The sequence below is a fragment of the Chromobacterium sp. IRSSSOUMB001 genome (genome assembly GCF_023507765.1).
GTDB lineage: Bacteria > Pseudomonadota > Gammaproteobacteria > Burkholderiales > Chromobacteriaceae > Chromobacterium > Chromobacterium haemolyticum.
Genome location: NZ_JALCYU010000002.1, coordinates 113038 through 227171 on the forward strand (window position 1 = coordinate 113038; position 114134 = coordinate 227171).

Here is a 114134-nt window from a genome sequence, read left to right on the forward strand (position 1 = left end):
TTCAAGCTCTCCGGCGCCCATTCAGGGACGCGCGCCAGCAGGCCGGACAGCTCCACCGCCTGGCGCGCCGTTGTGCCCGGCGCCACCCGCAAAACCACCAGCTCCTGAAGCTCGGGCAATGCCAACGCCACTTCCACCTGCAAAACTTCAGTCATCGCCGTACACCTTGTCCGCTTCCTTGATGAAGGCGTCCACCAGCGTGCCGGAAATATGTCCGAACACAGGGCCGATGATCATTTCCAGTATCTTGCTGGAAAACTGATAGCTGAGCCGGAACTCCACCTTGCAGCCGATCTCGCCCAAAGGCAGGAAACGCCAGCGACCCTCCAAATGCTCGAACGGACCATCCACCAACTCCATCAGAATGGCCTCGCCCGCTTGATTGGTGTTGCGAGTGGTGAAATGCTGCTTCACTTTCAGATAATCGATGTGCAAGCTGGCCACCACCTGATCGCCCTCGCGCGACAACACCTCGGCCTTGCCGCACCAGGGCAGGAACCGGCTGTAATGCTCGATATCATCCACCAGCGCAAACATCTGCGCCGGCGTATGCGCCACCAATACGCTTTTTTCAACCACCTGCATCCATCGCTCGCTTATCGTCTCCGCTGCCCCATCCCTGGCCGGGAAATTGTCAGCATCGGTAAAAACCGCAAGTTTAACAAAATCCGGCGCGCCCTACCCGGCCTCATCCCGGCTTCGCGTCAAAGCGCTGTGTTTTCATGGCTTTGGCAAGCCGGCTGCTTCTGATACAATAGAGGATTCATTCAAAAAACATCCCGTAGGCGACATGAGCATCATCCAGAACCGCAAGGCCTTCCACGACTACTTCATCGAGGAAAAGCTCGAAGCCGGGCTCGTGCTGGAAGGTTGGGAGGTCAAGGCCATCCGCGCCGGCCGCGTCCAACTGAAGGAAAGCTACGTGGATTGGAAAAACGGCGCGTTCTGGCTGATCGGCTGCCACATCACGCCACTGCAATCCGCGTCCACCCACGTCAAAGCCGACCCGGTTCGTCCGCGTAAACTGTTGCTGTCCCAAGAACAGATCAACCGCTTCATCGGCAAGGTGGAACGCGCCGGCTACACCATGATGGCGCTGGACCTGCACTACACCCGCGGCAACATCAAGGCGGAAGTGGGGCTGGCCAAAGGCAAGAAGCTGCACGACAAGCGCGACACTGAAAAAGACCGCGAATGGCAGCGCGAGAAACAGCGCTTCATGAAAAACCAGCGTGGAGCCGCCTGATGAACCGCAGCGCGGCCTTGCCCATCGTGCTGATTTGCCTGGGATCGGTCTGGTTTCTGAAAAGCACCTCGCTGCTGCCCAACACATCCACCCTGCTCGCCTTGCTTCTGGCCGCCGCCGGAGTCTTGTTGTTCATCGTGGACGGCTTCAACAAATCCACCCTGGTCTCCAGCCCGCTGCTGGTCTACGCCGGCGGCGCGATCTATCTCTACGACAATCTGGGCCTGCGCCCCAGCCATCTGCTGTCCTTCGGCATGATCGTCGCCGGCCTGCTGATGCTGCTGGCCCGCAGCGAGCATATACCGGAACGCAGCCGCAGATTCCGACTGCCGTCGAGGGACGGCGAACAATGAAAGCAGGCCCGCGCCGCCGCGCGCTCAACCTCCTGCGACACAATCTCAATCATCATGGCCGCACGGCCCACAACATTTCCTGAAGGATAGGCATGGACAAAGTCCTCATTCTCGATTTCGGCTCTCAGGTCACCCAGCTGATTGCCCGCCGCGTACGCGAAGCTCACGTTTACTGTGAGCTTCATTCGTTTGACATGCCGCTTGAAGAAATCCGCGCATTCGCGCCCAAAGCCATCATCCTCTCCGGCGGCCCGAACTCGGTGTACGAATCCGACTACCAAGCAGATCCGGCGCTATTCGAACTCGGCGTTCCAGTGCTGGGCATCTGCTACGGCATGCAGTTCATGGCCCAGACCCTGGGCGGCAAGGTGGAAAGCGGCGACAAACGCGAGTTCGGCTACGCCCAGATCAAGGCGCGCCACCACTCCAAGCTGCTGGAAGGCCTGCAGGATCAGATCGACGACGCCGGCAACGGCTTCCTCGACGTATGGATGAGCCACGGCGACAAGGTGACCGCGCTACCGGCCGGCTTCCAGGTGATCGCCGAAACCCCGTCCTGCCCGTATGCGGCGATGGCGGACGAAGCCCGCGGCTTCTACGGCGTGCAGTTCCATCCGGAAGTGACACATACCAAACGCGGCACCGAGATGATCCACCGCTTTGTGCTGCACGTAGCGGGCTGCAAACCCAGTTGGACCATGCCCAACTACATCGACGAAGCGGTGAAGAAAATCCGCGAACAAGTGGGCGACGAAGAAGTCATCCTCGGCCTGTCCGGTGGCGTGGACTCCTCCGTAGCCGCCGCACTGATCCACCGCGCCATCGGCAATCAGCTGACCTGCGTTTTCGTCGATCACGGCCTGCTACGCCTGAATGAAGGCAAGATGGTGATGGAAATGTTCGCGCAGAACCTGGGCGTGAAAGTAGTGCATGTGCAGGCGGAAGCCGACTTCATGAGCAAGCTCGCCGGCGAAAGCGATCCAGAGAAGAAGCGCAAGATCATCGGCGCGGAATTCATTGAGGTGTTCGACCGCGAATCCGGCAAGCTGACCAACGCCAAATGGCTGGCTCAAGGCACTATCTACCCGGATGTGATCGAATCCGCCGGCGCCAAGACCAAGAAAGCCCACACCATCAAGAGCCACCACAATGTGGGCGGCCTGCCGGAAGACATGAACCTCAAACTGCTGGAGCCGCTGCGCGAGCTGTTCAAGGACGAAGTTCGCCAGTTGGGCGTCGCGCTCGGCCTGCCGCACGACATGGTCTACCGTCACCCCTTCCCGGGCCCGGGCCTTGGCGTGCGCATCCTTGGCGAAGTGAAGAAAGAATACGCCGACCTGCTGCGCCAGGCTGATGCCATCTTCATCGAAGAACTGCGCAATACCGTGGACGAGAAAACCGGCAAGAACTGGTACGAGCTGACCAGCCAGGCCTTCGCCGTGTTCCTGCCGGTGAAATCCGTTGGCGTAATGGGCGACGGCCGCACTTACGATTATGTCGTCGCGCTGCGCGCCGTGGTCACCAGCGACTTCATGACCGCCCACTGGGCGGAACTGCCTTACAACCTGCTGGGCCGCGCCTCCAACCGCATCATCAATGAGGTGAAGGGCATCAACCGCGTGGTTTACGACGTGTCCGGCAAACCGCCGGCCACCATCGAGTGGGAATAAGCGCCTTTCTATCAACCCCGGCCCAGCGCCGGGGTTTTTTCTTGTCCATGCCCGGTGTAATTTATGCCGTTAAAATGCAATTGACTATCGCCACATTTCCCAACACGCGCTAAACTGGCGGCATGTTTGCCATATCGCCATATTCGCATTGCCTTAAGCAGATCCGAGCCCCCCGACTAGCCACCGTCGGCGCGCATTGAATCCGATCCCAGCCGCTCCTCCGCCGTCGCCCCCGAACCCTCATGAACGCCATCTCCACGCCTGCCGCCGCACTTTCACGCACCGACTACCGCACCCTGGGACTGGCCGCATTGGGCGGCGCGCTCGAAATCTACGACTTCATCGTCTTTGCCTTCTTCGCCGCCACGCTCAGCCACCTGTTCTTCCCGCCGCAAATGCCGGAATGGCTGCGCTTGCTGCAAACCTTCGGCATTTTCGCCACCGGCTATCTGGCTCGCCCGCTGGGCGGCATGCTGATGGCCCACTTTGCGGACCGCTTGGGCCGCAAACGGATGTTCAGCCTAAGCATGCTGATGATGGCCGGCCCCTGTCTGCTGATCGGCCTGCTGCCCACCTACGCCCAGATCGGTTATCTCGCGCCGCTGCTGCTCTTATGCCTGCGGCTGCTGCAAGGCGCGGCGGTGGGCGGCGAAGTGCCCAGCGCCTGGACTTTTGTCGCCGAGCACGCTCCGGCCCGCCACCGCGGCTACGCGTTGGGCCTGCTGCAGGCCGGCCTGACCATGGGCTACCTGCTGGGCGCGCTCACCGCCACCCTGCTGGCCGAAATCTTCAGCCCGCAGCAAATGCAGGATTACGCTTGGCGCATTCCGTTCTTGCTCGGCGGCCCGCTGGGCCTGTTCGGCGTCTGGCTGCGCCGCTGGCTGAATGAAACACCGGTATTCCTGTCCCTGCGCTCTCAGCGACAGGAACGCGCCTACCCGCTGTTGGAAGTGCTACGCTCTCACCGGAGCACGCTGCTGCCGGCCGCGCTGCTGACCTGCGTACTGACCTCGGCTGTAATAATCCCGGTCGTGGTAACACCCACCTTGCTGCAGCAACACTTCGCCTGGTCGGCCAAGGATGCCTTCGCGCTAGGCAGCCTCGGCATCGTGTTTCTGAACATCGGCTGCGTGATCGCCGGCCGCGTTACAGACCGTGTCGGCCCTTTGCACAGCCTGATCCTCTACAGTCTGTTGCTACCCGTGGGCATTGGCCTGCTCTACGCCAGCCTGATCGGCGGCTGGCGCTGGCCCGGCGTCGCCTACGCCATCGCCGGCTTATGCTGCGGCATCGTCGGCGTGGTGCCTTCGGCGATGATCAGTCTGTTCCCCGCGGATATCCGCGTGTCCGGCATCGCCGTCACCTACAACATCGCCTATTCGCTATGGGCCAGCGCCGCGCCGCTGCTGCTGATCGCCGCAGCACCCTGGAGCCCCTGGGTCTCCGCCTGGTTCGGCCTAGCTATGGGCGGCGTCGGCCTGTTCGCGGCCAGCCGCTTCCGCGCGCCTAGCGTTCCACATTGGGAAAACGCAGCCTATAGCCGGATTTGACGCAGTCGAAATCGGTCAAATCCAGTGTTTGACGTCACTGGCCCAGCCTGATAGGTTGATGGTAGCCAGCTTGATTGCTGCACCGCGTGAGCCGTGCCATCGCGGAGTTCCCATTCATTTTCACCAGGAGATCTTTATGTCCAATGCCGCTGCAATCGCCAAGGAAAAAGAACAATTACTGGATGACGTGCGCCAGGTTCTGGTCAGCACCGAAGAGCTGATCGACGCCTCGCTGGACGACGGCAGCCAGAAAAGCAAGGAAATCCGCCAGCGCGTCAGCGAAAAACTGAAAGTGGCCAAGGCCAAGTTGCTGGATGCCGAACAAGTGGTGGTCGGCAAGGCCAAGGTCGCCGCCAAGGCGACAGATCAATACGTGCATGAAAACCCTTGGAAATCGATCGGTATCGCCGCTGGCGTCGCCTTCCTGCTGGGCATGCTGGTTTCCCGCCGCTAAGGCATGCCGCAACGCCAATCCCTGCCCCGTCCCGGCAGCCTGCGCTCCTTCGCCGGCGGGGTGGCTTCCCTGCTGCTGACCCGAGCGGAGTTGCTGTCGCTTGAAGCCCAGGAACTGAAAGACGACATCATCGGCAGCCTGTTCACCGGCATGCTGGCGCTGATTCTCATCGCCGTAGGCCTGACGGCCGGACTGCTGCTGGTCTGGACGCTGACTCCGCCGACTCTGCGCGCCTGGGTCCTCGCCGTCTGCGCACTGTCGTTCTGCGGCGCCGGCGCCTGGCTAGGCTTCAGCTTGCGCCGACGCCTTCGCGATCAAGGACCGGCCTTTGCCACCACCTTGGAAGAAGTTCGCAAGGACTGGGCGGCTCTGGGCGGAGGAGACGCGCCGTGAACCCAAAGGACCGCGCCATCAAGAAACAGTTGCTGGTGATGAAGGGTGAAGCGCTCAGAGTCAAACTGCGCCTGGAGTTGAATACTCTGCGGCGCCATCCTCTAGGCGCAGCCGGGGAAGGTTTGAAGGCCTGGAGCCGGCAGCGCGGCCTCGGAAAAATTCTGGCCACGCTCGGCAGTCTGCTGCCGCCCGGCGGACGACTGCAATCCTGGCTTGGCACCGGCGCGCGGCTATGGGCGCTGTGGCAGCTGGGGCGCCGGCTCTGGCGCAGCCGCTGATCAAGCCTGGACGTTCACGCCCGCGCCGGCCTCCGCCTCAACGTGGACCTGAACGTCCATTTCTCCGTTCTCCGCTATTTCTCCAGTCGCCAGCATCTTCTCGATGCCGGCCATATCCTTGTCCATCTCCCTGATCATCTTCCGGAATTCCTGATCCGCTTGCAGCTGGCGCGTCTGCTGCTTGAGCCAGTTTTGCAGCTGCTTCAGCTTCATCATGATGTCCTGGATCACCGGGTCTCCCGCCACCGGATTGCCGCCGGAAAGCGGATTACCGCCCCCCGTCCGCGGCGCGGCGCCATCGTCGCGAGCCACAACCCCCGCGTTCTTGTCGCCGTTGGCGGCAGCCGCGTCGCCGCGCGCGCCGGCGGCCGAGGACGCTTCCCCCGCCTGGTCCTTAGCCTGCCGCGTCTCATCCTCCACCGCGGCGGCTTGAGCCTGAACCTGGGCCGCGGCGCCGGACGCGTCTCCGCCGGCGTCCGCCGGCTCGGGCACGGCCGCATCCGAGGTGGCCGCGCTTGCCGCCTCCACGTCGCCGCCTACGCTCACCGACATCATGGAATCGGCTGCATTTTGCGTCATGCTGGCCACTAACTGTTTCAACTCCTTGACCGCGCGGGCCAGTTCCCCCGCCAGCGCTTTCAGACTGGCCTTGTCTCGGCCCGCCATCTGCGCCATCTTCAGCAGCATGTCCACCTTCTTCTTCAACATCTCCTTTTGCATGCCATCCACTTCGGGCGAACGCTTGGGCAATGGCCGCAAAGTCACTTTCAGTTGCTGCATGAATTTGCGCAAGCTTTGCTGCAAAGAAGATTGCAGCTGCTGACGCGCCTGTTGCGCCGGACTGGCCGGCAAGGAAGCTGTTGGGGAGGCCGCCTGGGCCGCCGCGGATTCGGCGAAAGAAGCTGCCGCGGCGCGGCCGGCCGATGACTTGGGTTGGGACGGCGTATAGGAGGCGGAATAGGGCTTTATCACGGGCATATAAGAAAAAACCTATGGTTATGACATTCTATCGGCAGTGAAAGGGATTTCTTTACGCTAAAATCGACATCATGCAAGACAAACCCGTCCCGTCCGCAGGAACCATCGCAAGCAGCTCGCCGCTGACCTCGCCCCCACTGCCGCCCGCGGCCATCGCCTGGCTCGCCGAAATCGGCATTATCGACGCCGACACCCTGCGGCAACGGGGCCCCGTCTTGGCTTTCTTGCAATTGAAAAGCCGCGGGCGCACCGCCACCCGCAAACTGCTGTTCGCGCTGGAAGCCGCCTGCCGCGGCATTCATTGGAACCAGCTTGGGGACGAGGCCAAAAACGCCTTGCTGCGACAGCTCGCCGCTCACCCGCCCGTGGCCGCGCCGCCGTCCGACACCGAAATCGCCCTCCATCTGACCCAAGCGCTGGAACTAGCCGCCCAGGCCGGCCTGGAAGGCGAGATTCCTGTGGGCGCAGTGGTTGTCCGACAAGGCGAAGTGATTGGACGCGGCTACAATCAACCTATAGGCCGGCATGACCCCAGCGCCCACGCAGAAATCATGGCCATGCGCGACGCGGCCGGCCTGTTGGGCAATTACCGCCTAGACGGCTGCGATCTATACGTGACGCTGGAACCTTGCTTGATGTGCAGCGGCGCCATCATGCACGCTCGCATCGCTCGCGTGGTTTACGGCGCGCCCGACGCCAAGACCGGGGCAGCCGGCAGCGTGCTGGACGTTTTCGCGGACAGCCGTCTCAATCATCACGCCGCGGTGTTCGGCAAACAGCAGGCGGATGCCTGCGCGCAACCGTTGACGGCGTTTTTCCAAACCCGTCGGAAAGGCTGATGCCATGCTGCGACTGATGCTGGCCCTATTCTTGAGCGCGTCCGCTTTCGCCGCGGACACGGAAGACGACGCCTCGCTGACAATGGATCCGCTGCCGGCGGCTGCGTTCGCCGCTAGCCAGCAAACCGCCGCGCCCTTGCTGGACACCCATCCCAATCCTCGCCATTACGGCGCGCCCTGGGTTCTGGTTGGCGTGCGCAGCCAGACCCTGCGTCGTTACGACGGCTGGGGGCTGCTGCAGCGCGAATATCAAGTATCCACCGCGCGCAACGGCGTGGGAGAAGTCAGCGGCAGCTACCAAACACCGCGCGGCTGGCACCGAGTCTGCGAGCGCATCGGCGCCGGCGTAGAGGCCAACACCATTATTTTCCGCCGTAAAGTGACGCCCTGGAAGTACACGTCGGAACTACACGCCCAGTACCCGAACAAGGACTGGATCCTCACCCGTATCCTGTGGCTGTGCGGTGAAGAACCAGGAAAGAACCAAGGCGGCGAGGTAGACAGCTATAATCGAGCCATTTACATTCACGGTGCCGGGGACCATGTGCCCTGGGGCACCCCAAGCTCCCTCGGCTGCGTCCGCATGAAAAACCCGGACGTAATCGAACTGTTCGACACCACCGACAACGGCATTGATGTCCTGATTGATGAGAACGCCTGATGCATTCCGCGCTGACCCTGACCACGCCTGCCCTGCTGTTTCCCGCTATCTCCCTGTTGCTGCTGGCTTATACCAACCGTTTTCTCGGCCTGGCCGGCATCATTCGCAATCTATATGAGGAGTACCGCGACAGCCAGGATCCAAAAATCCTGCGCCAGATCGGCAATTTGCGCACTCGCATCACCTTGATCAAATGGATGCAGTGCCTGGGCATCGCCAGCCTGTTCCTGTGTACCGTGGCGATGTTTCAGGTCTATACCGGCTGGCAGGCCTGGGGGGAGCTGACTTTCGGCATCAGCTTGCTGTGCATGATCTGCTCGCTGGCCGTGTCCTTGATAGAGCTTCTACGCTCGTCGGACGCGCTCAACATCCTGCTGTCCGATCTACAGGCGGAATACGACAAGCGACGCTAAGAACCTGTTTACGATCTGCTACGCCTCGGCGATACGGCATTGAAAACGTCTTCGAAATGCTTATGTACCCTGTGTACACTCCGCTTTCTCCGCCGTTTTCGTCTTGTCTCGCGTTTGCTCGTGTAACCATAAACGGCTTTATACTGGGCGCCGCGCCACCAGCAAGCTTAACGGCATGCTCACTTGACGCGCTTGCCCGCCATCGCCCCAGGCACGGGCGATGCGACCGGAAGCATCGTCCAGCACATGCTCGCCTAAAGTCTGCTTGCACAGCTTGCTGGCGGAAAGCGTGTTTAGAAAGCCCAGATATTGTTCCAGCGTCCAATCGCAGCTAATCGCCAGCTCCGGCGCTTCAAGCGTAGGCAGCGGGCAACCCGCTGTACTGTAGCCATCCCACAAAATCTGGCAGCGACTAGACCAAAACGGCTCGATGATGGAAATCAAAATCGACGCGGCGCGGTCCACCTCGGGGGAAACCCGGCATAGATGATAGCCCCACGCGGCGAATACTCCGCCCGGCTTGAGCACTCTTCCCACCTCCGGCCAAAACGACGGAAAGTGAAACCAATGCAGCGCCTGCGATACCGTGATCAGATCGAAAGCGGCGTCGTCGAAAGGCGTGACCTCGGCGGGACACTCCCGGTAATACACCTGATTATGCGCCTCGGCCTGACCCAGTTGCGCGGAGCTGATGTCGGTGGCGTCTACCCGCGCGAAGCTCTCCCCCAACCTCACAGCGGTCTGGCCGTTGCCGGTTGCGCAATCCCAGGCCCGTTCGCGCTCGAGACACTGCGGCAACAACCACTGATACAAGGCCTCCGGATAAGCCGGACGAAACCGAGCATATAAATCCGAATACAGGCTGAAAGTAGCAACGGAATTGGATAGCATGTTCGCTCTCTACAATTGCTGTAGCTTTCCATTAGATGACAGCCTAGACCGTCATGTCCATTCGTCATAACAGACGTTCACAATATATTTCAGCCCAGGCGTATTCTCAAGTCGTCCGCGGCACGAGTAGAGCTGCAAATTCAGCACGCCCACCGATAAAATGCTTATATCATAACTTACATACAATCACCAGCCGTCGCAACGGCATCCGTATCAGGAATTTCAAAGCGCACCAACGGAAATGAAACAGGCGGGAATGAAGAAACCAACAGCGATGGTCGCCGGAAATGCAAAAAGCCCGCGGTAGCGGGCTCATTGCAGTTTCAGAAGAGGATTGTGGTGCCGGTAAGAGGAGTCGAACCCCCGACCTTCGCATTACGAATGCGCTGCTCTACCAACTGAGCTATACCGGCACGTCACTCCGCACTGAAGCAGAGCGCGTAATAATAAACAGTTTCCATCGATTTGAAAAGGGGCGGCGCGCGTTTCCAAATATCCGAATTAATTTATCCGCGCTTTAATGCAAAAACCCTGAATTCAAATAATTGAATTCAGGGTTTTGAATCTGGTCGGAGTGAGAGGATTCGAACCTCCGGCCTCTACGTCCCGAACGTAGCGCTCTACCAGGCTAAGCTACACTCCGATTTACTGCGTTCGACGCCAAGCGCCGAGGAGCAGAAATTTACTACATCTGATGTTTTCTGACAAGCTTTTTCTATTCATATGGTCGGAGTGAGAGGATTCGAACCTCCGGCCTCTACGTCCCGAACGTAGCGCTCTACCAGGCTAAGCTACACTCCGACGACCATCTGCAAGCTTATCTGAAAACCACCCCGCTACCATGCTGGCTGCGGTACAATCTGTGGCATCAGAGGACGCGCATTATGGAACAAATATGTGGTTTAGGCAACTATCTTTTTACCGTTTGAATCAAGACGACTCCCCTAATACCGAGCAGCTTTCCGCCGCGCTGGAAAAGCGTCCATTCCAGCACTGCATGGGACTGGACTGGTTCAGCGAAGGCTGGGTTTCCGCCGCTGGTCACCTGGACGCTCCCGTCTTCGCCGTGCGCGGCTGCCAGATGGTGTCGCTGCGCCGCGAAGACAAGGTGCTGCCCTCGTCGGTGATCCGCGACTTCGTCGACCTGAAGGTCGCCGAGATCGAAGACAAGGAACTGCGCAAGGTCGGCCGCAAGGAAAAGCTGGCGCTGAAAGAGCAGATCACCGACGACCTGCTGCCGCGCGCCTTTGTGCGCAGCAGCCGGATGAGCGCTTATCTGGACACCCGACGCGGCTGGCTGATGGTGGACTCGGCCGCAGCCAGCAAGGCGGAGGCGCTGGTCTCCAAGCTGCGCGAAGCGCTGCCGCCCTTCCCCGCCGCGTTGCCTCGCACCAAGATTGCGCCGCATACCGCGATGACGGACTGGCTGGCGGCTGGCGAAGCGCCTGCCGGCTTTGAGCTGGATTCCGATTGCGAACTGAAAGACAGCAGCGAAAACGGCGCGGTGGTGCGTTGCGCGCGCATCGACCTGACCGCGGACGAGATTCGCCAGCACATCGCCACCGGCAAGCAAGTGACCCGGGTGGGCCTGATCTGGCAAGAAAAGATCCGCTTCCAGCTGACCGACATGCTGCAGTTGAAGCGGCTGCAGTTCCTGGACTTGCTGCAGGACGAAGCCAGCCAGGCCGGCGACGATAGAGAAAGCCTGTTCGAAGCCACCTTCACCTTGATGAGCGAAGAACTGGGCGAGCTGGTTGACGCACTGGTTGCCGCCCTGGGCGGCCTGGAAGATGCGGCCAGCCCGGCCGCAGCCGCCCCGCAGGCGGTCAACGCGCCCGCCGCCGCCGAAGCCGGCTCCGACGTCGGCACCGAAGTCCCCTGGGATTAAGTCCGTCCCGGCCCCGGCCGCCCAAGGCCGCCGGGGCCATAGCTCTACGCGAGTTCAAGCCGCTCAGCATAGCCATGCGCTAACATCTAGAAACAAACAATCAATTTAACAAATAATTAGCCATCGCCGATACTAGAGGCACTTCCCACAAGGACGACCGCGATGAAAGCTGCAAACTGGCAAGACCTCTGGCTTGAGCTGTGCTCCAGCTTCGCCTGGCTGCAATGAAAGCACAGCCACACGCCGACAGGCCCAAGATCAAAAAGCGGGAAGGTTTTTTTGACATTTAAATAGTAATGATTATCATTCAATAAAAGGAGCGCATGATGACCATGTACCGACAACAACTGAGAAAGCTGAAGCAGCAGACGCAGGCCGAGCCACCCGGCCAGCTCCCGCTGCGGCGACTGCTGGGATTTATCATCTTCATCGCCGGTTGCGCCATTCTGCTTGGCGGCTTGCATTAGTCCGCCGCCTACCGCCATTTCCCGGCCGGCAATGCCGTCAGCGCACTCTATTATTTCCAAATAGTAAACAATAAAGCCAATAAATAGCGGTTTATCAGGTAATTTCTGTGTATTAAGCTGAAGCCATCCATAGAATGAAAGCTTCAGCCATGACTACTCGCCTACCCGCGCTGTTCATCTCGCACGGCGCTCCCACCCTGGTGCTGGAAGACAGCCCAAGCCGCCACTTCATCGCCCAACTGGGAACGACGCTGCCGCGCCCTCGCGCCATCGTCATCGTTTCCGCCCACTGGGAAACCCGCGGGCTAGTGGTCAACCACAACCCAAGTCCGGAAACCATTCACGACTTCTACGGTTTCCCCGAGGACTTGTACCACCTGAGCTACCCGGCGCGCACCGATGCGCCGCTCTGCGCGCGCCTGCATGAATTGTTCGCCGCCGCCGGACTACCGGCGCAAAGCACCGAGCAACGCGGCCTGGATCACGGCGCCTGGACCCCGCTGATGTTGATGTATCCGCAGGCGGACATTCCCATCGTCAATCTGTCGCTGCCGCATCAGGCGCCGGCCGCTGAATTGATGCGCATAGGCGAAGCGCTGCGTCCGCTGCGCGACGAAGGCGTCTTGATCGTCGCCTCCGGCAGCTACACCCACAATCTGCGCACGCTGGCGCCGGAGGGTTCGGTACCGGCGCCATGGGCGCTGGCCTTCCGCGACTGGATGGACCAGCAGTTGCTGAGCGGCGCTCAGGATGCACTGGCCGACTGGCTGCAACAAGCGCCCTATCCGCGCCATAACCACCCCAGCGACGAGCACATCGCCCCTCTATGGATTGCGCTGGGCGCCGGGGGCCGCGGCGCCAAGGCTTCCAAACTGCACGACGACTGGCGCATGGGCAATCTGTCCATGGCCAGCTGGCGCTTCGACTAGCCGCCCGCCGCCGGCGGCGCGGCATCGTCGTCCTTGTCTTCCTCGTCCCAGCCCAGCGGCTTGACGCCGGGCGGCAGCTCCGGCGGCGGCTCCCGCCTGGCCAGCCTGATCAGAATGCCCAGCGCCGTCACAGCAGGCGCGGCGGCGATGATCACCCAGAACAGGGTGGAATGCATCAAATCCATATCCGCTCCCATGCAAAACGCCCCGGCTGGAGCCGGGGCGCGATGTCTTGCCCGCCTGCGCTTAGCGTTGACGCAGCAAGCGCGCAGCATCCAGCGCGAAATAGGTCAGGATCCCGTCCGCGCCGGCCCGCTTGAACGCGATCAGGCTTTCCAGCATGCATTTTTCCTCGTTCAGCCAGCCGTTCTGGAACGCGGCCTTCAACATCGCGTATTCGCCAGACACTTGATAGGCAAAGGTCGGCACCCGGAAGGTGTCCTTGACCCGGCGGATGACGTCCAGATAGGGCATACCCGGCTTGATCATCACCGCGTCCGCGCCTTCCTCCAGGTCCTGCGCCACTTCCTGGATTGCTTCGTCCAGATTGGCCGGATCCATTTGGTAGTTGTTCTTGTCGGCCTTGCCCAGATTACCGGACGAGCCCAGCGCATCGCGGAATGGACCGTAGAAGCCGGACGCGTACTTGGCCGAATACGCCAGGATCTTGGTGTGGATGAAGCCTTCCTCCTCGAAAGCCTCGCGGATCGCGCCAATGCGGCCATCCATCATGTCGGACGGGCCGAACATGTCCACGCCGGCTTCGGCGTGACAGAGACCTTGCTTGATCAGGATCTCGGTGGTTTCGTCATTGAGCACATAGCCGCTGTCGTCCATCACGCCGTCCTGACCGTGGATGGTGTAGGGATCCAACGCGCCATCGGTCATCACACCCAGTTCGGGAAAACGTTTCTTCAGCTCGCGCACCGCGGTAGGCACCAGGCCTTCCGGGTTGTAAGCCTCTTGCGCGCTATTGTCCTTGCCGGACTCGATCACCGGAAACAGCGACAGCATCGGGATACCCAATTCCAGCGCCTGTTCGGCGGTGTGCAGCAGCTTGTCCAGCGTCTGGCGCGGCGCGCCCGGCATCGACGGCACTTCCACCACCCGGTTCTGCCCCTCCATCACAAATACCGGATAGATCAGATCGTTGGCGGTCAGCACGTTTTCACGCATCAGGCGACGGGAGAATTCATCTTTGCGCATGCGACGCATGCGAGTGGCGGGAAAATAACGATTGGCAAAAATCATGACAATTCCATTAGTAAGGATCAGCCCGGCCATTGTACGCCTGTTGCCGCCGCCCCGCAGCGGATGCCGGCCGGCAAAACAGAGTGTTCTGAATTTTGCACGCTCGGCCTGCGGACAGCGCCGGACACCGGCGCTGTCCGCGTCCAACTTGGCTCAGCTCTTACGCGGAGCAAGCTTGCCCTCATCCTCCTCATGAGCAGCCTGCGCCGCCAATTCCGCGGCCAGATTGTCCTCCGCGCGTCGCCCTTCCCAATAAGCGGCGTTGACGATGCCCAGTTTCTCCGGATGGAACACCGGGTCCAGCCCCTGCGCCTTCTGCGCTTCGTAATCGCGCAGACAGGCCAGCGCTGGTTTTTGCATGAGGATGATGGCGATGATGTTGAGCCAGGCCATCAGGCCCACGCCGATATCGCCCAGCCCCCAGGCCAGATCCGCGGTTTTGACCGTGCCGTACACCGTGGCCGCCATCAGCGCGATCTTTAACACGAAGCTCAGCCAAGGCAGCTGGATCTTGCGGTTGATGTAGGCGATATTGGTTTCAGCGATGTAGTAGTAGGCGACGATGGTGGTAAAGGCGAAAAAGAACAGCGCCAGCGCGACGAAGATGGAACCAAAGCCCGGCATGATGCTTTCCATCGCGATCTGCACATAGCCCGGCCCCGCCGCCACGCCGGCAATGCCGGTGAACATGGCCTGGCCTTCCGGGCCCTGCACATTGTATTGGCCGGTGATCAGCAGCATGAAAGCAGTGGCGGAACAGACGAACAGGGTGTCGATATAGACCGAGAAGGCCTGCACCAGGCCCTGTTTGGCCGGATGCGACACCGCAGCGGCGCTGGAGGCGTGCGGGCCGGTACCCTGGCCGGCTTCGTTGGAATACACGCCGCGCTTCACCCCCCACTGGATGGCCAGGCCGAGAATGGCGCCGAAACCGGCCTCCATGCCAAACGCGCTTTTCAGCACCAGCGCCATCACGCCGGGCAGCTGCTCGATGTTCAAGGCGATGATCACGCAGGCAACGATGATATAACCCAGGGCCATGAACGGCACCACCGCGCCGGCGAACAACGCGATGCGCTTGACCCCGCCGAAGATGATGAACCCCAGGATGATGGCCAGTACCGCGGCGGTGACGGTGGGCGCGATGCCGAAGGCGGTATCCAACGAGGCGGCGATGGAATTGGCCTGTACCCCCGGCAAGAGCACACCGGTGGCGACAATGGTGGTGATGGCGAACAGCCAGGCATACCACTTCATGCCCAGCCCCTTCTCTATGTAGAAAGCCGGTCCGCCGCGATACTGGCCGTCTATTTTCTCCTTGTAGACTTGGCCCAACGTCGATTCGACAAAGGCGGAACTGGCACCGAGAAAGGCCACCATCCACATCCAGAAGATGGCGCCCGGGCCGCCGAAAGTAATTGCGGTGGCCACGCCGGCGATATTGCCGGTGCCCACGCGGCCGGCCAAGGTCATCGCCAGCGCCTGAAACGAGGACACACCGCTGGAGGTGCTCTCGGTATTGAACATCAGCCGCAGCATTTCCTTGAAGTGGCGCAACTGCAGGAAGTGCGTGCGCACAGACAAGTAAAGACCTACGCCCAAACACAGGTAAATCAGCGCCGGGCTCCAGATAACGCCGTTGACGGCGTTGACGAATTCATCCATGAAACTCTCCTTTGAGCGAAGCCGGGTGCGCTTCGCCTAACGGCGGACACCCGGATATTTTTATGTTCTCGCCCCGGAGCGGGGATCCGGAGCCCCTCCAAGATAAGGCCCTAGACCGGAACCCTCCAGATAATTCATTTTAAAAAAACGCTCATTACAACAAGTTACCCAAAAACATTTGACCAATTGACAAAAAAATGAAACAAAAAAAACGGCAAGCGAACTCGCTTGCCGTTTTTGCTCCGACGACCGCGGAGGCCGCTCGGGTAACGCTTTAGCCGAAGAAATCCTTCAACTTGTCCATGAAGGACTTCGAACGCGGATTGTGAGTGGCCACATCGCCCTGGCTGATCGCGTCGAATTCACGCAGCAGCTCTTTCTGACGATCGGTCAGCTTGACCGGGGTTTCCACCACCACATGGCAGTGCAGGTCGCCATAATCGGTGCCGCGCACCGCCTTCACACCTTTGCCGCGCAAGCGGTAGACTCGGCCGCTCTGGGTTTCCGCCGCGATTTTGACCTTGGCCATGCCGTCCAGCGTGGGGATTTCCACTTCACCGCCCAGCGCCGCAGTGGAAAAGGAAATCGGCATCTCGCAATGCAGGTCCATGCCGTCGCGCTGGAACACCGCGTGCGGCTTGATGTGGGTGACCACATAGAGATCGCCGGACGGTCCGCCGTTCTGGCCGGGCTCCCCTTCGCCGGACAAGCGGATGCGGTCGCCTTCGTCCACGCCAGGTGGAATCTTCACGTTCAGCGTCTTGTTGGTCTTTTTCTGGCCCGCGCCATGGCAACTGGTGCAGGGATCGGAAATCTGCTTGCCGGTGCCGTGGCAGGTTGGGCAGGTTTGCTGGATGGAAAAGAAGCCCTGGCTCATCCGCACCTGGCCGTGGCCGCCGCAGGTGCTGCAGGTCTTCGGCTGGGTGCCGGGCTTGGCGCCGCTGCCGTGGCAGACTTCGCACTCTTCATGCGAAGGAATGCGGATCTGCTTCTCACAACCGCGAGCGGCTTCTTCCAGCGAGATTTCCATGTTGTAGCGCAGATCCGCGCCGCGATAAACATTGGAGCGCCCGCCGCCGCCGCCACCGCCGGAACGTCCGCCGCCGAAGATGTCGCTGAAGATATCTGCAAAATCGCCAAAGCCTCCGAAGCCCGCGCCGCCGCCGGCGCCGGCCTGCGGATCCACCCCGGCGTGACCGAATTGGTCGTAAGCGCCGCGCTTCTGGCTGTCGGACAAAATCTCGTAAGCTTCCTTGACCTCTTTGAACTTCTCTTCCGCTTCCTTGCTGTCCGGATTGCGATCCGGGTGATACTTCATCGCCAGCTTGCGGTAAGCCTTTTTGATGTCGTCGTCGGAGGCGTCGCGATTGACGCCCAACACATCGTAGTAATCTTTCTTGGACATGTTCCTGTCTCTCTCAAAATTCAGCCTGCACGGGAAGCAAGCCCCCTGCGCGGCCGGCCACCATACGCCAATGACCGGTCCGAGCCGCGGAACACTCCGGCGGGCCCGGCCCGGTCATCAGGCGTCAAGACATCGGCTGGCGATTAAGCCTTGTCTTTCTTCACTTCTTCAAACTCGGCGTCGACGACGTTGCCGTCTTCCTGCTTGCCCGCCTGCGCGTCCGCGCCGCCCTGCTGGGCGCCGGCTTCAGCCTGCTGAGCCTGGGCATACATGATTTCGCCCAGCTTCTGGCTGGCCTTGGCCAGTTCTTCGGTCTTGGCTTCGATCGCGGCCTTGTCTTCGCTCTTGGCCACTTCCTCGGCCGCCTTCACCGCGTCTTCGATCTTGGCCTTCTCGGCAGCGTCGATCTTGTCGCCGTGCTCGGCCAGAGATTTCTTCACGCTGTGGATCAGGCCTTCCGCCTGATTGCGCGCGGTGACCAGCTCGTGCAGCTTCTTGTCTTCCTCGGCGTTGGCCTCGGCGTCCTTCACCATTTGCTGGATCTCGGCTTCGGACAAGCCGGAAGAAGCCTGGATGGTGATGTTGGCCTGCTTGCCGGAAGCCTTGTCCTTAGCCGACACATGCAGAATACCGTTGGCGTCGATATTGAACTCCACTTCGATCTGCGGAATGCCGCGCGGCGCCGGCGGAATGTCGCCCAGGTTGAACTGGCCCAGGCTCTTGTTGGCGGAAGCTTTCTCGCGCTCGCCTTGCAGCACGTGGATGGTCACCGCGGTCTGGTTGTCGTCGGCGGTGGAGAACACCTGCGACGCCTTGGTCGGGATGGTGGTGTTCTTCTGGATCAGCTTGGTCATCACGCCGCCCAGGGTTTCAATGCCCAACGACAGCGGGGTCACGTCCAAGAGCAACACGTCCTTGCGGTCGCCGGACAGTACCGAACCCTGGATCGCCGCGCCGACAGCCACGGCTTCGTCCGGGTTCACATCCTTGCGCGGCTCCTTGCCGAAGAACTCTTTAACCTTTTCCTGCACCTTGGGCATGCGGGTCTGACCGCCGACCAGGATCACGTCGGAGATGTCGTTGACCGACAGGCCGGCATCCTTCAGCGCAACGCGGCACGGCTCAATGGAGCGCTCGACCAGATCTTCCACCAGGCTTTCGAACTTGGCGCGGGTAATCTTCATCGCCAAGTGTTTCGGGCCGGTGGCATCCATGGTGATGTATGGCAGGTTCACCTCGGTCTGGGTCGCGCTGGACAGCTCGATCTTAGCTTTTTCAGCGGCTTCCTTCAGACGTTGCAACGCCATCACATCGTTCTTCAGATCCACACCCTGTTCGCGCTTGAACTCGGTCACGATGTAGTCGATCACGCGCTGATCGAAGTCTTCACCGCCCAGGAAGGTGTCGCCGTTGGTCGACAACACTTCGAACTGGTGCTCGCCGTCCACATCGGCGATTTCAATGATGGACACGTCGAAAGTGCCACCGCCCAGATCGTACACCGCGATCTTGCGGTCGCCTTCCTGCTTAGACAGGCCGAAAGCCAGTGCCGCGGCGGTCGGTTCGTTGATGATGCGCTTCACTTCCAGACCGGCGATGCGGCCGGCGTCCTTGGTGGCCTGGCGCTGGCTGTCGTTGAAGTAAGCCGGCACGGTGATCACCGCCTCGGTCACTTCCTCGCCCAGATAATCTTCAGCGGCCTTCTTCATCTTGCGCAGTACTTCGGCGGAGATTTGCGGCGGGGCCAGTTCTTGGTCGCGCACTTTCACCCAGGCGTCGCCGTTCTTGGCTTTCAGAATTTCAAAAGGCATCAGGTCGATGTCTTTCTGCACTTCCTTATCTTCGAAGCGGCGGCCAATCAGGCGCTTGGCGGCGTAGATGGTATTGCGCGGATTGGTCACGGCCTGGCGTTTGGCCGGCGCGCCAACCAGGATTTCGCCGTCGTCCATGTAAGCGATGATGGACGGGGTGGTGCGAGCGCCTTCGGCGTTCTCGATGACTTTCGGGTTGCCGCCCTCCACTACCGATACGCAGGAGTTGGTGGTGCCCAAGTCGATGCCAATGATTTTACCCATGTCGAAGTTCCTTTATCTTAATTCGTTTCAGCGGCCATTTGTTCGATAGCGACCGCCTGTTGTCTCAATAGGTATTGGCTATGCCCATTATTTCAAGAGGAGCACGCCGCCCTTTTTTATGCTTTCGCCTTAGCCACCACCACCATCGCCGGACGCAGCACGCGGTCCGAGATCTGGTAGCCTTTTTGCATCACTCGCACGATGGTGTTGGGCTCGGCGTCGGCCTCTTCCGCGCTCATCGCCTGATGCTGATGCGGGTCCAGCTTGTCGCCCGCCTGAGGGGCGATGTCCTTGATCTGCGCCTTGTCGAAAGCGGAGACCAACTGCTTCAGCGTCATGTCCACGCCCATCTTCAGGGTGTCGATCTGGCCGCTCTGATCCAGCAAGGCCATTTCCAGATAGTCCTTCACCGACACCAACTCGCCGGCAAACTTGGTGATCGCGTACTTGTGCGCGGCGGCGACGTCTTCCTGCGCGCGGCGGCGCTGATTTTCCAGATCGGCGCGGGCGCGCAGCAATGCGTCCTTCAGTTCGGCCACTTCCGCATCCAGAGCGGCGATCCGCTGCTCTGCGCTCAGTTCTTGCTCTACGGCCTGCTCCGCCACCGTTGCGTCGATATTGTCATTGTCCACGGCGTCTGCCGCGATGTTTTGCTTGTCCTGCATGGCAATTCCTCGGATTTGGATTCAGCGGTACGAATAGTCCCGACTCAAGGTAGGGGCTTCATCGCGGAATTCAAGTCCTGAAAACGACTGAACCGCTTCAGACCGCCGCGCCCAGGCTGCCAAACGCGGATGTGCGTTTGCGGACTTTTATTTTCTAAAAGCAAACGCTTGAGCGAGCCGCAATATTCGTTTTAGGAAAGTTACTGTTAGCTTTTGAAAATCAACAATTTTCTTTGTGCTGCACTGCACACAAGCGTTTTTTTTTGTGCTAATAATTGAGCCACACCCGCAAGTGCACTGCCGGGCGGCCCTCTATCCGCAGGGTCTGAGCGGCGGGCATGCCGAGCCGGCGCCATGAGGGCCGGCCGCAAGAAAATCCGGAAAAACCGGATGAAACAGATCGCTTAATGAGGACGCCGGCGACTGCCGGCGCGCACAGAAACGTATCGAGAAGGGCTTTAGCATGACGACTCGCGAACAACGCATTGCAGCCATCCAGAAAGACTGGAACGAAAATCCCCGCTGGAAAGGCATCAAGCGCGGCTACAGCGCCGCTGATGTGGAACGACTGCGCGGCTCGCTGCAGATTGAGTACTCGTTGGCGCGCAACGGCGCGGACAAACTGTGGGGCCTGCTCCACAGCGAGCCTTACATCAACTGTCTGGGCGCGCTGACCGGCGGTCAGGCCATGCAGCAGGTCAAGGCCGGCGTCAAAGCCATTTATCTGTCCGGCTGGCAAGTGGCCGCCGACAACAATGAATATTCCGCGATGTACCCGGATCAGTCGCTGTATCCGGTGGACTCTGTGCCCAAGGTGGTGGAGCGCATCAACAACGCCTTCACCCGCGCTGACGAAATCCAGCATTCCAAGGGCGTGGCGCAAGGCGACGCCGGCTTCATCGACTACTTCGCCCCTATCGTGGCGGATGCCGAAGCCGGTTTCGGCGGCGTGCTGAACGCCTATGAATTGATGAAGGCGATGATACGCGCCGGCGCCGGCGGCGTGCACTTCGAAGACCAATTGGCCTCGGTGAAGAAATGCGGCCACATGGGCGGCAAGGTGTTGGTCCCGACCCAGGAAGCCGTGCAGAAACTGATCGCCGCGCGCTTGGCCGCCGATGTTTACGGCGTGCCCACTCTGGTGATCGCCCGCACAGACGCCGAAGCCGCCGATCTGTTGACCAGCGACTGCGACGAGCGCGACCGTCCCTTCCTGACCGGCGAGCGCACCGCCGAAGGCTTCTACAAGACCAAGAAAGGCTTGGAACAGGCGATCAGCCGCGCCATCGCCTATGCCGACTACGCCGATCTGGTCTGGTGCGAAACCGGTACACCGGATCTGGAATTCGCACGGAAGTTCGCCGAAGCGGTTCACGCCAAGCATCCGGGCAAACTGCTGGCCTACAACTGCTCGCCGTCCTTCAACTGGAAGAAGAACCTGGACGACGCCACCATCGCTAAATTCCAACGCGAACTGGGTGCGATGGGCTATAAGTACCAGTTCATTACCTTGGCCGGCATTCACAACATGTGGTACAACATGTACGACCTGGCGCAAGATTATGTTGCCCGCGGCATGTCCGCCTATGTTGAAAAAGTGCAGGAGCCGGAGTTTGCCGCCCGCGAACGCGGCTACACCTTCGTATCCCATCAACAGGAAGTGGGCACCGGCTACTTCGACGACGTCACCACCGTGATCCAGGGCGGCCAATCCAGCGTCACAGCGCTGACAGGCTCCACCGAGGAAGAGCAGTTCCACTAAGCCGCGGCACAGGCTTCAAGCCGAGAAAACGCCCACCTTGCCGTGGGCGTTTTTATTGACCTGCCGCTGCGCCGAAAAGCTACTTTTCAAGCCCACGGCTCGCGATACCGAAAATGCGTCAAGCCGTCTAGATTGTTTAATGCGACTAAATAATTAATTTATCCGACGACGCTTTTTCAATTCACCATCATCGCCAATACTTGCACAAGGCCCACCTCGCTGCGGGCCTTTGTTAATTCACGGCAATATGAAAGGCTCGCCATGGCGAAAGTCGTCGTTGTATATCACTCCGGTTACGGTCACACCCAGCAAGTGGCCCAGCATGTCGCCGAAGGCGCCGGTGCGCAATTGCTGGCCATTGACGCCGAGGGTAATCTGCCCGCCGGCGCCTGGGATCTGCTAAATAGCGCCGACGCCATCATTTTCGGCTCGCCCACGTATATGGGAAGCCCAAGCTGGCAGTTCAAGAAATTCGCCGACGCCAGCTCCAAAGTCTGGTTCACACGAGGCTGGCAGGACAAGGTGTTCGGCGGCTTCACCAACAGCGCCAGCCTGAACGGCGACAAACAGGTTTCGCTGATTTATCTGCAAACCCTGGCCTCTCAGCACGGCGGTCTGTGGGTCAGCCTGGGCTTGCTGCCCAGCAACGCCAAGAACGCCAGCCGCGAGGACATCAACAATCTGGGCGGCTCGGTAGGCCTGCTGGTGCAATCGCCGTCCGACGCCAGCGTCGACGAAATCCCGCAGGGCGATCTGGACACCGCCAAGGCCTACGGCCAGCGCGTGGCCGGCATTGCCGCCAAACTGCGCGGCTAAGAACCTGTTTACGATAAACTCCGCGTCGTAAAAGACAAAGGGGGCCAACGGCCCCCTTTCTTGCGTCGACGCATGTCGCTCAGCCGCACATGGCCAGTTGGTCCAGCAGCTTCTGATGAATGCCGCCGAAGCCCCCGTTACTCATCACCAGCACATGGTCGCCCGGGCGCGCCGCGGCCACCACCGCTTGCAGCAGCGCGTCGAAATTGTCGAAGGTTTGCGCGCGGTCGCCCAGCTCTGCCAAGGCCTCGCCGGGGTTCCACCCCAGATTGGCGGCGGAACAGAACACCAGGTCGGCATCGGCCAGAGAGGCCGGCAGCGCAGCCTTCATCGTGCCCAGCTTCATGGTGTTGGAGCGCGGCTCCAGCACCGCCAGGATGCGCGCCCCACCTGCCTTGTGGCGCAGGCCGGCCAGGGTGGTGGCGATGGCGGTGGGATGATGGGCGAAATCGTCGTACACCGTGACTCCGGCCGCCACGCCGCGCACCTCCATACGCCGCTTTACGTTTTGAAAGCGCGACAATGCATCAATGGCCTGGCTCACTGCCACGCCGACATGGCGAGCGGCGGCGATTGCCGCCAAGGCGTTGAGACGGTTGTGTTCGCCCATCAAATCCCAACGCACCCGGCCCTGAATCTGGCCGTTGAGCAGCACATCGAAATGGCCATTGTCCTCCAGCGCGCCCAGCTGCCAGCCGGCGTCCGCGCCAAAGCGTTCCACCGGCGTCCAGCAGCCGCGCTCCAGCACCCGATCCAAGCTCGCCTCCCGGCCATTGCTGACGATCAGGCCCTGGCCCGGCACGGTGCGCACCAGGTGGTGGAACTGAGTTTCTATCGCCGCCAGGTCGGCGAAGATGTCGGCGTGGTCAAACTCCAGGTTGTTCAGCACCGCGGTGCGCGGCCGGTAATGGACGAATTTGGAGCGCTTGTCGAAGAAGGCGGTATCGTATTCGTCAGCCTCAATCACAAAGAAGGGGCTGACGCTCGCCGCGTCCTGACGCGGCGCGCCAGGCAGGCGCGCCGACACGCCAAAGTTCTGCGGAATGCCGCCGATCAGGAAGCCCGGCGCCAGGCCGGCATCTTCCAAGATCCAAGCCAGCATTGAACTGGTGGTGGTTTTGCCGTGAGTGCCAGCCACCGCCAGCACCCATAAATCCTTGAGCACGTTTTCCGCCAGCCACTGTGGGCCGGAGATATAAGGCAGCCCGCGATTGAGGATTTCCTCCATCAGCGGCTTGCCGCGCGTCACCACATTGCCCACCACGAAGATGTCCGCGCCGATGTCGGCCTGCTCCGCGCCGAAGCCCTGGATCAGCTCGATGCCCATGGCTTCCAGCTGGGTGCTCATCGGCGGGTATACATTGGCGTCGCAGCCGGTGACCTTGTGGCCGGCCTGTTTGGCGATAGCGGCGATGCCCCCCATGAAGGTGCCGCAAATGCCCAGGATATGGATGTGCATAGTTTGGTTCAGCGTATTGAAAACGGCAAAACGGCAAGCATACCGGAAAGCGGCGGGGCCGACATCCATGCCCTCCGGCTCGAACAAGACAAAGCCCGCGACAGCGGGCTTTGTCTGCAACAGGACGGCGGGTTCAGAAGAAAATCAGCGTCATCAGCACAAACAAGGGCAACAGAATGGCGCAGGACCAGCCCAGATAGCCGAAGAAGCTCGGCATCTTCACATGACGATGCTCGGCGATGGCCTTGACCATGAAATTGGGCGCGTTGCCGATATACGTATTGGCGCCCATGAACACAGCGCCCATGGAGATCGCCAGCAGGGTGTCCGCCATCGGGCCCATCAGCACCTGAGCGTCGCCATGCGCCAGGTTGAAGAACACCAGATAGGTGGGCGCATTGTCCAGGAAGCTGGACAGAATGCCGGTCATCCAGAAATACATCATGTTCACCGGCTGGCCGTTGGCATCGGACACCATGCGCACCAGGCCGGCCAAGTGGCCGTCGGCGCCGGCGCGCAGAATGGCGATCACCGGGCCGATGGTGACGAAGATGCCGGCAAACAACTTGCCCACTTCCAGAATGGGATCCCAGTTGAACTCGTTGCCGGCGCGCACTTGCTTGGGAGTGATCCACAGCGAGGCGAAGGCCAGGCCGATCAGCGCCAGATCGCGAATGATGTTCTGCAGCTCGACATGCGTGCCCATGATGTCGAACTCCACGCCCGGCTTCCAAACGCCGGACATCAACACCGCGCCGACAATGCCGGCCAGCAGGAACAGATTACGCTTGCCATGCAGCTTGATCGGCTTGTCCTTGGAGCGATCCACCTCCGGCAGCGTGCCCGCCTGGGCTTCTTTCTTGAAGAGATAGCTGTCCAACACGTAGAAAATGGCAAGCAGCGCCAGCGACAACACCAATACCGGCAGCGCCATGTGCTGCACCGTCCAGCCGAAACTCACGCCCTTGAGGAAGCCGAGAAACAGCGGCGGGTCGCCCAGCGGAGTCAGGCCGCCGCCGATATTCGCCACCAGGAAAATGAAGAACACCACCACGTGCACATTGTGCTTGCGCTTTTCATTGGCGCGCAGCAAGGGGCGGATCAACAGCATCGCCGCGCCGGTGGTGCCCATGATGGAGGCCAGCGCGGTGCCGATCGCCAAGATGGCGGTATTGAGCTTGGGCGAGCCGTGCAGCGAGCCCCACACCAGAATGCCGCCGGACACTGTGTACAGCGAAAACAGCAGCACGATGAAGGGAATATATTCGGCGAACAGGGCGTGAACGATCAGCGCCATAGAAGTGCCTAGGCCATATGCCACCGCGAAGGGCGCCAGGAATAGCACGGTCCAGACCGCGGTGATCTTGCCGAAGTGGTGGTGCCAGATACCCGGCGCGAATATGGGGAACAGCGCGATGGACAGCAAAATGCCGGCAAACGGCAGTCCCCAGGCCAGGCTCAAGGTGGCGCCGTCCAGTTCAGCGGCTTGCGCCAGCGTCGGCAGCAGGGCCAGCGCGGCGGCGCTAAAGAGTTTTTTGGTCATCTATCTTCCCGAGGGCATGACGCCCATTGATAAAAGCGCCATCGCCTGCGCCGCGTGAGGGCAGGCTATGCAAAGAGTGGATTCCGGCAGTGTTATCGACGCGAAACGGCAGCCGGATGCCGTTGCGCTGACGCTTAGCCGTCAGGCCGGCGCGGATCTCGTCTCCGTGGAAGCGGCGCCTCCGTTTCGGCCAGAACGGTTACAAAGCGTTACATCGTCCCATAACTCGGGCAGTCCGGACAAGGAAAACCGGAATCGGAACCAAGAGTTTTTGCGCAATTGCCACGCTAATTAAGCATTTGATGAAACAAGGCCGGCGGCTCATTGCCGCCGGCCTTGTCTTGAAAGCTGTTCAAGGGCCCTCGAACAAGAATGCTTAGAGCCTACTCACGATCTCGCGAGCTAAGGCGAGGCAAGGCGAAAACGGCTGAGAAAGCGGAGTGTACACACGGTACATGAGCATTTCGAATGCCGTTTTCAACGCCGTATCGCCGACGCGCAGCAGATCGTGAACAGGTTCTCAGCGCTGAATGAACTCGATCTTGTAGCCGTCCGGATCCTCGACGAAGGCGATCACCGTAGTGCCATGCTTCATCGGGCCGGCTTCGCGGGTGACCTTGCCGCCCTTGGCGCGCACCATGTCACAGGCGGCGTAGGCGTCCGGCACTTCCACGGCGATATGGCCGTAACCGGTGCCCAGTTCGTAGGACTCGGTGTCCCAGTTGTGGGTCAGTTCCAGCACCGTCTGTTCCTCTTCCGCGCCGTAACCCACAAAGGCCAGGGTGAAGCGGCCTTCCGGATAATCCTGGCGGCGCAACAGTTTCATATCGAGCACTTCCTGGTAAAACGCCAGCGAGCGCTCCAAGTTGCCCACTCGCAGCATGGTATGTAGTAAACGCATCATTCTTCTCCTTAGAACCTGTTCACGATCTGCTGCGCGTCAGCGATACGGCGTTGAAAACGCCTTCAAAATGCGCATGTACCGTATGTACACTCCGCTTTTTCAGCCATTTTCGCCTTGTCTCGCCTTAGCTAGCAAGATCATGAACCGGTTCTTTATTCATTAATCAAAATGGAACAGCTCGGCGCCGCGCAGCTTCAGCCAACGCCGTGCCGCCTGCCAGTCCGGGTATAGACGCGCAGTCTCCGCCCAGAAGGCGGGCGAATGGTTCATGTGTTCCAGATGGGCCAGTTCATGGGCGATCACATAGTCCAGCACCATCGGCGGGGCTTGCAGCAAGCGCCAGTTCAGCCGGATGATCCCGGCGGCGGTGCAACTGCCCCAACGCGTGCGCGCCGACGACAGCTGCAGGCCGCAGGGCTGGCGACGACAGCCGCGCGCCAGTTCCACCATCCGAGCCGGAAACCGCAAAGCAGCCTCTCGCTTGAAGAAACGGCGGACCGCCTGCTTCAAGGCCGCCGCGTCACCGTGCGCGATACCGGTAACAATCAACCCTTCCGCCGTCAGTCTGGCCGTGCGCCTCACGCCGGCCGTCAGCACGATGGGCAGCGCTTCCCCCCGCCAGCGCAGCTGGCTGAGATCTTCGGCTTGCCGCCGCTCTAGCCTCTGTCGCGCCACATGGCCGGCGATCCAGTCTCGACGCTCCAACAACACTTCGCGCAGACGGGCGGCGCTAACCGCCGGATGGGCGACAAGCTCCACCCTGCCCGCGCTCACCCGAATGCCCACGCTCTTGCGCGGACGACGGGTCAGCACCACATCCACCTCGCCGTCAGGCAGCGGCAGACGCAGCCAGACGCTTGCGCTTTTCATCCTCGTCCGCAAACGGGCCGACGCCGCCGATCTCGCGCTGACGCGCCTCGATCCACTGCTCGGCCTCCTTCATCATCGCCTCCGGCCCCAGCTCTTCGCTCGGCACAATGGGCTGGCCCACCACCACGGTGATTTCGCCGGGGTATTTCAGGAAGGCGTTGCGCGGCCAGAACTCGCCGGCGTTGTGCGCCACCGGCACCAGCGGCATGTCGAACTGCTTGGCCATGCGCGCCGCGCCCAGCTTGTATTTGCCCGCCACGCCCGGCTTGGTGCGGGTACCCTCCGGGAATACCGTGATCCAGAAACGGTGGCGTTTGCGCTCCAAGCCCTGCTCCAGCAAACGCTGGTTGGCGTTGGCGCGGTCGGAGCGGTTGATGATGATGGGGTTCATCAGCACCAGACCCCAGCCGAATACCGGAATCCAGGTCAGCTCTCGCTTGGCCACGTACACTTGCCACGGGAAAATCTTCTGCAAGGCCAAGGTTTCCCAACCGGACTGGTGCTTGGAACAGATCACCGACGGCTGCTCAGGCAGATTTTCCGCGCCCAGCACCTTGTATTTCAAGCCGATCACGTGCTCCAGCATCCACAACAGGCTCAAGGCCCAGCTGACGCCGAACACATGGCGCGCGCGGCGCGGCAGCGGCGCGGACAGCAGCAGCAGAAAGAAGAAGAGCGGCGTGATGATGATCAGCACCAGCCAATACAGCAGGTTACGAAGCCATAAACTCAGCATGCTTGGAACACTATCCTTTTCTGAAGTCAACGTTCGCGGGAATCGATCAGATATTCCGCGGCGTCGTACAAATCGTCGAACACCAGGGTGCCGGCCGGCAGCTCGCCGTCGGCCAGCGTCTTGGCCCCCTTGCCGGTCTTGACCAAGATGGGCAGGCCGCCCACCGCCGCCACCGACTCAAGATCGCGGCGGCTGTCGCCGATCAGCGGCAAGCCGTCCAGTTTCACATTGAAGCGCTCCGCAATCTCCAGCACCATGCCCGGCAACGGTTTGCGGCAGTCACAGCCGGCGCTGGGGCCGTGCGGACAGAACAGCACCGCATCGATGCGGCCGCCGGCCTGGCCCACCAGCCTGTGCATTTTCTCATGCATGGCGTTAAGCGCTTGCATGTCGAACAGGCCGCGGCCGATGCCGGATTGATTGGTGGCCACCACCACCCGCCAGCCGGACTGGGTCAGGTTGGCGATCGCCTCCAAGCTGTGTTCGATCGGCACCCACTCCGCCGGCGATTTGACGAAATCGTCGCGGTCCTCATTGATCACGCCGTCACGGTCGAGTATCACTAGTTTCACGGTTGTCCCCGTCTAGAGCGCCGGGGCGGCCGCGGGCCGCCCCATCGAATCACTCCGCCAGCAGCGAGATGTCCGCCACGCGGTTGAACAAGCCGACCAGACGCGCCAGCAAGGCGATGCGGTTGTTGCGCACCGCGGCGTCGTCCGCCATCACCATCACGCCGTCAAAGAAAGCATCCACCGGCGCGCGCAGCGAAGCCAACTGGGTCAGCGCGGCGGCGAAATCGCGGGCGGCGAATTGGCCGTCCACCTGCGGCGCCAGCTGCTCGACGGCGGCGAACAGCGCCTGCTCGGCCGCTTCGCTCAGCAGCGCGGGATTCACCGCGCCCACTTCGCCTTCGGCCTTCTTCAGGATGTTCTTCACCCGCTTGTTGGCGGCGGCCAGCGCGGACGCTTCCGGCAAGGCCTTGAAGGCGGCCACCGCGGACAACACCGCGCGCACTTCCGCCAGCCGGCTAGGCGCCTGCGCCAACACCGCGTCGATCTCGTCGCCCTTGTAATCGGCTGCGAGGAAGTTCTTCAGACGGTCCATCATGAAGCCGAACACCTCATCGGCCACATTGGCGGACAGCTTGCCTGCCGGGAAGGCGGCGGCGACGATGTTCAGCAGCGCCTTCACATCCAGGTCCGCTTCTAGCGCCATGCGCACCACGCCCAGAGCGGCGCGGCGCAATGCGAACGGGTCCTTGTCGCCGGTGGGGATCAGGCCGATGCCCCAGATGCCGACGATGGTTTCCAGTTTGTCCGCCAGCGCCACCGCGGTGGCGATCTTGCCTTCCGGCAGCGTGTCCCCCGCAAAACGCGGGTGGTAATGGCCTTCGATAGCGGCGGCCACTTCGGCGTGCTCACCGTCGTGCTGGGCGTAGTACATGCCCATCACGCCTTGCAGTTCGGGGAATTCACCCACCATGTCGGACACCAGATCGGCCTTGGCCAGATAGGCGGCGCGGGCGGCCAGCGCGGCGTCGGCGCCCAATTCATGGGCGATGGCGCCGGCAATGCTCTGCAGACGCTCCACGCGCTCCAGTTGCGAACCGATCTTATTGTGGTAGACCACATTGGCCAAACGCGGCAGCCGGCTGTCCAAGCGCGCCTTCTGATCCTGCTCGAAGAAGAACTTGGCGTCGGACAGACGCGCGCGCAATACGCGCTCGTTGCCGCCGACGATAAAGGACGGATCGGCGGTTTCCAGATTGGACACCAGCAGGAAGCGGTTCATCAGCTTGCCGGAAGCGTCCAGCAGCGGGAAATACTTCTGGTTCTGCTGCATGGTCAGGATCAGGCACTCCTGCGGCACGCGCAGGAATTCGGCTTCGAAGCCGGCCTCCAGCACCACCGGCCACTCCACCAGGCCGGTCACCTCGTCGAACAAGGCCTCCGGCGCGGCGATGGTGGCATTCAGACGGGCGGCGGCCTCGGTCAGTTTGTGGCGGATCAGTTCGCGGCGCGCGTCGAAGCTGGCCACCACCTTGCCGGATTCATGCAAAGTGCGCGCGTAGGCGTCGGCGTTGGCCACCGTCACCTCGCCTTCGGACAAGAAACGATGGCCGCGGGTACTCTGCCCGCTTTGCAGGCCCAGCACCTCGCCCGGCACCACCGCGTCGCCGTGCAACATGATCAGGCCGTGCACCGGGCGCACGAACTGCACGTCCAGGCTGCCCCAACGCATCAGTTTGGGCACCGGCAGCTTTTTCAGCGCCAGCGCCACCACGTCGGCCAGCACCGCGGCCAGCGGCTGGCCCTGCTTGACGCTTTCATAGGCGTACACATCCTGCTTGCCGTCGCTCATCGTGGACAGCGCGGACACCTCCACGCCGCAGGAACGGGCGAAACCGGCCAGCGCCGGCGTGGGTTGACCGTCCTTGAATCCGGCGGTCACGGCCGGGCCTTTGCGGGTGACCTTCTGGTCCGGCTGCAAGGCGGCCACATTGGCCAGTTGCACCGCCAGGCGGCGCGGGGAGGCATAAACCGTCGTCTCGGCGTCGGCCGGCGCGAACTGCATTTTCTTCAATTCGTCGCCAATGGTCTGGGCAAAGCTGGCGGCCAGCTTTTCCAGCGCTTTGGGCGGCAGCTCCTCGGTGAGCAGCTCAATCAGCAATGTCTGGTTCATATTCACTCGAAAACTTAACGCTTGGCGGCCCCGGCGGCTTCGCAGATCACCTTCATCATGGCGTCGGCGACCGATCCCTGATACACGGGCTGCCATTTCCAGGCGTGACGCGGCACTGGAAATAGGGTTGAGAACAGGTGCCTGTTGTTGCGATCGAAATAATCGGAACTGACAAACACATACTGGTACTTGCCGCAGTCGGCGTAGCCTACGCTGCGGCGGATATTGAATTTCAGCTTGTAGTTTTTCTCGTCCTGGACCTTGTCGAACCGTTCCTGGTTGACGAAGTGCACCAGTCCGTCCTGCCCCAGCCATAGCGAATTGCCGTCTATCGCCAGCTGCAGCGCCTTGCCGTCCTGATACGCCACCCAGTCGGCGGCGGGTTCGGCCAGCGCCGGCAAGGCCAACGCGGCGCACATGCATGCGAAAATAGCTTTCATGCGCATTCCCTCTTTCGAGAAACGGCCGGGGCGGCAAGCCAAGCTCAGGCCTGCCGGCACATTGGGAAGCCCAGCGCTTCGCGGGCGTCGTAATAGGCCTGCGCCACGCCGCGAGACAGAGTGCGGATGCGGCCGATGTAGGTGGCGCGCTCGGTCACGGAAATTGCGCCGCGCGCGTCCAGCAGGTTGAACGTGTGGCCGGCCTTGAGGATCATTTCGTAGGCCGGCAACGGCAGGCTGGCCTCCAGCAGCGATTTGGCCTCGGCCTCGTAATCGTTGAACTGGCGGAACAACAGCTCCACATTGCTGTGTTCGAACGCGTACTTGGATTGCTCCACTTCGTTCTGGAAGAACACATTGCCGTAAGTCACCGGCTGGCCGTCCGGCAAATGGGTCCAGATCAGATCGTAGACGTTCTCCACGCCCTGCAAATACATGGCCAGGCGTTCCAGGCCGTAGGTGATCTCGCCCAACACCGGCTTGCAGTCGAGGCCGCCCACTTGCTGGAAGTAGGTGAATTGGGTCACTTCCATGCCATTCAGCCATACTTCCCAGCCCAGCCCCCAGGCGCCCAGGGTCGGGTTTTCCCAGTCGTCCTCAACAAAGCGGATATCTTGCATCGTCGGGTCCAGACCCAGCTCCTTCAAGGAGCCCAGATACAGTTCCTGAATATTGGACGGAGACGGCTTCAGCACCACCTGGAATTGATGATGCTGGAACAAGCGGTTGGGGTTTTCGCCGTAGCGGCCGTCCTTGGGACGACGGGACGGCTGCACATAGGCCGCGTTCCACGGCTCCGGCCCCAGCGCCCGCAGAAAGGTGGCGGTGTGGGAAGTCCCCGCGCCCACCTCGGTGTCGTAAGGCTGCAGCAAGGCGCAGCCCTGGCGGTTCCAATAGTGCTGGAGCGTAAGGATGATTTCCTGGAAGGTAAGCATAGACGTGGCAAGCAAAGTGAAAAGTCAAAGGCCGATTCTACCGCCTAGCGCCCCCCGCGCAAAGCCAAGCCGTTGGCGGCAAATCAAAAAGGCCGGCGAAATCTCCTCCCGCCGGCCCTCCTCGCGTCGCGTCGCCGTCATTTGCCCGTCGCCGGCACCATGTCCCGAAACTTGCGCTTGGTGTATTTGGCGTAGATACGTTCCACGCTGCCGTCGCGGATCAAATCGCCTATCGTCGTGTCCAGCCGCGCCGCCAGCGCCGCCTGCCGGGCGCTGAAATTGGGCGACAAATCGGTGCGGTCTATCATCGGCTGCAGAATCTCCACATTCGGCCGCAGGGACGCGCCCCACACATCGCACAACACGAACTGACGATGGCCGCCGGTCAGCATCGCATAGAGCTGACCCTCGTCGTTGCTAGGCTCCAGCTTCCAGTTGGGGTAGTTGAGGATTTTCGGCGTATAGGTGTAGCCGCGCACCATGCCCACCGCCTGGCCTTGCACCAGCTTCCAGTCGAAGGACTTGACCGGCGAGCCGCGCTTGACGCAGAGCGCCACCGGATAGCTGGAATAAACGTTCTTGAAGCGCGGCGTCTGCGCCGCCACCTCGTTGTCTATCACCGCGTCGTAATCGCCGGTCTTGATCCCGCGCAGGCAACGCTCCCACGGCGCGGCCTCCATCGTCACCGGCACGTTCATCCGGCGGAAAGCCTCTTGCAACACGTCGTGGCTGATGCCGGAATCCACCTTGCCGTTCTTCACATAGGTGAACGGCTGCCACTCCACCCCGCACAGTTTGACCGGCGCCTGCGCCGCCGCGCCCGCCGTCAGCAGACAGGCTCCGACAGCCGCCGCCCATAGACTCGTCCGCATCGCCCGCTCCTTTCGCCCGGCAGTCCGCGACGATTTGTTATATGTCGGATCGGCGGCAATGCAAAGCCTGCTCCGCCAGCCGGTCGGCCAGCGCTCGGCCCTTGGCCAGGCAGTCCGGCAGCGACACCCCGTCCAGCCAGTTGGAGCAGGCGTGCAGGCCGCGCTCGCTCGCCGCCGCCGCCAGCGGCCGCAAGGCCGCCATCGCCGCCGTACCCTGCGGCAGCGCCTGCGGCCAACGCACGATGCGCTGGCTCAAGGGCTCGCCTTCCAGGCCGAACAGACGCGCCAGTTCCAGGTTCAAACGCTGCAGCAGCGCCTGATCCGGCAAAGCGGCCAAGGCCGCCTGGCGGCTGCCGCCGATGAAGCTGGTCACCAGCCGCGAGCCCGGCGCCGCCGTGTGCGGGTAAATCCGGCTGGACATCAAATGTCCCAAGGCCAAGGCCTGTTCGCTGACGGGATGCAGTCCGCCGAAGCCCTGCAACGGCCGGCGCAGCGCCTGTTCCGCCACGACGGTGGCCACCACGGTCAGCGGCGCGTAGGGCAACGCCGCGCAGGCGCGCGCCCATTCCGGTTCGCAGGCCCGCAGCAGTTGCGCCGCCTGCGGCGCCGGCAAGGCCAGCACCACCGCGCTGGCCGGCTGCGCCCCCTCCGCCGTCAGCACCCGCCAGCCCTCGCCCGCTCGCTCCAGCCCCAGCGCCGGACAGCCCAGCCTCACGTCCAGATCGCGCGCCAGCCGCTCGGCCAGGCTGGACAAGCCGCCCGCCAGCGTGCACATCCGCTTGCGCCGCAACTCGCCGCGCCGCCAACGCCGCCACATGCCCAAGACCAGCGAGCCGGCCTCCCGCTCCGCGGCGGCCAGCGCGGGCAGGCACTCCGTCATCAGCAATTCTTCCGGATCGCCGGCGAACACGCCGCCGATGAAGGGGTCCACCACGGTGGCCAGCACTTCGTCGCCCAGCCTGCGCCGGAAGAAGGCCGCCACCGTTTCCGCCTGCGCCGGCGCGGAGCGACGCCAGGGCTCGCTCAATAGACGCCATTTGGCGTCCCAGCTGAAGTAGGAAGCGGCCAGCAGCGCGGCCGGCCCGTCGGGCAAGGCGCAATAACGGCCGTGCCGCAGCACGAAACGCCGCTGCGGCCCCGGTGCCGGCGACAAGGGCGTCAGCCCAAGCTCCAGCAGCCATTGCCGCAAGCCCTCGTCCACCAGCAAGGTATTGGGCCCCGCCTCCATCAAGCCCGGCGCCAGGTCCAGGCTCAGCACCTTGCCGCCCACCCTGCCGGACGCCTCGTACACCACCGCGTCCAGGCCGTGCCGGCGCAACTGCCAGGCGCAGGCCAGGCCGGACATTCCCGCACCGATCACCGCAATCATTTACCGCTCCCTCCATAGCGCCTGTTCGACGTCGCCCAAGCCAAGCCGCAGCCAGGCCTTGCGGCGGAAAAACGCGATGAACTCGCGGTTCATGCGCATTTCAACGCCGTGTCGCCAATGCGTCGCGAATCGTGAACAGCTTCCAAAACCAAAAAGCCGCCCAGCGGCGGCCATCAATCGTTTCCAGTATGCCCGGAGCGCCCCCGCCGCCAGTTGATCCGCGGCAAGCCGGCTCGCCGCGGGCGGCCAAAAGCCGTTCAAGTTAACACATTCAGTTTTCGATTGACCTTGTCCTGCGCCCGCACTTAGAGTCAAACGTCATGAACGGAACGGCAATCCGCCCACCCCGCCGGCGCGCCTTGCCCCGGCCCCATGTTTCCTGAGGAGAAGCGTCATGCAGGCAAAACCGCCAACCCGCCTGATAGAGACAAGGGCGATCGATTTCATTCCGGAAAACGAACGCCACGGCCGCTTGCTCAGCCAGTTCACCTTGTGGTTCAGCGCCAATCTTGCAAATCACCGCCGTCATCACCGGCGCGCTGGCGGTGGTGCAGGGCGGCGATGTGTTCTGGTCCTTGATCGGCCTGTTGATCGGCCAGCTGCTGGGCGGCGCGGTGATGGCCTTGCACGGCGCGCAAGGTCCGCGGCTGGGATTGCCGCAAATGATTTCCAGCCGCGTGCAGTTCGGCGTGCAGGGCGCCACCATTCCTTTGGCGCTGGTCTGCGTGCTCTACGTCGGCTTCAACGCCACCGGCACCATTCTGTCCGGACAGGCCATCGCCCAGTTGGCCGGGCTTAGCCGCGAGAGCGGCATCCTGATCTTCTCCGCCGTCATCGCCGTTTTCGCGGTCTGCGGCTACCGGATGATCCATCTGCTGGGGCGAGTGGCCAGCGTGTTCGGCCTGGTCGCCTTCGCCTATCTGTTCGCGCGCCTGCTCAGCGTCAACGACATCGCGCCGCTGCTGCGCAATCATCGCTTTGCCTGGGACAGCTTCCTGCTGGCGGTATCGCTGTCCGCGTCCTGGCAGATCGCCTTCGGCCCCTATGTCGCCGATTATTCGCGCTACCTGCCCAGCGCCACCTCCCCGCTGCGCACCTTTCTCTGCGTGGGCGGCGGCTCGGTGCTCGGCGCGCAGATCGCCATGAGCTTGGGCGTGCTCGCCGCCGCGCTGGTCGGCAAGCCGTTCGCCGGCCGGGAAGTGGCTTACATCGTGGGCCTGAGCGGCGGCGGCGCGATGGCGGGCTGGCTGTTCTTCAGCATCGCCTTCGGCAAGATCACCGTGTCCACGCTGAACGCCTACGGCAGCTTCATGTGTCTGGCCACCATCGTCAGCGGCTTCAAGCGCGAGGCGAGGATGGGCCAGGCTCAGCGCCTGATCTTCGTGCTGGCCATCGTCGGCTTGTCCACCTGGATAGCGCTGGCGGCGCAGGCCGACTTTCTGCGGCACTTCAAATCCTTCATCCTGTTTCTGCTGACCTTCTTTACTCCGTGGAGCGCCATCAATCTGGTGGATTACTACTGGATCAGCAAGGAGCGATACGATTTGCCCGCGCTCAGCGACCCCGACGGCGCTTACGGCCGCTGGAACAAGATCGGCGTCGGCTGCTACGCGTTCGGCCTGCTGGCCCAACTGCCCTTCATCGCCACGGGCTTTTACAGCGGGCCGCTGCTGCCCTATCTGAACCAGGTGGACATTTCCTGGCTGATCGGCCTGGCCGCGCCCGGCGCGCTGTATTTCTGCCTGGCGCGCAGGCAGGCTCCGCATACCGCACCGGCCAGCGCCGCCGAGTAAGACCGCCATCCAACACCAACGGCGCATCCTGCCGGACACGCCGTTGGTGTTTCATTCCTTTCCCTACCGTCCCCCAGGCATTCGGCCCGTAGAACCCGCACAGTCAGCCCCTGCGATGGCAGAAGCTGCCTTACAACTGCCGCGTAAGCGCTCGGGGATGACTCTTGTCGTCTAAATCTTTGGCTGGAACAGCGAATCGTAAACACTCTCTTAAGATTTGTTCATAATTCTTAGCAACAGACTCCGGGCTTGGAACAATGCGCGTGCTCAATCGAGCGCCTTGTTTTCCAAACTTAAGCTTGGAGTTAATGAATACATGAAGTTATACGCATCAGCGGCTTCCGTTTTCGTGCTGTCGCATATTGCCAGCGCCTTATTCTCGATGGCCTCCGACGGCGCGATGAGCAGCGGCATCGCAAGCAGCCATGCGGCGGCGCTGGCCTCGCCGCCGCCGTTCGCCCAGCCCGCGGCGGACCAGTTGATCCCCTCCCGGACGCTGATTCTGGAGCAACGAGGGGAACCGGGAGAAATCCGTCAGCTTCAGCTTCGTAGAATGAGAACCTCGCCGATTCAATCGACTGGCTATAGCGTCAAAAAGGGCGAGGTGCTGACTATCGATTACCAATATACGCAAGACGCGCCGGACAAAGCGCCCGAGTTATGGGTAGTTCCCATCGCCAACAAAGCGGATAGCCACTTGAATCACACCTCTCGGCAAGTGGTCAGCCTCAAGCTTGGCGTCAACAAGATCACCGCCACCTATGACGGCATGATTTATTTCACAGCGCGAAATCAAATCAAGACCGGGCCGATCACCATCAAATTGCAGGACGGCGGACACGTGGTCCCGCGCTTCATGCTGGGCCAGCACCAGGACGCGGACTGGCAAAAAATGCTGGCGCGTTATCCCGACGCCCCCTTTGCCGACTTGGTGGGCAAGCGCATGATCATCACCATGCCGCTGGCGGTGTTGAAAAGCCATGTGGATAGCCCGACGGCCGTGCTGACGCGCTGGGACCAGATCGTCACTTGGGCGGAAGAGCAGCATGGCCTGGGAGGCGGCCAGCCGGCTCCGCATATCGCCACGCCGCTCCAGTACCAGTTTGTCACCAAGGCGGACTCAACTGGAGGCTATATGTCGGCCAGCGATTTCTGGCTGGGTACCAATGTTTCCGGCGCCGCGGATGTCGCCAACAGCAAGAAGCTGGGAACAAGCTGGGGCCCTTGGCATGAGTTGGGACATCATTATCAGCTGGAGCCGCTGACCTGGGGTGGTCAGAGCGAAGTCAGCGTCAATCTGACCTCGCTTTATGTGCAGCGCGAGTTGGGGTTGCCATCCCGTCTTGATCAACTAGCAGACAAAATTGCAAGGCATCTGGCTTCCGGCAAGGCTTATCACGATGAGGAAGACCTATTTGTCCGGGTGGCTCTTTATTGGCAACTGGACTTGGCCTTTGGCAAGGACTTTTACGCGCGTCTGAATCAGCGCTACCGCAGCATGCCCAGCACGGAGCTACCCAAAACCACCGCGGCTCAACAACAGGCCTTTATTGTGGAAGGCAGCCGGGTGACGGGCTACGATCTCAGCCCGTACTTCACCAAATGGGGATTGCCGCCCACGGCTGAAACCAAGAAAACCCTGGATAAACTGCCTCTCAAGACACTGGACAAGCCCATCTGGGAAAATACGGATAAAGACAAGCGCTACAGCTATCCCTTGGCGCAGCAAGCCATTGCCGGCCTGATATTGGCGCCGCAAAGCGTGGATGCCAACCAGACCTTTACCGCGAAGCTGACGCTGAAAAACCGCGATGCGTCCAAGCTCAAGTTCCAATGGCAACTGCCGCCTGGCTTTAGCGTGGTGTCCGGCAAGGACAGTTCGGAAATCACCTTGCGCGCGCCGGCCAATATCGCCGCCAATACCTATGTGCAGCTGACGGTCACGGCTCGCGACCAGCAAGGCAGCATGTCTTTTGGCGGCAAGCTGTTGCTGGGCAAGCCCGATGGCGACCTGCCCCCTAATGCCCATATCACCGGGGAAACCGAATTGGTGCAGGGAGACGCCATTGGTGTGCGGCTGGATGGCACATCTTCAACCGGCAGCCGGCTCACCTATAACTGGCATAACAATAGCGGGCTCAGATTAAGTGTGAATGAAGGCTTGGCGCTAGTGACTGCCCCCATTACGGCGGCGGAGGGAAAGCACAAGGTAACACTGGAAGTCTCCGATGCCAAAGGCCGCACCGATAGCGCCGTGCATGAGTTGCAGGTCAAACGCGGCGACGATGCTGGCGGCCCGCCGCCCAAGGCCCATATCAGCGGACCCGGCGAGCTTCCGGTAGACCACCTCACAGGCATCATCCTGTCCGCCGAACAATCCGCCGGCGATATGCTGGAATACGCCTGGTCGACGCAAAGCAGGCTGCTCTTGCTGCCCAATCGCGACAAAGCCATCGTCAATATGGTGCCGGGCGTTCTGCCTGGAAAGTACCAGATTGACTTGGAAGTGAAGGATCGCTTCGGCAAGACCGACAAAACCTCGCATTCGATCACGGTCACCGCGAAACCAGATCCTCTGCCACCGCCGCCCAAGGCCCTGATCAGCGGTCCGAACGCCCTCACGCAAAACCAGCCGGGCATCACCCTGAGCGCCAAAGGCTCCAGCGGGGAAAGCTTGACGTATCAATGGACGAATAGCACGCAACTTACGCTGCAACACAATGGCGATCAGCTTGCGGTTTCCGCGTCCGACCGAGTCAAGGAGGGCTTGCATCAGGTGCTGCTAACGGTGAAGGATAGAGCCGGTCAAACAGATAGCATCGCTCACACCATTCAGGTCAAGAAAGGAAACGGCGGCATTCCCGCCTATGTTCCGGGCGGCAGTTATCGGGCCGGCGATAAAGTGACGAATGTCGGCCGCACCTTTGAATGCAAGCTGCCGCCTTTCAGCGGCTGGTGCAGCCAATCGCCGCAGCACTACGCACCCGGGACGGGGCTGGCATGGAAGGATGCTTGGCTTGAAAAATAAGCCCGGCATCACGATGCAGTCCTAAGCAACGCCAAGAGACGCGGGCCTCCCGCGTCTCTTTTTTAAACGGGTTCACCAAGGTTTTGAACGACAGAGCGAGGCAAACGGATACGCCGGATATTGTATGGATGTGAGGCGGCACGAGGAGACGGCCTGTTCCAACTCGAGCCGCCAGGCTTGCCCGTCTGCCGGCCGCGCCTGTTAATGCTCAAGCGGCACTACCAGCCCCACCCACATCATTTGGCATCGGCTCCCAGTGCCGCCCTCCCCGCCACCGGATTGCCATCGTCGTCCACCAGAAGAAAGCGGGCCTCCGCTGCTTCGGCGGCGCAAGGCAAGGGCGAGGCCATGGCCAACGTTTCCCGCGCCAGGGGCGCCAACATGTCCACCGTCAGCGGCTGCGCCGCCCCGCCGGCGCAAACCACCTCCAAGGAGCGGAAAGTGGCGTAATAGGGGCTGGGGTTGGCTATGCGCAATCGCGGCCCGTCGGCATCTTGCTCCAGAGCGAAGCGCAGTTGCTCCGGCAGTTGCTCCGCCGAGGACGGCAGCTTGGCCGGCCTCATGAACAGCTTCATCTGGGTGCGCAAGGTGACGGTCAGGGTTTGCGCATCTGCCGGTAGATCGCCGGGCCTCGGCGGAATCTCATACAGGTTCAGCCAGAACAAGGACTCTCGGTCAGCGGGCAAGGGTACGCCGGTGGCGATCAGGCGCAGGCTGATCTGCGCCTGCGGGTTCAGACGGAAGATGGGCGGAATCGGCATCACCGCCGCGTCCGCCGCGCTGGCCGTGTCCGGACCGGACTCCAGCCCGCCGTCGTCCACCCAAGCCTGCACCACCACCGGATAAGGGTTGGTATTGACCAGTTGCAACGATTGCTCGGCACTGCCGGCGGCGAACACCACCCGCGTGGACTCCGCCATCAGGCCGGCCCAGCAGCTGCCGCACAACAGACACAACAGGCCACCTGCTTTCCAGCGCAGCCACGCCTTACTGGACACGGATCACCACCTGCGCGGTCGCGTTCAAGGAACCGGCCTTGACCCGCTTGCCAGGTAGGCGGATCAGCGTCGCGTGCATCCGTGTTTGATAGCTGGTGAGCCCATCCTGGCTTTCGCCTGAAGACGCTCCTTGCAACACAGGATACCAACCGGCATCACCGCCGCCGCCGGTAATCATGCCGCTGCTCAACCAATTCAGTTTCTGTCCACTCTGCCGACTTAACGCTACGCCCACCCCGGTGGCGACGGCCGGGTTGTCGCCATAACCATCGGACAGCAAGTGAGTGACCCCGCTCCCCCGGCCCCCGCCGGCCCCCAAACCCTCCTTCTGCGCTACCAGATAATTCGCTGGCTGCACCAGCAGTCCCATCGCAGTCTGCCCGACACCGGTACCGCTTTGGAAAGCGGCCAAACCGGCATTGCCCGGCGCGCCGGTCTGGCATTGCAGGCGGATGTCGATGGGCAGCATGCGCTGCCCACCCTTCTCCAGTTCCACCGCGCTGATGGGCGTGAAAGCCACCACCGGCGTCGCCGTTACCACGCGGCAGCTGGCGCTACGGCGCACCTTGACGGTTTGATACGGATTGATGGCCCCTGGCCAGGCGCCATAGAAGCCTGAGTACTGCGATGCGTGGTCTGCCCCCGGCTTCAAGTCCGGCGACATGCCGCCGCCTTGGAACGCGCTATAGGCGATGGGCTGCGAATAATTCCAATTCTGACCATCCTGACCATCTTGCCAGCCGGTGTCTCCCGAGCCCTTTGACTTGCTGTATTTGAAGAACTCCACCTTGTAATTGCTGAAGTGCCTGGCCTTGATCAGATACCAGCCACGCGAATCCTGATCCCGAGCCATATCGAGCTCCAGCGGCCGCCGTTTCCAATAACGCGACGCGTACTCGCCGGTGTTCAGATTGGTCACCCGCGCCATCAGCCCACGCTGCACGGTGCGATAGGACTCCGGCAAGCCGATGGCGCTGCCCTCCTCGTCCTTGCCGGCCCAACTGTTGTCGCCATTGGTCGAGTAATATTCGTAAAAAGTACTCGGATTTTCTGTCGGCCGGCAGCGAAACAGCACTTGCTCCGGCGCATAGCCACCGACATGGCCGGACCCCAAGTCGAAAATGCTCAACACCTTGCTGGCCAGCAAGGTGCCGTCTGGCTGGAACACCTCGTTATTGATATTGATGGTCATCGCCATCGCGCCCTTTCCCGAGGTATCGTGCGCGCCTTCCCAAACCCGTACCAAGCCCTTGCCAGGCTCGACATAGTCGACAGCACCGGTGTCAGTCGTCGGCGTAGAGCGCGACACACGATAACAGGCAGCCTCCGCTTGCGCGCACCACAACACGCCTCCCAGCAAAGCCAGTAACACGACGGCGACGCGGCGACGCACCATTGCATCGGATTGAACTGTCATCTCTGCCCTCATTGTTTGGCCAGCGGCGCGCACTCCGCCTCCAGGCGGATGATGGGCCGGCTGGCGGCATCGTCTTGCAGCGCGTACGGCAACGCGCATTGGCTGTCCGCCGTTTCGCCCCATTTCACCCGCAGCGTGGCCTTGCGCGCGGCCACTCGCGCATAGGCCTGCCCGCCCTGGCCCACCATGCCGATATTGGCGCCGTCTTCCGCGTACACCATCGCGCCCATCGGCAAGACCGAGCCGTCGGCCAGCCGGCCCTTGATCAGCAGCGCCTGGCCGCGGCGGGTGGCGAACTTCAACCTGACCGCCGCGCCGGCGTACGGCGCGGTGCGCAACTGGTCGCCCTGCAGCTCCACGCCATCGGCCAGGCCTTTGCTGTCCAGCGCCACGTCGTTGTAGCGATACGGCGTCAGCGACGGGATCAGCGCGTAGCCGGCGCGGTCCACGGTGGCGCCCATGCCGTTGCGCACCGCCGCGCCGCTGGCGCCGGGCGCTTCCACCAGGCCGAAGGTTTCGCTCAGATAAGGACCAAAAGTCACGCCGCCGCGATGCACCGCCAGCGCGCCGCGCGCGCTGACGCCGGTTTGGGTGAAATTGCGGCCGCGTGAATAGCTGCCGCCCACCGTGGCCAGCGGGAAACGCTTTTGCACATTGGCGCCGAACGCGCCTGAACTGCTCTGTGAGTTGTGCGAAGCATTAATGCCGTAGCTGACCGTCTGCGCCTCGTCTGCGGTGCCGCTGAGCGACAATTGCAGATTGCGCTCGCCCTCGCTGCGGCTCATCGACGCCGCCAGCATCGGCGCGCGCCGGACCTTGCCCAGCGGCATCGACAGATTGAACATCACCGTATTGCGAACTCGCCCGCTGTCCAGCGGCTGAAACGCCGAACCGCCGGCTTGCCATTGGCCGACGCGCTGACGCGATACCGACACCCCGTAGCTGATGGAACGGAACTGGTTCTGGTAGCTGAGCTGCAGCTGGGTATCCCGCTCCTTGCCGTTGTAGTAATCGCTGACCGCGGCGGACAGCCCCAGGCTGCCGTAGCCGCCCAGCCGCTGGTTGACGCTGACGGTGAACTGGTTGCGCTGCTGGAAGGTGCTGGAATTCCAGATCTCGCCGCGCTGAAAAGCCTGCCGCGCGCCCAGGGCGTCGACCAGATCGCGGTAGCCGCGAGTAGAGTAGCGATAGCCGGCCAAGGTGATGGAGGTGGCGGTGGGCTGGATGGTGTGGCTATACGACAAGGCCGCGCGCCAGCCATGGTTCAGGCTGCCGTCGCCATCGCGGGAACGTGAATAAGTGGCGTCCGCACCCAGTGCGCCATAGCTGGTACCCCACACCATGCCGCCCAGCAAGGCGGTGTAATGGGAAGCCGCCCGCGCGCCGATATTGGCGGTGAGCGCGTTGTTGATGCCGCGCTGATAGGTGAAATCGGCGAACACTGGCTTGTCGTCCAAGGCGTTGCTCAGTTGGCCCAGCGTCAGGCTGTAGCGGGTCTGGCCCGGCCGCATCGATCCCGGCACCGCGGCGAAGGGCACGGTAAAACGCTTCACCTGCCCGTCCGCCTCGGTGATCTCCACGTCCAGGTCGCCCTGGTAGCTGGTGGGGAACAGGTCGTCGATCACGAAGGGGCCCGGCGCCACCACAGTCTGATAAATCTCCTGCTTGCCCTGGCGCACCACCACCCGGGCATTGCTGTCCGCCACACCGCGCACCACTGGCGCGTAGCCGCGCAAGGACTCCGGCAGCATCCGGTCGTCGCTACTCAGTTGCACACCGCGGAAACTGAGCCCGCTCAGCAGACTGCCGCCGGTGGAGCTTTCCCCCAGCGTCAACTCGCTCTGCCAGGCGGGCAAGGCGCGCTGCACATAGCTGCGGATATGATTCCAGCCCCCGCCGCCGGCCATGCCGCCGCTGTAGTTGGATTGCTGGCGCAAACGCCACAGTCCCAGGTTCACCCCGGCGTCGGCGGAGACGTAATGATAGGTGTTGCTGACATCGCCGCTGCTGGAGCGATAGCTGTTGGCGTCGTAATTGACGAAGCCGATGGCCGCGCCAGCGTCCAGGTCCTCTTCCGCCACATAACCGCGCGGCCGCCGTTTCATCGCCGCCTGCGGCACAGACAGATCCAAGCGCAAGCGCGGCAGGTCGAACACACTGCCGGCGCCGGGAATGCGCAGGGCCAGCGGCCAGCATGCCGCCGCCGCGTCCTCGTCCGGCGGCAGGCTTTCCGCCAGCACTCCGGCCTTGAGCAGGAAGGCCTGGTCCAGGCAGGCGGAAGTGGGGTGTTCACCTTCACGGCGGAAGCTCACCGTCTGGCGGGAATAAAACGCGCCATTGACAAAGACATCCACCAGATAGTCGCCGGGGTCCACCTGATTGGGCGTGTTGAAACGCTCAAGGCCGTTCGCCAGCGAGGAGCCCAGCAACAAACGGCTGTCGAAGCGATACGCCAGCAGCGCCGGCGCTGTCTCCGTGGCGGCGCGGCCCGGCTCGGCCCAGGCCAGGCCGGGCGTCAAGCAGGCCACGCTGGCGGCCAACACCGGGGGAAGGCCAGGAAACCACTGACCGCGATAGCTATTTGGCGTCATATCCGGGCAATCATTCCGCTGCCACGGCGGCGGACTCGACCTCGTTCACGCCGCCGTAATCATTGACATGCTTGAAACGCACGGAGAACGGCGCGCCGGCCTGCGTCAGCCCCGGCACCGGCCAGCTGCCGCGGGAGAACGGCGCCAGCATGTCCGCGCTGAAAGCATGCGCCTTGCCGCCGCTCAGCACCTCGCCGCCAATCAGCGACAGGTGGTAGCCGCTGCGATTGTCGGCCACCAGCCGCCACGCGCGCCCCTGCCGCTGCAAGGAGAAGCGCAACTGGCTAGGAGCCTGCTCAACCTTGCCCTGGATGCCCGTCGGGCGGTAGAACAACTTGAGCCGGCTTCGCAGCATCACCATCATCTGGTTTTGCTCTGAAAATTCGCCGTTGACCGATGGAATCTGCAGCATATTGAAGTAGTAGACCGACTCCCGGTCCTGCGGCAGCTCGCTGCCGTCAAACACCAGCCGCACGGTCTGGCCGGCCTTGGGCTCCATGCGGAACACCGACGGCATGGCGGCGAACGGCGCCGTGGCGCGCTCCGGCGTGGAATCCACGTCGCCGGCGTCCAGCCACACTTGCACCACATTGGGTATCGCGTCCTCGTTGCGCAGCTGGATGCTGCTCTCGCGGGCCTGCCCTGGGTAGACGATGCGGGTATTGTTCAGCACCACGCTGGCCCAGGCCGCCGGCCACGCGGCCAGCAGGATCAGCGCCGGCAGCAGCGCGCGCCGGAGCGCGGCGGCGTTAGACGTGCCGCGCTCCGGCAGGCTGCTGCGTTTACAAGTAGGAAACCGCATACTGCACGCTGCCCAATACCGAACCCGCGGTGGCGGCGCCTTCGGCATAGTAGCGAACGGCGAAGGTGTGCTCGGCCGTAGTCTTGCCTTCCAGCAACTCCAGACCAGGCGCCTTGTGGCCGCCGGTCAGGTCGAACGGGGTTTGCGGCGCGGCCGGGTCCAGCAATTGCAGGGCCACCTTGCCGGCGGTGCCGACGTTGCCGATATTGCCGTCCCCGGTCAGGCTATTGGCCACGAACACGGTATTGATCTTGGTGCCGCCGGCAGGCGCGGCTTCGCAGCCGGTCAAGCGAACGGTGAAATCGGTTTGCCCGGCCACATCCCCCTGCGTGCTCAGGCTGGTCGTCGGCACCGTCGGCAGCAGCACCAGCGGACTGGTGGCGTTGCCGTTGATATCCACCGAGCAGGTTTGCGAAGTCACTTCGCCCTGGAAATTAATGGTGTTATCCGCCCACGCCAAAGCCGGCAGGCATAGACTGGCCAAAACGACGATTTTTTTCATGAGACTACTCTCCATTGATATTTATTAAAGTGCCTTTCCATCCATATGGAACCAATTCATCAGTCTGTAAAAAGGCTTATCAATTCTATTAAGTATCATCAAGGAATTTGAATAGGATTAATCCTAAAAAAATCAGTAACTAATCAAGCAGAAGCCTGAAAACGCAACAACAGAAATGTCAATTAAATAATCATTTTTCCCCATATTAAACCCACATAACTAACCGCCTTAATTTCACTACGACTCTTGATATCTCTGTAGTCCGCTACCGCTTGTCTCAGCTTGCCATTGCGCTACCCACACCTGCCCAACCGACCATTCGTCTTGACCCGCCCGCCACCATAGGCAACAATCGCCGCGTGCCGTGACATTCCACGGCACTCAGGTTTAGCAGCTTGATTCATGGACTCGCCATAGACCGGCCCCAAGGCAGGCGGTGGCGGGGAGGCGCACGTGTGCGCCTACCGGGTGTCTGTGACCGGTCTGCTAACCCTGTTATCCGCCTGCCGTATCCGTTTAGCAGCGGAGGCAGGCTTTCACAGAGGAGCCTTCCGATGACAAATCAATCCCCCCCTGCGCTATCGCGCGCTATTCTCTCCCCCTCTGCCCCTGGATGTGATCTTTGCCAACTTGCGCCCGTTCAACACGGTGGCGCCGGCCACGCTGAAACGGCTGGAGCAGCAATTGCACGCCCGCGACCGCTATCTGCGCGCCGCGCTGTTCGATGTGCAAAACGCCCATTCCAGCCTGCAAGCGCTATCGCGCATGCTGCGCCAGGGACAGCAGCAGCCCTGCCCCTGCGATGTGTTGCACATGGCGCTGGAGCCGGCTCAGCAAAAACTGCAACGCGGCCTGGAAACGCTGTTGGCCTTGCATTAAGGAGCTAGCGATGGAAATGCCTATTTCCGGCCGCCGCTCGCTGCGGCAATTGGAGCTGGCCTTGCAGGACTTGCAGCACCAGCTCGACTTGCACGCCATACAAACGCGGCAGACCAGTGCCAAGGCACCGCTGGCGTGCGCGCAACAGGCCCGGCAGCAACTGGACCAGGCGCTGCGCGAGCACTTGGCGGTGCTGCGCGAGGCGGAGCTAGCCTTGAGTTGCGTGCTGACCCTGCTGCTGCGACATGATGAGGAAACCTTCCCTGGCAAGCAGATCCGCGTGTTGCTGGAGCCGTTCCAACAGCAGATGGAGGCGGCGCTACACGGACTGGAGGGTTTGCGCTGAGCAGCACTCCACGCCGATGCGTCCTTGAAAAAAACAAGCCTCTTGTTCTCAGAACAAGAGGCTTGTGCTTCCAGCTAGCAACACACGGCTACGAGCGGGAGCCGACGCCTAGTTTAAAGCAGCGCCCACAAAGCCGGCTGCGAAGCCGGTGTCCAGCCGGCACCCGCCCAAGCGGTATGCGGCTGCAAGCAGCGATATTGCTTGCCTTCGAATACGACGACCTGGCCGGCCTTATAGCTTGCGCCCTCTTTCCAGGCTTCGCCCTCCACCGGCGGCGTGGTGCCGCTGTCGTCGGCCTTGACCGTCAGCGCATGCGCAGCGGTTTGCTCGCCTTTGCTGTTGCTGACCTTGACCGTAAAGCGGTAGGCGGTGTCCTGTTGCAACGTCGGCGCCTTGAAGTTGAGAGTGGAGACATTCAGTGGCAAGCCGTCTATCTTGGGCGATACATCCCACAGATAGCTCAGATTGGTACCCGTGGCGGCCTGGGCGCTCAGGATGACGGCTTCGCCCGCCTTGGCTTCGGTCTTGCCGCTGACAGTGACCTGACCCGGCACAATTTCATCCACCGGCGGCGGCTTGATCTCGCCCATGGAGGTTTCGATTTCGAAGTTGTAGGCCTTGTTGAGGCCATAGACCGCGTTGTCGGTGGCGCTTTCCAGCGGCTTGACCTCGTTGTTCACCAGCTTGCCCAGCTTGACGATGCGGGACTCCTGATTCACTTGCTGAGCCAGCGCGTACACCCATTTTTCCGGCCGCTGCTGACCGGCGGCCACAGTGATTTCATGACGCCCAATATCGCTGCCGCGCGCGCGGTCGAACACGCGCATGGTCACTTTCATGCCAGGGCTCAGCACCGTGTTGCTCTTGTCGATTGTGCCGCTATGTTTCCACTGGACATTGGCCGAAGCCACATCCACATCGGAGCAGGAGTAGAAGGCTTCGTCGTTGTCGTCCGGAGCGCGCTGCCATACGGTGTAGACCACACGCTTGCCGGTAGCCCAGGCCGGCAGCGTCACCGCGATGTCGGTGTAGCCGACTTTACGGCTGGCCAGATCGCCAGTCAGCTCCGGCCTATCGCGGCGTTGGTCCTTGCCGATGGACACCAGATCGTTCCAGGTCAGCGGCTTGGAGGGATCGTAGCTGTCCTTGCTGATGAATACCTCGAAATACTTGGTGTAGTGCGGAGCGCTCTGAGCGTAGCGGAAAGTCATTTTTCCATCCGCGCCCGGCGTCAGCACCGTGGCCGTCGGCCAGCTGTGTTTAGGGTTGTCCAACTCGGCCCAGCTGCCGGCTTTGCCGCCGCCGCACAGCTTGCCGTTGGGCACCAGCTGCTGATGGTTGCCGTCCGACTTGGCCTGGGCATTCGCAGTCCAGTCGTCGACAGCGGTCGCCGCGGCCTTGCAGCCGGAAAACTTGCTGGAGCCGCTCCAATGCCCACCCTCCAATTTGCACGCCACTTCACGGCTTACCGGGAAAGACATGGAGCCATGGGCGGAGGCGGTGGACGGGGCAATGGCCATCAGGGAGGCGGCGATCTGGCTCAGGGCCAGCACGGGCAGGACGAGCTTGCCGGCGGTGCGAGGTGCGGTCATGTTCTAAAACCTTAAGTCCAAGGGTTGGGTTGTCGCCCTCTCCGGCCATCCGCGGCCGGGAAAGGGCTTGCCCGCATTGTTCCAAACCCCGCCACGGCACCCAATCATTCTCAATAAAAGCTAAATTTCAGTGATTCCCAGGCGATGTCCATCATCCACGGCAAAAACCCGGCAGACTCACGTCTGCCGGGCAAAACCCGCAACCGGGTCTTAAACGCGCGCCAAACCGAAGCTGGCCGCGTTCAAACTAGCCGTCACGGCCTACTGCCCCTTGCACATCGCGTGCATATTGGAAACACCGACCTCGCGCCACGCTCCCCACTGCCCATCCGAACCCGGAGCGATGCCTCTGATCTCCCAGCCATTCAGCCATTCCTTGCCCTGGTAGGTGACTTTGGTGCAAGGCGTCTTGTAGACCGTGGCCGCATTCCAGCTGCCCTCTACCGGCGGCTTGCCGCCATCGTCCTTGGCCTTGACCTGCAGCGCGTGACTGGCGTCCTGGCTGCCCAGCGCATTGCTGACCTTGACCAGGAAGGTGTAACGGGTGTCCTGCTTCGGCGTTGGCGCCTTGAAGTTGAGGGTGGCGGCGTTCAACGGCAGCCCAGCGATGCTGGGCGACACAGTCCACTGGTATTTCAGATTGGTGCCGGCGGCCGGCTTGGCCGTCAGGCTGACGTTGGCGCCGCCGTTGACGCTGGCCGGACCGCTAACGGTGACCTTGCCCGGCGCGATCTCGTCCACCGGCGGCTTGCCGCCGCCCTCGTCCGATTGCTCCAGCACAAAGCTGTATTCCTTGCCCAGGCCGAACACGGTGTTGGCGGTGGCGTTCTTGACCGGCACCACTTTGCCGTTTTGCAGTTGACCGACATTGACCACGCTGGATTTGGCGTTGACCGCGGAAGCCAGCGCATAGGTCCATTCATCGGCCGCGGTTTGGCCGGCTGCGATGGTGATTGGATGCCGTTCAAGGTCCGTACCGCGCAACTTGTCGAACACGCGCAAGGTGATGGTGGTGTCGGGCTTGGCCTCGAAGGGGCTTGCCGTCAGCGGGCCCAGCGGTTTGAAATCCACGTTGTTGGCCACGATGTTGACGTCGGAGCAGCTGTAGAAAGCCTCGCCGCTGTCGCTGCGCTGCCATACGTTGTAGATCACGCGCTTGCCCTGCATCCCCGCCGGAATCTTCACATCCAATTTGGTCTTGGCGCTGGGCGCCACCGCGCCGGAATCACCGATCAACTGCAGATCATCCCACCGCAGCGGGCGTTTGAAGTCATAGGAATCCTTGCTGATATAGGATTTGAAATAAGCGGTCTGGTGCTGGGCGGTCTGATGATAAGTCATCGTGTATTTGCCATCCGGTCCCGGCTGGATGGTGGTGGCCGGCCAGTCAACGGCCGCATCCAGGCCGCCAAATTTTTTAGCGCCGCCGGCACACAGCTTGCCGTTGGGCACCACTTGCTGATGATTGCCGTGGGCGTTGCCTTGAAGCACGCCATTCCAGTCATAGATGGCTTGCGAGCCGCCGCTTTGCTTAACAGCCTGGCATCCCGGCGTTTTAGGATTTTCAGGACTATCATAACTATGACAGTATTTAATACGGCTGATCGGCTCTTCCATCGAACCATGGGCGGAGGCGGCGACTGGTGCCAGCAACATCAGAGAAGCGGCGATCTGACTCAACGCCAGCGCGGGCAGAGCGAAACTGCCGGCCTTGCGGGATTGGGACATGGTGTTCCTTGTATAAAGGTGGGTGGGGTACATCAGCGTCCGTTCTAGGCCTTCCGCGCAGCGGCGATAGGATATTGAACGGCTTCAGAGGCCGGGACAGCGCCCAGCGCCGTCACTGCCCGCACCATTGTTCCAAACCCCTACTGCTCCCCCAATCAATCTCAAGAGATGCTCAAGCAGACCCGCACGCTCCAAGCTCCTTCTCCGCCTCTATCTTTGGAGCCAGCAACAGGAACTCACTTCCGAGTCTGCTTTGAGATTTGACCTCTACCCTGCCGCCATGGCTTTGCATCACCGCCTTGACAAAGGGCAGGCCCAAACCAGCCCCGTCGCGGCGGCCTTCGTCCACTTGATAAAACAGTTCAAACAGCCTGGGCAGCGCATGCTCGGGAATGCCTATGCCCTGGTCCGTCACGCTGATGCCGGCCATCTCGCCCCATCGTTCCAGTCTCACCACGATATGGCTATTGGGCGGCGAGTATTTGACGGCGTTGTCCAGTACATTGACCACGGCGCGCAGCAGCATGTCGTAATGCCCTCGCACCCAAAGCGCTTCCACTGTTTCCGGCCCATGCAGCGTGATGCGTTTTTGACGGGCGCTGGCTTCGATCTGGTCCATCGCGTCTTCGGCCAGATCGGTCAACGCCACTGGCAGAAAGCTGGACGGATCGAGTTGTTCCGCCCTAGAGAGTTGCATGAAATCCTGCGCCACGCGCAGGCTGTAATGCACTTGTCGACGGAGATCGTTGAAGAATTGATCCTGCCGCGGCCCGGTTTCGCCGCCTCGCTGTTCAATCATCGCCAGCATGGTGGTCAACGGGTTGCGCAGGTCGTGCGCCATCTGGCGCAGCACGCGCCGGTCGCCGGATACGCTGGCCTTGACGTTTTGCAGGTCTACCAGGCTGATCAGGCTGCTGGACAGTCCGTCGCACAGTTCATGACAAGGCGTGACCAGCAACATATGCTCGCCCTGGCCGCTACGCACCTCTTCCACGCCGATACCGCCGCTGCGGAGCGCCTTCTCGCGGGCCGGCGCGGCCAGACCCAGCACCCAGGCTTCAGCTTTATCCGAGGCGCCGTGCTCGCACAGCAGCTTGCGCGCCGCCTGGTTGCTGAGAATGATTTTGCCGCCCTGTTCAAAGAAAATGGGGTAAGGCAACATATTGAGCACGCTGGCGTAAGAGTTTTGCCAGGCGCGCATCTGCCGCATCAAGCGCTCTATTTCATCAGCGCCGGCTTCGGTCACCTGGGCGCGTAGCGGCAGATTCATGCCGGCCTCGCGCAAGCTCAGTTGCATCGCAGCCATTTCCTGCCGTAACAATAGATGGGTCTTTGTCTGCCAGCGCCAAGCGCAGCCGGCGTAGATCAGCAGACCTCCGATCAAAGGCGAGCTCACAGGAATCCAAACCTGGCTCTGCAGCAGTAGCAAGGTGGACACCAGCCAACAGCCTCCCAGCCACAAACAGGCGCGGACATGCATGCGCGCCGGCGGCGTCAACAGGCAGATCAGCAACAGGACGAACATAATGCCGAAGTTGACCAATAGCTTATACGGAGCGGCCAACATGGCAACCGGGCCGTGATTCATCAGGGTTTGGGTTTGCAAGGCCAGAATCTGGCTGCGGGTGTGACCTTCTCGATCCAGTGGATAACGGTTGGCGCGCAGCCCCTTAAACGGGTCCAGCGCCAGGTGCCCCACAAAAACGATCTTATTGTGAAACGCCTGCCGCGGCACCGCGCCGGTCAACACATCCAACATCGAATACTGCTGAATATGGTGCTGAGCAGGCAGCACCAGCAGCCAGCCGTCGGCTTGCGGCGTGCAGCGCCGCCACAGCGCGGCAAAACACCAGGTATTTTCCCGCGGCGGCAGCTCATAGCCGGCGACGCGGATAGCCTCCATCACCATATGCGGGGCGAGTTTCTCCCCATGCAGCTTGTAAGGCACGATGCCGGTGACCACGCTGCGGTCGCCAATCAGCAGCTCGCGATGTCCTTGCCCAGCCGCAGCGGCGTACACGGCTGAGGGTCCGGGGCCGTCTCTCCCCTCCCCTTGCTGGAATTCGGCCGGCAAAGCCAGCACTACGCGGCCATGACGCCGAATGGCGTTCGCCAGCATGCCTTCGTCTCGGCGCGACATCAGGTTCATATTCAGCGCCACGCTGTCCGCCTGGCTCAGGCGCTCGAGCAAAGAGGCATAGAGCACATTGCCGTTGACCTCTTCGCGCCCCAACGCCTGGACCGTGGCCTGGTCGACGTTGACGAGCACGACATCGTGTTCATCGTCTTCGGTTTGCAGTGTGGAGAGCAGTTCGAAATACAAGCGGTCCAGCGAATGGAACAGGGCATCCTGATTGGGGATGGCAAACACCACCGCCAACAGGACGAAAGCGATCAGGAAGCGCACATCATGCCGACGCACGCGCCGAAGCGCTTGGCAAAACCATTTCATAAGACATCCAAAACGCGGAATGAGAACGCAGGGGATCGAACTTCCGACGCCAGACTCTGAACTTGTTTAAAATCCACCGGGCAAGCGGGGCAAGACAGCACCGGCTGAAGACGCGAAGCGGGCATACGACAGGCGCGCATTCAGAAGACGACGTTCATCACGCGCGGCGTCCCCCGATGCGCCACGGATTATGAACAGCTCAGACTCTCTCCAGCCGGTAGCCGTAGTTGTACACGGTGGAGATCACCACGCCGTTGCGCGGTCTCAAGCCCAGCGCCGAGCGCAGATTGCTGACATAAGTGGCCAGGCTGGCGTCGTATTTGCGGTCCGGCTGGCCCCAGATGCGCTGACTGAGGAAGTCCTTGGTCAGAATGCGGCCCAGGTTGCGGAACAACAGCGTGGCCAAAACGAATTCTCGCGCCGGCAGCGTGGCTTTGCCGCCGGGAAAACTGATGCTGCGCGCCTCCGGGTTGAAAGTGTAGCCGTCCACCTCGAACGAGGCCTCCGGATCACCCAGCCGCTGCTGCTTGCGGAACTGGGCGTTCAACCGCGCTAGCAGTTCCCGCTCGCGAATCGGCTTTTGCAGGTAATCGTCGGCGCCGTGCTCCAAGGCCAGCACGATGTCTTCTTCGTCGTCGCGCTGGGTCACCATCAGAATGGGCAGCGCTTGCGGCAACTTGGCGCGCGCCCACTTGAGCACCTCCACTCCGTCCCGGCCCGGCACCCCCCAATCCAGCAGCATCGCGTCGCAGCGCTGTTGCCGAAATTGAGCGACGAATTGGTCTCCATCGGCGCAGGTGATGGGCTGATGGCCATGCTGCTCCAACAACCTGACGATGCTGCTGGATTGGAGCGGGCAGTCTTCTAAAATTGCGACAATCATAATATGTGTTTCGGTTAAATGAGGCGGATTCACGGTAGAAGCGGCAACGGAGAGCACCAGTGCCTCTGTGCGCTCGCGAATTCCAAAGCTATAGACAGGAGGCCGCCGCAAATCGCAAAAGAAGGTGATTCTTACGGAAGGATGACTAGGGAAGATATAGGATTACTCTTAACTTTCTCAATAAGCCCTTAATTAATCCATCCTCATTAGGATCAAAACAAACAAAAAAGCATTCCAAAGCAATAAATATCCCCTGCATCAGCCTCACAGCGCGGTTGGCGCCAAAAACACCCATTGCCGGTAGCTGCCCTTGTCGGCGAAATCGCCCAGCTCCGCGGCGAAGCCCCGCTGTTTCAGCGGCCGGCCCTCCGCCAGGCTATGCACGCCCACGATGCCGCCGTCCGCGCCCTTGATCAGCCCCCATTCCGGCTTGCCCGTCAGCGGATCGGCATAGAGCCGGCGCAGGTAGCGGCGGGTAAAGGGCAAGCGCTCGTCCTTGAGCAGGGCTTCCAGGGACTTGGGATAGGCCGGCGCGGGGCCGGAACGATGGTAGGCGGCGATGGCGCGCTGCAATTGCAGGCCGATATGCAGCAGCTCTTCTTCTTTGTCGCGTTGCAGTTGCCGGCTCCAGGCGCTGGCCGCCGCGCTGAGGGCGACGCCCATGGCCAGCGACAGCGCCAGCACCCCCAGGTAGGCCAGCCCGCGCTGCTTACCAACTGCCATAGCTGCTGCCGTCCAGGCCTACGCCAGGCGCGCCGCTGGCCACGTCGCCAACGCCCCCCTCCTCCGCCGGCTTGGTTTGCCAGCCGTCGCGCCGGCCGGCAACGGGATCGAGCGGCAACTCGCGCAGATAGCGGCCGCCCACCAGATCCTGCAAGGCGGACGGATTGGCGCCGTGGTCGGCGCGGTAGTCGTCTATCGCCTGGCGCAGCGCGGCCAGATTGTGGCGCAGCACGGTTTCGCGGGCGCGATCGTTATGCTTGAAGTAGCTGGGGCCAACCAGGGCCATCAGCGCGCCGATGATACTCATGACCACCAGCAATTCAATCAGGGTGAAGCCGCGCGCCGGCTTACCATTGTTGGTAGGGTACGCCATTGATGCCCTTTCTGAGGCTTTTGGAACGGATGTCGTATACGTCGCCGCCGGAGGAGAACGCCTCGGCCGAGCTGGCGTAGCTGCGCGTCTCCCAACTGGCCGCCGGGTCCGCGCCCGCGCAGCCTTCGCACATCGGATCCGCCGGCAGCCGCCTCAGGAAGTAGAGCTTGCCGCCGTTGGGGTCGCTCTTGTCCGTCACCCCGTCGACCAGGCTGGCGAGGCTGGGCGGGTAGCCGCTGCGATCCGGCGAAACCTCTATCTTCTTGTCAGTCACCGCTTGGCGGTAGGCGTCGATGGCATTGCGGATCTGCCGCAGGCTGTGTCTAAGCTCCGCTTCCTGCGCGCGCCGTCTGCTCAGTTCGCTCAGCGGGAGACTGGCTCCCAGCAGCAACGCCATCAGGGTGAGCGCGGCCAGCATCTCGATCAGAGTGAAACCGGTTTGACGCGACATAAGCACCTCAGGGCGCGGCCAGCGGGCTGTCCAGCGCCGGCGCGGCGGCATTGGCGGGAACGACCGGCCTGGCCGCTTCGGTAGTCAGACGCTCCAGTGTCATTCGCCCCTCTGTGCCGGAATGGAAGTAGCTGTTGGAGGCCGCCGGCAGGTCCAGCGCCCGCTCGATGCGCGGAGTCAGCAGCAAAATGAGCTCGGTGTTTTCCGCGCTCCGCTTCTGGCTGCCGAACAAGCTGCCCAGCCAACCCAGGGTGCTGAGACCGGGCAGGCCGCTGCTGCCACGGTCGTACTGCTGTTTGATCAGGCCGGCCAGCACCTGGGTTTCGCCATCTCGCGCGGTCATCACGGTTTCGGCGTTGCGGGTGCTCATCGGATAGACGGTGCCGCCGCCGGCGGTCTTGACTTCGCCCTTGAGATTGCTGACCTCCATATTGACCTTGACGCTGACTTCATTGCTGAGGCTGATCCGCGGTTCCACTTGCAGGATCAGGCCGACATCCTGATAGTTGACCGACTCCGTCACCACGCCGTTGGCGTTGGTGGTGGTAACCACCGGCACTTTCTCCCCTATCTTGATGCTGGCCTTTTCCATATTACGCACACGGATCTTGGGGTTGGCCAGCACCTTGGTCTTCCCCTGTCTTTGCAGAAGTTTGATCGCCGCGCCCAGGTCCCCGCCATTGCTGCCTCCTACGCCGATGCCGTCGCGGTTCAGGCCCAGCAGGTCTCCCACCGTCACCTTGTCCGAGCCCTCTTTCGGCAGCACCGAAAAACGCAGCTCCGCCGGATAGTCGACGCCGACGTCGAGCACGTCGTTGGTGTTCACCTCCAGTACTTGCACATCCATGGTCACTTCGGACTGAGCGATGTCCAGGCTGGCCACCAGCCGTTCGATCACCGCCATCACTTCCGGCGTATCCCGCACGATCACCGCATTGGTGCGCTCGTCCAGGTGGACGTTCTTGGGCGAGCTGATCTGGCGCAGCGCGGCCAGCACATGGCTGGCGTTGGCCTGACTCAGGTAGAAGGCGCGGGTGAGCAACTCCTGATATTCCTTGGCTTTTTCCGATCGCGCAGAGTAGATCAGCATGCTGTGCTGGCTAAGCACTTTCTTTTCCAGCTGATGGGTGCGCAACAGCAGATTGATGGCATCTTCCGCCGTGGTCTGACTGGCGACGATGCTGGCGGGGGCGGCGATGGGCACTTCCGGGTCGAACACGAAGTCGATGCCGGCCAGTTGGGAAATCGCGTCGAAGATGCTGGAAATCGGCTGTATCTTGAAGTTCAGCGTCACCGGCTGGCGCAAGGCTTCGGCCAGGCTGGGGCGCGCGTCACGACGGCCGGCTTCCTGATTTTGCAGTTCGTCGCGCAGCGCTTGCGCTTGCGGGTAGTCGGGCTGTTCCTGCAAGATGCGGCCCAGCCGTTCCAGCGCCTCGCGCGGACGCTGCGCACCGATCTCGGCGGCGGCGTCCAGCTCCAACTTCAACCGCAGCCGGCGCTCCAGTTGCCGTTTCAACTGCTGGGCGCGCATATGCTCCGGCGCCAGCGCCAGCAAGCGGCTCACTTCCGCCAGCGCGGCCGCATCGTCGCCGGTGTCCATCCTGGCCTTGGCCGTCCGCAGAGCCTCCTCCGCCAACGCCGCGCTCTTGACCACAACGTTTTTGCGGCGCTCGACATCGTCGGGCTTCCGCCGCAAGGCGGTTTCGGCAGCGCGCAATTGTTCTTCTGCGCCGGGCTGGGAAGCCGGATCGAAGATTTTCTTGACCGGCCCGGGCAGCGCGCATCCGCCCAGCGTCAATCCGAGGGCGAGGGCCAGCAGTGTGGGTTTGCAATGTCTCATGATGCCTGGTGCCTAGTGAAAACGGCGTCGTCGCGGTGACAATGACGCCTCAGTTAGCCAATGGATGCAGCGGAATCGAATGCTCTCGCCCTTCGGTGTCCAGCAGCAGCACGCGCTCCGCCTCCACAGCCTTGAATGTGTATTGCTCCGCCAGCTTTGCGCCCGGCTGCAAGGCCTTGGGCATCCTGCAGCCAGCGCATAGCAGGAAACTGCGCCCAAGCCCCTCCAACACCACCACGCGCTGGCCGTCCTGCCGCCATTCGCCGACGGCGCTGAACGGCGCCGGCGCGGCTTCAGACGGAGCCTCCGGCAAGGGAGCGGCCAGCTCCGGCGCGGCGTCCGCCGGCGGGACGACGGGCTTGGTCTCCTCGCGCAGAGACGCCCAGTTCTGAATTGGAAACAGGTTGACGCCGCCGGCCTGCGGCCCTTGCGCCAGCGCCAGCGTCGCACAAGCCAGCGCGAGGCCGCCCAGCCAATGCGCGCCCCGCCTCATCGCCCTGCTCCCAGCAGGCTGAATCGCATGCGCATGCTCAAGGCCTCGGTGTCGGTATGCGGCCGCTCCAGCGTCAGCGCTTCCAGCCTCAACAGCGGCTGCGCGGCCAACTCGCCCAAGGCCGCCATCAAATCCGGATAACGTCCGCTGGCGCTCAGCTCGACCGAGACGCGGCGCAAAGCGCCGCCGGCTTCCACGTCCTCCCGGTAGCTGGCCTCGGACACGCTCAGACCGGACTGGCGCAGTTGCTCCAGCAAGGCCAGCTTGCGCGGAACCAGCGCCAGCCGCAATTGGGCCTGCCATTGCCGCTCTCGCCCCGCCGTCGTCGACTGCTGCGCGCTCAACGGGGCACTCAATTGCTGACGGCGCTGTTGCAAATCCGTATCTTGCGCCTCTTGCACCAGCGCGCCGTAAACCAGCAGCAGACCGGAGGCCGCCAGCGACAACCGGCCGCCGCGTCCCAGCCGGCAAGCCAGCGTTTGCCGTTGCCAACGCAGCCTGGCGCGCCATTGCCGTCCGCCGCCGACGGGCCGGGCGCCGCGTTTGAAAGCCACAAGCCAACGTCCAGCGCTTTGCATCCAGGCCCTCATCGCAAGACCACCTGCACCGTGGCCAGCACCGGCTGGTTCGGATCGCCGGGCTTGAGCCCGTGCCGAAGCAGCTGCGCCTGGCCCTGGCCGGACGGCAGATTCAACCGTTCGACGAAATGGAACACTTCCCGCAGCTCCGCCGCGGCCAGCTCCAGCCTGGCTTGTTTGCCAGCGCCTTCAAGATGCAGCGACAAAATACCCAAGCGCGGCGACCAGGCTTGTTCGATCGCCCTCAGCAGCGCCGGGCGCAGCCGGGTTTGATCGTCGCCTTGGGCCTGCAGCAAGGCCTGCGCCTTGCGCGCTTCCGGCGAGGCGGCCTGGTCGCGGCGCTGTTCGCGCTCGCGCAAGAAACGTTGTTGCTCCCGCCGCTGCTCCCAGGCAGCGGTGTCCTCTGCCAGCAGCTCCAACTCCCATTGCCTCCAGCCCAGCGCCGCCAACAGCGTCAGCAAGACAATGGCGGCGACGCCGGCCAGCGGCGCGCTCGCCTCGGGGCGGCTAAAGTCCAGGCCGCGGGCATTCAAGCGGCGCATGGCTGGCTAGCAAGAAGAGGGTGGGGAAAACCCAGCCAGCGCGCTCGCGCCGCCAGCGGCTGCTGCGTCGGACCTTGGGTCGCGCACCAGTCGTAGTCGCCGCCGGGCTCGCGGCCGCACAAGGCCTCCGCCGCCGCCACGCCTTCGGCCGCGCACTGTCCCGGCGCCAGCGCCAGGGTGAGCAGTTCTTCCCAACCGCGCTCGCCCCGCCACAAGCAGGTGACGGCGCCAGCCTCGGCCAACACCAGCCCGCCCGAGGCCGGCGCGCGCGAATGGTGTTGCAGGCAGGAGGACAGCAAGTCGCGGCAGCCGGCCAGCCGCCAGCCGGCCTCCCGCGCGGCGGCGCGCAAGCCGGCCACTAGCGGAAGCTGGGCGGCGAAGGCCAGCCGCGCCGCGCCGTAAACCGCCGGCGCCAGGCGAATGTCCAGTTCCCCCGCTACGCCGCGTTCGCGCAGCAGCCCCTGCGCGTAGGCCCGCCACTGGCCGCGCTGTCCGGGCAGACCGTCCTGCCACGGCAAGAGCTGACTATGCGCCCACGGATATCCCAACAGCACTTGCACGCGGTTGCGCCAAGCCGGCCGTCGGCGCTTGACGCCGCCTAGCAACATGGCCAGCGCCTCGGCCGGCTTGCCGTGATGACGACAGCGCCACGGCTGGCCCGGGATGTCGCCTGGCGGCAGCAGGGTGGCCAGTTCGGCGTCGATCAATACGATTCTGTCATTCCATGGCCACGGCACGGCTGACCTCCTGATAGGTGGTGAGTCCGCGCGCTACCGCCTCCCGGGCGGCGTCACGCAGCGATTGATAGTCGGCGCATTGCGCCAGCGCCTGTTGGCGCTTCTGCGGCGAGCGCTCCAGCAGCGCGTCTTTCATCCGGCTATCCAGACGCAGCACTTCCGCCAGCGCAATGCGGCCGTGGAAGCCGCCGCCGCGACAGTGGTCGCACCCCGCGCCGGCGCAAGCGACGCAAAGCCGGCGCACTAGGCGCTGCGATACCACGCCGTTGAGCGCTTCCAGAAAAGTGGCCGCCTCCACACCCATGTAGAGGAAGCGGTCTATCACGCTAAAGGCGTCGTTGGCGTGTACCGAGGACAGCACGCGGTGGCCGGTCAGCGCCGACTGCACAGCGATGGCGGCGGTTTCGGCGTCGCGGATTTCGCCCACCAGAATGGTGTCCGGATCATGACGCAGGATGGAGCGGAGACCGCGGGCGAAGGTCAGACCTTTTTTCTCGTTCACCGGAATTTGCAGAATGCCGGCCATTTCGTACTCCACCGGATCTTCGATGGTGATGATTTTTTCCTCGCCGGTGTTGATCTCCGCCAGCGCGCCGTACAAGGTGGTGGATTTGCCGCTGCCTGTGGGTCCGGTGATCAAGGTCAGGCCGTAGGGCAGTTGCGCCAGCGCGCGCACGCGGCGCGCGGTCTCTCCGTGAAAGCCCAAGCTGTCCAAGTTCAGGCTGTCGCCTCGTTGGGATTTGTCCAACAGGCGCAATACGGCGTTTTCTCCGTGGGCGCCCGGCATGATGGAGACGCGGAAATCCACCTCGCGGCCTTGCAACGCCACCTTGAAGCGGCCGTCCTGCGGCACGCGCTTTTCCGCAATGTCCAGGCTGGACAGCACTTTCAGCCGCGACATGGTCTGGCTGGCCGCCAACTGTCCCGGCACCTGACGTATGGACTGCATCACACCGTCGATGCGGTAGCGGATTTGCAGCCCGTCGTCGCGCGATTCCAGGTGGATGTCGCTGGCGCGGCTTTGCAAGGCGTCGTACAGGGTCATGTTAACCAGACGAATCACCGGACTTTCATCCTTGGCCAGGCTGGTCAGCGAGATCGACTCCACCGCTTTGGCCAGGCTGTCCTCGGCCAAGTCCACTTCCGCGCCGTCCATCACCCGCTCGCGGGCCTCCGCCTGCTTCAGCCAGGCGTCGACCACGCCTGGTAAACAGATAGCGAAGCGCTGCTCGCCGCCCAACAGCCGGTTTTGTAAACGCAGTCGCAGATCCAGCCGCAGCGGCTCGGCCATCACCAGATACAGCCCGCCCCGCCACTCCAGCGGCGCCGCCCGACAAGACAGGGCCTCAGCCAGAGGCAGCAGATCGAAGCGCGCAGCCGCCTCTCCTACCTGAGCCTCGCTCAGAGCGGCCAGGCCCAGCAGCCGGGCAGCCAGCGGCAGGCTGCCCGGCTCGCGCTCCAGTTGCCTGCTCAACAGCTCGGCCATAGGCAGGTCTTGTTCTCCGCTTTCGCGCCTCCATTGCCAACCGGCCGGCGACGCGGAGTCCATTAATGCTCCCATCACTCCTCCTCTAAGCCTGTTCGTAATCTGCCGCGCTGCGGCGATACTATGTTGAAAACTCCTTAAGAAATGCCCATGCACCACCGGTACATTCCGCTTTCTCAACCGTTTTCGCCTGGTCTCGCTCTTACTCGAGAGATTTGAACTAGCCCTCACCCCATCCCGCCGGCCAATTCGAAAATCGGCATATACAGCAGGGCGACGATCAGACCGACCAAACCGCCCACCGCCAACATCAAAATCGGTTCGAATACTTTGCTGAACACCTCTATCGCTTGATCCAGCGCGCCATCGTGAAACTGGGCGATGCGCTCGCACATTCCGCCCAAGTCGCCGCTCTGTTCGCCAACCCTCAGCAGCCGCTCCGCCACCGCCGTGGTCAGCTCGTGGCGCGCCAGGGTGTCCGCCACCGGCCGGCCGGCGCGCAACTCTTCCAGCGCGCGGTCCAGGCGCTGGCCATACGCGGCCGGCAGCAGCCGTCCGGACAATTCAAAAGCCTGCAAGGCCGGCGTGCCGCCGGCGATCAACAAGCCGGCGGTGCGGTAAAACCGAGCCAACACAAACAGACGCGCGACATCGCGCAGCCGGGGCAGCGTCCACAACAGGCTCAACAAAAAGTGCTGAGTGCGCTGCGCGCGCAACAGCAGGCACAGCGCAGCCAGTCCCGCGGCCAGGCCCGCCCCCAGCAAGCCGCCGTGCGCCTGCACTAGCCGCGCCCACCACAGCATGGCTGCGGCGGTGGCCGGCAGCTCGCGCAGCGATTCGAACACCACGGCGAAACGGGGAATCACGAAAAACAGCATGAACAGCAGGATGCCGAAACCGACGGAGAGCACCAGCGCCGGGTAGACCAGCGCGCCGGTCACCCGCTTGCGGATGGCCACGATGCGCAGTTCGTAGTACTGGTAGCGCTTCAAGGCCGCCGGCAATTGGCCGCTGCCTTCGGACGCGGCCACGGTGGCCGCCAGCAGGGCCGGAAACACATCCGGCTGGGCCTCCATCGCCCGCGACAGCGGCTGCCCCTGGTACAGGGCTTGCAATAGCCGGTCCAGCACGCTCTGCAATGCTTTGTCGCCTCCGCCGGCCTGATCGCGCAGCGCTTGCAGCGCTTCGATCAAAACCAGGCCAGCCTCCAGCAACGCCGACAGTTCTTGCAACAGCAGGCCCAGCGCCGCGCCCTTGAGCGCGCGCTCGGCTCGTCCGCCGCCGGCTTCGCGCGCAGCCTCCAATACCAGGCCGTCGTCCGCGCTCAACTGAGCCAACGCGGCAGCCTCACTGTCCGCCCTCACTCGATGCGTCCTCACCTCGCCCTGCCGCAGCACGCTGATCCGATAGGCCCCCATCTCAGCGCCTCGCCTCGCGTTCCGCGCGCAATTGCAGATACTGCCGCCACACCTTGTCCACGTAACGCTTGCGCGCGCCTTCGCGGGCCGCCGCGCCGCCGGCGTTGTAGGCGCCCACCGCGCGCCAGGTGTAGCCGTAACGCGCGATGAAGTCCGCCAGAATGGACGCGCCCACCTGTATGCTCAGGCAAGGCTCGTCCAGCAGCCGCTGACGACTGATGCCGCGCTTGGCCAGCGCCGGCAGATGAATGCTGTTGATCTGCATCAGGCCGATGTCGTGACTGCCGTTCTTGTTGTAATTGACCGCGAGGGGATTCAACGCGGACTCCACCTTGGCGATCGAATACAGCAGCATCGGGTCCACCTGGTAGCGAGCGCCGGCTTCCCTCCAGCAATTGGCCGACGCCTGCGCGCTGCCGGACAACGCGGCGCACATGGTCAGCAGCGGCAGCAGACCCTTACAGCGCATGAGCCAGTTCACCGTCGCCCCCCGTCCGTCCGGCCTCGCCCAGAGAAACGATCTCGGCCTCGGCATCGGCATCGCGGCCGGGCACCCGCCATTGATACGGCCGGCCCCAGGCGTCCATAGGCACGTCCTTGGCCAAGTAGGGGCCATGCCAGCCGGCCACGCCCGGCGGCGCTTTCACCAACGCCTCCAGGCCCTGTTCCGCGCTGGGATAGACGCCGACGTCCAGCCGGTATTGCGCCAAGGCGTCACCCAGGGTTTTCATTTGCGCCTGGGTGGCCTTGACCTTGGCCTTGTCCACTTGGGAAAACAGCTTGGGCCCGACATAACCGGCCAACAGGGCGATGATCAACAACACCACCAGTAATTCCAGCAGCGTGAAGCCGCCTTGACCGGCCGAGCGCCGTCCAGCGTTCATCGTCGTCATAAAATCGCTTGTCCAAAAAAAAAAGGCCGCGCCAGGGGCGTGCGGTTGAAGATGAAGACAGATCCGCGCCACGAACGGCGACGGTCCTGCCCGTTGCCAGCGCATGCTCACATGAGGCTTCCGCCGTTCTCAATGTTTCTGAAAGGAATCTAAAACCGAGCGCTCCGATACAAGACGGCCGGCACAGGGAGGCCGCCCGCCGACACAGGTGGACGAATTGAGAATGGCTTCAGAATCATGGCGCCATCGCCGGCGGCTGCGTTTGAATAGCGTCTTTTTTAACTGCGTGCCGCCGCCATCCCCTAATCGGCGCGGACGCACCTTGGAGAAACGTATGTCACCTTCCGCTCTGGTCGCCACCAGCCATAGTTACCCGCGTCTGCAAATCCTGTTTCACTGGCTAAGCGTACTCTTGATGGCCAGCCTGGCGCTGGCCGGCGGGCTGCGTCACGTCTTGGTCAAACACGCCTCCATCGAAATGCGCAGCGTGATGATCGTGCATATCGGCTGCGGCATGGCCCTGCTCTTTCTGACTCTGCTTCGCGCCGCCGCGCGGCTGGCCGGCCCTGCGCTGCCGCCGCTGGCCGGCAGCGGTCGCGCGCAACGCGCTTGCGCCCACGCCGCCCATCTGGCGATCTACGCCTTGATACTGGCCTCCTGCCTGCTAGGCTGGATCATCGTCAACGCCAAGGGCCTGGCAATCCCCATGCCCCTGTTGGGCTTCGAGTTTCCGCGCCTGGTCGCGGCCGACCCGTCCCTGGTCGTCGCGACAGTGCGCTTGCACGATTGGCTGGGTTGGGCTTGCTACAGCCTGCTCGCCGTCCATATCGCCGCCGCCATCTGGCACCATGTCGCGCTGAAAGATGACACGCTGCGGCGCATGAGCTGGCGGCGCCGGGTTCCGGATCCGGCTCCCGCCGTGACCGACTGCCACCGTTGCTCGCCGGACACCGAGGCGCAGAACGAGAGCTTGACGCCAAGCGACCGGCTGGCCTCCTGATTCACGTTCCCCCCTTAGAACCTGCTCAAAGTCTCGCGAGCAAGAGCGAGACAAGGCGAAAACGGCTGGAGAAGCGGAATGTACTGGTGGCCTCCGAGCAATTCGAAAGGGCGCTCCCCCTGTTACATTCCACAACGCGCAGCAGATCGTAAACAGGTTCTAACAGCCAGGCTCCAAGCAGGAAGCGAAATGGCACAATCGGAGTCTTGATCACTCCCCCGCCCTACACGGAGAACCGCCCCATGTTACGTACCTTATCCACCATACTGTGCAGTCTGCCTGCTCTGGCCCTGGCTCAAAGCGTGGAACTATCCTTCGTCGACGCCAAAGGCAACGCCGGCCCCGCCGGCAGCATCGTCATCGAGGACACGCCCTACGGCGCGCTGCTAACGCCCAATCTTGAAAAACTGCCGGCAGGTCTGCACGGTTTCCACGTACATGAGAAACCTTCCTGCGCGCCGTCCATCGGCGCCAACGGCGTGGCCACGCCGGCCGGCTCAGCCGGCGGCCACTGGGATCCGGACAAAACCGGCACTCACGCAGGCCCATACGGCCAAGGCCACAAGGGCGACCTGCCCGCGCTATACGTGGGCGCCGACGGCAAGGCGAACTATCCCGTGCTGGCGCCGCGCTTGAAAGCGGCGGACTTTGCCGGCCATGCGCTGATGGTGCACGCCGGCGGCGACAATCACAGCGATCACCCGCAGCCGCTGGGCGGCGGCGGCGCGCGCGTGGCCTGCGGCGTGGTCAAATAAGCCTGGCCGCGACAGCCCAAACCGGCGCGATTGACAGCGCCGGTTTTTTTATCGACGATGGTCAAATTCAAACGACCGTTTCAAGGCAATGAAACCACCCGCCTGGCTGTTCAAATTCCTGCTCAATCTATGGCCGCCCTTTCTGGGCGCCGGCATTCGCGTCAAACGGCTGGCCACCGACTTCAGCGATATCGAGGTGCGGCTGAAACTGGGCTTCAGCAATCGCAACTACGTCGGCACCCATTTCGGCGGCAGCCTGTACGCGATGACCGACCCCTTCTTCATGCTGATGCTGATGCGCCAGTTGGGGCGGGACTACTATGTGTGGGACAAGAGCGGCAGCATCGACTACATCAAGCCGGGCCGCGGCACAGTGCGTGCTCGCTTCCGACTGGAGCCGGGCATGCTGGAGGATATCCGGCGGCGCACCGCCGCCGGAGACAAATACCTGCCGAAATTACAAGTGGATATTCTGGATCAGCAGGGCGAGTTGGTGGCGAGGGTATTCAAGACCTTGTACATCAAACGCAAGAAGAAATGAGGCGGCGCGCCCCCCTCTCTTCAATGCGTGGAAAACGGCAGCAGATAGCGCTTGCCGTTCAGGCTAAAGACAGCGAGCCAGTCGCGGCTGCCGCTGACGCACAGCGGCAGGGTGACCACCGCCTTCCAATCGGCGCCGTCGCGCACAAAGGTGTAGCGATTGAAGCCCATGTCCATATCGGCCATATTGAACTCCACCTGCGGCGCTTCCCGCGCCGCGACGCCTTCCAAACGAATCTCGAACGGCTTGCCATTTTGCGGCGGCGACGCGAAACGCCACACGCCGCCGCCGGGCAGATCACAGGATGGCCGGCCGGCAACGCAGGCCAACGGCGTCGGCTTGGTCGGCTGCCGCTCGCCGTACCAGCGGTAGATCAAGCTGAACTTGAGGCTGGCCAACAACAGCAAGGCGCCGCCCAGAGCCAGCCATTTACGCTGCTTGGCATTCATCGCCAAGCTCCCCGCATCAAGGCGACGCCGTGCGCGCCATGACGACGGGCGGCATCCAGATCGTCCAGGCTCATGCCGCCCAGCGCGTAGACCGGCGCGGGCGCGCCGGCGGCCAGGCACTCCCGGAAACCGTCCCAGCCCAAGGGCGCCGCGCCGGGATGACTGGGGGTAGCCGCCACATGGCCGAGCAAGGCGTAGTCCAGGCCCAGGTCTCCGATCCGCGCCACTTGCGCCGCATCATGCGCTGACGCCCCCACCCAGGCGAACGCCGGGCGCACCTCCAGCGAGGCCAGCCGCGCGGCGTTCAGATGCACGCCGTCCACCGGCCATTCCACCGCCCAGGACGGATCCGCGTTGACCAGCAACTTACCGCCGCGCTCATGGACGATGGCCGCCGCCTTGGCGACGAAGTCGGCGAGCTCGGCGCGTGACATCTGCGGCTCGCGGATCTGCACCATGCCCCAGCCTGACCCCTGCTCCAGCCGCCGCAACTGGGCGTCGACGCCGATCTCATGCGCGCAGCTGATCGCATAAGCCGCCGGCAGTTCAAGCGATTTGAGAATAGGCCCGTTGGCCGGCAGCATGGGTTGCACCGTGCACGCGCCCGGCGTCTGCCAGGCGAAGCGCTGGCCTTCCCGCGACTGCGGCTCGCCGCGCCAGGACCAGACCCGGAAGAAACGCAGCCGCACCGAAGCGTGTTCGTAATGGTGGACCTTGGTCAGCCACGGCGTCGCAGCTTCCATCTCAATACCCATTTCCTCGTACAGCTCTCGCGCCAGCGCCTGCTCGCCGCTCTCGCCCGGCTCCACCTTGCCGCCGGGAAATTCCCAATAACCGGCGTAGGGTTTGCCCTCGGGCCGGCTGCCCAGCATGAAACTGCCGTCCGGCCGCATCAGCGCGCCGGCCACTACCTCTATGATCTTGCTGTCGCTCATCGCTTGGTCTTGCCCGGTGAATATCGTTCCGGCTCTCGGCGGCCGGCAGCGCATTCTACCCCAAGCGCCCCCTAGCATTAAGGGCGCCGCGGCGCCCTTAATGGATTCAAGCTTGTCTCAACCCGGACGGCCCGGCTTGGTGCAACCCGCGTCCTTATAAGGCTGGGAGCTGAACTGCGTCCAACCCGGCCCCAAAGAGAATTGCGAGCAGGCAAGCTTGCCGTCGATCTTGCTCTGCCACAGATACCAAGGAGCGGGAGCGGCCAAAGTCATCAAGGGAAAAGACAAGGCCGCCAGGGCCAGAATGATTTTGCGAGTCATCGTGCGTACCTCAGGACAAGTGAAGAAAAGCATGATCCAGACCTAATAACCTGCTCAAAGTCTGCTGCGCTTCATGAAGCATTTCACGATGGGTACAAGCATCAAAAATGCTCATGTCCCCCTCGTGCATTCTGCTTTTTCGCTCGTTTTCGCCTTGTCTCGCCCTTGCTCGCGAGACTTTGAACAGGCTCCAACAGTGATCATGCGCATAAAATGCCAAACAAATATACAGCATAATACTAATGGCATAAAGCTTATCGTATTGCTTCGCACAGAGGACTGCTTCAAAACCTATCCGCCCCTTCCCTCCAACATCCAATAATGCAGGGCGCCTTAGCGCCCTTGTTTTTCACCGCTCTTAAAATTTAGTGCTTAGAACGTGTTTACGATCTCGCGAGATAGGCCGAGGCAAGGTGAAAACGGCTGAGAAAGCGGAATGCAGGCGTGGTACATGAACATTTCGAATGCCGTACACACCGTGCCACGCGTCACGACACGCGGCAGATCGTAAACAGGTTCTTAGCCCTGAACTGAAATCGTCGACCTCAACACACGGCGCCGCTTTGAACAAGCGGGACCGCGCGCCAAGAGCAACCCAGCCAAGGCCTAGCGTCGAGCCTAATCAGCCCGGACGGCCAGAAATGCGGCAGCCCGCGTCTTTAGTAAGGAATGTTATTGAACAAAACCCACCCCGGGCCATAGGAGAATTGCGAGCACACCAGCTAGCCGTCAAACTTGCTTTCCCATCTGTACCAAGGAGCCATGGAAGCAAAAGCCATCCAGGAGATGCTTAGGCCCTTAGCCAGCAAGGCGATTTTACGAAAAGTCATACACACCCCAATACATTTACTTGTCATTAATATACAAATACAAAATGCATAAAATGCACATCGCATCGAGTGAAAAGTAAATACTTCGTCATATTCGCGGCGATATTGCCAAGTCAGAAAAATCATAATATGCATTAAAAACGCAAAAAAATGAGCCAATTGCTGGTTTCAGGCGCGGCTGATAAGTCTCAAAGTGTTACCATTAGCACTGTAAACCTGCGAAATCTGCATATTTATCCCGATTGTCATTCCATCTCGTGGCGACACAAGGCAAGCCATCCGCGCTCCGCCTACGGGCTTGATCGATTTCGTCATGACCTCCCCCATCCCGCTGAAGGAGCATGCACTTGGACACCTTAAATTCACTCATCCTGGCCGGCTCGCTGGTATTCCTGGCCAGCCTGGTGGTGTCCTCCATCGCCTCCCGTTTCGGTGCCCCGCTGCTCTTGGTCTTTCTGGCGCTGGGCATGCTGGCCGGCGAGGATGGCCCCGGCAAGATCGTGTTCAGCAATTACCAGCTCAGTTATGTGGTCGGCACCATCGCCCTGGTGGTGATCTTGTTCGACGGCGGCCTGCGCACGCGCCAGGACAGCTTCCGCATCAGCCTGAAACCAGCCGGGGTGCTCGCCACGCTGGGGGTGTTGATTACCACCGGCGTGACAGGCTTGTTCGCCGCCTGGGTGCTGAACCTCAGCTGGCTGGAAGGCTTGCTGATTGGCGCCATCGTCGGCTCCACCGACGCCGCCGCGGTGTTCGCGCTCCTGTCCGGGCGCGGCCTGGAAATCAACCGCCGCGTCGGCAGCGCGCTGGAGATAGAATCCGGCAGCAACGACCCGATGGCGGTGTTTCTGACCTCGGCGCTGATAGGGGTGCTGGGCCAGCAGGGCCAGGATGCCGGCATCGCTGCCATGTTGTGGCTATTCATCAAGCAAATGGGCCTGGGCGCTCTGGCCGGCTGGGCCGGCGGCAAAGCCATGGTTTGGCTGTTCCAACGGCTGGGTCCGCGCGGCGCGATGCTGGCGCTGTTCAGCCTGGGCACCGCCGGCGCGCTGTTCAGCCTGACCACCGCGGCCGGCGGCAGTGGCTTCCTCGCCATCTATCTGGCCGGCATCGTGGTGGGCAACGCCCGAGTGGCCGATCTGCCCAATCTATTGAACATCCACGACGGCTACGCCTGGCTGGCCCAGGTAACCATGTTCCTGGTATTGGGGCTATTGGTGACGCCGTCCAATCTACTGCCGGTGGCGCCCTACGCGCTGGCGATCTCCATCGTGCTGATGCTGGTGGCGCGGCCGCTGGCGGTGTGGCTGTGCATGCTGCCTTTCCCGGTGCCCAAGGCGGAAAAGCTGTTCATGAGCTGGGTGGGCCTGCGCGGCGCGGTGCCGGTGATTCTGGCCATTTTCCCGCTGATGGCGGGCTTGCCCAATAGCCAGCTGTTCTTCAACGTGGCCTTCTTCGTGGTGATGATGTCGCTGCTGTTCCAAGGCTGGACCATCGCGCCGCTGGCGGAGAAATTGAAGCTGAAGCTGCCGGCGCGGTCGGACGTCGAACACCGAGTGCCCGTGGTCAGCGGCCAGGAAGCCCGCTACGAGGCCGCCTCCTGCCTGGTGCGCGCCGACAGCCCGGCCGAAGACCAACTGGCCGGCGAACTGGTCTTGCCCAGCGGCGTGCGGCTGGTGGCGCTGTATCGTGATGAACAAGCGCTTGAGCCGGCGGCGAGCCAGACGCTGCGCGCCGGCGACTGGGCCTGCCTGATCGGCCCCGGTCCGGCTCTGGAGACGGCCGGCGAGGCCTTTCATCCGCCCGGGGACGATCCTTATTACGGTTACTTCACCGTATCCGGGCTGGCGCGGTTGGGCGATCTGGCCGACAGCTACGGCCTGACGCTGAGCGAGCGCGACCGCGCCGACAGCATCGCCGAATACTGCAAACGCGCCTACGGCTATCCTCTGGTGGCCGGCGACGTGCTGCGGCTGGACCGGCTGGAGATGGTGATCCGCGCCGCGGCCGACGGTCAGGTCAAGAGCGTGGGCCTGCGCTATTTGAAGTCATAGCAAGGCCTTGCGCTCCTTGGCGCTGCGCCCGGCCCAATCGCAGGCGAACTGCCAGGCGACGCGGCCGGAGCGACTGCCGCGCAGATGGCTCCAATGCAGCGCGGCCTTTTCCGCCTCGGCGTCCAGCTTCAGGCCAAAATGCGCCAGCCACTCGGCCGCCGCTGCCAAGTAGGCGTCCTGATCAAACGGGTAGAAAGACAGCCACAGGCCGAAGCGGTCCGACAACGACACCTTCTCCTCAATCGCCTCCCCCGGATGGATTTCGCCGTCCTGCACCCAGCCTTCGCGGTTTTCGCTCATTTTTTCCGGCATCAGATGGCGGCGGTTGGAGGTGGCGTACACCAGCACATTATCGACGCGGCGAGCCAGGCCGCCGTCCAGCGCGGTTTTAAGCGCCTTGTAGGCGTCGTCGCCCTGCTCGAAGGACAGATCGTCGCAAAACAGGATGAAGCGCTCCTTGCGCCCAGCCACCAGCTCGACGATACGGTTCAGATCGCCCAGTTGCGCCTTGTCCACTTCGATGAGGCGCAGGCCCTTGGCGGCGAACTCCGGCAGCAGCGCCTTAACCAGCGAGGATTTGCCGGTGCCGCGCGCGCCGGTGAGCAACACATTGTTGGCGGGCCGGCCCTTGACGAACTGGCGGGTGTTGCGCAGCAGCTGCGCGCGCTGGGCGTCGATATGGGTCAGTCGCTCGAGTTCCGGCGCGTGCGGCTCCGCCACCGCCTCCAGCCAGCCGGCCATGCCCTGGCGCTGCCAGCGGAAGGCCAGCGCGCTCCAGTCCGGTTCCGGCCGCGCTGGCGGCAGCAGAGGCTCCAAGCGCGCCAGCATGGCTTCGGCGCGGACCAGAAAAGCTTGCAACTGCTCCATGATTTCCCCTTGATGCGAAACGACAAAAACAAACAGCCTGGCAGAAAGCCGCCAGGCTGTCGATGTCCGCGGCCGCCGCCGCGAGCGTGTCAATCCGCCAGATGCTGGAACAAGGGTGTGGACAGATAACGCTCGCCAAAGGAGGGAATCACCACCACGATCAGCTTGCCGGCGTTTTCCGGACGCTTGGCCAGTTCCAGCGCCGCCCACACCGCCGCGCCTGAGGAAATGCCCACCAGCAGGCCCTCGCGCGCCGCCACCGCGCGCGCGGTTTCCATCGAATCCTCATTTTTCACCCGGATGATTTCATCGTAAATGCCGGTGTTGAGAATGGCTGGCACAAAACCGGCGCCGATGCCCTGGATCGGGTGCGGGCCTTTGGGGCCGCCGGACAGCACCGGGGACGCGTCCGGCTCCACCGCTACGATGCGCACGCCGGGCTTGCGCGCCTTCAGCACTTCGCCCACCCCGGTGATAGTGCCGCCGGTGCCGACGCCGGCGACGAAGAGGTCGACCTTGCCGTCGGTGTCCTTCCATACTTCTTCGGCGGTGGTGTTGCGGTGGATGGCCGGGTTGGCCGGGTTCTCAAACTGCTGCGGCATGAAGTGGCTGTCCGGATTCTGCTCTACCAATTCACGCGCCTTGGCGATGGCGCCGCCCATGCCGTCGGGTCCCGGGGTCAGAATCAACTCGGCGCCATAGGCGCGCAGCAGTTGACGGCGTTCCCGGCTCATGGTTTCCGGCATGGTGATCACCAGCTTATAGCCGCGCGCGGCGCAGACCATGGCCAGGCCGATGCCGGTATTCCCGGAGGTGGGTTCGACGATGGTAGTGTCCGGGCCGATCTTGCCGGCCTGCTCGGCGGCGTCGATCATCGCCACAGCGATGCGGTCCTTAACGCTGTGAGCCGGGTTGAAGAACTCCAGTTTGGCGACCACAGTGGCACCGCAGCCTTCGGTCACCCGATTAAGCCGCACCAGCGGGGTGTTGCCGATCAAATCCGTCACAGCATTGGCAATTCGCATCTTTATTCTCCACAGACTGTTTTGAAGAAAACCATATTACCCAGCATCATAAACAAGCTGAGCAACGAACCAAAATATTGTTTGCTTATAATCGACAAACTTGGCAGTCTCAGCCGGCCCCGCGCGCGCCGCGGTCCGGCAACTACACTGAAACCATTGCCCATCACCCGCAGACCGAGGCCCATTCCCCGCTTATGCCAACACAGGAAACCCTGATCCCCCTCACCGGCTGGCGCCGCAAGCTCTACATCATCATTTACGAGGCAGACACCCGGCCGGGCCGCATCTTCGACCTGGCGCTGATCGTCGCCATCCTGCTGTCGGTGCTGACGGTGATCTTGGAGAGCGTGCAAAGCATACAAGCCGCTTGGGGGCCCCAACTCAAGATTCTAGACTGGTGTTTCACCATTCTGTTCACTATCGAATACGCATTGCGGCTGATCTGCATCCACAAGCCGATGCGCTATGTGAAAAGCTTCTTCGGCGTCATCGATCTGCTGTCGGTGCTGCCGCTGTATCTTGGGCTGCTCATCCCGGAAAGCCGCTTCCTGGCCGATATCCGCATCCTTCGCCTGCTTCGCATGTTCCGCATTCTCAAGCTGACCCGCTACATCGGCGAGGCCAGCGAGTTGAAACGGGCGATGCTGGCCAGCCGCCGCAAGATCACGGTGTTTCTGGTCACCGTGGTCTTGCTGGTGGTGATTCTGGGCACGATGATGTTCGTGATAGAAGGCCCGGAGCACGGCTACACCAGCATCCCGGTCAGCATTTACTGGGCCATCGTCACCCTGACCACGGTGGGCTTCGGCGACATCACGCCCAAGACGCCGCTGGGCCAGGCGCTGGCCAGCGTGGTCATGATTACCGGCTACGGCATCATCGCGGTGCCCACCGGCATCGTCACCGCGGAAATCGCGCGCGGCAGCGGCGCCAAGGCCAAGACTGTGGAAGCCGTGTCCGGCACTCGGCTGTGCCCTCATTGCTTCACTGAGGGCCACGACTGGGACGCCCGTTTCTGCAAACACTGCGGCGGCCAGTTGCCGCGCCCGTCCAAGGGCGAGGTCAGCTAGCCTAGCCGGCCAGCAAGCGCCGATAGCGATCGGCCATCGCGTCGTCAAAGGCCACCAGCAGCACGCGCCGCAGCGTATGAGGCTCCTGCGCCAGCCACTGACGGACGGTGCCAACCGCGATATCGCTGGCCTCCGTTGCCGGGTAGCCGTAAACGCCGCAACTGATCGCGGGGAAGGCAATGCTGGCCAGCCCGTGCCGCGCCGCCAGCGCCAGACTGTTGCGGTAGCAGGCGGCCAGCAACTCCGCCTCTCCTTGAGCGCCGCCCTGCCAGATCGGCCCCACCGTATGAATCACATGTCGCGCCGGCAGCTGGTAGCCGGCGGTCAGCTTGGCTTCGCCGACGCGGCAGCCGTTCAAGGTCCGGCATTCCGTCAGCAGTTCCGGCCCGGCTGCGCGGTGGATGGCCCCGTCCACCCCGCCGCCGCCCAGCAAGCTGGCGTTGGCGGCGTTGACAATGGCGTCCAGCGCCAGCGTGGTGATGTCTCCCTGCCATGCCGTCAATTCGGTCTTCGCTTCCATCGTTTCCCCTCCTCCGTCCATGCCGCCATTATCCGCCCGCGGGCGGCCGCGGGCGCAAAAAAAGCCGGCTTTTGCCGGCTTTTTCACACTCCGCCTCAGGCGGGATTGTTCAACAGCGAATTCCGTCGCGAATACCCAAAATACACCACCAGGCCGATCAACAGCCAGGCCATGAAACACAGCCAGGTCAGCAGCGATAGCTGGGTCATCAGGAAGCCGCAGCACAGAATGGCCAGCGTCGGGATGTAGGGCACGCCCGGGCAAACGAATTTGCGCGGCAGATTGGGCTCGCGCTTGCGCAGCACGATCACCGACAGCGCGATCAGGGTGAAGGCGGCCAGAGTGCCGATGTTCACCAGTTCCGCCAGCGTGTGCAGCGGCACGAAGCCGGCCAGCAGCGCGATGATGGTGCCGATCAGCCAGGTGGCCTTGTACGGCGTGCCGTACCTGGGGTTCACCTCGGAAAAGATTTTGGGCAGCAGGCCGTCGCGCGACATGGCGAACAGGATTCGAGTCTGACCATAGGTCATCACCAGGATCACCGTCATCATGCCGAGGATGGCGCCCAGATCGACGAAGCCGGCGAACCAGTCCAACTTGGCCACTTGCAAGGCCAGGGACACGGGATGATCAACACCGGCGAACTGCATATATGGCACGATGCCGGTCATGATGGCCGCCACCACCACGTAGAGCAGGGAGCACACCCCCAACGACCAGATCACCCCGCGCGGGATGTCCTTGGCCGGGTTCTTCACTTCCTCGGCGGCGCAGGTCACCGCGTCGAAGCCGATAAAGCTGAAGAACACAATGGCGGCGCCGTGGAACACGCCGGAGAAGCCGAAGGGCAGCGCCGGCTGCCAGTTCACCGGCTTGACGTGCCACACGCCGATGCCGATGAACAGCAACACCACGCCCACCTTGATCAGCACCACCACATTGTTGACGCGCTTGGACTCCTTGATGCCGAAGGCCAGCAAGGCGGTGATCACCATCGCCACGCAGAAGGCCGGCAGATTGAACAGCGTCTGTTTGCCTGGCAGCGAGCCTGCGGCGGCGGTCAAGTATTCAGGCAAGGTCACGCCAAAGCCGGACAACAGGCTCTGGAAATAGCCGGACCATCCCACCGACACCGCCGAGGAAGCCAGCAGGTATTCCAACAACAAGTCCCAGCCTATGATCCAGGCGATCATTTCGCCCAAGGTCGCGTAGGCATAGGTATAAGTGGAGCCGGACACCGGCAGCATGGAGGCGAATTCGGCGTAGCACAGCGCGGCGAAGCCGCAGGCGAAGGCGCTGATCACGAAGGACAGCACCAAGCCGGGGCCGGCCACGGTGGCGCCGGTGCCGGTCAGCACGAAGATGCCGGTGCCGATGATGGCGCCGATGCCGAGCATGGTAAGGTCGAAAGCGGAAAGCTCCTTGCGAAGCCCACGCGAGGTTTGAGCGGTAGCCAGCATTCCCTGGACGCTCTTTTTGCGCATCAAACTCATTTGTTTCACTGTCCCGTAACGGCCGTCCGGTACAACGACAAAGCGCCCGCTGTCCCGGCGGGCGCTTCATACTCGGATGGGGCCTGTATGATCTGTTGTGTCCTATCCCCCGCTGCTCTGTCCGTCGTCGGCTTAGAAAAGGCATGACAAAATCCTGATGCCGCGTTGCGTCGACTTGCCGTACTCTGTGTACTGTCTTCGTCGACGCGCCTTGCCTTAAGAAGCTGTTCAAAATCTAGCGAGCAATGGCGAGACAAGGCGAAAACGGCTGAGAAAGCGGAATGTACGAGTGGTACATGAGCATTTCGAAGCTGATTTCAGCGCCGTATCGCCGACGCACAGCAGATATTGAACCGGTTCTCAGACGCTACGCTGATTTTGTTCGCCGTTCTTGACTAGCCGCCGATCCACGCAGTTCATGCCGGGGAAGAATGCGATAGTACCGCAGGGCCCGCTGTCGGCAATACGGGAAACCCCATATAGCCTGAAATATCCCAACCCTGCGCGTCATCATAACGCAAAACAAATCATGGCAATGGCATTAAATCTATCAATTTGCGCGCGGCGTTCTCCAGTTGCTGGCGGCCGTTGTCGCCGTCGCCCAATTCCTGCTGGCCCTGCCACAGCACAGTGCCGTCGGCGCTGTTGACCACTTCCAGCGCCAGCGTGCGCACGGTGCGCACCTGGTAGTCCGGCGACCAGTACATGCCGCCGCCGTAGCGCCAATCTCGCCAGCCGCCGGCATACCAGCCATCCGCCGGCCAATACACCTGGCGCTGCTGGCTTTGCTTGAAACACAGCTTCCACTGAGGCCGCGTCTCATCCACTGCCGCTCCCTTCAAAGCCAGGCGATCCAGCAGCCATGCGCGCATGTCCACGCCGGCGCCGGCCGACGGCAGGCAGCTAAGCCCCACCGTGCCCGCGCCGGCCCAGGCCGGAGCGGCCGCCAGCGCGGCAAGGAGCGCCACCATCGCTGTTTTCATCTTCATGCCTCAATTCCAATAAGCCGCATCAGCATACACTGACCGCAGATAGTCGACGAAGTGCCGCACACGCGCCGGCAGTAAGCGCCGCTGCGGCACCACCGCGCATACCGGATAGTCCGGCGCGGAGAACTCGTCCAGCACCGTCACCAAGCGGCCATCGGATAGATCGTCCTTCACTTCCCACAGCGAACGCCAGGCCAAACCCAAACCCTGCAACGCCCAGTCGTGCAACACCGCGCCGTCGTTGCACTCCAGCCGGCCGGACACGCGCAGGTTCACCGCCTCGCCCTCGCGACGAAACGCCCAGCCGCGGCTCTGACTCTCCCCCAGCGACAGACAGTTGTGCTCGGCCAGGTCCTCCAGCCGGAGCGGCAAACCGTGACGCGCCAGATAGGCCGGGGCCGCTACCACCACACGACGGTTCTCCGCCAGCCGGATCGCCACCAGCGAGGAATCCGCCAGGTCTGAAATACGGATCGCGCAGTCGATGCGGTCGCGCTGCAGGTCCACCAAGCGGTCAGACAGATCCAGCGTCACCTTCACGTCCGGGTGAAGTTGCTGAAAGCCCGCGATGTGCGGCGCCACGTGCTTGCGGCCGAAACCGGCCGGCGCCGAAACCCGCAAATGACCTCGCGCGCGGCCGCTGCCGGAAGCCACCGCCGCCTCCGCGTCTTCAAGATCGGCGAGGATGCGCTGACAGTCTTCGAAAAAGGCCGCCCCCTCCTGAGTCAAGGCCAGGCTGCGCGTGCTGCGGGTCAGCAGCTTGACGCCCAGCCTCTCCTCCAGCGCGTCGATGCGCCGGCCTATGATAGCGGGCACCACCCCCTCCTGGCGCGCGGCGGCCGACAAGCTGCCCTGCGACACCACGGCGACAAAGGTCTCCAATTGTTTAAACATCCGGGCCGCCCCACGATTAGCTAACAAAAAGTAAAAGATGATATGTCTATATATGCATTTTTTTTTACGCTTTGCCTAGCTAGACTAGCCAGGTCCCGTTTCATTGTCCCAGGTCCGAATGCGGGCGCCGCCCGCCCCGGCCAACACTGCAAAGGAGTCCCAGCATGGCAGCCACGCTTCCTCAGGGGATCGAAATCCTCGCAACGCTCACCCCGGCCTACGCCGACATCCTCAGCCACGACGCGCTGGCCTTCGTCGCCAAGCTGCACCGCCGCTTCGAACCTCGCCGCCGCGAACTGATGGCCGCCCGCGCCGCGCGCCAAGCCGAGCTGGACGCGGGCAAGCTGCCGGACTTCCTGCCGGAAACCGCCGCCGTACGCGCCGGCGACTGGAAGATCGCGCCGCTGCCGGACGATTTGCTGGACCGCCGCGTGGAAATCACCGGCCCGGTAGACCGCAAGATGATGATCAACGCGCTCAATTCCGGCGCCAAGAGCTTCATGGCGGATTTCGAGGACTCCAACTGCCCGAGCTGGGACAACCAGATCAACGGCCAGATCAATGTCCGCGACGCCTACCGCAAGACCATCTCCTTCTCCAACCCCGACGGCAAGCAGTACCGGCTCAACGCCGATACCGCCACCCTGCTGCTGCGTCCGCGCGGCTGGCACCTGATGGAAAAACACGTCAAGGTAGACGGCGACATCGTCTCCGGCGCGCTGTTCGACTTCGCCTTGTCCTTCTTCCACAACATCGTATTCTTACGCAGCTTGGGCAGCTCCACTTATTACTACCTGCCCAAGATGGAAAGCCATCTGGAAGCGCGGCTGTGGAACGAGGTATTCGTGTTCGCCCAACAGGAGCTGTCCATCCCGCAGGGCACGATCAAGGCCACAGTGCTGATCGAAACCATACTCGCCGCTTTCGAAATGGACGAAATTCTGTACGAACTGCGCGAGCACAGCGCCGGCCTCAACGCCGGCCGCTGGGACTATATTTTCAGTTGCATCAAGAAATTCCGTCAGAACCGCGACTTCTGTCTGGCCAACCGCGCCCAGATCACCATGACCGTGCCCTTCATGCGCGCCTACGCGCTGCTGCTGCTGAAGACTTGCCACCGCCGCGCGGCGCCGGCGATAGGCGGCATGGCGGCGCTGATCCCGATCAAGAACGATCCGGCGGCCAATGAGAAGGCGCTGGCCGGCGTCCGGGCGGACAAGGAGCGCGACGCCGCCGACGGTTACGACGGCGGATGGGTGGCCCACCCCGGCCTGGTCCCCATCGCCGCCGAGGCCTTCGGCAAAGTGCTGGGCAACGCGCCCAACCAGATCGCCAAACAACGGCCGGACGTTCAGGTCGGCGCCGCCGACCTTCTGGACTTCCGCCCGGAAGCGCCGATCACCGAAGCCGGACTGGCGATGAACATCAATGTGGGCATCCAGTACCTGGGCGCCTGGATTTCCGGCAACGGCTGCGTTCCCATCCATAATCTGATGGAAGACGCCGCCACCGCGGAGATCTCCCGCTCTCAGATCTGGCAATGGATACGCAGCCCCAAGGGCGTGCTGGACGACGGCCGCAAAGTAACAGCCGAGCTGTTCCACCAGTTGCACGCGGCGGAAGTGGCCAAGCTCAAGGCCGAGTACGGCGCGCGCTGGACCCGCCAGTACGACGATGCCGCCGCGATGTTCTACCTGCTGACCACCTCTGACGATTTCGTCGAGTTCCTGACGCTGCCTGGATACGAATACCTGGCCTGACAGGACAGATGGATCCCGACGGCGCTAATGTCGGGATTTGTCAGCCTGGCTGCGTAGCTTTGCGGATTGAAGCCCATGGACAACGGCCCTATCATGGGCCGCTTGTCATAATTCACCTTGCAAAGCGCGCCCGCCAGTCATCTGTTCAAGCTCTGGCCACCGCTCGCGAGACAAGACGCCGCGTCCGCCGCGCGAGGTTTCACGACGCACAGCAGACTTTGAACAGACCCCACATGCAAAGCATCCTCGACTTCCAGGCCACCGTGCTCAGCACCACCGGCTACGGCCTGGCGCTGACCGCCATTATCACGATGTTCTGGCTGCGCAACCGCGGTGAGCGGGCCTTCCTGTATTTCTGCTCGGCCGGCGCCAGCGTCAGCCTGGGCGGCATGTTCAGCCTGCTGCCCATCGGCCTGCCGCCATGGCCGCAACTGGTATTCAACAATCTGCTGTGGATGCTGTTTCATCCCCTCGCGCTCTGCGGCATTCGCCATCTGAACGGCAAAAGTCCGCGCGTCTGGCAAAGCCTGTTGCTGGTTGCCGCCGGCATGGCCGCCTATCTTCAAGCCGGCCCGGCCGATATGGGGGAGCGCACCATCGCGATCTGCCTGGTCTATCTGGTCGCCTGGCTGCTGGCCGCCCGCGAACTGTGGCCTGGACACTCCCGCATCGCCGGCGCCGGCCGCAAAATGGCGCTGGCGGTCAGCCTGCTTTATGCCCTGCTGGCGCTGGCGCGCATCGTGCACGCCATCTGGGCCGGCAACATTTACAACGCCGACTCCATGAGCTTTTCCATGCTCAGTTCTCTAGGCATGCACTGGCTTAGTTTCAGCTTCATCTTGTGCGCGCTGTACATCTGCTACGAACGCGCGCTGGAACGGACCCAGCACCAGGCCAGTCACGACGGCCTGACCAATCTGCTCAACCAGCGCGGCTTCCGCGAACTGGCCGAGGCCGCCTGCCGCCGCGCCTGGCGCGAGCGCAAGCCGCTGGCCCTGCTGCTCTTGGACGTCGATCACTTCAAAAGCATCAATGACCGCCACGGCCACCAATGCGGCGATCTGGTGCTGCAACAACTGGCCGCCTGTCTGCGCGCCCAAGCGCGCGCCGGCGACATAGTGGGCCGTTACGGCGGCGAGGAATTCGTGATGCTGCTGCCGCGCACCGGCTTGCACGACGCTCACGCGGCAGCTCAACGCCTCATGCGAGCGGTGGCCGATCTGCGGCCGCAACCTGCCTCAGCCGCCCCGCCCTTGCGCATCAGCGTCAGCATTGGCGTGGCCAGCACCAGCCAGCAGCCTTATGATGGCCTGTCCAGCCTGTTCCGCGCCGCGGACAGCCAGCTCTATCGGGCCAAACGTAACGGCCGCAACCGGATAGAACTGGCCGAAGGACAGTATGCCGTCGGAAACTTTTCTCGGGCATGATGGGCCTACACACTGCGAATCGGACTTTTCCGATCAAGACAACAATGTCATGGGAATCGACACATGAACAAACAGACTCTCTTGCTTGCCAGCTTAGGAACCCTGCTCGCCGTCAGCGCCGCCCCGGCCCTGGCCGACGCCACCCAGCTCAATCTGTCCGCCAGCGCCCAGCGCGAAGTGCCCAACGACCAGATCAGCGCCACCTTCTACCAGCAAATGAGCAACGCCCAGCCGGCGGTGCTGGCCGATAGGCTTAACAAGGCCGCCGCCCAGGGCATCGCTCTGGGCAAAACCTATACCAAAGTGCAGCTGTCCAGCGGCGGCTACAACACCTGGCCCAATTACGACAAAAACGGCAAGATCCAGGGCTGGCAAGGCCGGGTGGAAATCCAGCTGAAAAGCCGCGATTTCGCCCAGGCCGCCGAACTGATGGCCAAACTGCAACAGAACTTATTGCTGCAAGGACTGCAGTTCAGCGTATCCGACCAGGCGCGCAAGGAAGCGGAGCAGAGCATGCTGCCGGAAGCCATCGCCAACCTGGAAGCCCAAGCCAAGATCGCCGCCAAGGCCATCGGAAAAAATGTCAGCAATATCAAGGAACTGGATATTGGAAGCCAGTCCCCCATCTTTCGTCCGCCTATGATGATGAAAGCCGCCGGCATGGCCGCCAACGCGGAAGTGGCGCAACCGGACCTGCAGCCAGGACAATCTCAACTGCAACTGCAAGTCAGCGGCAAGGTGGAGTTGAAGTAAGCCTTCCAGCCGCCACGGCATTGCGCTAAAGTAGTCGCTCGCCGGGCCTTATCCGTCCGGCGAGCACTTCGCCTGCCATCATCCAGAACGACCCGAAACATGAAACTGATCGCCTCGTTGACCAGCCCCTACGCCCGCAAGGTGCGCATCGTGCTGGCCGAAAAGAAAATAGACTGCCCGCTGGAGGAAGACGTGCCATGGAACGCGGACACCCGCGTTGGCGACTACAATCCTCTGGGCAAGGTGCCGGTTCTGGAACTAGATGACGGCTCGACGCTCTACGACTCGCGCGTCATCGCCGAGTATCTGGATAACATCTCGCCGGTATCGCGCATTCTTCCCCAGGAAAACCGCCTGCTGATCGCTACTCGGCGCTGGGAAGCGCTGGCCGACGGCATCGTCGACGCCGCGGTGGCCATCGTGCTGGAAAAACGCCGCCCGGACGATAAGCAGATGCAGGAAGCTATCACCCGCCAACGCGGCAAGATAGACCGCGGCCTGGCCGCGCTCGCCGCCGATCTGGCTGACCGCCAGTGGTGCAACGGCGTGGGCTACAGCCTGGCCGACATCGCCGTCGGCGCCTGCCTGGGCTATCTGGACTTCCGCTTCCCGGAAATAGACTGGCGCGACAGCCACCCCAATCTGGCCAGTCTACTGGAGAGGCTGATGACGCGGCCGTCCTTCGCCGACACGCTGCCGCCGACCGCTTGAATCGCGCCGCCGCCAAGAAAAACCGGGCCTGAGCCCGGTTTTTTCATGCCTGTGCCCGCACAACGGATCGTGAACGACACTCAGCCAGGCCGCGGCGCCAGCATGATGATGGCCATCCCGCACAAGGCCACCGCCGCGCCGGCAATGTCCCAGCCGCTGGGCCGCACGCCGTCCACCAGCCACAGCCACAACAGCGCCACCGCCACGTAAACGCCGCCGTAAGCGGCGTAAACCCGGCCCGCGGCCGCCGGATGCAGGGTCAGCAGCCAGACGAACAGCATCAGCGACAACCCGGCCGGCAGCAACAGCCACCACGGCCCCTCCTTGCGCAGCCACAGCCAGGGCAAGTAACAGCCGACGATTTCCGCCACCGCGGTCAGGCCGAACAAGAGCAATAATTTCAAAGCATTCAACATGGGGTCTCGCTACGCGCCGGCATCAGATCAGGCCGGCGGCGATATTGATCATCAAGGCCAACACCGTGGCGTTGAAAAAGAAGGACAGCACGCAATGCAGCGTGCCCACCTTGCGCATGGCGCTGGTGGTGTAGCTGACGTCGGCCGTCTGTCCGGACGTGCCTATGATGCAGGCGAAATAGAGGAAGTCGCCGTAATCCGGCTCCTCCTTGCCGGGAAACTCCAGGCCCGGCGCCAGGCTGCGCGCGTGAGCGGCGTAATAGGCGCGCGCGTAATGCAGCGCGAACATCACATGGATGAAGGCCCAGGAAGAAAAAATGGTCAGGATGGCCAGCGCGACGTGGACGGCGCGCGGCCAGCCGTGCAAGTCCTTGACCGCCGCCAGCTCCAGCACGATGGCGGCCAAGCTGGCCAGCGCCGCCAAAACGGCCAGCGTCATCACCAGCGTCTGCCCCTCGTCCTCCAGCTTGGCCCAATGGCGGATGTGCTGACGGCCCTCGCTGAACATCATCCAGGCCACCAGCGCCAGATAGAGCGCGGCGCCGGCGTTCCAGCCGACGATGTAGCGGGTGATCTCCCGCATCGGCAACAGCCAGGGCAGCGCCAGCACGGTCAGCAGGCCGACGGCGGCGGCGATCGCCAGCCGCGGACGGGCCAGCAGCATGCGCGCCGGCGCGAACCGGCGGACGGAGCGAAACAGGACGGACATGGCGGCGAGACTCCCCGACGATGGACAGGGCCTCAGTGTACCCATCCCGGCGCGGGCGGCAAGCCCTCGCCGCTCAAGCCGGCGGTTCGCTGAAGCGCCGGGTGAACAAGCGGCGGAAGGTCTCGAACTCGCCCGGCGCCAGCGTCAGCCGGCATTGCCTGCCGTTGCGGGTCTCGGTCAGCGCGTCCTCGGTCAGCACCCGGCTGCCTTCGGCGGTCAGCAAAGCCATCAGCCGGGTCTTGTTGAACGGCGAACGCGGGTCTTCGGAGATGCGGCGCTGGATCTCGCTCAGCGCGCCGCAATCGGCGATCTCATCGTCCAGGTCGAAGCCGTAGGCGATGCGCCAGCCCTCGCCCGGCGGCCGCCGCTCCAGTTGCGCGAAGCCGGCGCCGGCCGGCCAGGCCACCCGGTAGTCGCCGTTGGCGGAGCGCGCCACTTCGCCGCACAGCGGCACCATGCGCAGCGGCTGCTTGAGGCCGTAGCCGCAATCCAGCAGATAGCCCTGGCCTTGATGCCACAGCAGAATGGCGACATGGGTGCCTCCCAGCGGCAACCAGTCCTGGCTGTCTTCATCGAAGATCGTCGCGCGGATCAGGCTGGCTTCCAGGCCGTTGCGGCGCAGGAAGAGATAAAGCAAGGGATTGAGTTCGTAACATAGGCCGCCTTCATCGCGCAGCGCGATTTTTTCCAGCAGGCTGTGCTCGCTGATAGGCTCGGGCCCGCCCTGGAACAGGCTCAGGTTTTCAAACGGCAGGCTCAAGGCCGTCTCGCGCAGCAAGGCGTCGATGTCTTCGAAAGCCAGCGGCCGCTGCGCGTCCCAGCCGATGCGGGCCCGAAATAGAGCGTTGATGTCCGGCATAGTCCCTCCCGTCTAACTTCAGACAGGCAATCTAACAGCCGTCGGACGGGATCGACAGATCAATTATCCGGGCGAAACGTTCAAAAAATTTGATGGTCCGCGCCCGCTACGCTCAAACATTGCTCACCACCAGTGTTCCAGCTGCACCCCGAAGGTGGAGCCGCTCAGCGCATGGCCGAAGGCACCGCCGTCGGCCAAAGTCGAGCCGGGCGCGGCCGCCTGCTGGGCGGCGCGGTTCCAGCGCGCGTAGGTGTAGAAGAAACGCAGTTCCGGCCGGCTCCAGAACGCCTTATCCAGCGCCAAGGTCGGCGCAATGGTGAACTTGCTCAGGGTGCGGACTTGGCCATCGGCGGCCTTGACCCGGTCGAAGCCCACTTCGGCCGCCAGCTTGAAGCGCTCGCCAAAGGCGTAGACCGGCCGCGCGCCGGCCGACCACCAGGTCTGCCCACCGTCCGGCCGCGCGTCGCGTTGCCAGGCCAGCATCAACTGGCCGCCGAATTCTCGCGTGGCTTGCCAGTCCAGCGCCTCCACCAGCCGGCTGCGTCGCGTGCCGCTGTCGCTGACGAGACTGCCGGTGCCGCCCAGGCCGGTGCCCGGCCCCACCCCGTATTGCAACGCAAACAGGTTGCGTCCGCCCAATACGCCTTTTTGCTCGTGCAAGGCGCTGAGCGACCAGCCGCTGTTCGCGCCCGTCACCTGGCCAGCGCGCTGGATGTAGCTGAGGCCCAGAGTCAACTCGCCGCCGGGATTGACGGCGATGCCGCCCAATTGCAGATCATGCTTATTAGCCTGATCCGCCTGCCACCAATTGTCGTTGCGCGAGAAGGCGTAGCTGAGCTTGAGCGCTTGGCCCAATTTGAAATCCTCCAAACCGAAACCGGTGCCGCTGGGGTTCCAGAAATAGAAGTCGGCGATATGCACGTCGTGCCGCTTGTAGTAGCGCCGCCCCGCCCACAGCGTGGCGCCGTTCAGTTCCGGGATATCGCTCCACTTGGCGTAGGCCTGCGGCAAGCGGACATTGCCATTGTCGCCCTGGAAAGTCAGCGAATGGCCGTTGCGGTTGTACAGGCTGGCCATGCCCACCACGCTGAGCTTGCTGCCGTTTTCGGCCTGGAACAGCTGCTGGCCCAGTTCCAGCTCGGCGTACTGCTCGCATTCGTTGCCCAGCCGGTACTTGGTTTCGGCGCCGGCCAGCTGAAAGCAGCTCTGCTTGCCGCCGCTGTCGGAACCGCCGGCGCCCAGGCGGGCGTAGCCGTGAAAATCCAGTGCTTGCGCGGCGGCGGGCAGCAGCAGGGGGGCGGACAAGGCCAGCAAGGCCAGGCCGCGGGGGGTGAATTGAGTCATTGTTCTCTCCATTTCCCTTAGTTTTGGGCACAACGCGGCCTGCCGGCCGGGAATGCCGGCAGCTCGCAGAGGATTAACTCCTCGAAAATTCTGAGGCTCAGTTCAGAACGGCGCGGTAGATCAACGATTCGTAAGGCCGCAGCCGCGCCCGGGCGGGATGAGCCGCCGCGTCGGCGTAATTGGCGCACAGCAACTGCCAGGCATGGTCCGGACTCAGGTAGTCGGCAGGCGGCGAGTAATCTCGCTCCTCGGCGCTGAAATTGCTGATGATCAGCAGCTTCTCGCGCTCGCCGGTCCGCGCGTAGACCCACAGCGCCGGATCCTCCGGCGTCAGGCAGCGGTAATCGCCGTCGCTGAAGATCGGGTATTGCTTGCGCAGCGCGATCAAGCGCCGGTAGTGCTGCAGCACCGAGTCCGGATCGCGACGCGCGGCGGCGACGTTCACCGTCGCCGCGTCCGGCGCCAGCCCTATCCACGGTTCACGCCGCGAAAAGCCGGCGAAACGGCTGTCGTCCCATTGCATCGGCGTACGTGAGTTGTCGCGCGACTTCTGCCTGATCGCCGCCATCGCCTGCTCGCGGTCCAGGCCGCTAGCCAGCAACTGGCGATAAGCATTGTGGGTTTCCACATCTCTGTAGTCTTCGATGTCGGAGAAACCGGGGTTGGCCATACCGATTTCCTCGCCCTGATAGATGTAGGGCGTGCCTTGCAGGCCGTGCAGCGTGGACGCCAGCATCTTGGCGGACTCCACGCGGTAGCGGCCGGCGTCGCCGAAGCGCGACACCACTCGCGGCTGGTCGTGGTTGCACCAGAACAGAGCGTTCCAGCCGCCGCCCTCGTGCATGCCGCGCTGCCAGTCAGACAGAATGCGCTTGAGCGCGATGAAGTCGAAGGGCGCGGCCCGCCACTTCTCGCCGTCCGGATAATCCACTTTCAAGTGGTGAAAGTTGAAGGTCATCGACAGTTCGCGCCGCTCGGGGTGCGAATAGGCGACGCAATGCTCCAGCGAGGTGGACGACATCTCGCCCACTGTCATCAAATCCCGGCCGGCGAACACTTCGCGGTGCATCTGCTGCAGGTATTCATGCACTCGCGGGCCGTCGGTGTAGAAATGGCGGCCGTCGCTGTCGTCCTCGGAGAAAGCCGGATCCTTGGAGATCAGATTGATCACATCCAGCCGGAAGCCGGACACGCCCTTGTCCGCCCAGAAATTCATCATGTCGAACACCGCGCGCCGCACCGCCGGGTTGTCCCAGTTCAGGTCCGCCTGCGTTTTGTCGAACAGGTGCAGATAATACTGACCGCTAGCCTCGTCCCGCGCCCAGGCGGAACCGCCGAACTTGGAGCGCCAGTTGTTGGGCCTGTCCCGCCAGATATAGAAGTCTCGATAGGGATTGTCCCTGCCCTGCAACGCCTGACGGAACCAGGGGTGATCGGTGGAGGTATGGTTGACCACGATGTCCAGCATCACCCCGATGCCGCGCAGCCGGGCCTCGGCCAGCAATAGCTCGAAATCGGCCATGCTGCCGTAAGCCGGATCGATCGCGTAGTAATCGCTGACGTCGTAGCCGTTGTCGCGCTGCGGCGAACGATAGAACGGCGTCAGCCATATATAATCCACCCCCAGCCAGGCCAGGTAATCCAGCTTGTCCGCCACGCCCAGCAAATCGCCGGTGGCCGCTCCGTGGTGGCTGTAAAAGCTCTTGGGGTAGATCTGGTACACCACCGCGGATTTCAGATTCTTCTTCATCGGAACGGCTTTCGTATCAGGACTGCGGCAACTGGCGGCGCGCCAATACCCAGGTCAGAGCGAACGGCGCCACCAGAGCCACCACCATGCCCACCATGAACATCGGAATCTGCTGCGGGATGATGGAGATGAAGGCCGGCAAGCCGCCGACGCCGATCGCCGAAGCGCGCACGTGGCTGAGGGTGATGGTGGCGGCCGCCAGCGCCGAGCCGACAAGCGCCGCGTAGAACGGCAGCTTGTAGCGCAGGTTGACGCCGAACATCGCCGGCTCGGTGATGCCGAAGAAGGCGGAAATCGCCGAGGTGGACGCCATGCTCTTCTCATTGCTGGCGCGCGCCAGCCAGAACATCGCCAGCGCGGCGCTGCCTTGGGCGATATTGGACAAGGCGATCATCGGCCAGATGAAGGTGCCGCCCTGATTGGCGATCAGCTGCAAATCCACCGCGATGAACATATGGTGCATGCCGGTCAACACCAGCGGCGCGTACAAGGCGCCGAACAACATCGCGCCCAGCAGCGGCGCCAGGTTGAACACATAAACCAGCGCATCGGTAATGGCGATGCCCAGGTGGCGCGCCACCGGACCAATCACCGCCAGCGCCAGCACGCCGCTCACCACGATGGTGACGATGGGCACCACCAGCAACTGGATGGAATTGGGCACCCGCGGCCGCAGCCACAGCTCCACCTTACACATCACCCAGGTGGCGGCCAGGATGGGCAGAATCTGGCCTTGATAACCCACTTTCTCGATACGGAACCAGCCCAGCACATCGAAATACGGCAGCACCGCGCCATCCAGCCCGGCGGCGGCCTTGCCGTAGTTCCAGGCGTTGAGCAGATCCGGATGCACCAGCAGCAGGCCCAGCACGATGCCCAGCACCTCGCTGCCGCCAAAGCGCTTGGCAGCGGACCAGCCCACCAGCGCCGGCAGGAACACAAAGGAGGTGTTGGCCATCATGTTGATCAGCCCCCACACCCCGTCCAGGCCCGGGTAGGCGTCCAGCAGGCTCTTGCCGTCGATGAACATGCCCTTGGCGCCCAGCAGATTGTTCAGCCCCATCAGCAGGCCGGCCACGATGATGGCGGGCAGGATGGGCATGAACACATCGGAGAACACTTTGACCAGCTGCTGCAAACGACCCTGCTTCTGATCGCCGCTGGACTTGACCTCGGCCACCGTAGCGCGTTGCAGCGCCGCCAGCTCGATCAAGGGCTGGTAGACCCGGTCCACGTCGCCGGAACCGATCACTATCTGGAACACGCCGCCGTGGCTGAACTGACCCTTGATCAACTCCACCTGGCGCAGCGCCTCCTGGTCCACCCGGCTTTCGTCCTTCAAGGACAAGCGCAGCCGGGTAATGCAGTGCGCGGCCTGTTGCAGGTTGTCGCGGCCGCCCACCGCTTCGAGTATCCGCGCGGCGATCTTCTGGTAATCGTGGCTCATCTGAGGGTCCCTGTATCTCTCGGCCTGCCGGTCTGCGCCGTCTAGCCCGTTATCAAACCTGGCGGCGGTATTGGCAAGCGCCGCCGATGCTGATGGCACGCTAACTGGTACAGACGAGTTGTGTCAATACTCGTATAGACGAGTTTGCGCAAAATCAAACGCGCCGGTGCGCTAACGCAACAGGCGCCATAAATCGCTTCAGATCAAGGAATGACGGCGAGCGCCGCCGGGCCGCTATTTACGGCGGGCGACGTCGGAGAAGAAGAATTTGTCCAGCCGATGGCGGGATTCGGTGTATTCGAACTGCCGGCCGTCGTAGAGATGGGTGTGGTTCTTGACCACGATCACGTGGTCCATGCCGTTCAGGTCCAGGTAGCGGCGGTCGTCGTCGTTGCAGGCCTGCGCCTCTATCACCCGGCGGGCGTAGCTGATGTTCAGGCCCAGCCGCTGTTCGATGAACTCGTAGATGGAGCCGGCGGCGGCTTCACGGTCCAGCCCCGGCACCAGGCTGGCGACGAAATAGTTGATGTCCAGGATCACGTTTTCATTGTCGATATTGCGCACCCGCTTGATCTTGAGCAGCGGGGTTTTCTCGCGCACGTCCAGCAGCTTGGCCAGTTGCGCATCCGCCGGCACCGTCTCCATCTCCGCCACCCGGGAACTGACGCGGCGGCCCAGGTGCTGGTGCGCCTCCTTGAAGCTGACGATGCCGCTGAGCTGGAATTCGATATTGCCGGAGCGCAGTACAAACACGCCCTTGCCGTGGATTTTCTGCACATAACCGCGCTCCTGCAGCATGTCCACCGCTTTGCGCACGGTGCCGCGGCTGGCCTCGTAGCCCTGCATCAGTTCGGTTTCGGAAGGAATGCGGTCGCCTTGCTGGTAACGCTGGTTGTCGATGTCGGCGACGATGTCGGAAAAGATTTGGCTGTATTTGTTCACGGCATGGATTCGGCAAGATCTGGCGGAGCGCCCCAGTCCGGCAGTCTGCCTCAAGCGCGAGCGGCGCGCCAGTCCGGTCCGGACGCTCTTGCGCCATGCGCAATAGTGCATTGCTCGCGGCGGCTATTCCGCCCGCTGCTGCTGCGGCGCACACTGGCCCCTCCTTCACGCATCCCCATGGAGAACAAAATGTCCCCGTCCGATACCCTTCGTCCGCCGCTGCCACCTTTCGACCGCGCCGGCGCCGTCCTCAAAGTCCGCCTGGCCGAAGACGGCTGGAACAGCCGCAACCCGGAACAAGTGGCTCAGGCCTATACCGAAGACAGCCAGTGGCGCAACCGCGCCGAATTCCCGCACGGCCGCGCGCAGATCGTCGACTTCCTCGCCGGCAAATGGCGGCGCGAACATGAATACCGGCTGATCAAGGAACTATGGGCCCACGACGGCGAGCGCATCGCGGTGCGCTTCGCCTACGAATGGCGGAACGAGGCCGGCCAGTGGTTCCGTTCCTACGGCAACGAAAACTGGGAGTTCGCCGCCGACGGCCTGATGCGGCGTCGTTACGCCTGCATCAACGATCTAGCCATCCGCGAGGACGAGCGCCTGTTCCACTGGCCGCTGGGACGCAGGCCGGACGATCATCCCGGCCTGAGCGAGCTGGGCTTGTAAACAAGACCTAGGCAGCCCTCACTCCGCGAAGCAGGCATCTTCCAACAACATGTCCTCGAAGAAAGCGCCGAAGGGCCGGGACGGATGGCGGATGTGGATTTCCAACACCCACAGCATGCGCGCCGGCGTGAAGTCCACCTCCGCCAGCGGCCCCTCGTGAATGGCCGCGTGCGGGAAATCCGCCAGCCGATGGCCGGATAGGTCCAGGTTCAGTTCCCAGCCGCGGGCGGTGGCGCGGGCGTCGGCGGCGCAGCGCGCCATCTCCGGATCGGCGCCGGTGACGAAGCTGTCGCCACCGTCGCCCTCCCACTGTTTCCACACCGGGCCGATGTCGATGAAGAAAATATCGTCGTCGCCCAGACGCACGCCGGGATCGGAGGCCGCGCCGAAAGTCTTCAGCGTGTTGCGGCCAAAGCGCACGTAGACGTCGTGCCAGCCGCGCAGCATGCCGCGCTCGGCCAGGATGTCCTTGGCCTGTTCCACCGCGTCCTCCTCCAGCATTCCGGGTTGCATCGCCGCGGCGATCAGCACAATCGCCTGTCGGGTTTTATCGCGCACCGCCATCAATTGCCTCGGGTCAAAAGCCGGCCCCACGCCTTCCAAAGCCGATTGCCGAATATTTGCTTCCATTTCATGCTCCTTTGCTAAATACGGGCAGGCGGCCGCCTACCCTGGAATGACAACGCTCAGACCCTGCAAACGCGGATGCAAGGCGATCTGGCAGGCCAACCGGCTGTGGCCGTCGCCGGCTTCCAGCGCCGCCAACAGCCGCCGCTCCGCACGCTCCATCGCCGGCAAACGCGGCAGCCAGTCCCGCTCGACGCGAACCAGGCAAGTGCCGCAGGCGGCCTGCCCGCCGCAAACGCCGCGCATCAGCCCGGCGGCGGCCAGCGCCTGCATCAGGCTGCCGGAAGCGGCCACCTCCAGCCACTGCTCCCCGCCGTCCGCGACGCGCACGCTTAAAGCCATCGCTTCCAAGGCTGGCGCGGCTGAAACCGCCGGCTGAAACGCGTCCGCCAGGAAGCGCTCCTCCGGCAGGCCGCACTCCCGCGACAACAACTGACGCGCCGCGTCCACCATTGCCGGCGCGCCGCAGGCGTAGGCCTCGGCGGCGCGCAAACAGGAGTAATTCTCCGCCGCCGCCTGTTGCACGAAGCCACGCCGTCCATGCCAGCCCGGCCCGGCCTCGGACAGCACCGGCTCGAAACGAAAGCCCGGACGCTCGCGCTCCCACGCCCGCATCTCCTCAAGCAAATACAGGTCGTCCGCGTTGCGGCCGCCCCAATACAAGGTCACCGGTCGCGCTCCGGGCACTCCCAGCCCCTGCTGCAACATCGCCCGCAGCGGCGCGATGCCGGTGCCGGTGGCCAGCATCAGCGCCTGTTCGGCGCCGGAGTCCTCCCGCCACACGCAATCGCCGTATGGCCCCTCCAGCCATAGCGTGTCTCCCGGCCGCGCTTGCCGGCGCAACCACTCGGAAAAAGCGCCGCCCGGCTGTAGCCTCACATGCAGCTCGATATCGCCATCGGCTCGCGGAGCCGCCGCCATCGAATAACTGCGCGTCAGCCCGCCCGGAACCGTCACCGAAACGAACTGCCCGCTGCGAAAACGCAGCGGCGCCGCGTCAACGCACTCCAACCGCAATCGGCAGACATCGCGTCCCAAGCGCTCCATCACCGCCAGCCGGTAGCCGCGCGCGCCGCTGTCTTCCTGCTCCCTCATTTGCCGCTCCTTGATATCTCGCGCGCCGCGTCGGCGGCGCAGATGAACGACTAGACTTTAGGCCGCCTTTGGACCAGCAAAAACATCCAGTTTTGATAAGATTGATGGTCCAGAACCAAAATAAGCACATTAGGGAAGGAGGCCGCGCATGCTGCGAAAATGGGATTTGCAACTCCGCCTGGATAGAGACGGCGGGCTGCCGGTGCATCTGCAAATCGCCCAGCAGATCAGCGCCGACATCCAACGCGGCCGGCTGCCGCCGGGCGCGCCGCTGCCGGGCAGCCGCGAACTGGCGGCGCAGCTGGGCATCAACCGCAAGACCGCGGTGCTGGCCTATGAGGAACTGGCGGCGCAAGGCTGGCTGCTGACCCAGGGCCGGCGCGGCACCTTCGTCGCGCCCAGCCTGCCGCTGCTGTCGCCGCGGTCCGCGCCGGCCGCCGCGCGGACGCCCGCAAGCGTCCCCGCGCACGACGACATCGACTTTGGCGACGGGGTGCCGGATTCACGGCTGATTCCCTTCGACGTGCTAGGCCGCGCCTACCGCCGCGCGCTGATCGCCACGTCCCGCGCCGGGCGGCTGGCCTACGGCGACCCGCGCGGCGAACTGCCCTTGCGCCAGGCCTTGGCGGAAATGCTGGACATGGAGCGCGGCCTCAACGCCGACGCCGAGCGCATCTGCGTGGTGCGCGGCAGCCAAATGGGCATTTATCTGGCCGGCCGCGCGCTGCTGCGGCCCGGCGACGCGGTGGGACTGGACGCGCTCAGCTATCCGCCGGCGCGCGAAGCCTTTCGCTCTCTGGGCGCGCAACCGCTGGACGTGGAGCAAGACGCCGCCGGCATGCGGCCGGACGCGCTGGAACGGCTATGCCGGACTCAAGCAGTCAAGGCCATCTACCTGACCCCGCACCACCAGTACCCAACCACTCTGATGATGCCGGCAGAACGCCGACTGCAACTGCTCGCCCTGTCGCGGCGCTACGGTTTCGCCATCATCGAAGACGACTACGACCACGAATTCCATTTCAGCCACAGCCCGGTGCTGCCCATGGCCAGCCTGGACGCCGCCGAACGCATCGTCTACGTGGGCTCCCTGTCCAAAGTGCTGGCGCCTGGCCTGCGCGTAGGCTACTTGGTGGCCGACCCCGCCCTCATCCAGCGTTTCGCCGCCGACATCATGCTGATAGACCGCCAGGGAAACGCCGTCACCGAGCTGGCGGTGACGGAATTGATGCATAGCGGCGAGCTGAAGCGTCATCTCCGCCGCGCGCTGCGCGTCTACCGCGCGCGCCGCCAGGCGCTGGCCGACGCGATAGACAGCCACCTGGCCGGCCTGGCCGAATACAAGCTACCGGAAGGCGGGCTGGCGCTGTGGCTGCGGCTGCCGTCCTGGGTGGACATGCCGCGGCTAAGCGCGGACGCGCGGAGCGCCGGCGTGCGTTTCCTGCCCGGCGGCGCCTTTGGCAGCGACGGCCGCGACATACCCGCGCTGCGTCTGGGCTTTGGCGCGCTGGAAGCGGCGCAACTGGAACAAGGCGTCGCTCGTCTGGCTCAGGCGCTGCGCCGGCAAATTCCAGCGGCGGGATTGCAGTCGTCATGACGAAGAACTAATCTGAGCCGATACCCCCGCCTGAAAGATCCGCCATGAACCACGCCAATGGCCCTTACCGGCTCACGCTGGAACGCCTGATCGACGCCCCGCCGGAACTGGTTTACCGCGCCTGGACCGAAGCCCGACTGCTATGCCAATGGTTCACCCCGCGTCCGTGGACCGTGGCCTCGGCCGAACTGGACGTCCGGCCCGGCGGCTCCAGCCTCGTGGTAATGCGCAGCCCGGAAGGACAGGACTTCCCCAATCGCGGCGTCTATCTGGAAGTGAAGCCGGGACGCCGCCTGGTCTTCACCGACGCCTATACCGAAGCCTGGCTGCCGTCGGCCAAGCCCTTCATGACCGTGACCTTGGAATTCGAGCCCCTCGACGGCAAGACCCATTACCGCGCCGACGTTTTGCATTGGACCGAGGCCGACTTGCGTGAACACGAGGCGATGGGCTTCGCCAGCGGCTGGGGCCAGGCCACCGATCAATTGGAAGCCTTGCTGGCCGGACTGCGCGCAGAGCGTTGAGCGCGTATTCTTTTTTTATCAATCGCTTAGCTCCAATCGCTGTCGCCAGCCCCCTGTGGGGCCGCCGCGCGCCTTGCCAAAACAGACAAAAAACGCTACATTCGGGCGCTCTAGCCGAAAACGCGCGGGTGTAGCTCAATGGTAGAGCAGAAGCTTCCCAAGCTTACGACGAGGGTTCGATTCCCTTCACCCGCTCCAGTCCGATTCCCCAACCCGTAACCTAGATCAAACCGCTGGCATGGCCCATCCGAGCATCCACCCATGAAATTGAACTCCGGCCGGCTGTGGCTTCGCATCACTGTTTACAGCCTCACCGCCTTGGTCGCGGTCGTCGTGCTGGTGCAATCGCTGATCTATTGGCAGTTCGATGAAGCCCAAGTGCGCGGCACCCTGTCCCACGCCCTGCAAGATACCGGCCGCGTCATCAGCATCGAAGGCCGTGTCACCCCCGTATTGTTTCCCGCCCCCGGCATCCAGATTGAAAAGCTCTCCGTCTCCGAGCCGGGCCTGCAAACGCCCTTCGCCCGAGTGGAAGAACTACGCGTCGGCCTGGCCTGGTGGCCGCTGCTGTTCGGCAACCGCGAAGTCAGCTCAGTGGCGCTGTACGGCCCCAGCGCCAATATCAGCCGCGGCGAAGACGGCCGCCTATCCATCGCCGATCTGTTTCAACGCCATAGCCAGAGCAGCTTCTCCATCAAGCTGGACACGCTGAAAATACGCGAAGGCACTCTGGTGCTGTCCGACCAAATGACCCATACCGACAGCCGCGTCGCCAGCATCAGCCTGGACGCCGAGGATCTGCGAGGCGGTGCCAGCCTCAGCGCCGGCGCCATCCTGGAACAGGGCTCGCGCCCGGTGCGGCTGGCGGTCAACACCCCGTTGTCCATCCAGGACGATCAGGTCAGCCTGGAAGCGCTGGACGCGGTGGCGATGACCCAAGTGCCCGGCCTGGGCGAAAGCAAGCTCACCGTCAGCGGCCAGTACAAGCTCAACTTCGCCACCTTGCAAGCCACCGGCAGCAATGTGGCGCTCGCCTTCAGCAGCGAGCGGCCCAGCAGCGAAGTCCACCTGGCGCTGCCTCAAATCAACGCCAGTTTCGACGAGCTCACCATGCCCTCCGGCCAACTGAGCGCCAAGCTCAGTTACGCGCGCAGCCAGTACCAGCTGGAAGCCGCGCTGGAAAACCTCAAGCTCAACGAGGCAGGCCTGTACGCCGACAAGCTGCACGGCGACTTCAACTGGCAGGCCGGCTCCACCAAGGTCAACGTCAAACTCAACGCGCCGCTGTCGCTGGCCGGCATGAACCAATTGCGAATGCAGCCGCTGGCGCTGACCTCCACCATCACCACTCCGCTGCTGCCGCGCGGCAAGCTGGTCTCCACCATGGACGGCGCTTTGGACGGCGACCTGGACGAACCGCGCTTCAATCTGCGCGTCGCCGGCAAGATGGACGGTTCCGACCTGGCGGTCACCGTCAGCCAGTACGGGCTGATCAAACCGCGCCATGAGGCAACAGTGTCCGTGGGCCGGCTGGACCTCAACCGCTACCTGCCGGAAAGCAAGGGCGACCCGGTGGCCATCTTCCAAAACACTGGCGACATCCCGCTGGACTGGCTGGACCTGTTCGACCTCACCGGCAAGGTGGCGATAGGCGAACTGGCGGTGGGGCGCTTCCGCATCAAGCAGATCAGCAGCAATGTGCGCATCAACCCGCGCGAACTGGAGCTGGACCAGATGTCGGCCGACATTTACGAAGGCCGCTTGCAGGGCGACGCCAGCCTCAGCCGCCGCGACGTGCCTCAGCTGAAAGTGAACCAGACCCTGCAAGGCATGAAGATCCGCCCGCTGCTGGTTGACTTGTTCAACTTCAACCGCCTGGACGGCAAGGGCAACGGCAAGATAGATATCAACGCCGACGGCAAATCCTTCGCCCAACTGCGCAACACTCTGAGCGGCAATGTGCAAATGAGCCTGAACAACGGCGCGCTGACAGGGATCGACTTGGTGGCCGCGCTGAAAAACCTGCCGGCCGAGCTGAAGGAATGGAACAGCGCCGCGCAGAACGACCAGAAAACCACCTTCTCCACACTGTCCAGCAGCTTCCGCCTGGACAAGGGCGTGGCGCGCAGCCAGGACCTGAAACTGGCTTCTCAGCTGATGAATGTGGGCGGCGGCGGCAAGATAGACCTGAAGCAGAGCATTGTCGACTACACCATGGACGTGCAGGCCAACCCGCTGGCCTTCGCCCGCCTCAAGGGCGTCAACGTGCCGTTGAAGATCACCGGCCCGCTGAACGCCCCGGTGTACGCGCTGGACTTCAACGCCATGGTCAAGGGCAAGAAAACCGAAGTGGAAAAACAGCAGGCGCTGAAGCAGCAGTTGCAAAAGCAGATCACCACCATCCTGCCTTAGAGCTTGTTCAAAGTCTGCTGCGCTTCGGCGGGATGGATAGATAAAGAGCGTTGAAACCCGCTTCGAAAGACTCATGTACCACACGTACATTCCGCTTTCTCAGCCGTTTTCACCTTGTCTCGCCCTAGCTCGCAAGATCCTAAACACGTTCTGAGAACCCGCATTAACACGAACGGCCCCCGCAGCGTGAGTCGCGGGGGCCGTTTCGGCTTTCTCTCGTCGGACCTTAGTCCCCCTGCAGAATCCGGTACTCGGCCAGCGCCAGCTGCTCCGGCGTGCCCAGCAACACCAGCGCGTCTCCCTGCTCCACCTCGAAACTGTCGTCGAAATCGGTGCGCCGCACCCGCTGACGACGAATCGCCTTTAATTCCACGCCCAAATCCCGCAGATGCAGATTAGCCAGCGGCTGGCCCACCGCCGCCGCCCCGGTGCAGACCTGAATGCTCTGCAGCCGCGGCACCAAAGCCTCGTCCATGCCCTCGCCCTCGTCGCTGACACCGCGGAAGAAACCGCGGAACAGGCCGTAGCGCTCCTCGCGCACCGCGCGGATGCGGCGCACCACCCGGCTCGGCGGCACGCCGACCACCAGCAGCGCCTGCGAGGCCAACATCAGGCTGCCCTCCATCACCTCGGCCACCACCTCGTCGGCGCCGGCGTGGCGCAGCTGATCCATATCGCTGTCGTCCACGGTGCGCACAATCACCGGCAGCCCCGGCCTCGCATGCTCCACCGAACTCAGAATGCGCAAGGCCGCGTGGGTGTCGGCAAACGTCACCACCACCGCCTTGGCGCGCATCAGGCCGGCAGCCACCAGCACCTCGTGCTTGCCGGCGTCGCCGAACACCACTGGATCGCCGGCTTCTCCGGCCTCGCGCACCCGCTCCGGATCCATGTCCAGCGCGAAGAACGGAATGTCCTCCGCCTCCAACAGCCGCGCCAGCGCCTGGCCGCTGCGACCGTAGCCACAGATCACCACATGGTCGTTCTTGGACATGCTCTCCACCAGCATATGGTGCAAGTCCAGCGCCTGGAACATCCAGTCCTGCTTGATCAGACGGCGGGTGATCTTGTCGCCGTACAGGATCAGGAAAGGCGCAATCAGCATTGAAATCAGAATCGCGGCGATAGCCGCCTGGGCGGTGCCGGCCGGCACCAAATGTAGGTTCAAGGCCAGCGCCAGCAGCACGAAGCCGAATTCGCCGCCTTGCGCCAGGGCCAGGGCCGCCCGCATGGACTCATTGGACTTGTGGCGGAAGCCGCGCGCCACGCCGAACACCACCGCCACCTTGATCGGCAGCAGCAGAGCCAACATCAGCAGCACTTCGCCGAAACGCTCGAACAACACCGTCAGCTCCAGCTTCATGCCGACTGTGACAAAGAAGAAACCCAACAGGATGTCTCGGAACGGCCGGATGTCCTCCTCCACCTGATAGCGGTATTCGGTTTCCGAAATCAACATGCCGGCCACGAAGGCGCCCAAGGCCAGCGACAGGCCGGACAGCTCGGTGAGCCAAGCCACGCCCAAGGTCACCAGCAACACATTGATCATGAACAGCTCGCCCGAGCGCTGCCGCGCCACCAGGTGGAACCACGGACGCAGCAGGCGCTGGCCGAAGAACAACAACAGGGCCAGCACCACCACCACCTTCAACGCCGCCAGGCCCAGATCCATCCATAAGGTATCGCTGCCGCCGGCGAAGGCCGGGAACAGGATCAGCAAAGGCACCACCGCGATATCTTGGAACAGCAGCACGCCAATGGCCAACTGGCCGTGAGCCTGGTTCAACTCCAGCCGCTCATTGAGCAGCTTGCTGACGATGGCGGTGGAAGACATCGCCAGCGCGCCGCCTACGGCGAAACCGGTCAGCGGGCTGCCACTGATCCAGCCCACCGCCAGGCCCACCAACAGCATGGTGACCGCCACCTGGCCAAAGCCGACGCCGAACACCAGTTGCCGCATCGCGCGCAGCTTGGGCAGGGAAAACTCCAGGCCGATGGAAAACATCATGAAGACAATGCCGATCTCGCCGAGAAAGGCGGTTTCCTCGCCTTGCGGAATCAAATTCATCACGCCGGGGCCGGCCAGGAAGCCCACCACCAGATAGCCAAGCATGGCCGGCACTTTCAGGCTGCGGCACAAAGTCACCGACAACACCGCGGCCAGCAAAACCAAGACGATAGGGGCAAGAGACGAATGCATCGCGCGGCGGAACTCCTGAGGCTGATGGGATGGAAGGCTGCAATTTTTAACACATGCCAAGCAAAAGATGCACCAGCCTGCGTTCAGCGATTATAACCTTTGATATACTTTCGAATTATGGAAAAAGTACAAGCTCCGTCCCGGCTCCAGTTGGCCCGGGAAGTCCTGCAGATAGAATCCGAAGCCATCACCGCGTTGTCGCGCAGCCTGAACGGCGACTTTCTCGCCGCCGTGGACCTGATCCTGTCCAGCCCCGGCCGTCTGGCGGTCACCGGCATGGGCAAGTCCGGCCACGTGGCGCGCAAGATCGCCGCCACCCTGGCCAGCACCGGCACGCCGGCCTTTTTCGTCCATCCGGGCGAGGCCGCCCACGGCGACCTGGGCATGATCACCGCTCAGGACATCGTGCTGGCTTTGTCCAACTCCGGCGAAAGCGACGAGATCATCGCGCTGCTGCCGGCCTTGAAGCGCAAGGGCGTGCGCTTGATCTGCATGACCGGACGCGAAAGCTCCACCATGGCGCAGGAGGCCGACATCCATCTGGACGCCCGTGTGGAAAAGGAAGCCTGTCCTCTGGGGCTGGCGCCCACCACCAGCACCACAGTGCAAATGGCGTTGGGCGACGCGCTGGCGGTCACGCTGATGGACGCGCGCGGCTTTGGTCAGGGCGATTTCGCGCTATCGCATCCGGGCGGCAGCCTGGGCCGCAAGCTGCTGGTTCACGTTTCCGACATCATGCACAGCGGCGACGAATTGCCGCGGGTGGCGCCGGGCACGCCGCTGAAGGACGCCTTGCTGGAATTGTCGCGCAAGCGGCTGGGCATGCTGGCCGTCTGCTCCGCAGACAACGCCCTGCTGGGCGTCTACACCGACGGTGACCTGCGCCGCACCCTGGAACGCTCCGCCAATCTATACGATCTGACCATAGATCAGGTGATGAGCCCCTCGCCGCGCACCATAGGCCCGAAAAAACTGGCAACCGAGGCGGTGTTCCTGATGGAACAGAACAAGATCACCAGCCTGCTGGTCGTAGACGAAGACAACAAGCTGATCGGCGCGCTGCACCTGCACGATCTATTCAAGGCCGGCGTGATCTGAATCGCCGGCATTAGCAAGGACAAGCATGCAAAGCATTTTCGAGCAGGCCCGCAAGGTCAAGCTGCTGATCATGGATGTGGACGGCGTGATGACCGACGGCCGCATCTACTACAACGCCCACGGCGAAGAAAGCAAATCCTTCAACGTACAAGACGGCCTGGGCCTGCGCCTGCTGCAATCCACTGGCGTCCAGTTGGCCATCATCTCAGGCCGCGCCGACCGCTGCGTCGAACATCGCGCCCGCGCGCTGCACATCGATCATTACTACGGCGGCGTGCACGACAAGAAGCTGGCGCTGGGCGAACTGCTGGAACTCACCGGCCTGACGGCCGAGGAATGCGCCTTCATCGGCGATGACCTGATCGACCTACCCATCATCACCCGCGTCGGCCTGGCCGTCGCGGTGCCGGAAGCGCCGGCCCTGGTGCGTCAGCGCGCGCACTACGTCACCGGCTGCTCCGGCGGCAAAGGCGCGGTGCGCGAACTGGCGGAACTGATCATGCAGGCTCAGGGCTCCTTCGATCCGATCCTGGCAAGGTATCTGGCATGATCCGCCTGCTGCGCTCCCACCGCCTGTTCCCGCTGCTGCTAGTGGGCCTGACCGGCCTCTTGACCGTGTGGCTGGACCAAGTCTCGCGCTGGGACAGCAACCGACGCGAACTGGACCCGGACAAGCCCGAATACGTGGCCGAACACCTGACCGCCACCCGCTTCGACGCGCAAGGCAAGCTCAATGAACGGCTGATCGCCACCCGTATGTGGCAGTACCCGGGCAAGGACGACGCCTTCTTCGAGAACCCCGAGCTTTACCAGTACCAGCAAGGCGCGCTGCAATACCAGTTGATCGGCGACGTCGGCCGTTACAACAACAAGACCCAGCAAGCCTATTTCGACAAGAAGGCGACCATGATCCAGCCCGCCGCCGCGGACAAGCCGGAAACCAAGGTCGTCACCAGCGCCATGCACGTCGACACCGCCAAGAAAATCGCCCGCTCCGCCGCGCCCACCGTGTTCTATCACGGTAAATCGCACGGCAACTCCGTGGGCTTCGTCTATCAGCAACAGACAGGTTTGTTGAACCTGCTGTCTCACACCAAGATCATTTATGAAAAATAAGCTCCGTCTCCTGCTGGCCGGCCTGGCGCTGGCCGCCGCTTCCGTCGCCCACGCCGAACAGGCCGACCGCACCAAGCCGATGGAAATCACCAGCGACAACGGTTGCACCATGGACCAGATCAAAGGCGTGTCCACCTGCGAAGGCAATGTGGTGGTGATTCAGGGCACGCTGCGCCTGAACGCCGACAAAGTCGTCGCCACTCAGGACAAGCAAGGCCAACAGACCCTGGTGGCCACCGGCCGCATCGTCACCTTCCGCCAAAAAATGGACGGCAAAAACGAATGGGTGGAGGGCCAGTCCAGCCGCCTGGACTATAGCAGCGCCGCCAACCTCGCGGTGCTGACCGGCAACGCCCGGGTCAAGCGCGAAGGCGATCTGGTGGTGGGCAATGTGATCACCTACAACACCCAGAACGAAACCTACCAAGTGACCGGCGGCACCGCCACCGGCCCCAACAAGGGCCGCGTCACCGTGATCCTGCAGCCGAAAAACACCGCCTCGCAGCCGGCGGCGGCCAAACCCGCCAGCGGAGCCAGCAAATGACGCAAAGCGTGCTCAAGGTTGAGCGCCTGCGCAAGCGCTTCAAAAAACGCACCGTGGTCAAGGACGTGGCGCTGGAAATCGCCAGCGGCGAAGTGGTGGGCCTGCTCGGCCCCAACGGCGCCGGCAAGACCACCAGCTTCTACATGATCGTCGGCCTGATCGGCGCCGACGACGGTGAAATCCGCCTGGACGATCAGGTGATCACCCACTACCCCATCCACCAGCGCGCGCGCCTGGGCCTGGGCTACTTGCCGCAGGAAGCCTCCATTTTCCGCCGCATGACGGTGGAAGAGAACATCAGCGCCATCCTGGAAGTGTCCGGCCTCAAGGGCAAGGAACTGGAAAAAGAGCTGGACCTGCTGCTGGACGACCTCAACATCGGCCACCTGCGCGACAGCAGCGCCTTGTCGCTGTCCGGCGGCGAACGCCGCCGCGTCGAGATCGCTCGCGTGCTGGCCACCCGGCCGCGCTTCATCCTGCTGGACGAACCCTTCGCCGGCGTCGACCCGATCGCGGTGATCGACATCCAGAAAATCATCTCCTTCCTGAAGGAACGCGGCATCGGCGTGCTGATCACCGACCATAATGTCCGCGAAACCTTGCGCATCTGCGACCGCGCCTACATCATCAGCGAAGGCTCGGTGCTCGCCTCCGGCGAACCGGAAGAACTGGTCAACAACGAGAAGGTGCGCGAAGTCTACCTTGGCGAACACTTCCACCTGTAAGCGATGAAACAGACCCTTCAGCTCAAGGTATCGCAGCAGCTGACCCTGACGCCGCAGCTGCAGCAGTCGATCAAGCTGCTGCAGATGTCCACTCTCGACCTGCAGACCGAAGTCGAGCGCTTCTTGCTGGACAATCCCTTGCTTGAGCGCGGCGACGAAGCGCCGCAGGGCGAAGCGGCTGACGCCGCCGCCGGCCAGGAACAGGACGGCGCCGCGGAAACCCGCGACGAGGCCTCCGGCGACGACGGCGAGCGCGGCGCCGAGGCCGGCGAACTGAGCGACTGGGGCAGCGGCGGCCGCCGCGGCGACGGCGACGACGAACTGGACCCAATGCTGAACGTGCCCTGTCCAATCAGCCTGCGCGAGCACCTGCTGGCGCAACTGGGCGAAGTGGCGCTGCCTACGCGCGACCAGGCCATCGTTCAGTTGCTGATCGAAGAGCTGGACGACGACGGCTACCTGGGCCAAACGCTGGAAGACATCGCCAGTCACCTGCCGCTGGAACTGGAAATCGAGGCCGACGAACTGATGATAGGCCTGCGCCTGCTGCAACAGTTCGACCCGCCCGGCGTCGGCGCGCGCTCGCTGCCGGAAGCGCTGGCGCTGCAATTGCAGCGGCTGGACCCGGACGAGCCCCAGCGAGAACTGGCGCTGGCCATCGTCCGCGACCACCTGACCTTGCTGGGCAACCGAGACTACACCCGGCTGAAAAAGCAGCTGAGCGTGGACGACGCCGCGCTGCGCGCCGCCCAGGCGCTGATCGCTCGCCTCAACCCCCGCCCCACCGCCGGTTTCGGCGCCAGCGACACTCAATACGTGATCCCCGACGTCTCGGTCAGAAAACGCAAGGGCCGCTGGGTGGCCGCCCTGAACGGCGGCGCCGTGCCCAGGCTCCGCGTCAACCAGATGTACGCTCGCTTGCTGGCGGAAAATCGCGGCGGCAACGGTGAAATGTCCTCGCGTCTGCAAGAGGCGAAATGGCTGGTGAAGAACATCCAGCAGCGATTTGACACTATCCTGAAAGTGGCGGAAGCTATCGTTGAACGGCAGCAATCGTTCTTTGAACACGGCGAAGTGGCCATGCGCCCGCTGATCCTGCGCGACATCGCGGACGAGTTGGGCCTGCATGAATCCACGGTTTCCAGGGTGACCACCCAGAAATACCTGCTCTGCCCGCGCGGCCTGTTCGAGCTCAAGTATTTCTTCGGCAGCGCGCTGGAAACCGACAGCGGCGGCGAGTGCTCCGCCACCGCGATCAAGGCGCATATCCGCAGCCTGATAGACGCCGAATCGCCGAGCAAGCCGCTGTCCGACAGCGCCCTGGTTGAAGCGCTGTCCAAACAGGGAATACAAGTTGCCAGACGCACGATAGCCAAGTATCGTGAAGCCATGCAGATACCGCCGGTCAACCAGCGCAAGACGCTGTGAGCCAGGCGGCGGAATACAGCGATCCGGCCGACCCGACCGGACTGTCAACACCAGAAGGAGCTAGGGTATGAACCTCAAAGTAACTGGACTGCATCTGGAAGTAACTCCCGCCCTGCGCGAATACGTTGAAACCAAAATGGAGCGCGTTACTCGACATGTCGACCATGTAATCGACATTTCCGTTACTCTGTCTGTTGATAAACTGGTGCAAAAGGCTGAAGTCAACGTGCATCTGTCCGGCAAGGACATTCACGTGGAAGCCACCGAATCCGATATGTACGCCGCCATTGATCTGTTGATCGACAAGCTGGACCGCCAAGTGCTGAAACACAAGGAAAAGCAGTCTGAACACCGTGCTCCGGCGCCTGAAGCCAGCCTGTAATCCCTTGAATTGGAAGGCGGGAGCCTGCGGGTTCCCGCTTTTCTTTGCACTTGCCCGTTTTCAGTACTATCAAGGCAACGTAGAATTGCCGGGTTTTTCTCAGCCGCATGCATAATCCAATATGAACCTCATCGGCAAAATCCTGACCCCCGAACACGTGTTGCTGGATCTCGATGTCGCCAGCAAGAAGCGTGTGTTCGAGCAGGTCGGCCTCTTGGTTGAAAATACCCGGGGCATCGCGCGCAGCGAAATCTTCGATTGCCTGTTTGCCCGCGAAAAACTCGGCTCCACCGGCCTTGGCCAGGGAGTGGCGATTCCCCATGGCCGCGCGCGCGGCCTGAAGGAAGCAATGGGCGTGTTCATCCGCCTGAAAGCGCCTATTCCGTTCGACGCCCCCGACGGCAAACCGGTGCAGTGCCTGTTTGTGCTCTTGGTGCCGGAACAGGCCACGGACCTGCACTTGCAAGTGCTGTCCGAGCTGGCGCAATTGTTCTCCAGCCGCCAGATGCGCGAGCAGATGCTGGGCATCTCCATTCGCGACGAGCTTTACCAGCTGCTCAACAATTGGGTGCCCAATGCCTAGCATCAGTGTCCGCCGGCTGTACCAGGAAAACCAGCAGAAGCTCAACCTCACCTGGGTTGCAGGAACCGGCGGCGCCGACAATATGATAGGCAACGACGAACAGCGCCCGACTCAGGCGCTGGTCGGCCACCTCAACTTCATCCACCCCAACCGGGTCCAGGTGCTGGGCCTCGCCGAGGTGGACTATCTGAACCGGCTGGAGCAGTCCGCCGCCAAGACCGCGCTTGATCAGCTGTTCCACAAGAGCATGTCGGTGGTGATGGTGGCCAACGACCAGCCCGTGCCCAAGCTGCTGCGCGACTACTGCCACACCCACAACGTCCCGTTGATGACCACCAAGCTGGAAAGCCCCTACCTGATGGATGTGCTGCGCATCTATCTGGCGCGGGCGCTGGCGGTGTCCACCGTGCTGCACGGCGTCTTCCTCGACGTGTTCGAGATCGGCGTGCTGATCATGGGCGATTCGGCGATGGGCAAGAGCGAGCTGGCGCTGGAACTGATTTCCCGCGGCCACGGCATGGTGGCAGACGACGCGGTGGAGTTGTACCGCATCGGTCCGGACACGCTGGAAGGCCGATGCCCGCCGCTGCTGCGCGACTTCCTGGAAGTGCGCGGCCTTGGCATCCTCAATATCCGCACCATCTTCGGCGAAACCGCGGTGCGGCCCAAGAAGGTGCTGCGGCTGATCATTCATCTGGTCAAGGCCAATGATCAGGCGATGCAGGCGTTGGACCGCCTCAACATTCAGTCGGAAACCCAGGACATCATCGGCGTCACCATCCGCAAGGTCGTGCTGCCGGTGGCCGCCGGCCGCAACTTGGCGGTGCTGGTGGAGGCCGCGGTGCGCAACTACATTCTGCAGCTGCGCGGCATCGACAGCACGCGCGAGTTCATCGAACGCCACACCAACTTCCTCAGAGACCAGGAAAATGCGCCTGATATTGATTAGCGGCCTGTCCGGTTCCGGCAAGTCGGTGGCGCTGCGCGCCCTGGAAGACGCCGGCTTCTACTGCGTGGATAATCTGCCGGCCACCATGCTGCACGAGGCGATGTCGCTGTACGCCGACTACGGCTACGAGCAGATCGCCATCAGCGTGGACACCCGCTCCGGCCCGTCGCTGGGCGCCTTGCCGGCGGAAATGGAAAAACTGCGGGCCCAGCAGGTGGACGTGCGCCTGCTATTCCTGGAAGCCACGCCCGCCACCCTGGTCAAGCGCTTCTCCGAAACCCGTCGCCGCCATCCGCTGTCCGGCGCCGACGTCACGGTGGAGGAAAGCATTCTGCTGGAACAGGACATGCTGGCCGAGATCATGGAGTTGGGCACCCGCATCGACACCAGCGAGCTATCCGCCAACGCGCTGCGCAGCTGGGTGCGTGAACTGGTGGACGCCGACAGCAGCCGGTTGACGCTGATCTTTGAATCCTTCGGCTTCAAACACGGCCTGCCGCGGGACGCCGACTTCGTTTTCGACGTACGCTGCCTGCCCAACCCCTATTACGACCCGCAGCTGCGCCCCTTCACCGGCCGCGACCAGCCCATCATCGACTTCTTCCAGCAAACGCCGGAAGTGCAACAGATGGTGGGCGACATCCAGCAGCTGGTCAGCAAATGGCTGCCCTGTTTCAGCATGGAAAACCGTAGTTATCTGACCGTCGCCGTTGGCTGTACCGGCGGCCAGCACCGCTCGGTCTACATCACGGAACAACTTGCCCGCCTGTTCGCCGCCGAACAGGTGTTGGTGCGCCATCGCCAGCTCTACCGCCAGAACTGAACGCGTTCGGGCCGCCCGCCTAAAGGAGACATTCATGCGCCCGATCAAAACCGTCACCGTCGCCCTGACCGGCGCTTCCGGCCTGCCCTACGGCTTGCGGCTGATCGATTGCCTGATCGCCGCCGGCATCCGCGTCTGGGTGCTGTATTCGCAAGCCGCCCAGGTAGTGGCCAAACAGGAAATGGACCTGACCCTGCCGTCGCGCTCGGCAGAAGCCCAACAGTGGCTGATGCAACGCAGCGGCGCCCTTGACGGCCAGCTGGCGGTGTTCGGCCGCGAAGAATGGTTCGCGCCGGTGGCGTCCGGCTCCAACCCAGCCGACGCCATGGTGGTCTGCCCGTGCTCGATGGGCACGCTGGCCGCCATCGCCCAGGGCAGCAGCGACAACCTGATCGAGCGCGCCGCCGACGTCAGCATCAAGGAACAGCGCAAACTGGTGCTGGTGCCCCGCGAAGCCCCGTTCTCCGCCATTCATCTGGAAAACATGCTCAAGTTGGCCCGTCTTGGCGTTGTCATCCTGCCGCCGTCTCCGGGGTTCTATACTCATCCCAAGACCGTGGACGACATGATCGACTTCGTGGTGGCGCGAATTCTGGATCAGCTCCGCATAGACAATCAATTGACGCCGCGCTGGGGCGAGCCCGCCTCGGACAACCCCGCGGCGCCCTAACCAGCCGCCGCGCCGCTTGCGGCCCGGCCAACGAGGAGCATCGGGATGCCGACACAAGACCAAAGCATTCTCAGCCTGGACGCCTTGCGCCAATTGGAGCGCCAAGCCACCGACGCCGGCTACAACCTGATGCAGCGCGCGGCGATGGCTACCGCCGACTGGGTCAGCCACCACCTGCCCAGCACCTCCCGACTGCTGATCTGCGCCGGTCCCGGCAATAACGGCGGCGACGCCTTGTACGCGGCGCTGGAACTGATGCGCCGCCGCTTCCGCGTCGATGTGCTGGTGCCCACCCAGCCCACCAGCCCCGCCACCTCGGAAGCGTTGCATGAGCTGGAACAAGCGCAAGGCCATGTGATGTTCGACCTGCCGCGCGACTACCGCGCGCCGCATCTGGTCATCGATGGTCTGTTCGGCGTGGGCCTGAGCCGGGACTTCGACCTAGAATGGACCACCCTGATCGACCGCATCAACCAACTGGGCAGCCCCATCCTGGCGCTGGACTGTCCCAGCGGTCTGGACGCCTATACCGGCGTGCCCGCCAACACCGCGATCCAGGCCAGCCACACCCTGACCTTCCTATGCCAGAAACCCGGCCTGTTCAGCGCCTCGGGCGCCGACCTGGCCGGCAACGTGGAGCTGGACCTGCTGGACTGCCCGCCTAGGCTGATTCCCGCGGCGGACGGCAGCATTAACCAGCCGGACGTCCGCGCGCTGCTGCGGCCGCGCAACAGTCACAAGGGCCTGTTCGGCACCGTCTGCGTGATTGGCGGCGCGCCGGGCATGCTGGGCGCGGCGCTGCTGGCCGGACGCAGCGCGCTGGCTTGCGGCGCCGGCAAGGTCCATGTCTGCCCGCTGGACGACCGGCTGCCGGTGGATCCGGTGGTGCCGGAACTGATGATCTCCGCGCTGGACGAAGTCGCCGATCTGCCCGACGCGGACGTGCTCGCCGTCGGCCCCGGCCTCGGCCTGCAAGAGCTGGCCAGCCGCCTGCTGGACCAAGTCATCCAGCAGCCGCAGGCGCTGGTGCTGGACGCCGACGCGCTCAACCTGCTGGCCAACGACCACGCCGCCGCCGCGCTGATCGCCAAACGCCAGGCCGGGACCATCCTGACCCCGCACCCGGCGGAAGCCGCGCGCCTGCTGGGACAAAGCACCGAAACGGTGCAAAAGGACCGCCTGCTGGCCGCGCGCCGGCTGGCCAACCACTTCAACTGCGTGGTCGTGCTCAAGGGCGCCGGCAGCCTGATCGTCGGCCCGGACGGCTTTTACCACTTGAACACCAGCGGCGGCCCGGCGCTGGCGGTGGCAGGCCAGGGCGATGTCCTGACCGGCATCATCGCCGCGCTGCTGGCCCAACGCATGGAGCCTTTCGAAGCCGCCAGCCTGGCGGTGCACATCCACGGCCTGGCCGGCGATGATTTTGAAATGGAAACCGGCGGCCCCATCGGCCTGTCCGCTTCCGACACCGCCTGGCGCGCCAGCCTGATGCTGAACCGGCTGATCCAGGAACGGGCGCAGGAACAGGCAAGCTGAAACCCAGGCGAGCTCCCCGGTGAAAATCCATTTGCATTAGAATGGGTCATCGGCGCGCGGGCCGGCGGCATGGCCGTCCCGCGGCCCCTCATCCGTCACCCTGGGGATTACCTTGCAGTCACAATCTAAAGCTTACGCCTACGGACTCGCCGCCGTCCTGGCCTGGTCCACGGTGGCCAGCGCCTTCAAGATCAGCCTCGCCCATCTCAGCCCGGCTCAACTGGTGCTCTACGCCAGCGCCGCCTCCCTGCTCTGCCTGCTTGGCTTGCTGGCCGTCCAGGGCCGGCTGCCGGAGCTTGCGCCGGCCTTGCGCCGCCACTGGCGCGCCTCTCTTATCTTCGGCGCGGTCAACCCGGCGCTGTACTACCTGATCCTGTTCCAGGCCTACGCGCTGCTGCCGGCGCAGGAAGCCCAGGCCATCAACTACACTTGGGCCTTGACCATGAGCCTGCTGGCGGTGCCGCTGCTCAAGCAGAAACTGCAGCGCCGCGACATCGCCGCCGCCTTGGTCTGCTATCTGGGCGTGCTGGTGATAGGCACCCGCGGCCAGCTGCTGGAACTGCGGTTTTCAGATTCGCTCGGCGTGGCGCTGGCGCTGGCCTCCACCCTGCTGTGGGCCGGTTACTGGATCTTCAACGCCCGCGACACGCGCGAACCGGTCATCGGCTTGACGCTCAATTTCGCCTTTTCGCTGCCGTTGAGCCTGGCTTGGTGCGCCTATACCGGGCAACTAGGCCCGGTGGCCTGGCAAGGTCTGGCCGGCGCCGCCTACGTCGGCGCCTTCGAAATGGGCTTCACCTTCGTCTTGTGGCTGACAGCGATGAAGTTGACGCCGAGCACCGCCCGCATTGCCAATCTGATTTTCCTGTCGCCGCTGCTATCGCTGGCGCTGATCCATTTCCTGGTCGGCGAAGCCATCCTGCCCTCCACCCTGGTCGGGCTGGGCCTGATCCTGAGCGGACTAGCGCTGCAAAAGCTTGCCCCGCGCGCCAAGCCCGCCGCGGCGCTGAGCGCCGACGGCGGGAGCTAACCTCGCTCATCCGGATTTGGTATTCGCGCCAGAACTGCCTAGGATTCAGTGTGGGCACTTGGAACTGTGAACATAATGAAAAGCATAAAAACCAAATTGATGTTCTGGTTGATGGCCTGGATCACCGCCATTCTGGGGACGACGGGTCTGTTTTCCTATTTGCACAACCAAGAACGCAATGAGGCCGATTACCAATCCCAACGCGCCGCGGTCAAAGCCCGCTTGGCGATGTCGCTGCCGCACAGCGTCTGGCAACTCGACGACGAGAACGTCAGGCTGACGCTGGACAGCGAACTGAGTTGGCCGTCCATCATCGCCATCAGCGTCAAGGGGGAATCCGGGCTAAGCCTGGGCCGCAGCCACGATACCGACGGCAGCATCCGCGACATGCCGCCGTCGGAGGAGCCGCGTTCGGACGATATGCTGAACATCCCCATCATCTATCAGGGCAAAGAGCACTTGGGCAACGCCACCGTCTACCTGTCGCGCCAGGCTTTGGCCAAGCATCAGCGCGACCAACTGATCGAACTGTCCGCCCAGATCCTGCTGCTGGACGTGATGATCTTCATGATCATGTCCTTCAACCTGCAACGCTTCCTGTTCCAGCCGCTGGCTCGGCTGCAGCAGGCCTTGAACACCGCCATTCGAGCGCCGGACGCCAGCGGCGCTCAAGTCACCCATGTCGCCGACGACGAGATCGGCGGCATCGTCAACGGCTTCAACCGCATCGTGGCGCGCACCGCCGGCGACCTGGCCAAACGCACCGAGGCCGAAGCCGTGGCCCGCGCCGAACGCGACCGCGCTGAAGAGGCTTATCGCCAGTTGATGGAAGCGCAGCAAACCCTGGTGGAAACCGAGAAGATGGCCTCGCTGGGTAGCCTGGTGGCCGGCGTCGCCCACGAGATCAACACCCCGGTGGGCATCACCCTGACCACGGCCTCCCACCTGGGCACCGCCACCAGCCACATCATAGAAAAAGTGGACGGCGGCACCGTCAAGAAAAGCGACTTCCAAGCCTATCTTGACACCGCCAAGGAATGCAGCGACCTGATTCTGTCCAATGCCGAGCGCGCGGCCAACCTGATACACAGCTTCAAACAGGTGGCGGTGGATCAGACCAGCGAAGCGCGCCGCAGCTTCCAACTGCAAGACTATCTGAATGAAGTGATCACCAGCCTGAAGCCGCGCTTCAAGCATGCCAATACCACCATCAGCGTACAGTGCGAGGAAGACATCCTGCTGGACAGCTATCCCGGTTCCTTCGCCCAAGTGGTCACCAATTTGATGGTCAACTCCCTGGTACACGGCTTCGAAAATCGCAGCAGCGGCAAAATCCTGATCGAAGCCCGGCGCAATAACCCTCATTACATCACGCTGACGCTTAGCGATGACGGCAAGGGCATCCCGCCGGAAAACCTGAGCCGTGTATTCGATCCCTTCTTCACCACCCGCCGCGGCAGCGGCGGCAGCGGCCTCGGGCTCAACATCGTCTACAACATCGTACGGCAACGCTTGGGCGGGTCGATCGAGGTGCACAGCGAAGTGAACAAAGGCACCACTTTCACCATCACCATGCCCTGTTCCGCCCCGGTCAATCAGAGCAAGGAGAACATAGCATGAGCGACATCACCAACCAGGAAGACGACTGGCTGCTGGACGATGACGCTCCAGCAGAACCCACGTCCGTCGTGAACGATGGCCGTCATCCATGGAAAATCCTGATCGTCGACGACGAAAAGGACGTCCACACCGCCACCCGCATCGCGCTGCGCAATATCCGCTACAAAGAACGACCGCTGGAACTACTCAGCGCTCACTCCGGCAAGGAAGCTTATGAAGTGGTGCGCCAGCATCCGGACATCGCGCTGATCATGCTGGACGTGGTGATGGAAAGCGAGGACGCCGGGCTGAAGCTGGTGCACCAGATCCGCCAGGACCTGAAAAACGGCCTGGTGCGCATCGTGCTGCGCACCGGCCAGCCCGGGCAGGCGCCCGAACAGGAAGTCATCCTCAACTACGACATCAACGACTACAAGACCAAGACCGAGCTGACGGTGCAAAAGCTGTTCACCACCATCATCTCCTCGCTGCGCGCCTACGAAAACCTGCTGTCGCTGGAGAAAAACCGCCAAGGCCTGTCCAAGATCCTGGAAAGCGCCTCCGACCTGTACCAGCTGTATTCGCTGCGCGAGTTCGCCTCCGGCGTGCTTCGCCAGATCAGCGCGCTGTTGGACATCGGCAGCGATGGCATCCTGTGCGTGCGCAACGACAACAGCAACGGCCGGCCGGAACTGGAAATCCTGGCCGCCTCCGGCAACTATGAATCGTTGGGGCAAAGCGGCGATCTGAGCCCCTTCCCCGAGCTGGAGCAGGTGATCCTGCGCTCCTTCGCCGAAAAACGCAGCATCTACCAGCACCCTTACGACGTGCTCTACATCACCTCGCGCAACGGCCGCGAATTCATCATCCACTTCACCCCGCAGTGGCCGCTTGAAGAAGTAGAGCGCGACCTGCTCGATGTATTCTGCCAGCGTATTTCCGCCGCCTACGACAACCTCTATCTCTATAGCCAGCTACGCAGCGCGCAGGAAGCCACGGTAGTGGCGCTGGCGGACTTGGCGGAATTCCGCGATACCGACACCGGCAACCATGTGTTGCGCGTGCAGAGGCTGACCGACGCCATCGCCTGGCAGATGCGCGACAACGGCGCCTATCCGGAGCTGATGGGCAAGGAGTTCATGGACATGGTGGGCATGGCCAGCATCTTGCACGACGTGGGCAAGGTGGGCACCCCGGACCACATTCTGTTCAAACCAGGCAAGCTGGACCCGGACGAGCGGGTGATCATGGAACAGCACGCCACCATAGGCGCGCAGATACTGGCCAGATCAGCCAGCATGGTGGAAGGCATGAGCTATCTGTCGCTAGGCTCGGAAATCGCCGGCGGCCACCACGAGCACTTCGACGGCAACGGCTACCCCAGAAAGCAGAAAGCCCAGGAAATTCCACTGTCGGCGCGTATCGTCGCGGTGGTCGACGTGTTCGACGCCCTGCTCAACAAGCGGCCCTACAAGGAACCGTGGACGCTGCGCGACACCATGGACTACATCTCCGGCCGCGCCGGCAGCCAGTTCGATCCGGAAGTGGTGCGCGCTCTGGAAACCCTGGTCAAAGAACGCCGGTTGCAGGATTTGCCGGATGAGTAAGCGCGCCTCGGGCGCTGAGCAAAGCCGGAATAAAACAGGGCGAAAACAGCGCTTGCGCTGATTTCGCCCTTCTTCCGGCCCGCCGCTACGGGAGGACTTCAAGCCGTGGCTCAGGCCACGTAGAACAAGACGCTGACAAACTGGCAGACGCTGCCGCCCAGCACGAACAAATGCCAGATGCCGTGACCGTGGCGTATTTTCTCGTCGTTGAGAAACCAATAAATGCCCACGCTGTACAGAATCCCGCCCAAGGCCAGCCAAAACAGCCCGCCGCTGGGCAGCGATTCAATCAGAGGCGGCAACGCCACCAACACCAGCCAGCCCATCACCACGTAGAGAATCATCGACAGCAAACGGGTACGCCGCCCCAATGTCAGCTCCTGAATGATGCCGAACACGGCCAAGCCCCAGCTGACGCCAAACAGGCTCCAGCCCCAAGCGCCGCGCAGGGTCACCAGCGCGAACGGCGTGTAACTGCCTGCGATCAGCAGATAGATCGCCGAATGGTCGCACTTCTGCAGCACCGCCTTGGCGCGTCCGCGAAAGCTGTGATACAGCGTGGAAATCAGATACAAAGCCACCAAAGTGGCACCGTACAGGCTGAAGCTGACCACTTTCCAGGGGTCGCCCTCACGCGCAGCCATGGTCACCAGCACCACCAGGCCGGTAATGGCCAGCAAGGTGCCGATCAAATGGGAAATCCCGTTGAAACGTTCCCCGTGATACATAGGTATTATCCTTGCGCCGGCATCGCTCCGGCTTGACGTGCAAAAACTTTTGGAGCCGCTAGCGGGCTCCGGGTTCAATTGTCCGCCTGTTGCCGCCGGCACGCCAGCCCTTTCTCGTCGCGCCAAAACAAAAGCGGGCCGCAGGCCCGCTTTTGCTTACACGGCGAATCCGGCGCCTGTCGACGATCGCTCAGCGGATCGCCAACCGGCCGCGGCTCAGGCGCCCAGCGCCTTCAGCACCTCGTCGCGCACGGTTTCCACCGCGCGGGTGCCGTCGATCTTGATGTATTTCGGCGCCTTAGCGTCGCCGCTGGCGGCGCGCTCGCCGTAGAAGCCCACCAGCACCGCAGTCTGTTCGTGGTAAACCGCCAGGCGCTTCTTCACGGTTTCTTCCCGGTCGTCGTCGCGCTGGACCAGCTCTTCGCCGCTCACATCGTCCTTGCCGGCCACTTTCGGCGGATTGAAGCTGATGTGGTAGGTGCGACCGGAGGCCAGGTGCACGCGGCGACCGGCCATGCGCTCGACGATGGCCGCGTCCGGCACGTCGATCTCCACCACGTAGTCGATGTCCACGCCGGCGGCGATCATCGCCTCCGCTTGCGGGATCGTGCGCGGAAAACCATCAAACAGGAAGCCATTCGCGCAATCCGCGTCGGCAATGCGCTCCTTCACCAGGCCGATGATGATGTCGTCGCGCACCAGGCCGCCCGCGTCCATGATCGCCTTGGCTTCCAGGCCCAGCGGCGTGCCGGCCTTGACCGCGGCGCGCAGCATGTCGCCAGTGGAGATTTGCGGGATGCCGAATTTTTCCTTGATGAAATTGGCCTGGGTACCTTTGCCGGCGCCAGGCGCCCCCAACAGGATCAGTCGCATGAAGATCGCTCCGTCAATTTGAATAAGATGATTTGATATCGAAATCCGGGCCGCGCCGAGGCGGCCCGGCTTATGGGTTCCGTCCGTCGCCCAGCAAGCGGCGCACGCGTTCCAGGTCCTCCGGCGTATCCACGCCGGCTGGCGGCGCGGACTCTACCACCGCCACCTTGATGGCGAAGCCGTGCCACAACACCCGCAACTGCTCCAGCGCTTCAAACCGCTCCAGCGGCGCCGGTTCCAAACGGTTATAGGTCTTCAGAAAACCCGCCTGATAGGCGTACATGCCGATATGCCGCAGCACTGGTAGATCCACGGGCAACGCGCTCGCATCTTGTGCAAAGGCGTCGCGGGCATAGGGAATCGGCGCGCGGCTGAAATATAACGCGCGGCCGGCGTGGTCCAGCACCGTCTTGACCACGTTGGGATTGAACATGTCGGCGGCCTCGCGGAACGG

General features: G+C 62.9%; 111 protein-coding genes and 4 tRNA genes (2 of these 115 only partly in view). 47 read left to right on the forward strand and 68 right to left on the reverse strand.

From position 1 onward, the window contains the following. Positions 1-155: the 5' portion of an RnfH family protein gene (locus MOV80_RS02575; protein WP_019103544.1), read on the reverse strand. It extends 154 nt beyond the left edge of the window; the window shows 155 of its 309 coding nt (coding positions 1-155); it begins with the start codon at positions 153-155; its stop codon lies beyond the left edge, outside the window. Further along, positions 148-585 carry a type II toxin-antitoxin system RatA family toxin gene (locus MOV80_RS02580; protein ID WP_019103543.1) on the reverse strand — a complete coding sequence of 146 codons (438 nt, stop codon included), beginning with the start codon at positions 583-585 and terminating at the stop codon, positions 148-150. The genes MOV80_RS02575 and MOV80_RS02580 overlap by 8 nt, the downstream gene beginning before the upstream one ends. Positions 586-790: 205 nt before the next feature. On the opposite strand from MOV80_RS02580, the gene smpB reads away from it, so the two are divergent. The 7 genes from smpB (at position 791) to MOV80_RS02615 (ending at position 5944) form a co-directional block, all read left to right on the forward strand. After that, on the forward strand, positions 791-1246 hold the full coding sequence (gene smpB / locus MOV80_RS02585; protein WP_019103542.1) for an SsrA-binding protein SmpB: 456 nt from the start codon (positions 791-793) through the stop codon (positions 1244-1246). After that, complete coding sequence (locus MOV80_RS02590; RefSeq protein ID WP_118266700.1) at positions 1246-1599, forward strand: hypothetical protein; 354 nt, start codon at positions 1246-1248, stop codon at positions 1597-1599. The genes smpB and MOV80_RS02590 overlap by 1 nt, the downstream gene beginning before the upstream one ends. 86 nt (positions 1600-1685) lie before the next feature. Beyond that, positions 1686-3269, forward strand: coding sequence for a glutamine-hydrolyzing GMP synthase (guaA, locus tag MOV80_RS02595; RefSeq protein ID WP_085951926.1), 1584 nt, complete (start codon positions 1686-1688; stop codon positions 3267-3269). 242 nt (positions 3270-3511) lie between these two features. After that, complete coding sequence (locus tag MOV80_RS02600) at positions 3512-4819, forward strand: MFS transporter (protein ID WP_081575380.1); 1308 nt, start codon at positions 3512-3514, stop codon at positions 4817-4819. A 136-nt stretch (positions 4820-4955) separates the two neighbouring features. Further along, the gene (locus tag MOV80_RS02605) at positions 4956-5273 is read left to right on the forward strand and encodes a DUF883 family protein (RefSeq protein ID WP_019103538.1); all 318 of its coding nucleotides are present in this window, start codon (positions 4956-4958) and stop codon (positions 5271-5273) included. 3 nt (positions 5274-5276) lie between these two features. Next, the gene (locus MOV80_RS02610) at positions 5277-5666 is read left to right on the forward strand and encodes a phage holin family protein (RefSeq protein WP_043591881.1); all 390 of its coding nucleotides are present in this window, start codon (positions 5277-5279) and stop codon (positions 5664-5666) included. Then, on the forward strand, positions 5663-5944 hold the full coding sequence (locus MOV80_RS02615) for a hypothetical protein (RefSeq protein ID WP_081575379.1): 282 nt from the start codon (positions 5663-5665) through the stop codon (positions 5942-5944). Before MOV80_RS02610 ends, MOV80_RS02615 begins: the two co-directional genes overlap by 4 nt. Here the strand turns inward: MOV80_RS02615 and MOV80_RS02620 are convergent, their stop codons facing one another. Next, positions 5945-6922 (reverse strand): hypothetical protein, encoded by a 978-nt coding sequence (locus tag MOV80_RS02620; protein WP_249604803.1) that lies wholly within the window; start codon positions 6920-6922, stop codon positions 5945-5947. A 71-nt stretch (positions 6923-6993) separates the two neighbouring features. Here MOV80_RS02620 and tadA point away from each other — a divergent pair, with 71 nt between their 5' ends. Genes tadA through MOV80_RS02635 form a run of 3 tightly spaced genes read left to right on the forward strand, consistent with a single transcriptional unit; the run spans position 6994 to position 8835 of the window. Continuing rightward, complete coding sequence (tadA, locus tag MOV80_RS02625; RefSeq protein ID WP_249604804.1) at positions 6994-7761, forward strand: tRNA adenosine(34) deaminase TadA; 768 nt, start codon at positions 6994-6996, stop codon at positions 7759-7761. A gap of 4 nt (positions 7762-7765) precedes the next feature. Continuing rightward, positions 7766-8422: a L,D-transpeptidase gene (locus MOV80_RS02630; protein WP_043591891.1), complete on the forward strand. Its 657-nt coding sequence runs from the start codon at positions 7766-7768 to the stop codon at positions 8420-8422. After that, positions 8422-8835, forward strand: a complete 414-nt coding sequence (locus MOV80_RS02635; protein WP_019104308.1) for a DUF2721 domain-containing protein — start codon at positions 8422-8424, stop codon at positions 8833-8835. Before MOV80_RS02630 ends, MOV80_RS02635 begins: the two co-directional genes overlap by 1 nt. A 138-nt stretch (positions 8836-8973) precedes the next feature. On the opposite strand, the gene MOV80_RS02640 is transcribed toward MOV80_RS02635, so the two are convergent. The 4 genes from MOV80_RS02640 to MOV80_RS02655 all read right to left on the reverse strand — a co-directional run bounded on the left by MOV80_RS02640 (position 8974) and on the right by MOV80_RS02655 (position 10527). Continuing rightward, on the reverse strand, positions 8974-9726 hold the full coding sequence (locus MOV80_RS02640; protein ID WP_019104307.1) for a class I SAM-dependent methyltransferase: 753 nt from the start codon (positions 9724-9726) through the stop codon (positions 8974-8976). A gap of 337 nt (positions 9727-10063) precedes the next feature. Beyond that, positions 10064-10139: transfer RNA gene (locus tag MOV80_RS02645), tRNA-Thr, on the reverse strand. Between the two features lie 153 nt (positions 10140-10292). Next, positions 10293-10369: transfer RNA gene (locus tag MOV80_RS02650), tRNA-Pro, on the reverse strand. Positions 10370-10450: 81 nt separating this feature from the next. Beyond that, positions 10451-10527: transfer RNA gene (locus tag MOV80_RS02655), tRNA-Pro, on the reverse strand. A 94-nt stretch (positions 10528-10621) separates the two neighbouring features. Here MOV80_RS02655 and MOV80_RS02660 point away from each other — a divergent pair. Further along, positions 10622-11614 carry a recombination-associated protein RdgC gene (locus tag MOV80_RS02660; RefSeq protein WP_081575375.1) on the forward strand — a complete coding sequence of 331 codons (993 nt, stop codon included), beginning with the start codon at positions 10622-10624 and terminating at the stop codon, positions 11612-11614. Between the two features lie 116 nt (positions 11615-11730). Here MOV80_RS02660 and MOV80_RS02665 read toward each other — a convergent pair whose 3' ends face one another. After that, positions 11731-12078, reverse strand: a complete 348-nt coding sequence (locus MOV80_RS02665; protein WP_141113204.1) for a hypothetical protein — start codon at positions 12076-12078, stop codon at positions 11731-11733. Positions 12079-12230: 152 nt separating this feature from the next. On the opposite strand from MOV80_RS02665, the gene MOV80_RS02670 reads away from it, so the two are divergent. After that, positions 12231-13010 (forward strand): class III extradiol ring-cleavage dioxygenase, encoded by a 780-nt coding sequence (locus tag MOV80_RS02670; protein ID WP_107732695.1) that lies wholly within the window; start codon positions 12231-12233, stop codon positions 13008-13010. On the opposite strand, the gene MOV80_RS02675 is transcribed toward MOV80_RS02670, so the two are convergent. The 6 genes from MOV80_RS02675 to grpE all read right to left on the reverse strand — a co-directional run bounded on the left by MOV80_RS02675 (position 13007) and on the right by grpE (position 20071). Next, positions 13007-13195 carry a hypothetical protein gene (locus MOV80_RS02675; RefSeq protein ID WP_019101557.1) on the reverse strand — a complete coding sequence of 63 codons (189 nt, stop codon included), beginning with the start codon at positions 13193-13195 and terminating at the stop codon, positions 13007-13009. The two genes, MOV80_RS02670 and MOV80_RS02675, sit on opposite strands and share 4 nt — an antisense overlap. A 61-nt stretch (positions 13196-13256) precedes the next feature. Continuing rightward, positions 13257-14261: a porphobilinogen synthase gene (gene hemB, locus MOV80_RS02680; protein ID WP_107732696.1), complete on the reverse strand. Its 1005-nt coding sequence runs from the start codon at positions 14259-14261 to the stop codon at positions 13257-13259. Between the two features lie 153 nt (positions 14262-14414). Beyond that, positions 14415-15926: an alanine/glycine:cation symporter family protein gene (locus MOV80_RS02685; RefSeq protein WP_249604805.1), complete on the reverse strand. Its 1512-nt coding sequence runs from the start codon at positions 15924-15926 to the stop codon at positions 14415-14417. A 274-nt stretch (positions 15927-16200) separates the two neighbouring features. Beyond that, positions 16201-17331, reverse strand: coding sequence for a molecular chaperone DnaJ (dnaJ, locus tag MOV80_RS02690; protein ID WP_107732697.1), 1131 nt, complete (start codon positions 17329-17331; stop codon positions 16201-16203). Positions 17332-17474: 143 nt separating this feature from the next. After that, a complete protein-coding gene (dnaK, locus tag MOV80_RS02695; protein ID WP_019101051.1) occupies positions 17475-19406 on the reverse strand; it encodes a molecular chaperone DnaK in 1932 nt (643 codons plus the stop codon). A gap of 116 nt (positions 19407-19522) precedes the next feature. Then, entirely contained in the window at positions 19523-20071 is a 549-nt protein-coding gene (grpE, locus tag MOV80_RS02700) for a nucleotide exchange factor GrpE (RefSeq protein ID WP_043632594.1), read from the reverse strand. 463 nt (positions 20072-20534) lie between these two features. Here grpE and aceA point away from each other — a divergent pair, with 463 nt between their 5' ends. Both aceA and MOV80_RS02710 read left to right on the forward strand, forming a co-directional pair. After that, the gene (gene aceA / locus MOV80_RS02705; protein ID WP_019101049.1) at positions 20535-21833 is read left to right on the forward strand and encodes an isocitrate lyase; all 1299 of its coding nucleotides are present in this window, start codon (positions 20535-20537) and stop codon (positions 21831-21833) included. Positions 21834-22094: 261 nt separating this feature from the next. After that, positions 22095-22649, forward strand: coding sequence for a flavodoxin family protein (locus tag MOV80_RS02710; RefSeq protein ID WP_019101048.1), 555 nt, complete (start codon positions 22095-22097; stop codon positions 22647-22649). A gap of 79 nt (positions 22650-22728) precedes the next feature. Here MOV80_RS02710 and mpl read toward each other — a convergent pair whose 3' ends face one another. The 11 genes from mpl to hemG form a co-directional block, all read right to left on the reverse strand. Next, positions 22729-24108, reverse strand: coding sequence for a UDP-N-acetylmuramate:L-alanyl-gamma-D-glutamyl-meso-diaminopimelate ligase (mpl, locus tag MOV80_RS02715; RefSeq protein ID WP_118268592.1), 1380 nt, complete (start codon positions 24106-24108; stop codon positions 22729-22731). A 133-nt stretch (positions 24109-24241) separates the two neighbouring features. After that, positions 24242-25651: a sodium:proton antiporter gene (locus MOV80_RS02720; protein WP_043632591.1), complete on the reverse strand. Its 1410-nt coding sequence runs from the start codon at positions 25649-25651 to the stop codon at positions 24242-24244. Between the two features lie 520 nt (positions 25652-26171). Continuing rightward, positions 26172-26552, reverse strand: a complete 381-nt coding sequence (gene gloA, locus MOV80_RS02725) for a lactoylglutathione lyase (protein WP_043591907.1) — start codon at positions 26550-26552, stop codon at positions 26172-26174. Positions 26553-26714: 162 nt separating this feature from the next. Next, positions 26715-27425, reverse strand: coding sequence for a SprT family zinc-dependent metalloprotease (locus MOV80_RS02730; protein WP_240333856.1), 711 nt, complete (start codon positions 27423-27425; stop codon positions 26715-26717). Then, positions 27385-28161 carry a lysophospholipid acyltransferase family protein gene (locus MOV80_RS02735; RefSeq protein ID WP_019103521.1) on the reverse strand — a complete coding sequence of 259 codons (777 nt, stop codon included), beginning with the start codon at positions 28159-28161 and terminating at the stop codon, positions 27385-27387. Before MOV80_RS02735 ends, MOV80_RS02730 begins: the two co-directional genes overlap by 41 nt. 26 nt (positions 28162-28187) lie before the next feature. Beyond that, complete coding sequence (gene gmhB / locus MOV80_RS02740) at positions 28188-28733, reverse strand: D-glycero-beta-D-manno-heptose 1,7-bisphosphate 7-phosphatase (RefSeq protein WP_019103520.1); 546 nt, start codon at positions 28731-28733, stop codon at positions 28188-28190. Positions 28734-28782: 49 nt separating this feature from the next. Then, complete coding sequence (glyS, locus tag MOV80_RS02745) at positions 28783-30843, reverse strand: glycine--tRNA ligase subunit beta (protein ID WP_249604806.1); 2061 nt, start codon at positions 30841-30843, stop codon at positions 28783-28785. 14 nt (positions 30844-30857) lie between these two features. Next, positions 30858-31283 carry a surface-adhesin E family protein gene (locus tag MOV80_RS02750; RefSeq protein WP_249604807.1) on the reverse strand — a complete coding sequence of 142 codons (426 nt, stop codon included), beginning with the start codon at positions 31281-31283 and terminating at the stop codon, positions 30858-30860. A gap of 44 nt (positions 31284-31327) precedes the next feature. Continuing rightward, positions 31328-32218, reverse strand: a complete 891-nt coding sequence (gene glyQ, locus MOV80_RS02755) for a glycine--tRNA ligase subunit alpha (RefSeq protein WP_043632582.1) — start codon at positions 32216-32218, stop codon at positions 31328-31330. Positions 32219-32355: 137 nt separating this feature from the next. Next, a complete protein-coding gene (locus MOV80_RS02760; RefSeq protein WP_249604808.1) occupies positions 32356-33090 on the reverse strand; it encodes a transporter substrate-binding domain-containing protein in 735 nt (244 codons plus the stop codon). Between the two features lie 37 nt (positions 33091-33127). Then, positions 33128-34459 carry a protoporphyrinogen oxidase gene (gene hemG / locus MOV80_RS02765; protein WP_249604809.1) on the reverse strand — a complete coding sequence of 444 codons (1332 nt, stop codon included), beginning with the start codon at positions 34457-34459 and terminating at the stop codon, positions 33128-33130. A gap of 509 nt (positions 34460-34968) precedes the next feature. Here hemG and MOV80_RS02770 point away from each other — a divergent pair. Both MOV80_RS02770 and MOV80_RS02775 read left to right on the forward strand, forming a co-directional pair. After that, the gene (locus MOV80_RS02770) at positions 34969-36252 is read left to right on the forward strand and encodes a cytosine permease (protein ID WP_249604810.1); all 1284 of its coding nucleotides are present in this window, start codon (positions 34969-34971) and stop codon (positions 36250-36252) included. Positions 36253-36532: 280 nt separating this feature from the next. After that, positions 36533-39280: a M60 family metallopeptidase gene (locus MOV80_RS02775; RefSeq protein ID WP_249604811.1), complete on the forward strand. Its 2748-nt coding sequence runs from the start codon at positions 36533-36535 to the stop codon at positions 39278-39280. A 236-nt stretch (positions 39281-39516) separates the two neighbouring features. Here MOV80_RS02775 and MOV80_RS02780 read toward each other — a convergent pair whose 3' ends face one another. Genes MOV80_RS02780 through MOV80_RS02800 form a run of 5 tightly spaced genes read right to left on the reverse strand, consistent with a single transcriptional unit; the run spans position 39517 to position 45590 of the window. Beyond that, the gene (locus tag MOV80_RS02780; RefSeq protein WP_249604812.1) at positions 39517-40278 is read right to left on the reverse strand and encodes a molecular chaperone; all 762 of its coding nucleotides are present in this window, start codon (positions 40276-40278) and stop codon (positions 39517-39519) included. Then, positions 40268-41695 (reverse strand): fimbrial protein, encoded by a 1428-nt coding sequence (locus MOV80_RS02785; RefSeq protein ID WP_249604813.1) that lies wholly within the window; start codon positions 41693-41695, stop codon positions 40268-40270. Before MOV80_RS02785 ends, MOV80_RS02780 begins: the two co-directional genes overlap by 11 nt. Positions 41696-41703: 8 nt before the next feature. Continuing rightward, complete coding sequence (locus MOV80_RS02790; RefSeq protein WP_249604814.1) at positions 41704-44286, reverse strand: fimbria/pilus outer membrane usher protein; 2583 nt, start codon at positions 44284-44286, stop codon at positions 41704-41706. Between the two features lie 10 nt (positions 44287-44296). Beyond that, positions 44297-45088, reverse strand: coding sequence for a molecular chaperone (locus MOV80_RS02795; protein WP_249604815.1), 792 nt, complete (start codon positions 45086-45088; stop codon positions 44297-44299). After that, the gene (locus MOV80_RS02800; protein WP_249604816.1) at positions 45069-45590 is read right to left on the reverse strand and encodes a fimbrial protein; all 522 of its coding nucleotides are present in this window, start codon (positions 45588-45590) and stop codon (positions 45069-45071) included. The genes MOV80_RS02795 and MOV80_RS02800 overlap by 20 nt, the downstream gene beginning before the upstream one ends. A 615-nt stretch (positions 45591-46205) precedes the next feature. Between MOV80_RS02800 and MOV80_RS02805 the strand changes: the two genes are divergently transcribed. Next, on the forward strand, positions 46206-46469 hold the full coding sequence (locus tag MOV80_RS02805; protein WP_249604817.1) for a hypothetical protein: 264 nt from the start codon (positions 46206-46208) through the stop codon (positions 46467-46469). 10 nt (positions 46470-46479) lie between these two features. After that, the gene (locus MOV80_RS02810; protein WP_249604818.1) at positions 46480-46815 is read left to right on the forward strand and encodes a DUF1484 family protein; all 336 of its coding nucleotides are present in this window, start codon (positions 46480-46482) and stop codon (positions 46813-46815) included. Between the two features lie 113 nt (positions 46816-46928). On the opposite strand, the gene MOV80_RS02815 is transcribed toward MOV80_RS02810, so the two are convergent. The 16 genes from MOV80_RS02815 to gspG all read right to left on the reverse strand — a co-directional run bounded on the left by MOV80_RS02815 (position 46929) and on the right by gspG (position 63004). Next, a complete protein-coding gene (locus MOV80_RS02815; protein ID WP_249604819.1) occupies positions 46929-48407 on the reverse strand; it encodes a lytic polysaccharide monooxygenase in 1479 nt (492 codons plus the stop codon). A gap of 261 nt (positions 48408-48668) precedes the next feature. Further along, positions 48669-50135, reverse strand: coding sequence for a lytic polysaccharide monooxygenase (locus tag MOV80_RS02820; RefSeq protein WP_249604820.1), 1467 nt, complete (start codon positions 50133-50135; stop codon positions 48669-48671). A gap of 172 nt (positions 50136-50307) precedes the next feature. Then, positions 50308-52587, reverse strand: coding sequence for an ATP-binding protein (locus MOV80_RS02825; protein WP_107731626.1), 2280 nt, complete (start codon positions 52585-52587; stop codon positions 50308-50310). 199 nt (positions 52588-52786) lie between these two features. Beyond that, complete coding sequence (locus MOV80_RS02830; protein WP_019101947.1) at positions 52787-53470, reverse strand: response regulator transcription factor; 684 nt, start codon at positions 53468-53470, stop codon at positions 52787-52789. 264 nt (positions 53471-53734) lie between these two features. Further along, positions 53735-54193: a hypothetical protein gene (locus tag MOV80_RS02835; protein WP_019101946.1), complete on the reverse strand. Its 459-nt coding sequence runs from the start codon at positions 54191-54193 to the stop codon at positions 53735-53737. Further along, positions 54180-54566 carry a prepilin-type N-terminal cleavage/methylation domain-containing protein gene (locus MOV80_RS02840; protein WP_019101945.1) on the reverse strand — a complete coding sequence of 129 codons (387 nt, stop codon included), beginning with the start codon at positions 54564-54566 and terminating at the stop codon, positions 54180-54182. The genes MOV80_RS02835 and MOV80_RS02840 overlap by 14 nt, the downstream gene beginning before the upstream one ends. Continuing rightward, a complete protein-coding gene (locus tag MOV80_RS02845; RefSeq protein WP_107731625.1) occupies positions 54541-55017 on the reverse strand; it encodes a type II secretion system protein in 477 nt (158 codons plus the stop codon). Before MOV80_RS02845 ends, MOV80_RS02840 begins: the two co-directional genes overlap by 26 nt. A 7-nt stretch (positions 55018-55024) precedes the next feature. After that, positions 55025-56857 carry a secretin N-terminal domain-containing protein gene (locus tag MOV80_RS02850; RefSeq protein ID WP_081574663.1) on the reverse strand — a complete coding sequence of 611 codons (1833 nt, stop codon included), beginning with the start codon at positions 56855-56857 and terminating at the stop codon, positions 55025-55027. 49 nt (positions 56858-56906) lie between these two features. Beyond that, complete coding sequence (locus tag MOV80_RS02855) at positions 56907-57350, reverse strand: hypothetical protein (RefSeq protein ID WP_019101942.1); 444 nt, start codon at positions 57348-57350, stop codon at positions 56907-56909. Next, positions 57347-57904 (reverse strand): GspMb/PilO family protein, encoded by a 558-nt coding sequence (locus tag MOV80_RS02860; RefSeq protein ID WP_249604821.1) that lies wholly within the window; start codon positions 57902-57904, stop codon positions 57347-57349. The genes MOV80_RS02855 and MOV80_RS02860 overlap by 4 nt, the downstream gene beginning before the upstream one ends. A 32-nt stretch (positions 57905-57936) precedes the next feature. Beyond that, positions 57937-58470, reverse strand: coding sequence for a hypothetical protein (locus MOV80_RS02865; RefSeq protein WP_249604822.1), 534 nt, complete (start codon positions 58468-58470; stop codon positions 57937-57939). Next, positions 58458-59207 (reverse strand): hypothetical protein, encoded by a 750-nt coding sequence (locus tag MOV80_RS02870; RefSeq protein ID WP_249604823.1) that lies wholly within the window; start codon positions 59205-59207, stop codon positions 58458-58460. The genes MOV80_RS02865 and MOV80_RS02870 overlap by 13 nt, the downstream gene beginning before the upstream one ends. Further along, on the reverse strand, positions 59188-60768 hold the full coding sequence (locus MOV80_RS02875) for a GspE/PulE family protein (protein WP_198001636.1): 1581 nt from the start codon (positions 60766-60768) through the stop codon (positions 59188-59190). The genes MOV80_RS02870 and MOV80_RS02875 overlap by 20 nt, the downstream gene beginning before the upstream one ends. 152 nt (positions 60769-60920) lie before the next feature. Next, positions 60921-62111: a type II secretion system F family protein gene (locus tag MOV80_RS02880; RefSeq protein WP_019100327.1), complete on the reverse strand. Its 1191-nt coding sequence runs from the start codon at positions 62109-62111 to the stop codon at positions 60921-60923. A 1-nt stretch (position 62112) separates the two neighbouring features. After that, positions 62113-62580, reverse strand: a complete 468-nt coding sequence (locus MOV80_RS02885; RefSeq protein ID WP_249604824.1) for a transglycosylase SLT domain-containing protein — start codon at positions 62578-62580, stop codon at positions 62113-62115. Beyond that, entirely contained in the window at positions 62570-63004 is a 435-nt protein-coding gene (gene gspG / locus MOV80_RS02890; RefSeq protein ID WP_051002556.1) for a type II secretion system major pseudopilin GspG, read from the reverse strand. Before gspG ends, MOV80_RS02885 begins: the two co-directional genes overlap by 11 nt. A 334-nt stretch (positions 63005-63338) precedes the next feature. Here gspG and MOV80_RS02895 point away from each other — a divergent pair, with 334 nt between their 5' ends. From MOV80_RS02895 to MOV80_RS02905, 3 genes are all read left to right on the forward strand, one after another. Continuing rightward, entirely contained in the window at positions 63339-64004 is a 666-nt protein-coding gene (locus MOV80_RS02895; protein WP_161523223.1) for a cytochrome b, read from the forward strand. A 242-nt stretch (positions 64005-64246) separates the two neighbouring features. Next, positions 64247-64759, forward strand: a complete 513-nt coding sequence (gene sodC, locus MOV80_RS02900; RefSeq protein WP_043591936.1) for a superoxide dismutase family protein — start codon at positions 64247-64249, stop codon at positions 64757-64759. An 88-nt stretch (positions 64760-64847) separates the two neighbouring features. Continuing rightward, the gene (locus tag MOV80_RS02905) at positions 64848-65300 is read left to right on the forward strand and encodes a DUF4442 domain-containing protein (RefSeq protein ID WP_019100079.1); all 453 of its coding nucleotides are present in this window, start codon (positions 64848-64850) and stop codon (positions 65298-65300) included. Between the two features lie 20 nt (positions 65301-65320). Here MOV80_RS02905 and MOV80_RS02910 read toward each other — a convergent pair whose 3' ends face one another. From MOV80_RS02910 to MOV80_RS02920, 3 genes are all read right to left on the reverse strand, one after another. Beyond that, positions 65321-65749 (reverse strand): hypothetical protein, encoded by a 429-nt coding sequence (locus MOV80_RS02910; RefSeq protein WP_043591937.1) that lies wholly within the window; start codon positions 65747-65749, stop codon positions 65321-65323. Continuing rightward, on the reverse strand, positions 65746-66684 hold the full coding sequence (locus MOV80_RS02915; protein ID WP_043591939.1) for a Nudix family hydrolase: 939 nt from the start codon (positions 66682-66684) through the stop codon (positions 65746-65748). Before MOV80_RS02915 ends, MOV80_RS02910 begins: the two co-directional genes overlap by 4 nt. Positions 66685-66801: 117 nt before the next feature. Further along, complete coding sequence (locus MOV80_RS02920) at positions 66802-67005, reverse strand: hypothetical protein (RefSeq protein ID WP_019100082.1); 204 nt, start codon at positions 67003-67005, stop codon at positions 66802-66804. A 1177-nt stretch (positions 67006-68182) separates the two neighbouring features. Here MOV80_RS02920 and MOV80_RS02925 point away from each other — a divergent pair. Next, entirely contained in the window at positions 68183-69889 is a 1707-nt protein-coding gene (locus MOV80_RS02925; protein WP_249604825.1) for a potassium/proton antiporter, read from the forward strand. Here MOV80_RS02925 and MOV80_RS02930 read toward each other — a convergent pair. Then, complete coding sequence (locus tag MOV80_RS02930) at positions 69884-70756, reverse strand: ATP-binding protein (protein WP_019104228.1); 873 nt, start codon at positions 70754-70756, stop codon at positions 69884-69886. The genes MOV80_RS02925 and MOV80_RS02930 overlap by 6 nt on opposite strands. Positions 70757-70845: 89 nt before the next feature. After that, positions 70846-71781 (reverse strand): cysteine synthase A, encoded by a 936-nt coding sequence (cysK, locus tag MOV80_RS02935; protein WP_118266646.1) that lies wholly within the window; start codon positions 71779-71781, stop codon positions 70846-70848. A gap of 194 nt (positions 71782-71975) precedes the next feature. On the opposite strand from cysK, the gene MOV80_RS02940 reads away from it, so the two are divergent. Continuing rightward, positions 71976-72851: an ion transporter gene (locus tag MOV80_RS02940; RefSeq protein ID WP_019104230.1), complete on the forward strand. Its 876-nt coding sequence runs from the start codon at positions 71976-71978 to the stop codon at positions 72849-72851. A 1-nt stretch (position 72852) separates the two neighbouring features. On the opposite strand, the gene MOV80_RS02945 is transcribed toward MOV80_RS02940, so the two are convergent. From MOV80_RS02945 to MOV80_RS02960, 4 genes are all read right to left on the reverse strand, one after another. Then, complete coding sequence (locus tag MOV80_RS02945; protein WP_107731620.1) at positions 72853-73371, reverse strand: O-acetyl-ADP-ribose deacetylase; 519 nt, start codon at positions 73369-73371, stop codon at positions 72853-72855. A 95-nt stretch (positions 73372-73466) separates the two neighbouring features. Continuing rightward, complete coding sequence (locus tag MOV80_RS02950) at positions 73467-74831, reverse strand: amino acid permease (protein WP_269473795.1); 1365 nt, start codon at positions 74829-74831, stop codon at positions 73467-73469. A 560-nt stretch (positions 74832-75391) separates the two neighbouring features. Further along, positions 75392-75853 (reverse strand): DUF4136 domain-containing protein, encoded by a 462-nt coding sequence (locus tag MOV80_RS02955; RefSeq protein WP_141113123.1) that lies wholly within the window; start codon positions 75851-75853, stop codon positions 75392-75394. A gap of 3 nt (positions 75854-75856) precedes the next feature. Further along, positions 75857-76747 (reverse strand): LysR family transcriptional regulator, encoded by an 891-nt coding sequence (locus MOV80_RS02960; RefSeq protein WP_019104234.1) that lies wholly within the window; start codon positions 76745-76747, stop codon positions 75857-75859. A gap of 164 nt (positions 76748-76911) precedes the next feature. Here MOV80_RS02960 and aceB point away from each other — a divergent pair, with 164 nt between their 5' ends. From aceB to MOV80_RS02980, 4 genes are all read left to right on the forward strand, one after another. Beyond that, a complete protein-coding gene (gene aceB / locus MOV80_RS02965) occupies positions 76912-78507 on the forward strand; it encodes a malate synthase A (RefSeq protein ID WP_118266644.1) in 1596 nt (531 codons plus the stop codon). A 233-nt stretch (positions 78508-78740) separates the two neighbouring features. After that, positions 78741-79934, forward strand: a complete 1194-nt coding sequence (locus MOV80_RS02970) for a GGDEF domain-containing protein (protein ID WP_019104236.1) — start codon at positions 78741-78743, stop codon at positions 79932-79934. Between the two features lie 63 nt (positions 79935-79997). Beyond that, complete coding sequence (locus MOV80_RS02975; RefSeq protein ID WP_019104237.1) at positions 79998-80687, forward strand: SIMPL domain-containing protein; 690 nt, start codon at positions 79998-80000, stop codon at positions 80685-80687. Positions 80688-80786: 99 nt separating this feature from the next. Continuing rightward, positions 80787-81398 (forward strand): glutathione S-transferase, encoded by a 612-nt coding sequence (locus MOV80_RS02980; RefSeq protein WP_019104238.1) that lies wholly within the window; start codon positions 80787-80789, stop codon positions 81396-81398. 80 nt (positions 81399-81478) lie between these two features. Here MOV80_RS02980 and MOV80_RS02985 read toward each other — a convergent pair whose 3' ends face one another. From MOV80_RS02985 to treR, 7 genes are all read right to left on the reverse strand, one after another. Then, complete coding sequence (locus MOV80_RS02985) at positions 81479-81811, reverse strand: YnfA family protein (protein ID WP_345772304.1); 333 nt, start codon at positions 81809-81811, stop codon at positions 81479-81481. A 25-nt stretch (positions 81812-81836) separates the two neighbouring features. Continuing rightward, positions 81837-82523 carry a DUF1345 domain-containing protein gene (locus MOV80_RS02990; protein ID WP_162897000.1) on the reverse strand — a complete coding sequence of 229 codons (687 nt, stop codon included), beginning with the start codon at positions 82521-82523 and terminating at the stop codon, positions 81837-81839. Positions 82524-82596: 73 nt separating this feature from the next. Beyond that, positions 82597-83382 (reverse strand): arylamine N-acetyltransferase, encoded by a 786-nt coding sequence (locus tag MOV80_RS02995; protein WP_019104241.1) that lies wholly within the window; start codon positions 83380-83382, stop codon positions 82597-82599. A gap of 123 nt (positions 83383-83505) precedes the next feature. Beyond that, on the reverse strand, positions 83506-84726 hold the full coding sequence (locus MOV80_RS03000) for a carbohydrate porin (protein ID WP_019104242.1): 1221 nt from the start codon (positions 84724-84726) through the stop codon (positions 83506-83508). A gap of 97 nt (positions 84727-84823) precedes the next feature. Then, positions 84824-86476 carry an alpha,alpha-phosphotrehalase gene (treC, locus tag MOV80_RS03005; RefSeq protein WP_107731618.1) on the reverse strand — a complete coding sequence of 551 codons (1653 nt, stop codon included), beginning with the start codon at positions 86474-86476 and terminating at the stop codon, positions 84824-84826. A 16-nt stretch (positions 86477-86492) separates the two neighbouring features. Continuing rightward, complete coding sequence (treP, locus tag MOV80_RS03010; protein WP_107731617.1) at positions 86493-87923, reverse strand: PTS system trehalose-specific EIIBC component; 1431 nt, start codon at positions 87921-87923, stop codon at positions 86493-86495. Positions 87924-88157: 234 nt separating this feature from the next. Beyond that, positions 88158-88865 (reverse strand): trehalose operon repressor, encoded by a 708-nt coding sequence (gene treR / locus MOV80_RS03015; RefSeq protein ID WP_019104245.1) that lies wholly within the window; start codon positions 88863-88865, stop codon positions 88158-88160. A 189-nt stretch (positions 88866-89054) separates the two neighbouring features. On the opposite strand from treR, the gene MOV80_RS03020 reads away from it, so the two are divergent. After that, a complete protein-coding gene (locus tag MOV80_RS03020; protein ID WP_043591956.1) occupies positions 89055-89534 on the forward strand; it encodes a nuclear transport factor 2 family protein in 480 nt (159 codons plus the stop codon). 18 nt (positions 89535-89552) lie between these two features. On the opposite strand, the gene MOV80_RS03025 is transcribed toward MOV80_RS03020, so the two are convergent. Then, complete coding sequence (locus tag MOV80_RS03025) at positions 89553-90164, reverse strand: M24 family metallopeptidase (RefSeq protein WP_107731616.1); 612 nt, start codon at positions 90162-90164, stop codon at positions 89553-89555. Between the two features lie 36 nt (positions 90165-90200). Then, positions 90201-91256, reverse strand: coding sequence for an FAD-binding oxidoreductase (locus tag MOV80_RS03030; protein ID WP_249604826.1), 1056 nt, complete (start codon positions 91254-91256; stop codon positions 90201-90203). A gap of 148 nt (positions 91257-91404) precedes the next feature. Between MOV80_RS03030 and MOV80_RS03035 the strand changes: the two genes are divergently transcribed. The 4 genes from MOV80_RS03035 (at position 91405) to MOV80_RS03050 (ending at position 95789) form a co-directional block, all read left to right on the forward strand. Further along, entirely contained in the window at positions 91405-92853 is a 1449-nt protein-coding gene (locus tag MOV80_RS03035; RefSeq protein WP_249604827.1) for a PLP-dependent aminotransferase family protein, read from the forward strand. A gap of 44 nt (positions 92854-92897) precedes the next feature. Continuing rightward, positions 92898-93377, forward strand: coding sequence for an SRPBCC family protein (locus tag MOV80_RS03040; RefSeq protein WP_114152564.1), 480 nt, complete (start codon positions 92898-92900; stop codon positions 93375-93377). Positions 93378-93501: 124 nt separating this feature from the next. After that, positions 93502-93575, forward strand: a tRNA-Gly gene (locus MOV80_RS03045). 63 nt (positions 93576-93638) lie between these two features. Then, on the forward strand, positions 93639-95789 hold the full coding sequence (locus tag MOV80_RS03050) for an AsmA family protein (protein WP_081574649.1): 2151 nt from the start codon (positions 93639-93641) through the stop codon (positions 95787-95789). A gap of 226 nt (positions 95790-96015) precedes the next feature. Here the strand turns inward: MOV80_RS03050 and MOV80_RS03055 are convergent, their stop codons facing one another. After that, entirely contained in the window at positions 96016-97989 is a 1974-nt protein-coding gene (locus MOV80_RS03055) for a cation:proton antiporter (protein WP_039756660.1), read from the reverse strand. 117 nt (positions 97990-98106) lie between these two features. Between MOV80_RS03055 and MOV80_RS03060 the strand changes: the two genes are divergently transcribed. From MOV80_RS03060 to MOV80_RS03130, 15 genes are all read left to right on the forward strand, one after another. After that, positions 98107-99087 carry a KpsF/GutQ family sugar-phosphate isomerase gene (locus tag MOV80_RS03060; protein WP_039756662.1) on the forward strand — a complete coding sequence of 327 codons (981 nt, stop codon included), beginning with the start codon at positions 98107-98109 and terminating at the stop codon, positions 99085-99087. A gap of 25 nt (positions 99088-99112) precedes the next feature. Next, complete coding sequence (locus MOV80_RS03065; RefSeq protein WP_019104254.1) at positions 99113-99637, forward strand: HAD-IIIA family hydrolase; 525 nt, start codon at positions 99113-99115, stop codon at positions 99635-99637. Then, positions 99634-100203, forward strand: coding sequence for an LPS export ABC transporter periplasmic protein LptC (lptC, locus tag MOV80_RS03070; RefSeq protein WP_019104255.1), 570 nt, complete (start codon positions 99634-99636; stop codon positions 100201-100203). Before MOV80_RS03065 ends, lptC begins: the two co-directional genes overlap by 4 nt. Next, positions 100193-100747 carry a lipopolysaccharide transport periplasmic protein LptA gene (lptA, locus tag MOV80_RS03075; protein WP_043591966.1) on the forward strand — a complete coding sequence of 185 codons (555 nt, stop codon included), beginning with the start codon at positions 100193-100195 and terminating at the stop codon, positions 100745-100747. The genes lptC and lptA overlap by 11 nt, the downstream gene beginning before the upstream one ends. Next, entirely contained in the window at positions 100744-101472 is a 729-nt protein-coding gene (gene lptB, locus MOV80_RS03080) for an LPS export ABC transporter ATP-binding protein (protein ID WP_019104257.1), read from the forward strand. Before lptA ends, lptB begins: the two co-directional genes overlap by 4 nt. A gap of 3 nt (positions 101473-101475) precedes the next feature. Then, on the forward strand, positions 101476-102900 hold the full coding sequence (locus MOV80_RS03085) for an RNA polymerase factor sigma-54 (protein WP_043591969.1): 1425 nt from the start codon (positions 101476-101478) through the stop codon (positions 102898-102900). A 67-nt stretch (positions 102901-102967) separates the two neighbouring features. After that, entirely contained in the window at positions 102968-103282 is a 315-nt protein-coding gene (gene raiA, locus MOV80_RS03090; protein ID WP_019104259.1) for a ribosome-associated translation inhibitor RaiA, read from the forward strand. 121 nt (positions 103283-103403) lie between these two features. After that, positions 103404-103865, forward strand: a complete 462-nt coding sequence (gene ptsN, locus MOV80_RS03095) for a PTS IIA-like nitrogen regulatory protein PtsN (RefSeq protein WP_019104260.1) — start codon at positions 103404-103406, stop codon at positions 103863-103865. Next, positions 103858-104814 carry an HPr(Ser) kinase/phosphatase gene (gene hprK, locus MOV80_RS03100; protein WP_019104261.1) on the forward strand — a complete coding sequence of 319 codons (957 nt, stop codon included), beginning with the start codon at positions 103858-103860 and terminating at the stop codon, positions 104812-104814. Before ptsN ends, hprK begins: the two co-directional genes overlap by 8 nt. After that, positions 104795-105637, forward strand: coding sequence for an RNase adapter RapZ (gene rapZ, locus MOV80_RS03105; protein WP_019104262.1), 843 nt, complete (start codon positions 104795-104797; stop codon positions 105635-105637). The genes hprK and rapZ overlap by 20 nt, the downstream gene beginning before the upstream one ends. Positions 105638-105671: 34 nt before the next feature. Beyond that, positions 105672-106307, forward strand: coding sequence for a flavin prenyltransferase UbiX (locus MOV80_RS03110; protein WP_019104263.1), 636 nt, complete (start codon positions 105672-105674; stop codon positions 106305-106307). A 45-nt stretch (positions 106308-106352) separates the two neighbouring features. Beyond that, complete coding sequence (locus MOV80_RS03115; RefSeq protein WP_019104264.1) at positions 106353-107843, forward strand: bifunctional ADP-dependent NAD(P)H-hydrate dehydratase/NAD(P)H-hydrate epimerase; 1491 nt, start codon at positions 106353-106355, stop codon at positions 107841-107843. 112 nt (positions 107844-107955) lie between these two features. Next, a complete protein-coding gene (locus MOV80_RS03120; protein ID WP_249604828.1) occupies positions 107956-108873 on the forward strand; it encodes a DMT family transporter in 918 nt (305 codons plus the stop codon). A 75-nt stretch (positions 108874-108948) separates the two neighbouring features. After that, entirely contained in the window at positions 108949-110493 is a 1545-nt protein-coding gene (locus tag MOV80_RS03125; protein WP_043591975.1) for a HAMP domain-containing sensor histidine kinase, read from the forward strand. Further along, positions 110490-112079 carry a DUF3369 domain-containing protein gene (locus tag MOV80_RS03130; protein ID WP_043591978.1) on the forward strand — a complete coding sequence of 530 codons (1590 nt, stop codon included), beginning with the start codon at positions 110490-110492 and terminating at the stop codon, positions 112077-112079. The genes MOV80_RS03125 and MOV80_RS03130 overlap by 4 nt, the downstream gene beginning before the upstream one ends. A gap of 110 nt (positions 112080-112189) precedes the next feature. On the opposite strand, the gene MOV80_RS03135 is transcribed toward MOV80_RS03130, so the two are convergent. The 3 genes from MOV80_RS03135 to kdsB all read right to left on the reverse strand — a co-directional run. After that, complete coding sequence (locus tag MOV80_RS03135) at positions 112190-112807, reverse strand: hemolysin III family protein (RefSeq protein WP_019100472.1); 618 nt, start codon at positions 112805-112807, stop codon at positions 112190-112192. A 216-nt stretch (positions 112808-113023) separates the two neighbouring features. Then, the gene (gene adk / locus MOV80_RS03140; RefSeq protein ID WP_019100471.1) at positions 113024-113680 is read right to left on the reverse strand and encodes an adenylate kinase; all 657 of its coding nucleotides are present in this window, start codon (positions 113678-113680) and stop codon (positions 113024-113026) included. A gap of 70 nt (positions 113681-113750) precedes the next feature. Next, positions 113751-114134: the final stretch of a 3-deoxy-manno-octulosonate cytidylyltransferase gene (kdsB, locus tag MOV80_RS03145; RefSeq protein WP_019100470.1), read on the reverse strand. Its footprint extends 390 nt past the window's final position; only the last 384 of its 774 coding nucleotides appear in the window; its start codon lies off the right edge, out of view; its stop codon occupies positions 113751-113753.

Coding starts and splice junctions, on each gene's coding strand:
- MOV80_RS02580 (WP_019103543.1), bottom strand. CDS start 585: ATGCAGGTGGTTGAAAAAAGCGTATTGGTGGCGCATACGCCGGCGCAG.
- smpB (WP_019103542.1), top strand. CDS start 791: ATGAGCATCATCCAGAACCGCAAGGCCTTCCACGACTACTTCATCGAG.
- MOV80_RS02590 (WP_118266700.1), top strand. CDS start 1,246: ATGAACCGCAGCGCGGCCTTGCCCATCGTGCTGATTTGCCTGGGATCG.
- MOV80_RS02600 (WP_081575380.1), top strand. CDS start 3,512: ATGAACGCCATCTCCACGCCTGCCGCCGCACTTTCACGCACCGACTAC.
- MOV80_RS02605 (WP_019103538.1), top strand. CDS start 4,956: ATGTCCAATGCCGCTGCAATCGCCAAGGAAAAAGAACAATTACTGGAT.
- MOV80_RS02610 (WP_043591881.1), top strand. CDS start 5,277: ATGCCGCAACGCCAATCCCTGCCCCGTCCCGGCAGCCTGCGCTCCTTC.
- MOV80_RS02620 (WP_249604803.1), bottom strand. CDS start 6,922: ATGCCCGTGATAAAGCCCTATTCCGCCTCCTATACGCCGTCCCAACCC.
- tadA (WP_249604804.1), top strand. CDS start 6,994: ATGCAAGACAAACCCGTCCCGTCCGCAGGAACCATCGCAAGCAGCTCG.
- MOV80_RS02630 (WP_043591891.1), top strand. CDS start 7,766: ATGCTGCGACTGATGCTGGCCCTATTCTTGAGCGCGTCCGCTTTCGCC.
- MOV80_RS02635 (WP_019104308.1), top strand. CDS start 8,422: ATGCATTCCGCGCTGACCCTGACCACGCCTGCCCTGCTGTTTCCCGCT.
- MOV80_RS02640 (WP_019104307.1), bottom strand. CDS start 9,726: ATGCTATCCAATTCCGTTGCTACTTTCAGCCTGTATTCGGATTTATAT.
- MOV80_RS02660 (WP_081575375.1), top strand. CDS start 10,622: ATGTGGTTTAGGCAACTATCTTTTTACCGTTTGAATCAAGACGACTCC.
- MOV80_RS02665 (WP_141113204.1), bottom strand. CDS start 12,078: ATGCAAGCCGCCAAGCAGAATGGCGCAACCGGCGATGAAGATGATAAA.
- MOV80_RS02670 (WP_107732695.1), top strand. CDS start 12,231: ATGACTACTCGCCTACCCGCGCTGTTCATCTCGCACGGCGCTCCCACC.
- MOV80_RS02675 (WP_019101557.1), bottom strand. CDS start 13,195: ATGGATTTGATGCATTCCACCCTGTTCTGGGTGATCATCGCCGCCGCG.
- hemB (WP_107732696.1), bottom strand. CDS start 14,261: ATGATTTTTGCCAATCGTTATTTTCCCGCCACTCGCATGCGTCGCATG.
- MOV80_RS02685 (WP_249604805.1), bottom strand. CDS start 15,926: ATGGATGAATTCGTCAACGCCGTCAACGGCGTTATCTGGAGCCCGGCG.
- dnaJ (WP_107732697.1), bottom strand. CDS start 17,331: ATGTCCAAGAAAGATTACTACGATGTGTTGGGCGTCAATCGCGACGCC.
- dnaK (WP_019101051.1), bottom strand. CDS start 19,406: ATGGGTAAAATCATTGGCATCGACTTGGGCACCACCAACTCCTGCGTA.
- grpE (WP_043632594.1), bottom strand. CDS start 20,071: ATGCAGGACAAGCAAAACATCGCGGCAGACGCCGTGGACAATGACAAT.
- aceA (WP_019101049.1), top strand. CDS start 20,535: ATGACGACTCGCGAACAACGCATTGCAGCCATCCAGAAAGACTGGAAC.
- MOV80_RS02710 (WP_019101048.1), top strand. CDS start 22,095: ATGGCGAAAGTCGTCGTTGTATATCACTCCGGTTACGGTCACACCCAG.
- mpl (WP_118268592.1), bottom strand. CDS start 24,108: ATGCACATCCATATCCTGGGCATTTGCGGCACCTTCATGGGGGGCATC.
- MOV80_RS02720 (WP_043632591.1), bottom strand. CDS start 25,651: ATGACCAAAAAACTCTTTAGCGCCGCCGCGCTGGCCCTGCTGCCGACG.
- gloA (WP_043591907.1), bottom strand. CDS start 26,552: ATGCGTTTACTACATACCATGCTGCGAGTGGGCAACTTGGAGCGCTCG.
- MOV80_RS02730 (WP_240333856.1), bottom strand. CDS start 27,425: ATGAAAAGCGCAAGCGTCTGGCTGCGTCTGCCGCTGCCTGACGGCGAG.
- MOV80_RS02735 (WP_019103521.1), bottom strand. CDS start 28,161: ATGCTGAGTTTATGGCTTCGTAACCTGCTGTATTGGCTGGTGCTGATC.
- glyS (WP_249604806.1), bottom strand. CDS start 30,843: ATGAACCAGACATTGCTGATTGAGCTGCTCACCGAGGAGCTGCCGCCC.
- MOV80_RS02750 (WP_249604807.1), bottom strand. CDS start 31,283: ATGAAAGCTATTTTCGCATGCATGTGCGCCGCGTTGGCCTTGCCGGCG.
- glyQ (WP_043632582.1), bottom strand. CDS start 32,218: ATGCTTACCTTCCAGGAAATCATCCTTACGCTCCAGCACTATTGGAAC.
- MOV80_RS02760 (WP_249604808.1), bottom strand. CDS start 33,090: ATGCGGACGAGTCTATGGGCGGCGGCTGTCGGAGCCTGTCTGCTGACG.
- hemG (WP_249604809.1), bottom strand. CDS start 34,459: ATGATTGCGGTGATCGGTGCGGGAATGTCCGGCCTGGCCTGCGCCTGG.
- MOV80_RS02785 (WP_249604813.1), bottom strand. CDS start 41,695: ATGACAGTTCAATCCGATGCAATGGTGCGTCGCCGCGTCGCCGTCGTG.
- MOV80_RS02790 (WP_249604814.1), bottom strand. CDS start 44,286: ATGACGCCAAATAGCTATCGCGGTCAGTGGTTTCCTGGCCTTCCCCCG.
- MOV80_RS02795 (WP_249604815.1), bottom strand. CDS start 45,088: ATGCGGTTTCCTACTTGTAAACGCAGCAGCCTGCCGGAGCGCGGCACG.
- MOV80_RS02800 (WP_249604816.1), bottom strand. CDS start 45,590: ATGAAAAAAATCGTCGTTTTGGCCAGTCTATGCCTGCCGGCTTTGGCG.
- MOV80_RS02810 (WP_249604818.1), top strand. CDS start 46,480: ATGGAAATGCCTATTTCCGGCCGCCGCTCGCTGCGGCAATTGGAGCTG.
- MOV80_RS02815 (WP_249604819.1), bottom strand. CDS start 48,407: ATGACCGCACCTCGCACCGCCGGCAAGCTCGTCCTGCCCGTGCTGGCC.
- MOV80_RS02820 (WP_249604820.1), bottom strand. CDS start 50,135: ATGTCCCAATCCCGCAAGGCCGGCAGTTTCGCTCTGCCCGCGCTGGCG.
- MOV80_RS02825 (WP_107731626.1), bottom strand. CDS start 52,587: ATGAAATGGTTTTGCCAAGCGCTTCGGCGCGTGCGTCGGCATGATGTG.
- MOV80_RS02830 (WP_019101947.1), bottom strand. CDS start 53,470: ATGATTGTCGCAATTTTAGAAGACTGCCCGCTCCAATCCAGCAGCATC.
- MOV80_RS02835 (WP_019101946.1), bottom strand. CDS start 54,193: ATGGCAGTTGGTAAGCAGCGCGGGCTGGCCTACCTGGGGGTGCTGGCG.
- MOV80_RS02840 (WP_019101945.1), bottom strand. CDS start 54,566: ATGGCGTACCCTACCAACAATGGTAAGCCGGCGCGCGGCTTCACCCTG.
- MOV80_RS02845 (WP_107731625.1), bottom strand. CDS start 55,017: ATGTCGCGTCAAACCGGTTTCACTCTGATCGAGATGCTGGCCGCGCTC.
- MOV80_RS02850 (WP_081574663.1), bottom strand. CDS start 56,857: ATGAGACATTGCAAACCCACACTGCTGGCCCTCGCCCTCGGATTGACG.
- MOV80_RS02855 (WP_019101942.1), bottom strand. CDS start 57,350: ATGAGGCGGGGCGCGCATTGGCTGGGCGGCCTCGCGCTGGCTTGTGCG.
- MOV80_RS02865 (WP_249604822.1), bottom strand. CDS start 58,470: ATGCGCCGCTTGAATGCCCGCGGCCTGGACTTTAGCCGCCCCGAGGCG.
- MOV80_RS02875 (WP_198001636.1), bottom strand. CDS start 60,768: ATGGGAGCATTAATGGACTCCGCGTCGCCGGCCGGTTGGCAATGGAGG.
- MOV80_RS02880 (WP_019100327.1), bottom strand. CDS start 62,111: ATGGGGGCCTATCGGATCAGCGTGCTGCGGCAGGGCGAGGTGAGGACG.
- MOV80_RS02885 (WP_249604824.1), bottom strand. CDS start 62,580: ATGCGCTGTAAGGGTCTGCTGCCGCTGCTGACCATGTGCGCCGCGTTG.
- gspG (WP_051002556.1), bottom strand. CDS start 63,004: ATGACGACGATGAACGCTGGACGGCGCTCGGCCGGTCAAGGCGGCTTC.
- MOV80_RS02895 (WP_161523223.1), top strand. CDS start 63,339: ATGTCACCTTCCGCTCTGGTCGCCACCAGCCATAGTTACCCGCGTCTG.
- sodC (WP_043591936.1), top strand. CDS start 64,247: ATGTTACGTACCTTATCCACCATACTGTGCAGTCTGCCTGCTCTGGCC.
- MOV80_RS02905 (WP_019100079.1), top strand. CDS start 64,848: ATGAAACCACCCGCCTGGCTGTTCAAATTCCTGCTCAATCTATGGCCG.
- MOV80_RS02910 (WP_043591937.1), bottom strand. CDS start 65,749: ATGAATGCCAAGCAGCGTAAATGGCTGGCTCTGGGCGGCGCCTTGCTG.
- MOV80_RS02915 (WP_043591939.1), bottom strand. CDS start 66,684: ATGAGCGACAGCAAGATCATAGAGGTAGTGGCCGGCGCGCTGATGCGG.
- MOV80_RS02920 (WP_019100082.1), bottom strand. CDS start 67,005: ATGACTCGCAAAATCATTCTGGCCCTGGCGGCCTTGTCTTTTCCCTTG.
- MOV80_RS02930 (WP_019104228.1), bottom strand. CDS start 70,756: ATGGAGCAGTTGCAAGCTTTTCTGGTCCGCGCCGAAGCCATGCTGGCG.
- cysK (WP_118266646.1), bottom strand. CDS start 71,781: ATGCGAATTGCCAATGCTGTGACGGATTTGATCGGCAACACCCCGCTG.
- MOV80_RS02940 (WP_019104230.1), top strand. CDS start 71,976: ATGCCAACACAGGAAACCCTGATCCCCCTCACCGGCTGGCGCCGCAAG.
- MOV80_RS02945 (WP_107731620.1), bottom strand. CDS start 73,371: ATGGAAGCGAAGACCGAATTGACGGCATGGCAGGGAGACATCACCACG.
- MOV80_RS02950 (WP_269473795.1), bottom strand. CDS start 74,831: ATGCTGGCTACCGCTCAAACCTCGCGTGGGCTTCGCAAGGAGCTTTCC.
- MOV80_RS02955 (WP_141113123.1), bottom strand. CDS start 75,853: ATGAAGATGAAAACAGCGATGGTGGCGCTCCTTGCCGCGCTGGCGGCC.
- MOV80_RS02960 (WP_019104234.1), bottom strand. CDS start 76,747: ATGTTTAAACAATTGGAGACCTTTGTCGCCGTGGTGTCGCAGGGCAGC.
- aceB (WP_118266644.1), top strand. CDS start 76,912: ATGGCAGCCACGCTTCCTCAGGGGATCGAAATCCTCGCAACGCTCACC.
- MOV80_RS02970 (WP_019104236.1), top strand. CDS start 78,741: ATGCAAAGCATCCTCGACTTCCAGGCCACCGTGCTCAGCACCACCGGC.
- MOV80_RS02975 (WP_019104237.1), top strand. CDS start 79,998: ATGAACAAACAGACTCTCTTGCTTGCCAGCTTAGGAACCCTGCTCGCC.
- MOV80_RS02980 (WP_019104238.1), top strand. CDS start 80,787: ATGAAACTGATCGCCTCGTTGACCAGCCCCTACGCCCGCAAGGTGCGC.
- MOV80_RS02990 (WP_162897000.1), bottom strand. CDS start 82,523: ATGTCCGTCCTGTTTCGCTCCGTCCGCCGGTTCGCGCCGGCGCGCATG.
- MOV80_RS02995 (WP_019104241.1), bottom strand. CDS start 83,382: ATGCCGGACATCAACGCTCTATTTCGGGCCCGCATCGGCTGGGACGCG.
- MOV80_RS03000 (WP_019104242.1), bottom strand. CDS start 84,726: ATGACTCAATTCACCCCCCGCGGCCTGGCCTTGCTGGCCTTGTCCGCC.
- treC (WP_107731618.1), bottom strand. CDS start 86,476: ATGAAGAAGAATCTGAAATCCGCGGTGGTGTACCAGATCTACCCCAAG.
- treP (WP_107731617.1), bottom strand. CDS start 87,923: ATGAGCCACGATTACCAGAAGATCGCCGCGCGGATACTCGAAGCGGTG.
- MOV80_RS03020 (WP_043591956.1), top strand. CDS start 89,055: ATGTCCCCGTCCGATACCCTTCGTCCGCCGCTGCCACCTTTCGACCGC.
- MOV80_RS03025 (WP_107731616.1), bottom strand. CDS start 90,164: ATGGAAGCAAATATTCGGCAATCGGCTTTGGAAGGCGTGGGGCCGGCT.
- MOV80_RS03030 (WP_249604826.1), bottom strand. CDS start 91,256: ATGAGGGAGCAGGAAGACAGCGGCGCGCGCGGCTACCGGCTGGCGGTG.
- MOV80_RS03035 (WP_249604827.1), top strand. CDS start 91,405: ATGCTGCGAAAATGGGATTTGCAACTCCGCCTGGATAGAGACGGCGGG.
- MOV80_RS03040 (WP_114152564.1), top strand. CDS start 92,898: ATGAACCACGCCAATGGCCCTTACCGGCTCACGCTGGAACGCCTGATC.
- MOV80_RS03050 (WP_081574649.1), top strand. CDS start 93,639: ATGAAATTGAACTCCGGCCGGCTGTGGCTTCGCATCACTGTTTACAGC.
- MOV80_RS03055 (WP_039756660.1), bottom strand. CDS start 97,989: ATGCATTCGTCTCTTGCCCCTATCGTCTTGGTTTTGCTGGCCGCGGTG.
- MOV80_RS03060 (WP_039756662.1), top strand. CDS start 98,107: ATGGAAAAAGTACAAGCTCCGTCCCGGCTCCAGTTGGCCCGGGAAGTC.
- MOV80_RS03065 (WP_019104254.1), top strand. CDS start 99,113: ATGCAAAGCATTTTCGAGCAGGCCCGCAAGGTCAAGCTGCTGATCATG.
- lptC (WP_019104255.1), top strand. CDS start 99,634: ATGATCCGCCTGCTGCGCTCCCACCGCCTGTTCCCGCTGCTGCTAGTG.
- lptA (WP_043591966.1), top strand. CDS start 100,193: ATGAAAAATAAGCTCCGTCTCCTGCTGGCCGGCCTGGCGCTGGCCGCC.
- lptB (WP_019104257.1), top strand. CDS start 100,744: ATGACGCAAAGCGTGCTCAAGGTTGAGCGCCTGCGCAAGCGCTTCAAA.
- MOV80_RS03085 (WP_043591969.1), top strand. CDS start 101,476: ATGAAACAGACCCTTCAGCTCAAGGTATCGCAGCAGCTGACCCTGACG.
- raiA (WP_019104259.1), top strand. CDS start 102,968: ATGAACCTCAAAGTAACTGGACTGCATCTGGAAGTAACTCCCGCCCTG.
- ptsN (WP_019104260.1), top strand. CDS start 103,404: ATGAACCTCATCGGCAAAATCCTGACCCCCGAACACGTGTTGCTGGAT.
- hprK (WP_019104261.1), top strand. CDS start 103,858: ATGCCTAGCATCAGTGTCCGCCGGCTGTACCAGGAAAACCAGCAGAAG.
- rapZ (WP_019104262.1), top strand. CDS start 104,795: ATGCGCCTGATATTGATTAGCGGCCTGTCCGGTTCCGGCAAGTCGGTG.
- MOV80_RS03110 (WP_019104263.1), top strand. CDS start 105,672: ATGCGCCCGATCAAAACCGTCACCGTCGCCCTGACCGGCGCTTCCGGC.
- MOV80_RS03115 (WP_019104264.1), top strand. CDS start 106,353: ATGCCGACACAAGACCAAAGCATTCTCAGCCTGGACGCCTTGCGCCAA.
- MOV80_RS03125 (WP_043591975.1), top strand. CDS start 108,949: ATGAAAAGCATAAAAACCAAATTGATGTTCTGGTTGATGGCCTGGATC.
- MOV80_RS03130 (WP_043591978.1), top strand. CDS start 110,490: ATGAGCGACATCACCAACCAGGAAGACGACTGGCTGCTGGACGATGAC.
- MOV80_RS03135 (WP_019100472.1), bottom strand. CDS start 112,807: ATGTATCACGGGGAACGTTTCAACGGGATTTCCCATTTGATCGGCACC.
- adk (WP_019100471.1), bottom strand. CDS start 113,680: ATGCGACTGATCCTGTTGGGGGCGCCTGGCGCCGGCAAAGGTACCCAG.